Source organism: Rhizobium sp. ERR 942, assembly GCF_007828395.1.
In the GTDB taxonomy this organism is placed as follows: Bacteria; Pseudomonadota; Alphaproteobacteria; order Rhizobiales; family Rhizobiaceae; genus Rhizobium; species Rhizobium dioscoreae.
This window is the reverse complement of record NZ_VIUA01000005.1, coordinates 403161-513573: the sequence shown is the minus strand read 5'-3', so window position 1 is coordinate 513573 and position 110413 is coordinate 403161. Positions and strand designations below refer to the sequence as shown.

The window sequence follows — 110413 nt, the reverse complement described above, 5'->3', positions numbered from 1 at the left end:
GTGCGCTCAAGGATCTCGATCATCTCGCGAATGGTCGCGAATTCGAGGCCGAGCACGTTGTCGATGAAGATCTTACGGTCGAGGTCGGCCTCGGTGAAGCCGTAAGCTTCCGGCGACAGTTCCTTGTAGTCTTCGACCGGGGCCGCAATGCCGAGCGGATCGAGCTTGGCATGCAGATGACCGCGCATGCGATAGGCGCGGATCATCATGATGGCGCGGACGGAATCGCGCGTCGCCTGCAGGACGTCGGTCGCGCTCGCCGGCGCTCCGGCGGTTTCGGCCTTGGCCTTCAGCTTGGTTTCGATGACCTTTTCGACAACGCCCCAGTCGCCATCGAGCGCGGAGACGAGATCGCCCTTTGCCGGGATCGGCCAGTTCTTGCGCTGCCAGGAAGCGCCCTTGGCCGCCTTCTTCACATCGTCGGGACTATCCTCGAGCGCCTTGAAGAACGACCGCCACTCGTCGGAGACCGATGAAGGATCGTCCTCGTAGCGCGCGTAGAGCTGCTCGATATAGGCAGCATTGGCGCCATCCAGGAACGAGGTGATCTGAAATTGCTCGTTGGCTTCTTGCCTTGCCATGGTGAATCTGCGGGCGCTCTCGCCCGTCTCCCAACTTGTTTGCATTGCCGGTTTTCGGGTTCCCGGCGACCGTATTTCGTCTGAGGCCATCAAGGCCGTCGGTATGCACTTGTGAATTCTGAAACCGGACGGGACAAGGCGACTGCCGCCCCGTCCGGCCTTGCTATAGGTAGGCTCAGCCCTTCAGGACTTCCACCAGCGTCTTGCCGAGACGCGCCGGCGACGGCGACACGCGGATGCCTGCCGATTCCATCGCTGCGATCTTGTCTTCCGCGCCACCCTTGCCGCCGGAAATGACGGCGCCGGCATGGCCCATCGTGCGGCCGGGAGGTGCCGTGCGGCCGGCGATGAAGCCGACCATCGGCTTCTTGCGGCCCTTCTTGGCTTCGTCCTTGAGGAACTGTGCGGCGTCTTCTTCAGCCGAACCGCCGATTTCGCCGATCATGATGATCGACTTGGTTTCGTCGTCGGCGAGGAACATTTCAAGGACGTCGATGAATTCGGTGCCCTTGACCGGGTCGCCGCCGATGCCGACAGCCGTCGTCTGGCCGAGACCTTCATTGGTGGTCTGGAACACGGCTTCATAGGTCAGAGTGCCGGAACGCGAGAGAACGCCGACGGAGCCTTTCTTGAAGATGGAGCCCGGCATGATGCCGATCTTGCATTCGTTCGGGGTGAGCACGCCCGGGCAGTTCGGACCGATCAGGCGCGACTTCGACTTGATCAGACGATCCTTGACCTTGACCATGTCGGCAACCGGGATGCCTTCCGTGATGCAGACGATAAGCGGGATCTCGGCGTCGATCGCTTCGAGGATCGCGGCTGCGGCGCCTGCCGGCGGCACGTAGATGACCGAGGCGTTAGCGCCGGTCGCATCCTTGCCTTCGGCGACGGATTTGAAGATCGGCAGCTTTTCGCCGTCCTTGCCGGTCCAGGTTTCACCGCCCTTGGAAGGGTGGATACCGCCGACCATCTTCGTGCCGTGATAGGCGAGCGCCTGTTCAGTGTGGAAAGTGCCGGTCTTGCCGGTCAGGCCCTGAACCAGAACCTTGGTGTCTTTGTTGATGAGAATAGACATGCGAGGCCTTTGTTACGAGAGGTTGGAAGACGCGGAGGCAACGCGACGGTACAAGCCGCTGACGACCTCCTGCCATGTATCGCTGCCGGCGGGCGAGAACGTGACGCCCATGCGGTAGCAGTCTTCATTTTCGAACTGGAAGAGAGTGCGTTGCGCACCGCGCGGCGAAACTCGGGTCAGGACAAGCTTATCGTCGATCCACTCGCCGGAAGCCGGCGCGGCGGGCACAAAGCCCACCGTATCGAACTGATAGAGCTTATAGGCCTGATCCGCTCCGTCGAAGCCGAGAATATTCCGGGCTTCGAACGAGGTTTCGCCATCGCGCGTCTGCACGTAGCGCTGTTCGACGAAAAATCCGCCGAACAGACACTCGGCCGTGAGCCGCGCGGTTGCCGTGCCTTCCTTCGTCCAGGCCGAGGCCGCGATATGCTCTTCCCCTTCCCAGGTGCCGGCAAAGGCACCGAGGCGGAGATGAGCAGCCGTTGGAGCGAAGGAAGCAGCCATCCCGATCAGCCCTTGACTGCCTTCACGATCTTCTGGGCGGCATCGTCCAGGTCATCTGCGGAGATGACGTTGAGACCGGATTCGTTGATGATCTTCTTGCCGAGCTCGACATTGGTGCCTTCGAGGCGAACGACGAGCGGAACCTTCAGACCGACTTCCTTGACGGCTGCAAGCACGCCTTCGGCAATGACGTCGCACTTCATGATGCCGCCGAAGATGTTGACCAGAATGCCCTGGACAGCCGGATCGGCAGTGATGATCTTGAAGGCGGCCGTGACCTTTTCCTTGGAAGCGCCACCGCCGACATCGAGGAAGTTCGCCGGCTCAGCGCCGTAGAGCTTGATGATGTCCATGGTTGCCATGGCGAGACCGGCGCCGTTGACCATGCAGCCGATGTTGCCGTCGAGGGCGACATAGGCGAGATCGTATTCGTGGGCTTGGATTTCCTTCTCGTCTTCTTCGGTCGTATCGCGCAGCGCGCGGATGTCTTCATGACGGAAGAGCGCGTTGCCGTCGAAGGAAACCTTGGCGTCGAGAACGCGAAGGCGGCCGTTGGTCATGACGATCAGCGGGTTGACTTCGAGGAGCGCCATGTCCTTCTCGACGAAAGCCTTGTAGAGGATCGGGAAGAGCTTGGCGGCATCTTCGCGGGCAGCGCCCTCAAGCTTCAGCGCGTCGGAAAGAGCAGCCGTGTTGGCAGCCGTCACACCCGTCGACGGGTCGATAGCGACGGTGATGATCTTTTCCGGCGTGTCATGCGCAACGGTCTCGATGTCCATGCCTCCTTCGGTCGAAACGACGAAGGCAACCTGACCGACGGAACGGTCGACCAGGATCGAGAGGTAAAGTTCGCGGTCGATGTCGGCGCCGTCTTCGATGTAGAGGCGGTTGACCTGCTTGCCGGCCGGGCCGGTCTGCTTGGTGACCAGCGTGTGGCCGAGCATTTCCTTGGCGTTGGCGACGACATCGTCAACCGACTTGGCGAGACGAACGCCGCCCTTGGCGTCCGGACCGAGTTCCTTGAACTTGCCCTTGCCGCGGCCGCCAGCGTGAATCTGGCTCTTGACGACGTAAAGCGGGCCTGGAAGCTGTTTGGCAGCAGCAGCGGCTTCATCGGCGGAGAAGATGGCAACGCCGTCCGCGACGGGTGCGCCATAGCTCTTCAGCAGCGCCTTGGCCTGGTATTCATGAATGTTCATGGGTCTATCCCTGTTGGAACGCGGAAATTACTTCAGCGACGGCGCGATCGTGGCGCAGGCTTCGCAAAGACCCGCAACGGCTGCGACCGACTTGTCGAAGGCTTCCTTTTCAGCCTTGTTCAGGTCGATTTCGATGACGCGCTCGATGCCGCCGGCACCGATGACGGTGGGAACGCCGACATACATGTCCTTGACGCCGTACTGGCCATCGAGGTGCGCGGCGCAGGGCAGGACGCGCTTCTTGTCCTTGAGGTAGGACTCGGCCATGGCGATGGCGGACGCGGCCGGAGCGTAATAGGCAGAACCGGTCTTGAGCAGGCCGACAATCTCGGCGCCGCCGTCACGGGTGCGCTGGATGATTTCTTCGAGGCGCTCGGCGGTCAGCCAGCCCATGTTGACGAGATCCGTCAGCGGGATGCCGGCAACGGTGGAGTAGCGGGCGAGCGGAACCATCGAGTCGCCGTGGCCGCCGAGAACGAAAGCCGTGACGTCTTCGACCGATACGTTGAATTCCTTGGCGAGGAAGAGGCGGAAGCGCGAGCTATCGAGCACGCCAGCCATGCCCACGACCTTGTTGGTCGGCAGGCCCGAGAATTTCTGCAGCGCCCAGACCATGGCGTCGAGCGGATTGGTGATGCAGATCACGAAAGCATTCGGGGCATACTTCTTGATGCCGGCGCCGACCTGTTCCATGACCTTGAGGTTGATGCCGAGAAGATCGTCACGGCTCATGCCCGGCTTGCGGGGAACGCCTGCCGTGACGATGCAGACGTCAGCGCCTTCGATCGCGGAATAGTCGCTGGCGCCCGTGAGATTGGCGTCGAAGCCTTCGACCGGAGAAGACTGGGCAATGTCGAGACCCTTGCCCTGAGGAATGCCGTCCGCGATGTCGAACAGGACGATGTCGCCCAGTTCCTTCAGGCCGGCGAGATGCGCCAGCGTGCCACCAATCATGCCAGAACCAATAAGTGCGATCTTGTTGCGCGCCATTTCGGTGTATCCTTTGCGATCAAAATCCGTGGCGGGACACCGTGACAGGCATCCACAATAGCCGCCAATCGCATAGACCCAAAGGTCGAAATTGGCAATTGATTATTTTGAGATCAGGAATTTCAATCGGTTAGATCGAAAAATTCTTACGTAAACGTAAGATGCTCTGTCACCGAATTGTTACTCGGCGGCACGCCTGGCCGGAGGCTGAGCCAGATATTCGGCGCTCCGCATCTCGAAAAGCCGCGATGCCGTGCGGTCAAATTCGAAGCCTTCCGTCCCCCGCCGCTCCTCGAGTAGATCTTCCGGCATGGTAGCCGCGGAGATGTAGAGACGGATATTATGATCGTAGAGCGTGTCGATCAGAATGATAAAACGCTTCGTCTGGTTGCGCTTGTCCGGCCTGAGCTTCGGCACGCGATCGAGGAAGATCGTATCGAACCGTTCGGCGATGGCGAGGAAATCGGCAGGCCCGAGCGGCGCGTCGCAGAGATCGGCGAAGGAAAAGCGCGCCATGCGGTCGACGGCCAGAGGCACATGGATGGAGCGCCCCTTCATCGGGATCTCCATCGGCTGCGCCTTGCGCCCATGCAGCGCCTGCATCCAGGAGGCATCCATCGCCATGTCGGTGCGCTGGTCCAGTGGCGTCAGATAGACGGGCTGGCTGTTCAGCTTCTCCATGCGATAGTCGGTCGGCGAGTCCAGCGTCACCACATCGACATGCTTCTTGAGGAGATCGATGAAGGGCAGAAAGAGGCCGCGATTGAGCCCGTCGCGATAGAGATTATCGGGTTCGACATTCGAGGTGGCGATCAGCACGCAGCCGAGCGAGAACAGTTCGGAAAACAGCCGCGATAGGATCATCGCGTCGGCAATGTCGGTCACCGTGAATTCGTCGAAGCAAAGCAGTTCGGCTTCGGCATAGAGATCGGCGGCGACAGGTAGTATGGGATCGGCCTGCTTGGTCTCGCCATTCTTGAATTTCAGCCGCTGCGCCGCGATGCGATTGTGCACATCGGTCATGAACTCGAAGAAATGCGCCCGGCGTTTCTTCTGGCAGGGCGCCATCGAGAAGAACATGTCCATCAACATGGTCTTGCCGCGCCCGACGCTGCCGTGAATATAGAGGCCCTTGATCGTCTCGACCGACTTCTTGCGGGCAGCAAACATCCAGCCGAGCGCGCTGGATTTTGCGGCGGGCCGCTTGCGCTTGAGATCGGCAAGCACCCGGTCCAACATCTTCGCCACATCCATCTGCGCCGAATCCACCTGGAGGGATCCGGACGCCGTCAGCGCCTTCAGCTGTTCGCAGACGCTGAGCGAATAATCTGGCATGGGCTGCATGGGGAAATATCCGCCTGTGCAAATGGGGGCGCATCCAAAGGATGCAGCCCCTTTTCAAATAAGCTTATCGGCTGAGGCTGAGCGGCTGGCCGGAGGCGGTCGAACCGTCAAAACGCGAATCGGCCGTCTTGTAGACCGTACCGATCGTCGAGCCGTCACGATTCTTCAGGAGAACCTGCTTGCCGGAGACTTCCCACGAGCCCATCGAGGTCAGTTCGCCCGCGCAACCGCGCGTACCGCCGCGCGAGCCGCTGCCGAGGTTGGTCAATGTCAGGAACATATCGCAGCTCGATCCGCCATTGCTCACCTTCCAGCTGCCAACCATCGATTCCTTCGTGACATCCATGGCCGAAGCCGCCATCGCCTGCTGCTGCGCCGGATTGGCTGCATTCGGTGCGCTCGCCGGCGCCGCCGGGAATTGGGAGCCGTTACCGGCGCCGGGAGGCGGAAGCTGGCTGGACTGGACGGAAGGAACAGGCTGAGCCTGCAGTGGTGCCGGAGACGAATAACTGTCGTTATTGTATGCCGTGCGCTGGCAACCGGCAAGCGACAGGCCAATCGCCGCAGCCGTCACTGCATATCTAAACTGCATCATCACACTCCTAAATGATTGTCCACCGCTGACATCACAAAGTGATATTTAATGATGTCCGAATTATCGTATTTCACTTTGGTTAATCAAGTCGATACCGCCACAAATTGCCGAAGGCCATAGCTGGACAAGAATCGGGTGGTTTCAAGGCTAACCTGCTGAACCCCACCCAAAGACGCCCCGAACGGCAAATTTCGGCATCCTCTGTGATTCACAGCGCAATCGAATACCCATCCGGAGCCGGGTGATGTCTGATGTCACCTGGACGATCATTCCGCCGCTTCGGCAAACCTGTCGAAGCGATATTCCCCATTTTCGATCAAAACCGCAGGCATTCTGATGGGAATGAAACGGCGGATCAGACCCGCCGCTCGACCATCATCTTCTTGATTTCGGCGATCGCCTTGGCCGGATTCAGACCCTTCGGGCAGGTCTGGGCGCAGTTCATGATCGTATGGCAGCGATAGAGACGGAAGGGATCCTCGAGGTTGTCGAGGCGCTCGCCCTTGGCTTCGTCTCTGGAGTCGATCAGCCAGCGATAGGCCTGCAGCAGCACGGCCGGGCCGAGGTAGCGGTCGCCGTTCCACCAGTAGCTCGGACAGGAGGTGGAGCAGCAGGCGCAGAGAATGCATTCGTAGAGGCCGTCGAGTTTGAGGCGGTCCTCATGGCTCTGCTTCCATTCCTTGGCCGGCGGTGGCGAGACCGTCTTCAGCCAGGGCTCGATCGAGCGATGCTGGGCATAGAAGTTCGTCAGGTCAGGCACGAGGTCCTTGACGACGGGCATATGCGGCAGCGGATAGATCTTCACGGTGCCCTTGATCTCATCCAGACCCTTGGTGCAGGCGAGCGTGTTGGTGCCGTCGATGTTCATCGCGCAGGAGCCGCAAATACCTTCGCGACAGGAGCGGCGCAGCGTCAGCGTCGGGTCGATCTTGTTCTTGATGTAAAGCAGACCGTCGAGCACCATCGGGCCGCAATCGTCGACATCGATGTAATAGGTATCGATGCTCGGGTTCTGGCCGTCATCCGGGCTCCAGCGATAGACGCGGAATTCGCGCGTGTTCTTGGCGCCGACCGGCTTCGGCCAGACCTTGCCTTCGCGCATCTGAGAGTTCTTGGGGAGAGCGAGTTCAACCATGGTCAGTTCCTCTCAGATCAATACACGCGTGCCTTCGGCTCGATCTTGTGCGGATCGATGCCTTCGGCGATCAGGTCGGTGTGAACCGGACGATAGTCGAGCTTCACGTCGCCTGCCTCGTTGACCCAGGCAAGCGTATGCTTGCGCCAGTTCTCGTCGTCGCGGCCGGCAAACTTGCCCTCGGTATAGTCCTCGCGGGCATGCGAGCCGCGGCTTTCCTTGCGAGCCTCGGCGCCATAGATGGTCGTGATGGCATTGGCCATCAGATTGTGCAGCTCCAGCGTCTCGACAAGGTCGGAATTCCAGATCAGCGAGCGGTCGGTGACCTTGATATCGGGCAATTCCTTCCAGATCTCCGACAGGCGGCGGCAGCCGGATTCCAGCGATTCCTGGGTGCGGAACACGGCGGCATCTTCCTGCATGGCGCGCTGCATCTTCTCGCGCAGTGCCGCCGTCGGCGTCGAGCCGCTGGCATGGCGCAGGCGGTCGAAGCGCTCCATGATCTTGTCGCAGGCGGCGACATTCACAGGCGGAACTGGGCTGTTGCGGTCGATGACCTGGCCGGCGCGGATGGCGGCGGCACGGCCGAAGACCACGAGGTCGATCAGCGAGTTGGAGCCGAGGCGATTGGCGCCGTGCACCGATGCGCAGCCGGCTTCGCCGACGGCCATCAGGCCCGGCAGCACGCGCTCGGGATTGCTGCTGTCGGCATTCAGCACTTCGCCCCAATAGTTCGTGGGAATGCCGCCCATATTGTAGTGAACGGTCGGCAGGACCGGGATCGGATCGCGGGTCACATCGACGCCAGCGAAGATGCGCGCGCTCTCGGAGATGCCCGGCAGGCGCTCGTGCAGCACGGCCGGATCGAGATGGTCGAGATGCAGGAAGATGTGATCCTTGTTCTTGCCGACGCCGCGGCCCTCGCGGATCTCAAGCGTCATGCAGCGCGAAACGACGTCACGCGAGGCAAGGTCCTTCGCCGACGGCGCATAGCGTTCCATGAAGCGCTCGCCCTCGGAATTGACGAGATAACCGCCTTCGCCGCGTGCGCCTTCGGTGATCAGGCAGCCCGAACCGTAGATACCGGTCGGATGGAACTGAACGAATTCCATATCCTGCAGCGGCAGGCCGGCGCGGGCCACCATGCCGCCACCGTCGCCGGTGCAGGTATGGGCGGAGGTCGCCGAGAAATAGGCGCGGCCATAGCCGCCGGTCGCCAGCACCACCATCTTGGCGGCGAAGCGATGGATCGTGCCGTCATCGAGGCACCAGGCGACGACGCCGGTGCAACGGCTGCCGTCATCGGACATGATGAGGTCGAGTGCAAAATACTCGATGAAGAATTCCGCATTGTTGCGCAGCGACTGGCCGTAGAGCGTGTGCAGGATGGCGTGGCCCGTACGGTCGGCGGCGGCACAGGTGCGCTGCACCGGCGGTCCCTCGCCGAAATTCTGCATGTGGCCGCCGAACGGGCGCTGATAGATCTTGCCTTCTTCGTTGCGCGAGAAGGGCACGCCGTAATGCTCGAGTTCGTAGACGGCCTTCGGCGCTTCCATGACCATGTACTGCATGGCGTCGACGTCGCCGAGCCAGTCGGAGCCCTTGACGGTGTCGTATAGATGCCACTGCCAGCTGTCCGGCGTCATGTTCTGCAGCGAGGCGGCAATGCCGCCCTGGGCTGCGACGGTGTGCGAACGGGTGGGGAAGACCTTGGTGATGCAGGCGGTGCGGAAGCCCTGTTCGGCCATGCCGAGCGTGGCGCGCAGGCCGGCGCCGCCGGCGCCGACGACGATCACGTCATAGGAGTGGTCGATATACTTGTAGGCTTTCCCGTTCTGGGCGGGCCCATTCTGAGCGGATGAGTTCGGTGCCATGATGCAATTATCCTACGAACGCGATCTTCAGAATGGCGAAAAGACAGAGCCCCGCCACGACGATCGCGAAGAACGTGTTGAGCATGAGAAGGACGATCTTGGCGAATTCGCCATGAACATAGTCCTCGATGATGACCTGCATGCCGATCTTCATATGAATGAGGGCGGAGATCACCATCAGGGCGAAGATGACGGCGACGATCGGATTCGAGATCGCATGCACGACTTCAGCGTAGGGCGCGCCGGCATAGATCATCAGGAAGATGACGAAGAAGAGGAAAAGTGGAACATTGGCAACGGCGGTCAGGCGCTGGCGCCAGAAATGATCGGTACCTTCCTTGGCGGAACCGAGACCGCGGACTTTGCCCAGAGGAGTGCGCATATCCATGAGAAATATCCTTTAAAGCATGATCCCGAAATGTGCCCAGGCGCTTCCGGGAGCGATCATGCCAATCAACCCAGCCGGATGACGATGCCGATGATCCAGACCAGCGCGGTCAGACAGATCGAGCCGATGAGCGTGAACTTGGCCATCTTCGTCGAGACGGCGGGATCGAAACCATGCCCGAGATCCCAGATGAAATGACGAAAGCCACCCAGCATATGGTGCAGCAGCGCCCAGGTGTAGCCGAGCAGGATGATGCGGCCGATGATCGTACCCATGATCCAATTGACCAGATCGAAATAGCCCTGACCCGTCGCCGCGGCGATCAGCCACCAGGCGACCAGCACCGTGCCGAAGTAGAGCGCGCCACCGGTGATGCGGTGGACGATCGACATGACCATGGTGGGGATAGGTTTGTAGATTTGCAGATGCGGCGACAGAGGCCGGTTTTGTGTGACGTTCGCCATCAGAACCTCGCGGCGTTACGATACGCTTAGAACCCGGATATCGGGGGCAACGCGCGCGCGGGGATGCGCAGTGTGCGTTGCATCATTGCGACCATTAATCACACAGACGGCCATCGACAAGCACAATTGATGCCTGCATCGAATTTAATCGATTCGGATCGCTCTGCACTTTAGCGAGCATGCAGAGAAGAGCCTCCCATTCCGGCCCATTTACCATTTCGGCAAGCCTGACATGGACTTCGCTGCGGTCTTCGGGCAATCTGCCGTTAAGATTTCATTAACGAACCGAAGCGGATCGAATCATGGCCCCGCATCTTTTCAAGGCAGCAGCGCTCGTTTTAGCGGCAGCCGCTCTTTCCTCGACGCCGACTTCAGCCGGCGACTATCGCCACTGGCACCATCACAACCGCTCCCGCATCGTGCGCCTCAACCAGATATCCCAACCGCAGGGTTCAGGGCAGCAACCCGCCCGGATCGTGATCATGGAACGACGCGATGCGGCAAGCGCCGGCAGCTATGCCGGTTCGGCCGACGTCTATCGGGCTGATGGCGGCACCTATGTTATCGGCTATGGCGGCTACAATCCCTATGCCCGGACCGCTGCGGCGCAGCTGCGACCGAAGGCGAAGGTCATCGATGTCCGCTATGCCGACAATCCCTGCTCATACGAAGCGGGCGTCTGCGTCATCCGGCATTGATGATTCTCAATCGGCGAGAAATCGCCAGACCGTCGTTTTCTTGACTTCGCTGTCCTCAAGCGCGCGCGTCACCGGCACTTGATAGGTCGCCTGCTCTTGCAGACGATCCTTGGGAAGATAGGCCCTGCCGGGATCGCCGACCAGAACCCTCTTCCCGTCGCCCGCCAAACGTCTTAGCCAAGGAACGAGGCGCGCGGCAAAATCGCGATCATAGAAGACATCGCCGGCGAGAATGACGCCCTCATCCACGGCCTGCCCGATCATATTGTCGCCGGAAAAGTCCAGGGCTACACCGTTTTCAGCAGCATTGAGCCGGATCGCCGTGCCCGCCCACGGATCGATATCGACGGCCAGCACATGGGCCGCACCCGCTCGCTTGGCGGCAATCGCGACAAGTCCGGAGCCGCTGGCAAAATCCAGCACCTTTTTGCCGGCAACGATCTCCGGATGATCGAGTATATAGCGCGCGAGACCCTGGCCGCCTGCCCAGGCAAAGGCCCAGAAGGGCGGCGGCAGGCCGATCTCTTCCAGCTCCTCTTCCGTCTTCAGCCACAGCTCATGCGCCTCGCTTGCCAGATGCAGCCGGACTTCCGGCACATGCGGCGGCGCCATCAGGCTGGTATTTGCGCGGATGAAGCTTTCCGGATCGGTTTTCAATGAATCTCCCACCTGCCCAACAAGGCGGAATCAGGCCGGCGGGTTGTCCAGCCCGCCCATGCGGCAGACTTCCAACCATTCATCATCCGTCACCGGCTGCACCGAAAGCCGCATGGAGGTGACGAGCGCCATCTGCGCAAGCTTCGGATTGGCCTTGATGTCTTTGAGAGTCACGGGTTTCGGCATGTCGCGGACGGCGCGGATGTCGACGCATTCCCAGCGCGGATCATCCTTCGCGGTCGAATCCGGATGCGCCAGCGCGCAGACCTCGACGATACCGACGACCTCCAGCCCGTCATTGGAGTGATAGAAGAAGCCCTTGTCGCCGATCTGCATGGCCCGCATGTTGTTGCGGGCGAGATAGTTGCGCACGCCGGTCCATTCCGTTCCCTTGTCGCCGGCATCCTTCTGCTGCTGCCAGGACCAGGAGGACGGCTCGGATTTATAAAGCCAATGCGCCATCTCTCATGCCTCCGGATTGTTGAAGACCCAGTTGAACGGCTTGATCTCGACGCTCTCGAACAAGCCGGCCTTCGTATAGGGATCGGCATCGGCAAGCGCCTTGGCCGCTTCGACGCTTTCCGCCTCGACGATCACGAGGCTGCCATTCGGCTTGCCTTCCGCGTCGAGGAACGGACCCGCCATCTTCAGCGTGCCCTCGGCATTGAGCTTATTCAGATGTTCCAAATGCGCCGGGCGCGTCTCCATGCGGACATTCAGGTGACCGGGCTTGTCCTTGCAGACAAAGGCAAACAGCATTGCTTGGCTCCTTCAGATATTCAGAAAATATTCCCCAGAAACTATTCCGTGGTGATCGGCCGCGTCATCAATTGCCCGATGGCTGTGGCTATGTCGAGCTTGCCGTCGATGATGGCGGACACCGCGTCGGTGATCGGCATGTCGACGCCAAGTTCGTGGGCGAGCCGCGCGGCAATGGAGGCGGCGTAGGCGCCTTCGACCAGCGTGCCACGCGTTGGGTCAACCGTTTCTCCTTTACCAAGAGCAATGCCGAAACGCAGATTGCGGGATTGATGGCTGGTCGCCGTCAGCACGAGGTCGCCAAGACCCGATAGGCCGCGCACGGTTTCAGCCTTGCCGCCCTTGGCCGCGACGAAGCGCGACATCTCGGCAAGGCCGCGGCTGATCAGCGCCGCACGGGCGGAATCGCCGATACCCCGACCCTCGACGATACCGCAGGCAATCGCGAGGACATTCTTCAGCGCCCCCCCGAGCTGCACGCCGATGCGGTCATCCGAGGCGTAGAGGCGGAAGGTCGGGCCGGAAATCGCCTGGGCAAGCCGTTCCGCCACCGCCATGTCTGCCGCGGCGATTGCCATGGCAGTCGGCAGGCCCTTGGCGATGTCGGAGGCAAAGCCCGGCCCGGAGAGAACGGCGATGACATGCTCCGGCAGTTCGCGCTCCAGCATGTCGGTCAACAGATCGCCGGAAACCTTGTCGATACCCTTGGCGCAGGTGACGACGACGGCATCCTTGGCAAGATAAGGCCCATAATGTTTGGCAGCATCGGCCTGCGCCTGCGAAGGCATGGCAAAGAGGACGATGTCCGCATCGGAAACGGCATCCGCCTCGGCCGAGAACTTCAAAGAATCCGGAAGCGCAATCCCCGGCAGGACGGCATCATGCATGCGATCGGCTGCAAGATCCGCCATCAGGCCGGCTTTTCGCCCGACGAGGGTGACGTCGCTGCGGCCGGTCAGTGCAATGACGGCTGCGAGCGCCGTGCCGAAAGCGCCGGCGCCGATGACTGCGATCCGCTCGTTGCTGCTCATGCCTTTGCTCCCCGTTTGCCGCGCCCGAGCAGAGTTTCCGCCTTCTGATCCAGTGGCCAGCGCGAGCGCGGCTGCACATCGAGATCATCAGGCGCCGCACCCGTCGCCATCCGCTCCAATCCAGCCCAGGCGATCATGACGGCATTGTCCGTACACAACCTCAATGGCGGCGCGATGAAACGGAAGCCATTGGCATCGCAAAGCTCCTGCAGCGTGCGGCGCAGCTCGAGATTGGCGGCGACACCGCCGGCCACGACAAGCGACGGCTGTTCCGCCGTCTTCGGAAACTCCGCCTTGAAGCGCTGCAGGCCGCGGCCGATCCGGTCCTTCAGCGTGCGCGAGATCGCCTTCTGGAAGGAGGCGCAGATATCGGCGATATCCTGCTCTGTGACAGGCGCGATCGCCGTCGCCGCCTGCCGCACCGCCGTCTTCAGGCCGGAAAAGGAAAAATCGAGGCGCGTCTCGCCGACCAGCGGCCGCGGAAGATCGAAACGGTCCGGATTGCCATTCTTGGCGGCTGCCTCTACGGCCGGGCCACCGGGATAGGGCAGTCCCAGAAGCTTCGCCGTTTTGTCGAAGGCTTCGCCGAGCGCATCGTCGATGGTCGTGCCCCAGCGCTCGTATTGGCCGACACCGCGCACCAGGATCAGCTGGGTATGGCCGCCGGAAACGAGCAGCATGAGATAGGGAAAGGCAAGTCCGTCCGTCAGCCGCGCGGTCAAGGCATGGCCTTCCAGATGGTTGATGGCGTATAATGGTTTGCCTGTCGCACGTGAGATCGCCTTGCCGGTCATCAGGCCGACGAGCAGACCGCCGATGAGGCCGGGACCGGATGTGGCGGCAATGGCATCGACGTCTAAGAGCGACACATTGGCGCGTTTCAATGCTTCGTCGATCAGCGTATCGAGCGCCTCGACATGCGCACGCGCGGCAATTTCCGGCACGACGCCGCCATAGGCGCTATGCTCGTCCAATTGGCTGAGGACGACATCGGAACAGACATTGGGCGTGCCGTCATCCCGACGCTCGACAATGGCCGCGGCGGTTTCGTCGCAGCTTGTTTCGATGCCGAGAATACGAAGAACGGATGCCATGGAGAAAGTTCGTTGCCTACAGGTCGATTGCGATAAAGCGGAAATATGGTTACGGGAACTGTCGGTAACAACGGATCAAAGCGGATGCAAACAAAACCTTTCCGGATCGGCACGCGGGGCAGCCCGCTGGCGCTCGCCCAAGCGCGAGAAGCGCGCGACCGCCTGATGGCGGCCCATGGCCTTCCGGAGGAGATGTTCGAAATCGTCGTTCTCACCACCAAGGGCGACCGCATCACCGACCGGTCGCTGGCGGCAATCGGCGGCAAAGGCCTGTTCACCGAGGAACTGGAAGAAAAGCTGATGTCGGGCGAACTCGACTTCGCCGTGCACTCGGCCAAGGATATGGCGACGAAACTGCCCCAAGGCTTGGCGCTCACCGCCTATCTGCCGCGCGAAGATATCCGCGATTCTGTCATCGGCCGCACCGCGCCGAAACTAATCGAGCTACCGCACGGCGCCACCGTCGGCTCTGCGTCGCTGCGCCGCCAAGCACTGATCCGCCGTCTGCGCCCTGATATCAATGTCATCACCTTCCGCGGCTCCGTCCAGACGCGCCTGCGCAAGCTGGAAGAGGGGCAGGCCGACGCGACCTTGCTGGCGCTGGCCGGCCTGAAGCGGCTCGGCATGGTCGAGGTCATCACCGATATTCTCGACCCGGACGAATTCCCTCCAGCGCCCGCGCAAGGCGCGATCACAATCGAAAGCCGCATCGACGACGCGCGGATGAATGATCTGCTCGCCGCCGTCAATGACGCGCCGACCTTCGATGCCGTATCCTGCGAACGCGCCTTCCTGGCCGCTCTCGACGGCTCCTGCCGCACACCGATAGCCGGCTACGCAATTTGCGAAGGCGATCATCTGCGCTTCTTCGGCATGATCCTCACCCCGGATGGCAAGCAGGTACACACGACCACGATCGAGGGCCACCGCCGCGATGCCGAGGCGCTCGGAATCAATGCCGGCCAGGCGATCCGCGCCGAAGCCGGCAGCACCTTCTTCGAAGACTGGACCTGACAAAGGATGCGCGTCGTCGTCACCCGCCCTCAGCATTCGGGTGAGCGCACCATGCGGCGGCTGGCGCAGATGGGACATGAACCCCTGCTGCTGCCGCTGGCCGAACCTGTCCACGATGCCGAGGAGGCGAGACGAGCGCTTCTTGCCACGCAGGGCGCCGTCGCCGTCACCAGCGCCGAGGCGATCCGGGCGCTTTCGCTGTTGGATTCCGATCTTGCGCCTCATCTTGGTCGTCGCCTCTTTGCCGTGGGAAAGGCGACAGCCAAAGAAGCGGCTGATCTCGGATTCAGCAATATCGCCATATCCGAAGGCGGCGGCACAGAGCTTGCTGCCATGATCTCCGGCCATCCTTCAGGCCTGAACGACGGCCCCCTTCTCTATCTTGCGGGGTCTCCGCGAGCGGCTGGCTTCGAAGCCGGACTGGCTGAGCGACACCTGCCTTTCCTGACCATCGAATGCTACCGGATGCAGAATATCGTCCCAGACGACAACATTCTTCGCCGGCTTTTCGCCGACACCCGTGCGGACGCCGTACTGCTCTATTCCCAGGAGACGGCGAAACGCTTTTTCAGCCTGCCATTCGTTCGGCACAACCCCGGCATCCTTGCTGAAACACGATTTCTCTGCCTGAGCGAAACCATCGCCAGCGCAGTTCCGGAGCCGATGCGATCCCATGTCGATATTGCCGACATGCCGAATGAAGACCGGCTTATGGCGCTTCTGATCCACGCCTAAGGTCGCAATTTTGATGTAAGGCCTTTCCATAATCGCCTTGTCTGTCTAACTTCGTTGCAGCGCATGATAAAGAGGACCTCATGGTATCGCGAAAAACGCCTAACCATTCGAAGCCCAACGACGAACCGGTCACGATTGATCTGGAAGCCGAAAAAACTGCGCAGGACGCAGCTCCCGAAGATTTGACTGAGCGCAGCCATGGCGAGCTTGGCGGCTCCTCGGCTGATGAAGTGGAAATGCCGCTGGAAGCGGAGAAGGAGCCATTTCGCGAAGAAGCTCAGGAGTCGATCTTCGGCGCCGCACCGCAAGAGCCGCAAACGGCCGCTGCGCAGCAGGCCGATCCTCCACCGTCCCATGCCGACCATCCGCCTCATACCGAGCGTCCGCCGTCGCGCGAGGGTTCGACATCAGGCCTTATCGCGGCCGGCATCACCGGCGGCTTGATCGCCCTCATTTGCGCCGGCGCCTTGCAATATGCGGGCTTCCTGCCTGGCGGCCGCACAGGCAAGGACAGCGCAACCGAGATCGCCGCACTGAATGCGGAGATCGACGGTCTCAAGCAGAGCATCGCCAATCTCGCCGCCGCACCAACCGCAAAGCCGGACGAAGCACTGACGGCCCGCGTCGCAGCACTTGAGGCGAGCGCTGCCAACGGCGCTTCGGCAAATGGCTCGGCTGGCATCCCTAATCCCGCCTCCGACCAGAAGATCGCTTCGCTCACCAGCGAGGTGGAGCAGCTGAAATCGGATCTCAGCAAGGCAACGCAGAGCCAGGCAACCTCAGATGCCGAAGTCAGCAAGCGTCTTGACGACGCTGAAAAGAAGTTGAGCGGACCGAGCCAGGAAAGCGCGGTTGCCCGCGCCATCGCAGCTGCAGCGTTGAAGGCGGCAATCGACCGCGGCGGCCCCTTCCAGCCTGAGCTCGACACCTTTGCCAATGTTGCGCCGGACGATCCAGCCGTTGCAGATCTCAAGAATTTCGCCCAGACCGGCGTGCCCTCCCGTGCCGACCTGATCCGCCAGGTTTCCGATGTCGCGACCGCAATCGTCGCCACCGCGCAGACCGACGATCCGAACCAGAGCTGGAGCAGCCGGCTGATGTCGGGAGCGAAATCGCTGGTGCAGGTCCGCCCCGTCGGCAATGTGCCCGGCGACAGCATCGATGCCATCGCCGCGCGTTTCGAGGATAAGGTCAGGAACGGCGATCTGCCGGGCGCGGTGACCGAGTGGAACAGCCTGCCCGATGCCGGAAAATCCGCATCGGCCGCCTTCAAGCAATCTCTGGAAGCCCGCATCCGCGTTGAGGACCTGGTAAGCGATGCCCTGTCGAAGGCGATCGCCAATACCGGGAAACAGAACTAAGGACGGAGTGTAGCAATGATCAGACTGCTTATCTTCGCCATTCTCGTTCTGGCTCTCGGCTATGGCTTTTCGTGGCTCGCGGATCGCCCCGGCGATCTCTCGCTGGTTTGGGAAGGGCAGCTTTACCAGACGAAACTGATCGTGGCCGCCGCGATCCTGATTGCGATCGTGGCCGCCGTCATGATCGTCTGGTGGTTCGTGCGGTTGATCTGGACTTCGCCCTATTCCGTTACTCGCTATTTCCGCGCCCGCAAGCGCGATCGCGGCTATCAAGCGTTGTCGACGGGCCTGATCGCCGCCGGTGCCGGCAATTCGCTGCTCGCCCGCAAGATGGCGGCCCGCAGCCGTGGCCTCATCCGCGCCGATCAGGAGCCGCTCATCAACCTGCTTGAAGCCCAGGCTGCCCTGATCGAAGGCAAGCATGACGAGGCCCGTCAGAAGTTCGAACAGATGGCCAATGATCCGGAAACGCGCGAGCTTGGCCTGCGCGGCCTCTATCTCGAAGCCAAGCGCCTCGGCGCGCATGAAGCGGCGCGGCAATATGCCGAAAAGGCCGCCGACCAGGCGCCCTACCTGCCATGGGCGGCGCAGGCGACGTTGGAATATCGCAGCCAGGCCGGCCGCTGGGATGATGCCATCAAGCTGCTGGACCAGCAGAAGGTCGCTCATGTCGTCGACAAGGCCACGGCCAACCGTCAACGCGCCGTGCTGCTGACGGCCCGCGCCAACGACAAGCTGGAGAGCGATCCGACAGGCGCGCGCGACGATGCTTTGGCGGCGTTGAAGCTTGTGGACGATTTCGTGCCCGCAGCGCTGATCGCGGCCAAGGCCTTGTTCCGTGAAGACAAGGTACGCAAGGCTGCCTCCATCCTCGAGCAGGTCTGGAAGGCGCAGCCGCATCCCGAAGTCGGCAGGGCATATGTGCGAGCTCGCAGTGGCGATTCCGTTCTTGACCGTTTGAAGCGCGCCGAGCGGCTGGAGGCGATCCGCCCGAACAATGTCGAAGCTCTGCTGTTGACCGCAAAGGCGGCGATGGATGCCGGCGATTTTGCCAAGGCTCGGGCCAAGGCAGAAGCAGCCGCAAGGATCGATGCGCGCGAAGGCGCTTTCCTGCTTCTCGCCGACATCGAAGAGGCCGAAACCGGCGATCAGGGCCGCATCCGCCACTGGATGGCGCAGGCGCTGCGCGCGCCGCGCGATCCGGCCTGGGTTGCCGATGGCTTCGTCTCGGAAAAATGGCTGCCGCTGTCGCCGATCACGGGCCGTCTCGATGCCTTCGAATGGAAGGCGCCTTTCGGCCAGATCGATGGGCCGGTGGAAGAAGGCTCCACGGTGTCGGTCGATGCGGCGCTGAAATCGCTGCCGCCGGTGCGCGAGGCCGTCCCCGCAACCGCGGCGGCAAAGCCAAGTTCACCGAAAGTTGCATCGCCGGCCACCGATACCTATGTCATGGAATTGGAACCTGCCGTGACGAAACCCGCTTCAAGCCCCTCGGAGGCCACGCCAAAGCCGGCGCAGCAGGGTGAGGAACCCCGGCCCTTTTTCGGCGGCGCGCCGGATGATCCGGGCGTGAAGGATCATAAGCTTGAACCGGAGCCCAAGACACGGCTCAAGTTGTTTTAGAGCAATTCCGGCAAAACTGCGCGGCGGTTTTGCGTCCGGAATTGCGGGAAGACAAAAAGAATTGAGCATGGTGCCCCAAGAACCTTGCTCTGCCTGCTTTAAGAATGGAAACGGATGTTCGAACGCTTTCAGGAATTCCTTCATAACCTGACCCAGGACCACCCCAGATCCGGCTTCGCACCCGACGACCCGCGTGTCGCGGTGGCGGCCCTGTGCATCCAGGTCATGGAGGCGGACGGCAAGATCGAGAACAGCGAAAAGAAACGGCTGCGCAAGCTCCTGAAGGACCAATATGGTCTCGATGGGCGCCAGCTCGACCAGCTGATCGCTGCCGGCGAGGAAGCGGAAAGCGAGGCGGTCGATTATTATCGTTTTACCTCGGATCTGAAGCGTCATCTCGACAGCACCCAGCGGCTCGAACTGCTCGGCATCCTCTGGGACATCGTCTATGCCGACGGCGAGCGCAGCGAGATGGAAGATCATGCAATCTGGCGGATCGCCGACCTCATGGGCATTTCCGATCGCGAGCGCATCATGAAGCGCCAGGAAGCAGCCGCACGCGCACCCGGCCCGAGGGTGGAGACAGGCAATGATGATTGAAGCGCCGAAGAGCGCCGGCCGCCCTATATTGATCGTCCTGCATCAGGAGCGCTCCAGCCCCGGCCGCGTCGGCCAGATGCTGCTGGAGAAAGGCTACGATCTCGATATCCGCCATCCGGTCCTCGGCGATCCCCTGCCCTCGACGCTCGAAGCACATGCCGGCGCCGTGATCTTCGGCGGTCCGATGAGCGCCAACGACCCGGATGACTTCATCAGGGCCGAGACGGACTGGCTGAAAGTACCGCTTAAGGAAAACCGCCCCTATCTCGGCATCTGCCTTGGCGCGCAGCTGCTCGCCCGCCACCTCGGCGCCAAGGTGAAGGCGCGAGACGACGGCAAGACCGAGATCGGCTGGTATGCGCTGCAGCCGACGGAAAAGGGCCGGCTGCTGATGCGCTGGCCGCAGATGGTCTATCACTTCCACCGCGAAGGCTTCGAACTGCCGCACGGCGCCGATCTGCTCGCGACAGCGGAGACCTATCCCAACCAGGCCTATCGCTATGGCGCCAATGCCTGGGGTCTGCAGTTTCATGCCGAGCTCACGCGCGCCATGATGCAGCGCTGGGTCGTGCATGGCGAGCATCGCTTCTGCATGCCGAACGCCCAGCAGGGCCGCGAGCATCTCGAAGGCCGCATGATCTTTGACGCAGCTCTCAAGGCCTGGCTATCGGAATTCCTCGATCTCGTCTTCGAGGGCAAGCAGGCGATGGCCGCCTAAAAGCCCTCGCCTGACGAAAGCACGCGATCGAATTCATCGATCGCGCTACGGATCGCAGACGCATATCGCTCCATCTTTTGTGCGTCTTTCATGAGAATATCCCTGACGCCTCTCGGAATTTCGAGCTGGACGCCGGCCTGCCGCTTGCCGCGATTGCAGATATTGCCGGTGGAAGCGCCGGCAAGCGCCTCCCCTTTCACTCTCGCGGCCGCAGCAAAACCATTGAGCCGCAATGCTTCGATGATCCGGTCGCGAAGCGATGTGTCGAGACCGCCTATCCAGCTCGTCAGCGGATCATCTCGATCCGTTCGCCCATGAACGGCGACGACGATCGACGAACTGGCCACCAAGCCGTTTGCTATCGGTTCATCGAAATTTTCGGAGGTGATGTGCATCTCATGATGAAGCCTCGCCGCATCGAGCCCTTCGAAACGATAAAGTGAGTACCTCTCATCGGCGATCGCCAGAGCGATTTCGGATGTGGCGGGCTCAATGAAACCGCCATGGGGAGCGATGACGGCGACATGCGATGATCGATCCTCGAGATGGATACGATAGCCGAAGCCCTCGATTTCATGCTCGCGAAGCGCCGAAAACGAATTGTATCGATCCGGCTTCCTTGTCATCGCGCAATCCTCAAGCCGGCTGCGGCTCGCCGTCACGATCAGGCGCGTTCAGGCTGTCGATGCGGCGCAGCTGCGGGAAACCTGTGGCCCAAAGGATGGCGACGGTCAGCGTGCCAAGTCCTCCGATGACAACGGCGGGAATCGCACCGAAATAATGCGCCATGGTACCGGCGCGGAATTCGCCGAGCTCGTTCGACGCACCGACGAAGACCATGTTGACGGCATTGACGCGGCCGCGCACGTGATCCGGCGTCCAGAGCGTAATCAGCGTTTCGCGGACATAGACGGAGATCAGGTCGGATGCGCCCATGATGGCCAGAGCTGTTATCGACAGCCACGGCGTATGCGAGATGCCGAAGATCAGGGTTCCCAGGCCGAACATGGCAACACCGGCAAACATGCAGATACCAGCGCGATTGCGGATAGGATAGGTTGCCAGGAAAAGGCCCATGGCGATCGCGCCGAAGCTTGGCGCCGCGCGCAGCATGCCGAGACCCCAGGGCCTGAGCGTCAGGATATCGCGCGCATAGATGGGCATCAGCGCGACCGCGCCGCCGAACAGCACGGCGAAAAGATCGAGCGAGACGGCACCGAGCACCACTTTTTCCGACCAGATGAAACGGAAGCCGGCGAGCATCTCGCTCAGGCTTCGCCGCTCATGCGCAACCCGCTGCTGCGGTTTCGGGATCAGAAAGGTCAGCACCGAGCCGGCCGCAAAGAAAAGCACGGCAACAGTATAGGCGACATTGGCACCGACGCCGTAAAGCAGGCCGCCGGCAACAGGACCGAGGATGGCGGCCGCATCCCACGACATCGAGTTCCAGGTGATCGCGTTCGTCAGGTCTTCGGGCGGGATCAGATTGGGCGCAAGCGACTGCATGGCCGGCGTCATGAAGGCGCGTTCTATGCCGAAGACCGTGAGGATCAGAAATACCGGCAGCGGCGCGAAGGTGCCAGATACGGTCAGGAACAGCAGGGCAGCCGCACAAAGGGTGCCGACGAAAATGCAGATCGCGGAAATCCGCCGCCTGTTGTAGCGGTCCGCAACCGTGCCCGTCACCAGGATCAGCAACAGCGACGGCAGGAACTGCACGAGACCGATGAGACCGAGATAGATCGGTTGGCCGGTGTGCTCATACATCTGCCAGCCGACGGAGACGCTGACGACCTGCGTGGCAAAGGCCGTCAAAAACCGCGCGAAGAAAAAATAAATATAGGCAACGTGCCTGAAGGCGGCAAACCGGTCTCCGCTGACAGCGAACGACATGGAACGAGACTTTCCGACCTGGCCGCTAGCGCAAATGCCGGCCTTTTAAACATGATTCAACATGCTTCGGAGCATGGGACTTGCCCGTTTAGTCGCCAATGTCTACATGTCTGTCAACCGCGAATTGGAGACGGATATGCTCGCCTTATTTCAAACCATTGATCTGGCTTTGAATCTTTATACCTGGATCTTGATCGCCAGCGCCATCTTTTCCTGGCTCTATGCGTTCAACGTCATCAATTCGAGCAATCAATTCGTCAACTCCGTCGGCAACTTCCTTTATGCGGTTACCGAGCCGGCCCTACGCCCGATCCGCCGCATTCTGCCTGACCTCGGCGGCATCGATATCTCGCCGGTCATCCTGCTGCTCATCATCTTCTTCATCCGCTCGCTGATGTGGAATTCGATCGTCCCCATGTTCCTGCGGTGAGCAAAGCCTGGCAGACCTTTCCGGATCACGTCAGGCTTTCCGTGCGGCTCACGCCCAATGGCGGGCGTGATGCGCTCGATGGGTTGGAAACGGGCGCCGACGGCGAATGCTATTTGAAGGCGCGCGTTTCGGCAGCACCCGAAAAAGGCAAGGCCAACAAGGCGCTGATCGCCCTGCTTTCAAAGAGCCTCGGCATTCCCAAATCCACGCTTGCCCTTATCGGCCGCGACACCGCACGCAAAAAAATCCTCCGGATCGAGGGCGAACCGGAGGATTTGATAAAGAGGCTTTGCGCCGCCACTGAAGGTGGTTGATTAGATCAAGCCTTGGTGTTCTTGGCACGCTCGATGGCTTCGACGATGAGTTCGCCAGCTTCCTTCGAACCCTTCCAGCCGAAGATCTTGACCCATTTGCCGGGCTCCAGATCCTTGTAGTGCTCGAAGAAGTGCTCGATCTGCTTCAGAGTGATCTCGGGTAGGTCGGTATATTCCTTAACCTTGTCATAGCGCATGGTCAGCTTCGGCGCGGGAACGGCGATAATCTTCTCGTCCTTGCCGGAATTGTCTTCCATCATCAGCACGCCGATCGGGCGAACGTTGATGACGCAGCCCGGAACCAGCGGGCGGGTGTTGGCGATCAGCACGTCGATCGGGTCGCCGTCGTCGGAGAGCGTATGCGGAACGAAGCCGTAATTGCCCGGATAGGTCATCGGCGTGTAGAGGAAACGGTCGACGACCAGCGTGCCGGCCTCCTTGTCCATTTCATACTTGATCGGATGACCGCCGACCGGCACTTCAACAATGACGTTGACGTCTTCGGGCGGGTTCTTGCCAATGGAAATCGCGTCGATACGCATGCTTGTCCCCTAGATAAGGATGGTTGCCGCCAGCCAAATAATCGGTTTCATGCCGCAACGCAACAACGCATCGGGAAAGAGGCGGATTTACTGCATGATTCCTTAAATCGGAATCGATGCGCTACAGCGCCGCTCAAGGCCAGACGAAGCCGATCTTGCGCAGCTGCCTGTGATCGAAGGTTTCGATGCCCTCACAGAAATCCGCACCGCCCTGCCCGCGATAGAAGCGGTAGGCGTTCTCGTTTTCCTCGAGGCACCAGACGACCAGCCCCTTGCAGCCAAGCGACTTCAACAGCCTGCGCGCCTCGCCGAACAGCATGCGCCCGAGGCCGAGGCCCTGATATTGCGGGCGCAGATAGAGTTCGTAGATCTCGCCTTCCTGGGGCAGTGCGCGGGCGCGATTGAGGCCGAGCGTGGCATAGCCTGCGATCTCACCGGCGACATCCAGAACCAGCAGCGTCGCGGGGCCACTTGTCGCCTTGCGCCACCAGGCTTCGCCACGACGCTCGATCATCTGGCCAAGGGCGCGATGCGGAATGATGCCGGCATAGGTGTACTGCCACGACTGGCGGTGCACCTCTGAAATGGCTCGGGCATCATGGGGTTCTGCCCGCCGAACATCAATCGACAACGTCTTCATAACGTCTACTCTGGTCTTACCGATGCGAATTAACCATCCTCATTCATAAAGATGGCAGACTTGCCCACAGGCTTTATCCGTGGATCGTCAACAAAAATTAACGGTTTTTTAACCTTTAGGACAAGGGCTCAAAAACCGAACATACAAATAAAAACCCCGGCATGAAGGCCGGGGTCGAATGCATTGCTCGGTTAGGATGATCAGGCCAGACGCGCCTTCTCGTAACGCTTGCGCTCGTTCGGATCGAGATACATCTTGCGGAGGCGGATCGACTTCGGCGTCACTTCCACCAGCTCGTCGTCCTGGATCCAGGAAAGCGCGCGGTCGAGCGTCATGCGGATCGGCGGCGTCAGCTTCACGGCTTCGTCCTTGCCGGCGGCGCGGATGTTGGTGAGCTTCTTGCCCTTCAGCACGTTGACTTCAAGGTCGTTGTCGCGCGAGTGGATGCCGATGATCATACCGGCATAGACCTTCTCGCCGGCGTCGATGATCATCGGGCCGCGGTCTTCCAGGTTGAACAGGGCGTAGGCGACGGCTTCGCCGGCTTCATTGGCGAGCAGCACGCCGTTCACGCGGCCACCGATCTCACCCTTGTAGGGCTGGTAGTCGTGGAACAGGCGGTTCATGACGGCCGTGCCGCGCGTGTCGGTCAGGAGTTCCGACTGATAGCCGATGAGGCCGCGGGTCGGCGCCAGGAAGACGAGACGGACGCGATTGCCGCCAGAAGGCCGCAGCTCGGACATTTCAGCCTTACGCTCGGACATCTTCTGCACGACAATGCCGGAATGCTCTTCATCGACGTCGATGACGACTTCTTCGATCGGCTCGAGCAGCTGGCCGTTCTCATCCTTGTGCATGACGACGCGCGGGCGCGACACGGCAAGCTCGAAGCCTTCGCGGCGCATGGTTTCGATCAGAACTGCGAGCTGCAATTCGCCGCGGCCCGAAACGTAGAATGAATCCTTGCCTTCGGCTTCCTCGATCTTCAGCGCGACGTTGCCTTCTGCTTCCTTGAAAAGGCGATCGCGGATGACGCGCGAGGTGACCTTGTCGCCTTCGGTGCCCGCATAGGGGCTATCGTTGACGATGAAGGACATGGTGACGGTCGGCGGGTCGATCGGCTGCGCGACCAGCGGCTCGCTGACCTGCGGGTCGCAGAAGGTGTCGGCAACCGTGCCCTTGGAAAGGCCGGCGATGGCGACGATGTCGCCTGCCTGCGCTTCTTCGATTGGCTGACGCTCGATGCCGCGGAAGGCGAGGATCTTCGAGATACGGCCGGTTTCGATGAGGTTGCCGTCGGCACCCAGAACCTTGACAGCCTGGTTCGGCTTGATCGAGCCGGAGTGAATGCGGCCGGTGATGATGCGACCGAGGAAGGGGTTGGCTTCCAGGATCGTGCCGATCATGCGGAACGGACCTTCGCCAACGGTCGGCTCGGGAACGTGCTTGACCACGAGGTCGAGCAGCGGGCCGAGGCCTTCTTCCTTGGGGCCATCAGGCGAATAGTTCATCCAGCCGTTACGGCCGGAACCGTAGAGGATCGGGAAATCGAGCTGTTCGTCGGTGGCGTCGAGATTGGCGAAGAGATCGAAGACTTCGTTGATGACTTCGTCTGCGCGGGCATCCGGGCGGTCGATCTTGTTGATCGCAACGATCGGGCGCAGGCCGACCTTGAGCGCCTTGCCGACGACGAACTTGGTCTGCGGCATCGGGCCTTCGGCAGCATCGACGAGAACGATCGCGCCATCCACCATCGAGAGAATGCGCTCGACTTCACCGCCGAAATCGGCGTGGCCGGGGGTGTCGACGATGTTGATGCGCGTGTCCTTCCAGACAACTGACGTCGCCTTGGCAAGAATGGTGATGCCGCGCTCCTTTTCCAGATCGTTCGAGTCCATGACGCGTTCGGCAACGCGCTGGTTCTCGCGGAACGAGCCGGATTGCTTCAGGAGCTCGTCGACGAGGGTGGTTTTCCCATGGTCAACGTGCGCGATGATCGCGATGTTGCGAAGTGCCATATGTCTTAATCTCTGAGGCTGGGGCGCAGTGTTTCAGTAACACGCCAATTGCATTTGGCGCGCTCATACCCTTTTTTTCGCGAATGCGAAAGGGGGGAGGCAAGAAAGCGGCTGAATGCCGGCTTTTCGTGCCTCACACATCAGTCTTACACGCTCAGACAGGCGCACTCTTTTCTACCACGTCGCCAGTTCAGATGCACGCAATCGCCTCGATCGGGATTTGCGCAATCCCGTCAGGCGGCATGTTTCAGTAAGAACGCATCATGATTGAGCAGGAAAGCCTTCAGGCGCTCGGGATAGTCGTGCGTCACCGCGCCTCGCACGCTTTGCCGCGACGCCAGCTCTGTGCGCCATGCCTTGACACGCGGTAGGCCGTCAAAAACGCCGGTCGATGTGATGGTGTCGAACACATCGAAGTAACGGAAGATCGGCGCAAAAACTGCATCGACGAGGCTGAATGCCTGTCCGGCAAAAAAGGGACCGTTTCCCAATTCCGCCTCGACACGAGCAAATTTATCGATCAGCGCCTTACGCTTGGCCTCATAGGTTCCTTCGTCCCTGGCGGTCTCGAATCCCCACAAATCTGAAAGAATGGAAGAGCCGAATTCCGTCCAGCCGCGATGGCGGGCACGCGTGAGCGGATCTGCCGGGTGAAGCCGAGCGCCGGGTTGGGTTTCCTCGAGATATTCGCAGATCACCGCGCTTTCGAACAAAACCGTTTCCACTCCGTCCTCCTGCCGCACGATCAGCAGCGGAACTTTGCCGAGCGGGGAAATAGCCAGAAACCAGTCGGGCTTTGCCGACAGGTCGACATAGCGGATCTCAAATGGCACGGCCTTTTCAGCAAGTGTGATGGCTGCTCGCTGGACGTAGGGGCAAAGGTAATGGCTGATAAGGACCAGTTTTGCGTCGGACACGATCAAATCTCCTGGGTCGAGTTCAAGATAGATGTAATTGCATCTATATCCAGGCTTGCCAGCCCGGTCAACATAGATGTAATTGCATCCATGTCCGATTGTTCAGATGCTACCCCTTTAAAGCCCTCCGCCGCAGTGACGCGAGCATGGGTACGCCTCATGCGCACCCAACAGATCGTCCTTGCGGCGATCGAGCAGGATTTGAAGTTAGCCGGCCTGCCGTCCCTCGGCTGGTACGACGTTCTATGGGAGCTGACGCAGGCCACCGAAGGAAAGTTGCGCCCCTACGAGATCGAGGAGCGTACGCTCCTCGCCCAGCATAATCTCTCCCGCCTTCTCGACCGGATGGAAAAGGCCGGTCTTGTTCATCGCGAAATATTTTCCGAGGACGGCCGAGGCCGCTGGGTCGTTATCACCGAAGCGGGAAGTGCCATGCGCAGCCGCATGTGGGCAGTCTATGCCTCGGCACTTCAACGCCATGTGGGCGATAAGCTGGACGATGCGCAAGCCGATCAGCTGGCTGGGCTGCTAGCTGTGCTTGCGCGCAAGTCCTGACCGACAGGCAAAACCGATCCAGACCAAACGCGGTCACATATATCGGGGGTAAGCTGGCCTTCGGGCTACTGATATGCCAATTTCACCCCGCCCGAAAAACAACTGCCAGCTCGCCGAGGCGCCCATGTTTAAGATCCTGTATCAGGGCGATCTTTTTGCCGATTACTTCCAGATATATCTGCGTGACGAAGCCCATCCCGACCTACCGGATAATTACACGGATGAGTCGCTGGCGCGTCGCCTTACCGTCGCACCCTACGCAATCATCCTCCATACAGCGCGCAATATGACCGTGCCAGTCAGCGTCGAATGGCACAATCAACGCCCTGCTGCTGAGCTGGACGCTGAAAAGCATGTAGTCGAAGCCGAGTTCGACTGCCCCTCAGGCCAGCTCGTACTGGCCGGATTGACTGATTACGAACCAGACGCTCCCCGCCTTCCAGTAAAAGCGGGACCGCTCGGCGTGCGCGTTAGCATATTCGGCCTCGATACCCTTAGCGAAGACGGGCTCGACGGGGATGATTGCTATCTTGTGCGGCTTTGGCCCAAGGCTAATAACAGACGGCAGGGCTAGCTGAAGCATCCGGCATCCGGGAATTCGTGTCCGGCCGTTAAATCAGGCCGCCAGCCCCTTCTTCTTCAGCATCGCATCCGGGCTCGGCAGCTTGCCGCGGAAAGCCTTATAGGCATCTTCCGGATCGATCGAGCCGCCGATGGAATAGATGTTGGCCTTCAATTTTTCCGCCATGTCCGGATTGAAGGCATCGCCGGTTTCCTCGAAGGCGGCGAAGGCATCGGCGTCGAGCACTTCCGACCACATGTAGGAATAGTAGCCGGCCGAATAGCCGTCGCCGGAAAACACATGCTGGAAATGGGGCGTCGCATGGCGCATGACGATGGATTTCGGCATGCCGATCTCTGCAAGCACCTGCGCTTGCACCGCCATCGGATCCTCGACGACGCCGCGCGTATGGAATGCCATGTCGACCAATGCCGAAGAGGTGAATTCGACCGTGTTGAAGCCGGCATTGAAGGTGCGGGCCGCCAGAACCTTGTCGAGCAGTGCCTGCGGGATCGGCGCGCCGGTCTCGTAGTGGACGGCATATTCCTTGAGGATTGCGGGCACAGTCAGCCAGTGTTCGTAGAGCTGCGATGGCAGTTCGACGAAGTCGCGGGAAACACCTGTGCCCGAAACCGAGGGATAGGTGACGTTCGAAAGCATGCCGTGCAGCGCATGGCCGAACTCGTGGAACAGCGTGCGGGCATCGTCGAGCGACAGCAGCGCCGGTCGGCCTTCCGCCGGCTTGGCGAAGTTGCAGACATTATAGATGATCGGCAGTTCGCCGACATGGCCGTTCTTCAGCGGCAGCTTGTGCTGCGACTGGAAGGAGCTCATCCAGGCGCCGGAGCGCTTCGAGCTGCGGGCGAAGTAATCGCCGAGAAAGAGGGCGACGAGCTTGTCGGAGCGGTCGCGGATTTCGAAGACGCGCACATCGGGGTGGTAGGCGGGAACGCCCTTCTGCTCGACAGCCTTGATGCCGAACAGGCGCCCGGCGACATCGAAACAGGCGGCAATGATCTTTTCGAGCTGCAGATAGGGCTTCAGCTCGGTTTCGGAGAAATCGAACTTCCGGGTCCGGATCTTCTCGGCATAGTGCCGCCAATCCCAGGGCATGACCTCATGGTTGCGGCCTTCCTCGGCGATCAGCGCCGCAATATCCCTTTCTTCCTCTGCTGCGCGCGTGGCCGCCTTCGCCCACACGGTCATCAGGAGATCGTTCACCGCATCAGGCGTCTTCGCCATGGTATTATCAAGCTTGAGTTCGGCGAAATTGGCATAGCCGAGCAGCTTCGCTTTCTCTGCTCTCAGTGCCAGAGTCTCGCGAATGATCTCACGATTGTCGGTCTTGCCGCCATTGGCGCCACGCGCCACCCAGGCACTGAAGGCCTGCTCGCGCAGATCGCGGCGCTCGGAAGACGTCAGGAACGGCTCGATGATCGAGCGCGACAGGGTGACGGCATACTTGCCCTCCTCGCCGCGTTCGCGCGCAGCCGCTGCCATTGCCTCGCGCAAATAGTCGGGAAGACCGGCAAGATCGGCCTCTTCCGACAAAAGCAGCGCCCAGCTCTTTTCATCCGCCAGGACGTTCTGTCCGAATTGCGCGCCGAGGCCGGCAAGCTTCTCGTTGATGGCGGACAGGCGCTCCTGCTCAGGCTTCGGCAGCTTGGCACCGGCCTTGACGAAGCCCTTCCAGTGCCGCTCCAGAACGCGGGTTTCTTCCAGCGTCAGCCCAAGCGCGTCGCGACCCTCCCAAAGCGCATCGAGACGGGCAAAAAGCGCCGCGTTCGTGCCGATCTTCGAATAATGCCGCGCCACCTTCGGCGCGATCTCGCGCTCCAGCGCCTGGATGGTCTCGTTCGTATGCGCACCCGCCTTGTTCCAGAAGAGCGCCGAGATGCGCGACAGCTCGTCGCCAGCGATCTCCAGCGCCGTCACCGTGTTGGCGAAGGTCGGCGCCTCGCTATTGCCGGCAATCGCATCGATCTCGGCCTCATGCGATATAAGCGCCGCATCGAAGGCAGGTGCAAAATCCGTATCCTTTACCGCATCGAAACGCGGCAGCCCCTGATGTCCGGTCCATTCGGTGAGCGCGGGATTGACGGCGGTAAGGGAAGACATGCGGGGCATCCTTTCGACAGACATCTAACCGAAGCACGATATAAGGCTAGCCCCGCCGAATTGGTATGGCGAGGGGCGAACAAATTGATGAGCGGGATCAGGCCTTGCGCCAGCCGAGCAGGCCGGGTGTGGCATGCCAGAGCGCCTGTGCCGCAAAACCCATGAAAAGCACGCCGGAGCAGCGCACGATCAGCCGCTCATGCGCGCGATAGAAGCGCCGAACAGCGCCTGCGCCGATAATGCTGATGAGAATAATGTCGGCTGTTATGAACCCAGCAAAGGATACTGTCAGCAGCAGCGGCAGGGCACTGAAGGTCAATGCGCCGGCAGAGCCCGCGACAAGCGCCGTAAAGGTCGCCAGCGCAACGGGATATCCCTTCGGATTGGTGACGCCGAAGATCAGGCCGCGACGGAACGGGCGGTCGACATTGACGAGCGCCTTGCCGTCACCCTTCGGCTTGGCGGTCACGGCACTCCAGCCAATCCAAGCGAGATAGAAGCCGCACAGCAAACCGAGCAGATCGAAGACGAAGGTGCCGATGGTCTTGGCGCCGACGATGGCGACCAAAGCCAGCGTCGACCAGACGAGATCGCCGAGCAGATGGCCACTGACGAAGAATGCACCCGCCTTGCGGCCCTGGCCGGCACCTATGCCGAGGAGTGCCAGAAAGGCAGGACCGGGAATAAGCACATAGAAAAGCGCGGCGAGGAAGGCGCCGACAACGAGCGATTGCGTCATGATGAGTGATCCCGCTGGTGATCGCGCGAGAGTAGCAATCTGTGGAAGCCGGTCAAGCAGCTGGCCGTTTTAAGTTCCAGGAAGCCGTTGTGTTCGTGGGATGAAATCAATAAGAACGTAGTGGGGCCCAAAAACAAAGAGCGTAGGTAGGGAAGCGCTTATGAACAGCAGGATTAATACGGATTCGCTCGCCTTTCTTGTGAGCGATTGCGCCCGACTGATCAGGGCGGCCTTCGAGCGACGCATTCTTGTCGCTGGGCTCGGGCTGACGGCGGGTGAAGCACGGACGCTGATGCAGGTCGCCGCCATCAATGGCAGCCGCCAACTCGACATCGCCTCCCGGATGGGGCTGGAGCCGATGACGGTCAGCGCCTTTCTGGACAAGCTGCAGGCACGCGGCTTGATCGAACGCCAGCCGGACCCGCTCGATCGCCGCGCCAAGCGGATCGTGCTTTCGGAATCTGCCGACGCGAAGCTCCGGCAGATCGACCGTGAAGTCTGCGAAGTCGAGCGCAATGCGACGCAGGGCTTTGGCGAGGATCTTCAAATGCAACTACATGATGCGCTCTGCGCTTTCCGCAGCAATCTTCAGAAGGCCGAAGCACCTGCAGAAGTCGAACGGGAGTTGAGGCCGGTGGATTAATTCCAGACCGCCATCCTGGAAAAAGGAAGCCCGCCTCCGGCGATCGGAAGCGGGCCATTTCTCATTTCATACCTTACTTCGACAGGTTGCGCTTGGCGAGCGTGCGCAGGCGCAGCGCGTTCAACTTGATGAAGCCGGCCGCATCCTTTTGGTCGTAGGCGCCCTGGTCGTCTTCGAAGGTGACCAGCTTGTCGGAATAAAGCGATTTCGGGCTTTCGCGGCCGATGACCATGACATTGCCCTTGTAGAGCTTCAGCGTCACTTCGCCTTCGACATGTTCCTGGCTCTTGTCGATGAGCGCCTGCAGCATCTCACGCTCCGGCGAGAACCAGAAGCCGTAATAGATCAACTCGGCATAGCGCGGCATCAGCTCGTCCTTGAGGTGCGCGGCACCGCGATCGAGCGTGATGGATTCGATGGCGCGATGGGCCGCGAGCAGGATCGTGCCGCCGGGGGTCTCGTAGACGCCACGGGACTTCATGCCGACGAAACGGTTCTCGACGAGATCAAGACGGCCGATGCCGTTGTCGCGGCCATACTCGTTCAGCTTCGCAAGCAAGGTCGCCGGGCTCAGGCGCTCGCCATTGATCGAAACGGCATCACCCTTTTCGAAGCCGATCTTGATGATGGTGGCCTTGTCGGGAGCGGCTTCCGGCGAGATCGTGCGCATGTGCACATATTCCGGCGCTTCCTGCGCCGGGTTTTCCAGAACCTTGCCTTCGGAAGAGGAGTGCAGAAGGTTGGCGTCGACGGAGAAAGGCGCTTCACCCTTCTTGTCCTTGGCAACCGGAATCTGGTGCTTCTCGGCGAATTCGAGGAGGTCGGTACGGCTCTTGAACGACCAGTCGCGCCATGGTGCAATGATCTTGATATCCGGGTTCAGCGCATAGGCCGAAAGCTCGAAGCGAACCTGGTCATTGCCCTTGCCGGTCGCGCCGTGGGCGATGGCATCGGCGCCGGTCTTCCTGGCGATCTCGATCAGGTGCTTGGAGATCAGCGGACGGGCAATCGAGGTGCCGAGCAGGTAGACGCCTTCATAGACGGCATTGGCGCGGAACATCGGGAAGACGAAATCGCGCACGAATTCCTCGCGCACATCCTCGATATAGATTTCCTTGATGCCGAGCATTTCGGCCTTCTTGCGCGCCGGCTCCAGCTCTTCGCCCTGGCCGAGATCGGCGGTGAAGGTGACCACTTCGGCGCCGAGCTCCGTCTGCAGCCACTTCAGGATAATCGAGGTGTCGAGACCGCCGGAATAGGCGAGAACGACTTTCTTCACGTCTTTATGTGATGCCATGATGAGTTCCGTTTCGAGGCGGGCCAGGGGAAAGGCCCGCAAAGCTGTATCGCGGAACTTTTAGCGAGATTATCGTGCGGCGCAAGGGGAAGCGCGAGCGGGACGTTTCTCAGAGATGAGCGCCGATGTTCATTCGCTGATGCAGGATGCGGATGATCGTGACCATTTGAGCGACATCTTTATAGATGATAAAATGTGAGCCGGAGGCGAGAGCGAGACAATCTGGTTTGATACCGCTGATCTTGCGGCCGCGTGCGATGCCCTTCACCAAATCATGACAACGATCACGCAGAGCGAAGACATAATCCTCCGCTTGCTCGTAACTCCATTTTTCCTCGTATAGTCGTAGATTTGATCGATGTCGGACGTTGCTTTCGGCGAGAAGACCAATTTCTTCATCGCTGATTGCGCAACTTTCTCTTTCCTTCGATAAATTCATTGAAGTCAAACTCCTCCGGTTCGCCCGAGGCCTCGCCTTCGGCGATCGCCGCCGCAATCGCCTCTATTTCCGCCCGGCTGCGCAATAATTTAAGCGCGGCGTCAATGACCTCGCTCGGCGAATCGTAATTGCCGTGGCTGATCTGCTCGCCGATTAACGCATCCATCTGCTCGTCGATCTCTACGGACACATGCTTTGTCACTGGCGTGACCTCCGGCGGTTTGACTTGATTGCCGAAAGTACCATATTCGGCGGCGACCGAACAATGCCTGAGGAGGGCGCCGCTCGTGACCGATATTCAAGACATTTTCAAGAAATCCAATGTTGCCGTCATCACCGGAGGTGCATCCGGCATCGGTTTTGCCGCAGCAAAACATTTCGCCTCGCTGGGCATGAGCGTCGTTATCGCCGACCTCGGGGGCGACCGACTGGCGGAGGCGAGCGCGGAACTCAAGATGATTGCAGGCGAAGAGCATGTCATGGCCATCGAGACCGATGTCGCCAGCAAAGACGCGCTGGAAGCGCTGGAGCGCGCAGTCCTGCAGCGTTTCGGCCGCGTACATGTGCTGATGAACAATGCGGGCATTGGCCCGCAAACCTCGATCTTCAGCGCCCAGGCCGGCTGGGATGCGATCCTCGGCGTCAACCTGCTTGGCGTGATCAACGGCACGCGCGTCTTCGGGCCGGGCATGATCGCCCATGGCGAACCTGGCATCATCATCAACACCGGCTCGAAGCAGGGCATCACCACCCCTCCCGGCAACCCCGCCTACAATGTCTCGAAGGCCGGCGTGAAGGTCTTCACCGAAGCGCTTCAGCATGAGCTGCGCAATACAGAAGGCGCCAAGATTTCAGCCCATCTCCTCATCCCCGGCTTCGTCTTCACTGGTCTCACCAAGGGCGAACGCACGGAAAAGCCGGCCGGCGCCTGGACGCCCGAGCAGACGGTCGACTTCATGGTCGAAAGCCTGAAGCGCGGCGATTTCTACATTCTCTGCCCGGACAATGACGTCGCCCGCCCGGTCGATGAACGCCGCATGCTCTGGGCGGCCGGCGATATCGTCGAGAACCGCCCGCCGCTGTCGCGCTGGCATCCCGACTATGCCGATCAATTCAGGGCATTCCTTGAAAAGAAGGATTGATTTGCTTTCCCCCGAAAGCCGGATAAGAACACCCCAAGCACCATCATCCGGCTTTCGGAGCGACTTTCATGGATTTCATACCCAGCCTGCCGACCCTTCTTGCCTTTTCGGCAGCGAGCCTTTTGCTGGCGATGACGCCCGGTCCCGACATGACGCTGTCGATCAGCCGCGCTCTCGCACAGGGAAAGAAGGCAGCGCTGTTTGTCGTGCTCGGCACCACCCTCGGCGTCGTCGTCCATACCTGCCTGGTGGCTTTCGGCATTTCGGCGCTGATTACGGCTTCGCCCGTTGCCTTCACGGTGCTGAAGACTGGAGGCGCTGCCTATCTGCTGTGGCTGGCAATCCAGGCGATCCGTTTCGGTTCCAGCCTATCGGTCAAGAAGGTCGATACCATCGGCGGAACACCGCTTGCAAACATCTCCAACGGCTTTTGGGTCAACCTGCTGAACCCGAAGGTCATCATCTTCTTCATGACCTTTCTGCCGCAGTTCGTTACATCAGGCGATCCTGCCGTCACACACAAGCTGCTCTTCCTCGGCTTCTTCTTCATCGTTATCGGCATGCCGGTCAACATGCTCGTCGTTCTTGCCGCGGACGGCCTGTCGTCCTGGCTGCAACGGAATCGCGGCATAATGCGCGGCCTGGACTACACCTTCGCCAGCGTCTTCTCGATTTTCGCGGTGAAAATCTTCTTCACTCAGGCTCGTTGAAACCGGACCACTGCCCCGCAAACCTGCCGGCAATCCACCAGTAAACCGTGGCGCTAGCCATGCCCAGGAATGCGAAGCAGACCGCGACGGTGATCAGATTGAGGGTCTGCGGCCTTTCCATGCCGCCCGAAATTAGGACGGACGCGACTGCCGATAGGGTCGCGCCGAAAATTGCATAGCCATACCATTGACGCATGCCGCGCCATTCGAGAATGGGGATAACCACCAGAGACGGCAGGATGCTGACGACCATCGCGACCTTGGTGAGCGCAATGGTCAGAACGAAAAGCTCGGGCGCCGCGGTCTCCGGCACGGTCCAGACGGCGGCGCAGGCGAGCACGAAGCCCATGAGAGCGCAAGCGGCGAAATAGCCCCACAAGAGGCGCATCGGCTTGCGCAGTCCAAGGAGCATCGATCTCAGTCCTCGCCGTGATTGGCGATCATCATGGCTTCGAAGGCCAATCGCTCCGTCTTGCGCATGCGCTCGGATTCCGACTTCAGCTGACCGCAAGCGGCGAGAATATCGCGGCCCCGCGGCGTGCGGATCGGTGAGGCATAGCCGGCCGAATTGATAAAATCGGCGAACTTCTCGATCTGCTCCCAGTCCGAACACTGGTAGTTGGTGCCGGGCCAGGGATTGAACGGGATCAGGTTGATCTTGGCCGGAATGCCCTTCAGCAGCTGGATCAGACCCTTCGCGTCCTCGAGACTGTCGTTGACGCCCTTCAGCATCACATATTCGAAGGTGATGCGCCGTGCATTCGACAGGCCCGGATAGGCCCGGCAGGCGTCCATCAGTTCCTTCAGTGGATACTTCTTGTTGATCGGCACCAGCATGTCGCGCAGGTCGTCGCGTACGGCATGCAGCGAGATCGCCAGCATGACGCCGATCTCTTCGCCGGTGCGATAGATTTCCGGCACGACGCCTGATGTGGAGAGCGTGATGCGGCGCTTGGAGAGCGACAGGCCATCGCCGTCGGAGGCGATCAGCAGCGCCGTCTTGACGCTGTCGAAATTGTAGAGCGGCTCGCCCATGCCCATCATGACGATATTGCTGACCTTTCGGCCTTCGGCGGGCATGATCGTCCCTTGCGGCGCTTCGCGGTCCGGGAAATCGCCGAGCCGGTCGCGCGCCAGGAGCAGCTGCGACAGGATCTCTTCCGCCGTCAGATTGCGCACCAGGCGCTGCGTACCGGTATGACAGAAGGAACAGGTGAGCGAACAGCCGACCTGGCTGGAAATGCAGAGCGTGCCGCGGCCCTCTTCCGGAATATAGACGGTTTCCACCTCGACCGGCCGGCCAGCGCCGCGCGGCGGGAAGCGCAGCAGCCATTTCCGGGTGCCGTCATTGGAAACCTGCTCCTCGACGATCTCGGGACGCGCGATGGTGAAATGCGCCTTCAGCATTTCGCGCATGTCCTTCGACACATTGGCCATGGCGTCGAAATCGGAGACGCCACGCACATAGATCCAGTTCCAAAGCTGGCTGACACGCATCTTGATCTGCTTGTCGGCAACGCCCTTTTCCTTGAGCGCCGCACCCATCTCTTCGCGTGTCATGCCGATCAGCGACGGCTTCGGCGAAAGCTCGACGGGCTGCGATACCGGCATCGGCTTGAGCCTGGAGGGGGGCATGACATCGGTGGCGGACATAGGATCGTTCCAACGGTTCACATCGGCGATGCCGCAAAAGCTGACGAAAGCTGCGGATGCGGGCAAGGCACGGAAATCTGAAGATTCATACGGTGGCGGGGCAAGCTATCTGCCGCACACCTATCGTTGGCGCGGCCTTTAGCATTAATTTCCGCCCGCGTCATCCCTTTCCCTCAAAAGCAAGGGTTGGTCTTCAAAAACAAAAGGCCGGTCGACTTGACCGGCCTTGCTCATTGCGGTCGCGGCAGCAGGAAGATCACATTTGCGTGATCCTTCGGCCCTCGATCTTATTTGCAGTTTTCGATCTGCTTCAGCGCAGCCGTCACACCCTTCAATGAATAGGTGTAGGAAGTGGCAGTACCCTTCTTTGAGGTTGCCGAAACCTTCAACGAATGGCCGGATTTCAGCGCCGCGACCAGTGCCGGCTCCTGCGCGGCGTTCTCCACCCACGCGGCCTTGTCCTTGGTGAACATCACGAAGGTCTTGTTGTCGATGGTGACGTTGACCTTCGAGTTGTCCTTGAGGGGATAGCCCATCATCGCCTGCGGTTCATAAGAGATGTTCTGGCCCGGACGCTGCGACACGATGAAGAAATTGTCGCCATGGTCAATGCCCGTCGGCGGCGCCTTGGCCGTCGGCACAGAAAGAACGTAACATACTTTGCCGCCGGCGGACTGGTAGGAATAGGCACCCCAGGCGTCGAACTGCTGAATGCGCGTCGGAGCCGCCGGCGCTGCTGGCGCCGCTGCCTGCGTCTGCTTCTTGGTCTGCGCGGACGCTATGCCGGTTCCAGCCAGAACGAGCGAGAGGGCGATTGCGAAGCTTTTTACAAACATGGTTTCCTGCCGATTTCTTGCGGTCCAGAGCTCATGGCGATTCGTTTGACGCACGCCTGTGCTCGTGAGCTGCCTTATTTTGACTTTATTCAGGTTACCAAACCGTCAACGGAGCGCTGCCGCCACCGGCTCCGTGCCATTTCAATCCAGTTATCGCGCAAAGCTTGAAACGCATCAGAAGGAATTGGAAAACCCGGATGATGAAGTACCACCCTGCAGCTTCGATTTAAGACAGAAAGATTCGGGCAAGAATTTGACCTCGCTAAAATCAGGGAGGTCTCATAAATCTCTGGAAACCCGAGAGGATTCAGATCGGCTCCGCAAAACAAGCATCAGGCGGTCTTCATAGACTCGGGCTCGTTCTCCAGCGCGCGATCGGCGGCGTCGTAATGTTCCTGGCGGATATGGCCCCTGATCATGCTGAAGGCGAGCGTCAGCACCGCGACGTCATCGGAAAAGCCGATGACGGCAAAGAAATCGGGGATAATATCGACCGGCATGACAAAATAGCCGAGCGCCGCCAGCAATATGCCGCGAACACGCGTCGGTGTCTGCGGGTCGAGTGCGCAATAGAAGGCGGCCACGACGTCGCGGGAAAAGGGAATATGGCGAGCCGCCTTCCGCAAGGTCGGCCAGAATTTTCTGCGCACCGATTTCTCCTGCTCTTTTTGGGTCTCTTCGTCACCAGGCATCAGGATTTCCCCGTACTTGATGTCATCCATTCCATTCACCTCAATCGAGGCCCGTCGGCCGGGCCGTGTAAACATATGGTGATCGCCTGCCGTGATTCAATCGATCCGGCGCGCGGCCGCCTTCTCCATCGCCTTCGCCAGCTTGACGTCATGATCGGTCAGGCCGCCGGCATCGTGTGTCGTCAGCTTCACCTCGACGCGGGAATAGACGTTGAACCATTCCGGATGGTGGTTGAATTTTTCCGCGGCAAGGGCGGCTTCCGTCATGAAGCCGAAGGCCTCGACGAAGTTGCGGAACTTGAAGGTCTTCGAAATCGAAAGGCCGTCATCCGCAAGCGCCCAACCTCCAAGCTCCGCAAGATTTTCATCGATTGCCGCGCGGTCAAGTCTGTCGTATTTCATGGCAAGTCACTCCTCTCTAAAGCAATTCCAGGAAAACTGCGTAGCGGTTTTTCCGTCCGGAATTGCGTAAAAGCAAAAGGATAGAGCGTTTTCGCATTTGGAAGAAAAGCGGAAAGCTCTGGCGGTTGAACGATAGCATGGATCGTCACAGGATACTTTTCGTCTGCGCCGGCAATATCTGCCGGTCGCCCCTCGCCGAAGGCATATTCAGGCATCTGGCAAGCAAGGCCGGCCGTGGCGGTGAATTCGACATCGATTCGGCCGGCACCGGCGGCTGGCATCAGGGAGAGCGCCCCGATCGCCGCTCGATCGCGGTTGCAGCTGGCCACGGAATCAATATCACAGACCAGCGCGCGCGGCGCATAGCGTCAGCCGATTTCGGCAAGTTCGACCTTATCCTGGCAATGGATCAAGACAATTTGAAGAACTTGCGCAAGTCGGCGCCTGCCGATGCGCTCGGCAAGCTGCATCTCTTCAATGCCCTGGCGCTCGGAAGCAACAAGGACATCCCCGATCCCTACTATGGCGACCGCGAGGATTTCGAAGCCGTCTATACCATGCTTTTGGCAGGCTGCAGCGCGCTGTTACCTAAAGCCGGGAAAGTGCTGCGGGGCTCGTGAAGCGGGAATATCTCTTCGGTGAGATAGGGACCGCCACCGACCGATTCGCGCGAGGACAGAAGCACGAAGCGCCCGACCGTAAACGGAGCGGTGTAGAAATTGCCGCGACCGGAGAGATAATGCACCACGTCGTCGACCCGCGAGGACTTCAGCCTGGCGAGCGTCACATGCGGCGTGAACTTGCGGGGGTCCGGCTGCAGGCCGATGCGCTGGCAGATGCGCTCGATCTCGCCTTGCAGCGCGAACATATCCGGTGTCTGCGAGACCCCGGCCCAAACCGAATGCGGTTTCTTGGACCCGAAGGAACCGATGCCCTCCAGCCGAAGCTGGAATTCAGGCCGATCTATCCGGTCGAGACGGTCGACGATCTCATCCGCAGTGCGGCCATCGACATCGCCGATGAAGCGCAAGGTAATGTGATAATTTTCAACGTCGATCCACCTGGCTCCCGGGAGACCACCGCGCAACAATGACAGGCTCATGGCCGCATTGCGCGGAATTTCGAGGGCGGTAAAAAGTCTCGGCATGACGAGCACTCCCCGAATCTCTTGCAGGTATAGGTAGGGAATCACGCATTTGCAGTCGGTGCAAGCATCTATTTCGCACCTGCGTCAATCGTCCCTACAAAACTGATAACAGCCGGCAACATATGCTCGACCATCACATCGACCCCCTTGGAGTTCGGATGCATCCCGTCCGAAAGCTGCAAATCCGCATGCGTGGCGACGCCATCGAGGAAGAACGGATAGAGCGGAAGCTGATATTTGTCGGCCAGCCGCCTATAGATCGGGTTGAATTTATCGGCATAGTCCGGTCCCATGTTCGGCGGCGCCAGCATGCCGACGAGAAGCATCGGGATCTTTCTGTCCTTCAACCGTTCGATCATGGTCTCGAGGTTCTTTTCCGTCTGCTCCGGCGGAATGCCGCGCAGCGCGTCGTTGGCGCCGAGTTCCAGGATCACGCCATCCGTGCCGTCCGGCACCGACCAGTCGATACGCGAAAGGCCGCCGGAGGTCGTATCTCCCGAAACACCGGCATCGGCAACCGCCACATCCAAACCCTTGGCCTTCAGCGCCGCCTCAAGCTTGGCGGGAAAGCCGTCGCCCGGCGGCAGTTGATAGCCCGCCATCAGGCTATCGCCGAAGCCGACCAGCTGAATGGTGCGTGCATCGGCGGCATGAACTACGCCAAACAAAAGACCGAAAGTGATGACAGCGAAGTGAAGCGCAGCAACTTTAAAACCCATGATCCATTTCCTAAATTCGCTGCTCGGGCCAAGTCGCGCCCGCCATTGTCTCTGATGTTCTCTGATATATAGGGCGTTCGCATTGGCAAAAACCATCATCGAGCTGAAGAAGGCGGATTTGACACTCGGCAATGCCGCCGCCTCCGTCCACGTGCTGAAGGGCATCGATCTCACCGTCATGGAGGGTGAGGCCGTCGGCATCGTCGGCCCCTCCGGCTCCGGCAAGTCCACGCTGCTGATGGTGCTGGCCGGCCTCGAAAAGCTCGACAGCGGCGAACTTCTGATCCGCGACACGCCGCTGCATAGCCTCAGCGAAGATCGCATCGCCGATTTCCGCGGACGCAATATCGGCATCGTCTTTCAGTCTTTCCATCTCATCGCCAACATGACGGCGCTCGAAAACGTCGCCGTGCCGCTGGAGCTTGCCAACGTCCGCGATGCGTTCGATATCGCCCGTCGCGAACTGGAAGCCGTCGGCTTGGGCGAGAGGCTCAATCACTATCCCGGCCAGCTTTCCGGCGGCGAGCAGCAGCGCGTCGCTATTGCCCGCGCGCTGGCGCCTTCGCCCGCCGTCCTCATCGCCGACGAACCGACGGGCAATCTCGACACCGATACCGGCCGGCAGATCGCCGATCTGCTCTTTGCCCAGCAGGCCGAACGCGGCACGACCATGTTGCTCGTCACCCATGATCCCGCCCTTGCCGCCCGTTGCTCGCGCCAGATCCGCGTCCGTTCCGGCGAGATCGAGAACGACAGCATGCGCACGCGCGCCAACCAGGCGGCGATTGCATGAGCGCGGCGGGACTGCGCCTGCCGCTTGCCTTCCGCCTTGCCATGCGCGAATTGCGCGGCGGCCTTGGCGGTTTCTACATCTTCCTCGCCTGCATAGCGCTAGGCACCGGCGCAATTGCCGCCGTTAATTCCGTTTCCCGCTCGATTACCGACGCAATCTCGACGCAGGGCCAGTCACTGCTGGCGGGCGACGCCCGCTTCGAACTGCGCAACCGCGAGGCAACTCCAGAGGAATTCGCCTATCTCCAAAGCTTAGGGAAAGTTTCCCGTTCCACCGGCTTGCGCTCCATGTCGCGCCTGCCCGATGGTTCGGACCAGGCACTCGTCGAAGTCAAGGCGGTCGACGATGCCTATCCGCTCTACGGCAGATTCGAGGCGGAACCGGACCAGCCGCTCGCAACGCTGCTTGCAGCCAAGGATGGCACCTATGGCGCTGTTGTCGCTCCCCTGCTGCTCGAACGCCTGAACCTCAAGATCGGCGACGCTCTGCTGCTTGGAAACACCAAGCTGCGCATTACTGGCACCGTTGAAAGCGAGCCAGATGCGGTATCTGAAGGCTTTGGCTTCGCGCCGCGCCTGCTCACGAGCCGCAATGCCCTGATTGCTTCCGGCCTGATCACGACAGGCAGCTTGGTCGAACAGGCATACCGAATCCGCATGGACAATCCCGCGGCCGGCATCCGCAATCTCACCGAGCGCGCCAATGCCGCCTTTCCGCAGGCGGGCTGGTCGATCCGCAGCAGCGATCGCGCAGCACCCCAGCTTGCCGACAATGTCACCCGCTTCTCGCAGTTCCTGACGCTCGTCGGCCTCGCAGCGCTCATCGTCGGCGGCGTCGGCGTTGCCAATGCCGTGCGCGCCTTCCTCGATTCCAAGCGCACGACCATCGCCACCTTCAAGTGCCTGGGCGCTCCGGCCTTCGTCGTTGTGCTGATCTATCTCATCCAGATCGCCGTGATTGCACTCGCTGGCATAGCAATTGGCCTCGTCCTCGGCGCTATCGCGCCGATGATCGCTTCGCAATTCATGGCGGAATTCCTACCGATTTCAACCGCACCGAGGCTTTACCCCGGCGCATTGACGCTGGCTGCTCTCTTCGGCCTGCTGACGACACTGGCCTTTGCCATTCCGCCGCTCGGCCATGCCCGCGAAGTGCCGGCGACGGCGCTGTTTCGCGAGCAGGGCTTCGAAGCGCGACGCCTGCCCGGCTGGCCCTATCTCCTGGCTGCCGGTGTCCTGATGGCGGCACTTGCAGCCCTGGCGATCGTCACCGCCTATGACCGCTTCATCGCAGTCGTCTTCGTCGTCTCGATCGCTGGCGCTTTCGTCGTGCTGCGCCTGGTGGCAGCCCTGCTCTCCTGGCTTGCCCGCCGCAGCCCGCGCGTGCGCTCGCCCGCGCTGCGCCTCGCGATCGGCAACATTCATCGGCCGGGCGCGCTCACCTCCTCCGTCGTGCTGTCGCTCGGCCTTGGGCTGGCGCTGCTGGTGACCTTGACACTGATCGACGGGAATATGCGCCGCGAGCTGATGGGAAGCATGAGCGAACAGGCGCCGAACTTCTTCTTCGTCGATATTCAGGGGCCGGAACTGGAAGGCTTCCGCAAGATCGTCCTCGACATCGACCCCAAGGGCAAGCTTGTCGAGGCGCCAATGCTCCGCGGCCGGATCGTCGCCTTCAACGGCGAGGATGTCACCAAAATGAAGGTGCCGGCCGCAGGCCAATGGGTGCTGCGCGGCGACCGCGGCATCACCTATGCCGATACAGTGCCGGAAAACGCCTCGGTCACGGAAGGCAAATGGTGGGACAAGGATTATAGCGGCGAACCGCTGGTCTCCTTTTCCGAAGAGGAGGGCAAGGCGCTCGGCCTGAAGCTCGGCGACAAGGTCACCGTCAACGTGCTTGGCCGCAACGTCACCGCCAGGATCGCCAGCTTCCGCAAGGTTCAATGGCAATCGCTGTCGATCAATTTCGTGATGATCTTCTCGCCCAACACCTTCAGGGGCGCTCCGCACGCCTGGCTCGCGACCCTGACCGACACTTCCGCCACCTCGGAACAGGAAGCGGCGATCCTGAGGAAAGTCACCAATACCTATCCGACCATCACAAGCGTCCGCGTCAAGGATGCGCTCGATGTCGTCAACACGCTCGTGGGACAGCTGGCGACGGCCATTCGTTCCGCCGCATCTGTCGCACTCATCGCCTCGGTGCTGGTGCTGGCCGGTGCACTCGCGGCCGGCAACCGCGCCCGCACGCATGACGCCGTCATCCTCAAGACGCTCGGCGCGACGCGGGCAACATTGATCCGTGCCTTCAGCTACGAATATCTGATCCTGGGCGCCGCAACCGCCATCTTCGCGCTGATCGCCGGCTCCGCATCCGCCTGGTACATCGTCAGCCGTATCATGCGGCTCCCTTCTGCCTTCCTGCCCGATGTCGCTTTCTCCACGCTGGTTATCGCGCTGATTTTGACGGTCGGTATAGGCTTGATCGGTACTTGGCGGATTCTCGGGCAGAAAGCAGCGCCTGTTCTGCGCGAGCTCTGATTCGTTACGGAGACGAACCGGAAACGGGCAAAACAGCTCGATATTACATCGATTTAACATGCGCCGGATCGCTTGACCCTTGTGTATGAGGCCCGAAAGCCTCATATTCTGTGCAGGCATGCTGAGCTCCGCAGCGGCGCCTGGGCCTTGAAAGACCCGACACCGTAATCAAATCGGAGCTTGAAAGAGGAAAACATGGCTGACTTTCGCAATTACCAAAACCGGGCGCAGAGCGGTGCGCAATCCGGTGCGATGATAGACGAGGGCCTTCGAGCCTACATGCTCAAGGTCTATAACCTGATGGCGCTGGGTCTGGCGATCACGGGTGTTGCCGCCTATCTCTCCTTCTCGCTCGCTTTCGCAAACGGACAGATCACGGCCTTCGGCCAGGCGATCTATCTGAGCCCGCTGAAGTGGGTGGTCATTCTCGCCCCGCTGGCGATGGTGTTCTTCCTGATGGCTCGGGTTAACCGCATGAGCGTGGCCGCCGCGACGACGACCTTCTGGGTCTACGCCGCGCTGGTGGGCCTTTCGCTGTCGTCGATCTTCATCATCTACACCGGACAGAGCGTCGTGCAGACCTTCTTCGTGACCGCCGCCTCCTTCGGCGCGCTGTCGCTCTTCGGCTACACGACGAAGCGTGATCTGTCGGCGATGGGCTCGTTCCTGATGATGGGTCTCTTCGGCCTGATCATCGCGGCGCTCGTCAACATCTTCCTGGCTTCGTCCGCGCTGCAGTTCGCCATCTCCGTGATCGGCGTCCTGATCTTCGCAGGCCTCACCGCCTGGGATACGCAGCGGATCAAGGAAATGTACTACGAAGCCGACGACGTGACCGTGGCGGGCCGCAAGGCGATCATGGGCGCCCTGTCGCTGTACCTCGACTTCATCAACCTGTTCATGTTCCTGCTGCAATTCATGGGCAACCGCCGTTAATCGCACAGCATGATTGAGACATGAAAAGGCGGTCTCGGCCGCCTTTTTTATTTGCTTGGGCAGACGCCCTGCGATTTGATGGCCACCGTCGCAAATTCGCAGATCAGGCAATAGAAACAATGTCCGTCAGCCTCCGCAGTGCAACCCTAGACGACCTTCCCCACATCACCGCCATCTACAGAGATTCCGTTCTGAACGGCACGGCAAGCTATGAAATCACGCCGCCGAACCAGGAGGAAATGACGGCCAGGTTCGAGGCAATTCGTAACAAGGGCTATCCCTATCTGGTCGCCGAAGACGATACCGGCGCATTTCTCGGCTATGCCTATGCCTCCGCGTTCCGCACGCGGCCGGCCTATCGCTGGATGGTGGAGGATTCGATCTATCTGGCACCCGAGGCGCGTGGTCGCGGCATCGGCAGACTGCTGCTCCATGCCCTGGTGGAAAACTGCCAGACGCTCGGCTTCCGCCAGATGATCGCCGTCATCGGCGGCGCCCACCCCGCCTCCATCGCCGTACATCGCGCGGCAGGCTTTGCCGAAGTGGGGCTGCTCAAGGGTACCGGCTACAAGCATGGCCGATGGCTGGATACCATGCTGATGCAGAAGGCGCTCGGGGACGGCGCGGAGAGCGATCCGGATCCATCGGTCTATCCTGGGACATTGTTTGGGGGGTAGTGTCGAGCTGCCTTTATGCCGAACCTCTGATACCCCCCTCTGTCAGCTTCGCTGACATCTCCCCCACAAGGGGGGAGATTGTTGAGAGCTTGCCGCACATCTTTTCAAACCAATGGCCCGAAGTTCTGCAGCTTCGATCTTCACTGTGGGCAGATGCGTGCCACAAGCTAGCAATCTCCCCCCTTGTGGGGGAGATGTCCCGATAGGGACAGAGGGGGTGTGGCACTATCAGCCAGCACACAGCCAACGACGAGAAACTACTTCTCCACCAGCTTCAGCTGCTTGTCGAAAACCTTCAACACTTGGTTCAGGTCATGACCGCGTTTCAGGATCATGCCGTTGGTATTGACGACAGAAAAAGCGCCCTGCTTGGCTGAAAGCTTCGGATTCTTTTCGATGCGGAAGAGCGGCATTTCGCCGGAGCGTTTGAAGACGGAGAAAACCGCCTTGTCCTTCAAATGGTCGATGGCGTAGTCGCGCCACTCGCCCTCGCCGACCATGCGGCCATAGATCCAGAGAATCGCATCAAGCTCCCGGCGATGAAAGGTCACCGGCAGCGGGTCCTTGCTCTGTTTGTATTCTCTGAGATCAACGACGACGGATGAATTGGTATCGACGGAACGGCTTTCACCGTGTCTCAAATCCGGCTGATCAGTCATCAATCCCCCAGGGGCTATCTCATGACAGGAGAATGACAGTTTGCCTCAGCCGCATCAAATTGCAAGACGGCTGACGGCTCACAATTTCTTTCCCGGCTGTGAAAGCACCTCGTCAACGCCGCATTTCAGACAAAACGACGCCCAATTTACAGGAAGTATAGGCAGCCGTTTGGCGCCGCCGCGTCAAACGGCCCGGCCGGGGTGCATCGATTAAACCCCAGCCCCGAATGCGTCCTCGCCGGGCACCCCCCTTTTTGGCGCCAGCCAAAATAGGGACCCCTTTTAGCATCAGCTCAAAATGGAAGACCTCCGGCAAAGCTGGAAAAATCGCGTTCAGCCGTCCGAGCCTACCGTCAGAACAGTCGCCCCGAGAATGGCAGCCGGATCGCCTGAAGATGTCGACGACTGCAGCAGAATCGCAAGGCCTCGCCGGCCAGCCTTATCCAGCACGGTAGACGGCAGCACGAGGCTCATGGCCTTGCCGTCCCACATGCCGACTGTTTCGACATCGGATACCGCGTGCATATAGGCAATCTGCTGGCCGTTGTTTTCGCCGCCTTTCGGCGCCACCATCTGCTCCTTGTCGAAATAGACGGCAACGACATTCGCCTTGCCCTGCCCAGCGCCGATCTTGATCTCGAGCTCGTCACCCTTCATGGCAGCACTGACCGGAACCGTCAGCCCCTCGCCAAGGCGCTGAAAATCATCAAGTTTGACGTTAATGGCATCGAGATCGGCACCGTTCATGTGATCTCTGCCATTGACGATCGCTTGCGGCGTATAGACGCCGCTGCGCCCCATCGTACGGGCATAGGCATATTGGCGCGCCGTATTGTCCTTGGATGCCATCGTGTCGTTCCAGCCGAGATAGTTCCAATAATCGACGTGATAGGCGAGCGCCACGACATTGCCCTGGCGGATCAGCTTACGGAAGGCAGCATCGGCGGGAGGACAGGAAGCGCAACCCTGCGAGGTGAAGAGTTCGACGACGCCCTTGATCTTCGGAGCCTCCTGCGCATGCAGCGAACTTGCGAGCCCAATGCCTGCCAGAAGTGGAGCCAAAAATCGAAGGCGCATTCTATCTTACCTCTGCATCCAATCTCGAGCGCCGTCTGCCTACACGGGCTCTGCAAAACTCGCGCTTCTTGGGGCGACCAGGCCACATCAAGCCCGAAAAATCTGAAACAAGAGATAATAGTTTAACGCGATGACGCAAAGTCACGATGGGGTGAGGCCGGAGTGAGCAGAAGTCTCGCAGTACACATCACCGTGAAAAACAAGAGGCCGCCGGAAGAGTTTTCCGGCGGCCTCCCATAACAGCGTTTAATACCTATCAGGCGGCGAGATCGCGCAGAACGGTCTGCAGGATGCCGCCATTGTTGACGTAGATGACCTCGTCCAGCGTATCGATGCGGCAGAGGATCGGAACATCCTTCACCGACCCGTCGCCATAGGTGATCTTGGCGATCTTGCGCTCGCGCGGCTTGATGTTCTCCAGGCCTTCGATCGTCACGAGTTCGTCGCCCTTCAGGCCGAGGCTTGCCCAGGTGGTGCCTTCCTCGAAGACGAACGGGATGACGCCCATGCCGACGAGGTTCGAACGGTGGATGCGCTCGAAGGACTGGGCGATGACGGCGCGCACGCCGAGCAGGTTCGTGCCCTTGGCAGCCCAGTCGCGCGAAGAGCCGTTGCCGTATTCGACGCCTGCGAAGATGACGAGCGGAACGCCCTCGGCCTTGTACTGCATGGCCGCATCGTAGATCGACGTCTCTTCCTTGGACGGATAATGGATGGTGTAGCCACCTTCCTTGCCGTTCGGGCCGAGCATGTGGTTGCGGATGCGGATGTTGGCAAACGTGCCGCGCATCATGACTTCATGGTTGCCGCGGCGCGTGCCGTACTGGTTGAAGTCGGCAATGCCGACGCCATGGTCGATAAGGTAGGAGCCGGCCGGCGAGGCAGCCTTGATCGAGCCGGCCGGAGAAATATGGTCGGTGGTGATCTTGTCGCCGAAGAGGCCAAGAACGCGCGCGCCCTTGATGTCGGAAACGCCGGCGCCCTTCTTGCCCATGCCCACGAAGTAGGGCGGGTTCTGCACGTAGGTCGAATTGTCGTCCCACGCATAGGTCTGGCCCGGAGGAACCTGCACGGCCTGCCAGTTGGCGTCGCCCTTGAAGACGTCGGCATACTTGGTTTCATAAAGCTCGCGGGTGACGTACTTCTGGATAAACTCCTGAACCTCGTGCGAGGTCGGCCAGATGTCCTTCAGATAGACCGGCTTGCCGTTCTGGTCTTCGCCGATCGGCTCCTTCGTCAGGTCGAGCTGCACCGAGCCGGCGAGCGCGTAGGCGACGACGAGCGGCGGCGAAGCGAGATAGTTCGCCTGGACGTCGGGCGAGATGCGGCCTTCGAAGTTGCGGTTACCGGAGAGGACGCCGGCAACGATCAGGCCCTTGTCGTTGATCGTCTTCGAGATCGGCGCCGGCAGCGGGCCGGAATTGCCGATGCAGGTGGTGCAGCCGAAGCCGACCAGGTTGAAGCCGAGCTTGTCGAGATCGGCCTGCAGGCCGGACTTGGCAAGATATTCGCCGACGACCTGAGATCCCGGCGCCAGCGAGGTCTTGACCCACGGCTTGCTCTTCAGGCCCTTGGCAACGGCGTTGCGGGCCAGAAGGCCGGCAGCGATCAGCACCGACGGGTTGGAGGTATTGGTGCAGGAGGTGATGGCGGCGATGGCAACGTCGCCATGGCCGATATCGAAATCCGTGCCTTCGACCGCATAACGGTTGGAGAGCTGGGCGGGCTTCTTGTATTCGGTTTCCAGCGAGGTCGCGAAGCCGGAAGCGATGTTTTCCAGCGCGATGCGGCCTTCCGGACGCTTCGGACCGGCCATCGACGGCACGACGTCGCCGAGGTCGAGTTCCAGCGTGTCGGTGAAGACGAGATCGGAACCGTCATTGTCGCGCCACATGCCCTGAGCCTTCGAATAGGCTTCGACGAGCGCGATACGGTCCTTGGCGCGGCCGGACATGTTGAGGTAGTTCAGCGTTTCCTTGTCGACCGGGAAGAAGCCGCAGGTCGCACCATATTCCGGACCCATGTTGCCGATGGTGGCGCGGTCGGCGAGCGGCATGTTGTCGAGGCCGGGGCCGAAGAATTCGACGAATTTGGAAACGACGCCCTTCTTACGCAGCATCTGCACGACGGTCAGAACGAGATCGGTCGCGGTAACGCCTTCCTTGAGCTTGCCGGTGAGCTTGAAGCCGATGACTTCAGGCAGCAGCATGGAGACCGGCTGACCGAGCATGGCGGCTTCAGCCTCGATGCCGCCGACACCCCAGCCGAGAACGCCGAGGCCGTTGATCATGGTCGTGTGCGAATCGGTGCCGACGCAGGTGTCGGGATAAGCGATCGTTTCGCCGTCTTCTTCCTTCGTCCAGACGGTCTGGCCGAGATATTCGAGGTTGACCTGGTGACAGATGCCGGTGCCGGGAGGAACGACGCGGAAGTTCTTGAAGGCCTGCTGGCCCCACTTCAGGAAGCGGTAGCGCTCGCCGTTGCGCTGGTATTCCAGCTCGACGTTCTTGGCGAAAGCCTGCGGCGTGCCGAATTCGTCGACGATGACGGAATGGTCGATGACGAGATCGACGGGAACGAGCGGGTTGATCTTTTCCGGATCGCCGCCAAGCGAAACCATCGCGTCGCGCATGGCAGCAAGGTCGACGACGGCCGGAACGCCGGTGAAGTCCTGCATCAGCACGCGCGCCGGGCGATAGGCGATTTCGTTCTCGACGGTGCCCTTGTTGGTCAGCCATTCGGCGACGGCAAGGATATGCTCCTTGGTGACCGACTGCCCGTCTTCAAAACGCAGCAGGTTTTCCAAAAGCACCTTCATGGAGTAAGGCAGCTTGGAAACGCCGGGCAGACCATTGGCTTCAGCCTTGGGAAGGCTGAAATACACATAGTCTTTCCCGCCCACGGTCAGCGTGGAACGACAATTGAAACTGTCAAGAGATTTAGACACGAGATACCCCGTTTCTGATAGCCAACACAGTCGTGCGAACGCCTATGCACTTTATGCACATCAGGATGCGGGTACGGCCATTTCCGCTGTCCGCACGTAAGGTTTAAAACCTTAAGTTCGGCGCAAGGATTGAATTCACGCCGACCGCTGGCGTGGTTGCAGGTCTTATAGATAATTTCGTAAAGACTTGCCAGAGTGACAAAGCGCAATTTTGGACAATTTTTTGCGCGTTGCAGCAACGAAAACGGGGAAAGCCTGAGCGAATGCATCTAAGCGCTGAAAATCTGGCGGCAAGGCGGGGCGAAGACCTGATTTTCTTGAATGTTTCCTTCAACTTGGCGGATGGAGATGCACTCGTTTTAACTGGCCGTAATGGGTCCGGAAAATCAACGCTTCTACGGGTTGTGGCATGCCTTCTGAGGCCGGAAAAAGGCACTATCACATTTACCGGAAATGACGGCGAATCGGGCCGGCCGGCCGGTGAAGCCAGCCACTATCTCGGCCACCGCAATGCGATGAAATCCGAGCTGACGGTGGCCGAAAACCTGACCTTCTGGAAAACATTCCTCGGCGATATGCCAGGCGGCTCCAGCCTGGACGTCGAGGAAGCTGCTGACGCCGTCGGGCTTGCCGGCATCACCCATCTCCCCTTCGGCTATCTCTCCGCCGGCCAGCAGCGGCGAATCGCTTTCGCCAAACTGTTGGTCGCCCACCGCCCGATCTGGATTCTCGACGAACCGACAGCAGCACTGGACAGCTCCGCCGACCAACTCTTCGCCGATCTGATAACAGCCCATCGGAAGAGCGGCGGCATCGTTCTTGCGGCAACGCATCAGCCGCTGGGACTGGAGAATGTGCAGGAGATTCGGATGACGGGGTTTGCGGGGGCGAGTGAGGGGGTGTGGGGATGAAGCCGATGGTGCCGAACTTGCCGAACCTTCGTCACCCCCCTCTGTCACTTCGTGACATCTCCCCCACAAGGGGGGAGATTGTTGGGAGTTTGCGGCATCTGCTTAGAAAACCGTTGAACTCCGTCTCTGCGGATTCGATGTTCGATAAGGGCACGCCCGCGCCGCAAGTTACCGATCTCCCCCCTTGTGGGGGAGATGTCCCGATAGGGACAGAGGGGGGTATCGTGCTCCATACTCGGTGCCATCTATGACCGCCCTCTTCCTCCGCGACCTCAGACTTTCCGTGCGCGCCGGCGGCGGGGCGTTGATCGGCATTCTCTTCTTCCTCACCGTCGTCGCCGTCATCCCCTTCGGTGTCGGGCCTGACCTCAAACTTCTCTCGCGCATTGGCCCGGCCATCGTCTGGATCGGCGCGCTGCTCGCAAGCCTGCTCGGCCTTGATCGGCTGTTCCAGGCTGAGCGCGACGACGGTTCGCTCGATCTGCTCGTCATGCAGGAAACACCGCTGGTATTGACGGTCTTCATCAAATGCGCGGCACATTGGGTGGCGACAGGCCTGCCGCTCGTCATCGCCTCGCCGCTGCTCGGCCTCTTTATGAATATGAACGAGACGGCAATCGGGGCGACGGCGCTGACGCTGCTCGTCGGCTCGCCAGCGATCACCTTCGTCGGCGCGGTCGGTGCTGCGGTCGCCGTGGCGTTGCCGCGCGGCGGGCTGCTCGTCTCCATTCTCGTGCTGCCGCTCACCATTCCCGTGCTGATCTTCGGCGTCAGCGCCACCTATGCCGCCGTCGAAGGGCCGCAGCCGTTCCTGCCGCCCTTCCTGATCCTGATCGCGCTCACCTTGTTCTTCGCCGTCCTCGGCCCGGCCGCTGCTGCTCTTGCCCTGCGGAACACGACTGATTGATCAGAGCAATTCCAGGAAAAGTGCGAAGCGGTTTTCCGTCCGGAATTGCGTAAATACAAAAGGATGGAGCGTTTTCGCGTTTCGAAGAAAAGCGGAAAGGCTCTAACGGAGATACTGTTTCGTCCATCCGGGACAATGCGGTCGATTGCCGGAAATGCCATATCGGGTTAAACAAGCCGCATGAGCGATATCACTGCGATCAGCCGATTTTCCGACCTTGCCAATCCCACGCGGTTCCTGGCTTTCTCGGCGCGTCTCATTCCCTGGCTGGCCGCCATCTCGGCCGTGCTCTTCGCGATCGGTCTCTATCTCTCCTTTACGACCGAGGGCGATTACCAGCAGGGCGATACCGTCCGCATCATGTATATCCACGTTCCGGCCGCCTGGCTGTCGATGATGTGCTATACGATCATGAGCATGTCGGCGATCGGCACGCTCGTCTGGCGGCATCCACTGGCCGATGTCGCCGGCAAGACGGCGGCCCCGCTCGGCGCCGCCTTCACGCTGATCGCGCTGGTCACTGGTTCGCTCTGGGGCAAGCCGATGTGGGGCACCTATTGGGTCTGGGATGCGCGTCTGACCTCGGTCTTCATCCTCTTCCTGATGTATCTCGGCCTGATCGCGCTGAACCGCGCCATGGACGACCCATCAAAAGCTGCTCGCGTCGCCTCGATCCTGACACTGGTCGGCTTCATCAATATTCCGATCATCAAATTCTCCGTGGACTGGTGGAACACGCTGCATCAGTCGGAAAGCATCATGCGCATGGATGGCCCGGCCATCGCCGCGGAATTCCTCTGGCCGCTCTTCACCATGGCGCTCGCCTTCACGCTGCTGTTCTTCACGCTGCACCTGATGGCGATCCGCAACGAAATCTGGCGTCGCCGCATCGCCACGCAGCGCCGCATGGCCGCGCGCATGGCAGGCCGGGAGGGCTAGAATGACGCATCCCTTCTATGTCTTCGGCTCCTATGGCTTTGCGGCGGTCGTCGTGCTCGCTCTTATCGCTTGGATCTGGATCGACGGACGCCTGCGACGTCGCGAGCTCGCCGCATTGGAAGCCTCCGGCCTCCGCCGCCGCTCGCAGCGCGCGGCCGAAAGCGAGACGAAATGACCGCGGATGCCGATAACAAGGATCAGCCGAAATCGAGCGGCACCGCGCGCTATCTGCTGGCGCTGATCCCGCTGATCGTCTTTGCCTGCATCGCCTTCGCCGTCGGCAAGGTCATGTACGATCAGGAAGTGCACGGCACTGATATATCGGCCATTCCCTCAGCCCTGATCGGCACCAAGGCGCCGAAGCTCGCGCTCCCACCTCTCGAAGGCTCCAACCTACCGGCGCTCACCGACGACGCCATCAAGGGCAAGCTGACGCTCGTCAACGTCTTCGCCTCATGGTGCGTCCCCTGCCGCGACGAGCATCCGGTGCTGAAGGAGCTCGCCAAGGGCGGTCAGCTCAACATCGTGGCGATCAATTATAAGGATACGAGCGAGAACGCCCTTCGCTTCCTCGGCGAACTCGGCAACCCTTATAACGCCATCGGTATCGACCCGAACGGCTCCGCCGCCATCGACTGGGGCGTCTACGGCATTCCGGAATCCTACCTCGTCTCCTCAGACGGCACGATCCTCTACAAACAAGTCGGCCCGTTCACGCCGACAAGTTTGAAAGAAGGGCTTTATCCGGCCATAGCCAAGGCGCAGGGGAAGCCGGCGTCTTAAACGTCCAGGACTTCACCACCCGCCCTCGTGGTTCGAGGCTCCAGCCCCCTTCGACAAGCTCAGGGTGCTTCCGCACCTCACCATGAGGGCTAATCTCCCTGGCTATCCAGAGATCACCCATATCACAGGGCGGTTAGGCCGGCGGCCAATCGCCGCGAAAACCACTCCACCTCATGGTGAGGTGCCCTATCGCCGAAGCATAGCGCAAGCAATAGGGCCTCGAAGCACGAGGTGGCCACAGGGCCAGCTTTAAAAACTCTCTTAAATCCCACCCTGCCACGTCTTGATCGCCTCGACCGGCCAGACCAGCATCAGCACGTTGAGCGTCAGATTATCGCGGATCAAATATCCGGTGAGCAGCTCAAAGAAGATGGCGATGGCGACCGTCACCAGCACCGGTGCGCGCCAGGCAAACAGGAAGCCGACCACCATGAACACGGCATCCATCGACGAGTTGAGGATGCTGTCGCCGACATAGTCGAGCGAGATCGTCGCGGCGCGATAGCGGTTGATGATGATCGGGGAATTTTCCAGGATCTCCCAGCCGGATTCGATCAGCATGGCAACGAAGAGCCGCATCGACAGCGGCTTGCCGCGCATGATCAGATGCGTGAGACCGAAGAAGAGGAAACCGTGGATGATGTGCGACGGCGTATACCAGTCGGCGATGTGCTGCGAATTGCCGCTGGATTTCACCACCGGCTCGAAAAGCTTCACGTAGCCGCAGGTGCAGATCGGCACACGGCCCATCATGTATTCGGTGACGATCTGCACGAGCAGAACGACAACGCAGGCGATGAACCAGAAGCTCTGTTGCCGATAGCGGCTTTGGGCGTCGATGGCTTCGCTCATTTACCGTTTTCCACCGGCGGCTCGACCGTGTGCTTCATGATCAGCGGCATCTGCGACAGCGTGAAGAGGATGGTGATCGGCATCGTTCCCCAGACCTTGAAGTTCACCCAGAGATTATCCGCCGCCTTGGTGTCCGGAAGATAAAGCCAGTTCGAGCCGCGCCAGACGACTTCGTTGAGCACGGCGAGAACGAAGAAGAAGATACCCCAGCGCAACGTCAACTTGCGCCAGCCCTCGGCATCGAGCTGGAAGGCGGCATTGAAGACATAGCCGAGCAGCGACTTGCCGAAGGCAAGTCCGCCGAGCAGCACGACACCGAACAGTGCATTGACGATGGTCGGCTTCATCTTGATAAAGGTTTCGTTCTGAAGGTAGATGCCGAGCGCGCCGAAAATCAGCACCACGATGCCGGAGACGAAGGGCATCAGCGGCAGATGGCCGAGCATGACCTTCGAAACGATGAGCGAGATCACCGTCGCTGCCATGAACAGGCCGGTGGCGACGAAGAGCGGGCCGCCGAGCGCCGCCAGCTGCGGAAAATGCTGCGCCAGCCACTCGCCGCGCAGATTGCCGAAGAAGAACACCAGCAAAGGCCCGAGTTCCAGCACCAGCTTCAGCATCGGATGATGCCTGTCGGCGGCACTTGGGGTGAGATCGCTGTCGCTGGTCGTCATTGCGGCACTTTCCCTGTCATCAAACTTGTTCTTGTCATTCATTGGCTGTTTACAGCCCCCGTACCGGCAATGGCATGAGCAAAATCCTCGGCTTCGAACGGCTCGAGATCGTCTACACCTTCGCCGACGCCGATGAAATAGACCGGCAGCTTATGCTTGGCCGAGATGGCAACAAGGATGCCGCCGCGCGCCGTGCCGTCGAGCTTGGTCATGATTAGCCCGTTCACACCGGCAACATTGCGGAAGATTTCCACCTGGTTCAAGGCGTTCTGGCCGGTGGTCGCATCCAGCGTCTGCAGAACCGTATGCGGCGCATCTGGATCGAGCTTGCCGAGGACGCGCACGATCTTTTCGAGCTCCGCCATCAGCTCCGCCTTGTTCTGCAGGCGTCCGGCGGTATCGATGATCAGCACATCGCTCTTGTTGGCCTTGGCCTGCTGAAAGGCATCGAAGGCGAGGCCTGCAGCGTCTGCGCCGAGCTTGGTGCCGATGAAGTCCGATTTCGTGCGCTCAGCCCAGATCTTCAATTGCTCGATCGCAGCGGCGCGGAACGTATCGCCGGCAGCCAGCGTGACCTTCAGCCCTGCACCGGAGAGCTTTGCGGCCAGCTTGCCGATCGTCGTCGTCTTACCGGTACCGTTGACGCCGACGACGAGGATCACATGTGGCTTGTGGCTGAGATCGAGCTGCAACGGCTTGGCAACCGGCTTCAGCACCTTGGCGATTTCCTGCGCCATGATGCGACCGACATCTTCGCCCGTCACATCCTTGCCGTAGCGTTCGGAGGCCAGCGTATCCGTGACACGCATCGCCGTTTCAACGCCGAGATCGGCCTGGATCAGCAGATCCTCCAGATCCTGCAGCGTCTGATCGTCGAGCTTGCGCTTGGTAAAGAGAGCCGCGATCTGGCCGGTCAGCTGCGACGAGGTGCGCGCAAGCCCGGCGCGCAGGCGCTGGAACCAGGAAAGTTTTTGTTTTGGGGTTTCCGGGGTGGGTATAGGGGCGGAGGCGGCGGTCGAGAAGCCTTTGGGGAGGATGGGGGCTTCGACCGAGGGTTCGCTGCTTTCGGATGAGGGTTCCGGGGAGGCCTCGGTTTCTATGCTTTCCGACGAAGATTTCGAGTTCGTCGGAACCTCCTCACCCCCCTCTGTCCTGTCGGACATCTCCCCCACAAGGGGGGAGATTGGTTCGTTGGGGCGCTCTTCCGAAATTACATTCGCTTCAGGATCGGCAGGTTGCTCCGGTTCGATCGCCTGAAGATCGTCGTGCTGTTCTTCCGACTCGGATTCGAGGGAACGGGCAGCTTCAGCGGCCTCAATCTCTTTCGCGTCGGAAACATCTGCCTGGCTTTCATCCCTTTCTTCCTGCTCAGCCGGCGCGGCATCCTCCAACCGATCTTCCCCTTCGTGGGGGAGATGTCCCAAAGGGACAGAGGGGAGCGACGCAATCTCCGCAGGTTCTGAAGCCGACGAAACATCTATAGCAGGCGCTTCCTGCTCTACAACAGGCACCTCAGCCTTCTGAGAATCCTCCGCAGGCGCCTGCTCCTCAGCCGGCTTCTCACGGCCGAAGGTGAAGACTTTTTTGATGAAACCGAGCGCCATGAAGTGTCCGTTGAAGTATTAAGCCGCGTCGGCGGCCAGAAGTTGCATGTCGAGATGCTTGCCATTGTGGCCGGTGATTGCGGCCTGCACAAGGTCGCGCGGGCGAAGGCCGGGGGCGGCGACAAGCGTGAAGTTCTCCGTATGCGCCAGTCCGCCATTCTCCACAAGCAGCCATTGCCGCGTGCCGACCATCTTGTCGAGATGAGCCTTGTGCAATTTCTGCCCGGCCTCGCGCAGACGGGCGGCGCGCTCCTTGATCACGCCGCGATCGAGCTGCGGCATGCGGGCGGCCGGCGTGCCGGGGCGCGGGCTGTAAGGGAAGACGTGCAGATGCGCGATACCGGCCTCTTGCGCCAAGCCGATAGCATTGACAAACATCTCTTCCGTCTCGGTCGGAAAGCCGGCGATCATGTCGGCGCCGAAGCTCGTCTCGGGGCGCAGGCGGCGCACATCCTCGATGAAACGCACGGCGTCAGCGCGCGAGTGCCGCCGCTTCATGCGCTTGAGGATCATGTCGTCACCATGCTGCAATGAGAGATGCAGATGCGGCATGAAGCGCGGCTCGTCGGCGATGAGATCCATCAGGTGCTGGTCGGCCTCGATGCTGTCGATGGAGGAGAGACGCAGCCGGCGGATCTCCGGAATCTGCTTCAGCAGCGTCTTCGCAAGCAGGCCGAGCGTCGGCGTTCCCGGCAGGTCGGCGCCATAGCTCGTCGCATCGACGCCGGTCAGCACGATCTCGCGATAGCCGCTTTCGACCAGCTTACGGGCTTGATCGACCACAGCACCCATCGGCACCGAACGCGAATTGCCCCGGCCATAGGGAATGATGCAGAAGGTGCAGCGGTGATCGCAGCCGTTCTGCACCTGGATGAAGGCGCGCACATGGCCATCGATATGGCGGATCATCTGCGGCGCGGTCGCCCGCACGCTCATGATGTCGTTGACGCGCAGCTTCTCTTCGGCCGACACACCGAAATCCGGAAGCGCTCGGTAGGAGGCGCTCTTCAGCTTCTCCTCGTTGCCGAGCACGGCATCGACTTCGGCCATCTCGGCGAAAGTCTGCTTCTCGGTCTGCGCGGCGCAGCCGGTGACGATGATGCGGGCATGTGGATTATCGCGGCGCGCGCGGCGGATTGCCTGCCGCGCCTGGCGCACGGCCTCGCCCGTCACGGCGCAGGTATTGACCAGAATGGCATTGTTGAGCCCGGCTTTCTCCGCCTCGGCCCTCATCACTTCGGATTCATAGGTATTGAGACGACAGCCGAAGGTAATGACCTCGACCCCGCTCACCGCGCCTGAGCCCCCTGCTCCGCATCGCGTGAGAAGCTGCCAGTGACCGGATCGACGGTGCCGGACCACTCCCATTCGGCAGGCCCGGTCATGACGACATGGTCGTTACTGTCTAGCCATTCGATGGTGAGCTTGCCGGGAGCGGGCGCGGAGGCGACCTCGATCGTCACCTTGCGGCCGGTGCGGCCGGTGCGCGCGGCGCTGACAGCGGCAGCACAAGCGGCCGAACCGCAGGCAAGTGTCAGGCCGGCGCCGCGTTCCCAGGTGCGGGTACGCAGCGAAGACGGGGACAGCACCTGTGCGAGCGTGATATTGGCGCGCTCGGGAAACATCGGGTGGTTTTCGAGCAGCGGGCCGAAACGATCGAGATCGAAGGACATCGGGTCCTTGTCGACCCAGAAAATCGCATGCGGATTGCCCATCGACATCGCCGAAGGCGAATGCAGGACCGGATTATCGATCGGCCCGATCTGCAGCTCGATGCGGCTGGTATCGGAAAATTCCTCGGCAAGCGGGATCTTGTCCCAGTCAAAAACGGGCGTGCCCATATCGACCGAGATCGTGCCGTCCTCATGCTCTCTGGCATTGAGGATTCCGGCGACGGTCTGGAAGGTGAAAACCTTCTTGCCGGTTTCGGCCGCCAGGGCCTGTACGACGCAGCGCGTGCCGTTGCCGCAAGCCTGCGCTTTCGTGCCGTCGCAGTTCAGGATGTCGATCCAGGCATCGGTGCCCTGCAACTTCGGATCATGGATCGCCATGATCTGGTCGAACTGGGTCGCCGGATCGGCATTGAGCGCGATCGCCGCTGCAGGCGTCACCACATCCTTGCGGCCGCGCATGTCGACGACCAGGATCTTGTTGCCAAGCCCGTTCATCCTCGCGAATTCGACCGTATTGCTCATAAGATCATTCCTGTTGTCGAGCTGTATATGGCGGAAATGCGGGGGAATTACCAGTGCTGCGTGAAGGACGGCACTTTCAAGATTTACCAGAGTGATCCGGGCCGTCTCTATCCTTCGAGGCTTCGCTCTTCGAGCTCCGCACCTCAGGATGAGGCGGGGTTAACATCGTCGCTGCGCCATGATTTGTGCTGCAGTGCCTAGTTTCCGGAAATGTATGGTCGACACAAGAGATTAGCCCTCATGGTGAGGAGGCCTGCAGGGCCGTCTCGAACCACGAGGGCGGGTGGCTCGTCCTTTGACCACAGCGAAGACCTCACCCAGAAATCTTGACGGAATTCATTTTGAGAAAAAATCATCCATCGATGTCGGATTATCAAAAGCTGCCACGTCCTAGGCTCGTCCACTCCGTCAAACCATAGGGATTATGACCATGCCGAATACCATACGCCTGCATCGCGTCCTGGCCACCAGCCCGGAAAAGGTCTATCGCGCTTTCATCGAAGCCGACGCACTTGCCAAGTGGTTGCCGCCGAATGGCTTTACCTGCAGCGTGCATCACTTCGAAGGGAAAGTCGGCGGCACATTCAAGATGTCGTTCCGCAACTTCACGACGGGCGAGAGTCACTCCTTCGGCGGCGATTTCCGCGAACTGATCCCAGGCGAGCTGGTGCGCTACACCGACAAGTTCGACGACCCAAACCTACCCGGCGAAATGGAAGTGACCGTAACCTTGAAGAAAGTCCTCGTCGGAACCGAGGTCAACATCACCCAGGCCGGCATCCCCGATGCCATTCCGCCCGAGGCCTGCTATCTCGGCTGGCAGGAATCGCTGATCAATCTGGCGAAACTGGTCGAGCCTGAGATCAAGCAGTAAGGTTCGCCGACGCACGACGCAATCCTTCTCCCCTCGGGGAGCAGGGGAATCGCATATGGAGCGGATGAGCACCGGAAGCCCTTCTCCCCTCGGGGAGAAGGTGGCCCGAAGGGTCGGATGAGGGGGGCTATCGATTTGAATTCATGGATTTTCGTGCGTTTGGCAGGCCCCCCTCATCCGCCTGTCGGCACCTTCTCCCCAAGGGGAGAAGGGATATTTGGCGCCCCTCACACGACAGGCACGTCAAAAACTTCGCCAGCCCGGAGCGGGCGAAAGCGATCCGGCTCCACGCCCTCGGCCTTCAGCGCGACATCCAGCGCCTGCACCGGCGCATCGATCCCTTCGTCCGTCAGCTGAAAGGTCGCCAAATGATGACCGGCGACATAGGCTGCATTGCAGAGCTTCATGCCCTTGACTGCTTCTTCTGGATTCTGATGTTGGCCCTTCATGAACCAGCGCGGCTCATAGGCGCCGAACGGCAGGATTGCGAGGCGGAAGCCTCCATGCTTTTGCCGGGCGGCCTCATAATTGATGCCGTCGTGAAAGCCGGTATCACCGACATGGTAGATCTTGCCGGCTGGCGTGTTGAGCACGAATGCCGCCCAGAGCGCCATGCGCCGGTCGCCCATGCCCCGCGCCGACCAGTGATGGCAAGGCTCGGCATCGATGGTTACACCGGCCTTGAGGGCGATACGATCGCCCCAGTCGACAACAGTAATGTCGGCATCGGGAACGGCGCGGCGGATGATCGTGTCGTTGCCGAGCGGTGTCACGATGTCAGGCCGATGCGCCTCATGCAGGCGGGCAAGCGTTGCGACATCGAGGTGATCGTAGTGATTATGCGTCACCAGCACGAGGTCGATATGCGGCAGGTCCTCGAAGCGGATGCCAGGCGGCACCACACGCTTCGGCCCGACGGAGCGGAAGGGGCTCACCCGCTCCGACCAGACCGGGTCAGTCAGAACGTTCAGTCCTGCAATCTGCACCAGCATCGAGGCGTGCCCGACCATAGTCACCCGCATCTGATTGCCGAAGACATGCCGGTCGGGCTTGGCCAGCGGAAAGGCGCTGATGACGGGATTGGGCCAGCGCACCCTCCCGCCGCCGAGCTGCCAGCGCAAAAGATCGAACGCATTGCCGGGCGCGACACCACCAGGATTGAAGAAGCGTTGGCCATCGAAGTGGTCGGATACCGGACCCTGATAGTAGGGGTTTTTCCTAGCCGAGCGGGATGAGCTTGTCATGCCTTGTCCGCTCCTTGCGCGCCCGTCGCTTCGCCGGCCGGCACACCAATCCTGGCGAGCCATTCCTCCACCTCCTGCGTCGTCAGCGCCTCATCGAGCACGACGTTCGCCGGCATTGCGAATAGCTGCGGCGTGAAGAAACTCGTGTCCCACAATGCCGCGCCTGCCACCGGCGGGGAAAGCAGGATGACCTGCCGGCCATCGATGCGCGAAATCGTCTCGACAGAGGCCTCGCCGGAAATGTCGACAAGAGCTGGCTCATCCGGCCGCATCGTCAGATAGCACCACCAAGGCTCGTCATTGCCCTCTTCTGCCACGGTCACGCAGCGCGCCATATCGACAATGAACCTGTTGGGCGTACGGCCGCCCGGCAATCTCTCGCCGAAGGCTGCCTGGATAAGCGTGAACAGATGAAAGCAATTGACGATATTCTCATACCGCAGACGAAAGCCCTGGCGGCTCGGTAGATGCAGCACCAGCAGATCGTCGCTGCGGCTCAACAGCACCTGACGGACCCAGGCGGCACCCGGCGTATAATCCTGCAGTTCGGCAAGCTGCGCCATCAGCGCCTTGTCGCCAGCCGCAAGCTTACGCTGCTCCGGCATGCCGGAAAGATGCGAAACCGCCGATTGGCCAAGCAGCTGAAATGCATCCAGCAGCTGCCTTTGCCGCGGGCTCAGCTCCTTGCGGCCGGCAAAGCCGCGATGGATCTGCGGCAGCCAGGCCAGATAAAGCTCCCATACGGCCGGACCACTGCGCTCGACCGCCCCGCCCTTCTCGACGATGGTGCCGAGCATATTGGCAAGGATCGCAGCACCCGGTGGCGGCAGGCGGCCAAGCTCGCGCGCCGCCCGCGCCGCGATCTTCGGCTGGGCCGCGGCACTCGCGTAGAAGGCCTGCGCAACGGCGTTGAAACGGGCGTCGACCCGGCCACCGGTATAGTTTCGGCAGGCAGCGAGGAGATCGGTGAGAGCTGCATCATTCATTCGGAACGGTCTCGGGGAATCACTTGACGGCTGGGATCGATACAACAATTTGAAAATGGTAATACGGTCAAATCGACATCGATATAGTGATGTCATCCGTGCATTTCAGGCATTTCGGCCGCATTGGGTTGACTTTGCCGGCCTTTTCCTGTTTATCGCCTGCAATCTGCGACGAGCACAAGCCTCCGAGCCACCGACCGGGACCCATTAAGGTATAAAGAGATCCCGGAGGTCAACACCCGACAGCGCGATGCGCCCTCGGGTGCTTTTTGGCTTTGCGTCTTGTTTTCGTCATGGAAAAGCACGACGTTTTCGGGCGAGGAACCGCGCAAACTTGCGCCAAGTCCAAATCCCAAGCGATCGATAAGGAAGAAACGATGTTTGAAAACCTCCAGGACCGTCTTGGTTCCATTCTGAATGGACTGACAGGCCGCGGCGCGCTTTCGGAAGCCGATGTTTCCGCAGCACTGCGCGAGGTTCGCCGCGCGCTGCTCGAAGCCGACGTGGCGCTGGATGTCGTACGCTCCTTTACCGATCGCGTTCGCGAAAAGGCCGTCGGCGCCGAAATCCTGAAGTCGATCAAGCCCGGTCAGATGGTCGTCAAGATCGTCCATGACGAGCTGATCGAGATGCTCGGCGGCGAAGGCGTTGGCATCGACCTGAATGCCCCGGCGCCGGTCGTCGTCATGATGGTCGGCCTGCAGGGCTCCGGTAAGACCACCACGACCGCCAAGATCGCCAACCGCCTGACGAGCCGCGACCGCAAGAAGGTCTTGATGGCCTCGCTGGACACGCGCCGTCCGGCCGCGCAGGAGCAGCTGCGCCAGCTCGGTGTGCAGACGGGCATCGACACGCTACCGATCATCGCGGGCCAGTCGCCGACCGATATTGCCGCGCGCGCCGTGCAGGCCGCCAAGCTCGGCGGCCATGACGTCGTCATCCTCGACACCGCCGGCCGTACGCATATCGACGAGCCGCTCATGGTCGAGATGGCGGATATCAAGAAGAAATCCAATCCGCACGAAATCCTGCTGGTCGCCGATAGCTTGACCGGTCAAGACGCCGTCAATCTCGCCCGCAATTTCGACGAGCGCGTCGGGATTACCGGCCTCGTGCTGACCCGCATGGACGGCGACGGCCGCGGTGGTGCCGCCCTTTCGATGCGCGCCGTGACCGGCAAGCCGATCAAGCTGATCGGCGTCGGCGAAAAGATGGGCGAGCTGGAGGAATTCCATCCTCGCCGTATCGCCGACCGCATCCTCGGCATGGGCGACATCGTCTCCCTCGTCGAGAAGGCTGCCGAGAATATCGACGCCGAGAAGGCAGCCGCAATGGCTGCCAAGATGGCCAAGGGCAAGTTCGACCTCAACGATCTCGCCGATCAGCTCCAGCAGATGCAGAAGATGGGCGGCATGGGCGGTATCATGGGCCTGATGCCCGGCATGTCCGGCATGAAGGACAAGATGGCTGCCGCCGGCCTCGACGACCGCCTGTTCAAACGCCAGCTCGCCATCATCTCCTCGATGACCAAGGCCGAGCGCGCCAATCCGGATCTCCTCAAGCATTCCCGCAAGAAGCGCATCGCCGCCGGTTCCGGCACCGACGCCTCCGACATCAACAAGCTTCTGAAGATGCACCGCCAGATGGCCGACATGATGAAGATGATGGGCGGCAAGGGCAAAGGCGGCATGATGAAGCAGCTGATGGGCGGCCTTGCCGGCAAGATGGGCCTCGGCGGCGGTATGGGTGGGATGCCCGACCTGTCGAACATGGACCCTAAGCAGCTCGAAGCCCTGCAGAAGCAGGCCGAAGCGGCAGGCCTCGGCCGTCCCGGCGGCCTGCCGGGTGGTTTACCTGGCCTGGGCGGCGGGGGCGGTTTGCCGGGCCTCGGTGGCGCCAAGCTGCCTGGCCTTGGCGGTGGTTTCCCGGGCCTTCCCGGTTTGCCGAAAAAGAAGTGAGAGGGATCGCTGACCCATGATTGATCCAGACGTCAAAGCCCAACTGGGCAAATACCGCCAGTCGATCGACAATATCGATGCCGCACTGGTGCACATGCTGGCCGAGCGCTTCCGCTGCACCAAAGAGGTCGGCGTGCTGAAGGCCAAGTACGACCTGCCGCCGGCCGACCCGGCGCGCGAAGAATTTCAGATCGAGCGTCTGCGCCGCCTGGCAAAGGACGCCAATCTGGACCCGGATTTCGCCGAGAAGTTCCTGAACTTCGTCATCAAGGAAGTCATCCGGCATCATGAACAGATCGCTGCGGATTTCAAAGGGTAACCCCTGGCCGCATGATCCCGAAGACGCAGGACGTTTCCAGGGGATCACGCAGCAAGAAAAAAGCAGCGCGACGTAACCATACCGCACAACGAAGCGGTCAAGAAAAGCCTAAGGAGAATGAACATGGCATTGAAAATTCGTCTCGCCCGCGGTGGCTCCAAGAAGCGCCCGTACTACCACGTTGTCGTAGCCGACGCTCGCTCGCCGCGCGACGGCCGTTTCCTGGAGACTCTGGGCTCCTGGAACCCGATGCTTGCCAAGGACGACGCCAAGCGCGTTGAACTGAAGGTCGAACGCATCAAGCACTGGCTCGACCACGGCGCACAGCCGACCGACCGCGTTCTGCGCTTCCTCAACGAAGCCGGCATCGCAAAGCGCGAAGCCAAGAATAACCCGGAAAAGGCAAAGCCGGGCAAGAAGGCTCAGGAGCGCGCTGCCGAAAAGGCACAGAAGGCTGCTGACGCCGCTGCTGCTTCCGAGTAATCGGACCCCGCATTGATTGAAAACGGGTGGCATGGCGACATGCCGCCCGTTTTTTGTTTCCCATCGGCAAATGTTCAGCCTATGAGAGAACCGAAGACAGCGCCGCGTGTCACAAATGAGTGCCAAGGTCGGTCGCTGTAGCATTTTGGATCTGCTGCATAATCCCGGCAATCGGCGAAGAGACCATGACGAAACTGCAAAATCCGGTATTGATGGCCACCATCGGCGCCGCACAGGGCTTGAGGGGCGAGGTGCGTGCCCGCGCCTATACGTCCGATCCGACCGCGCTTGGCGATTACGGCCACCTGCACAGCATGGACGGCCGCAGCTTCGAAGTTCTGGAAATCCGCGAGGCCAAGAATGTCGTCATCGTGCGCTTTCGCGGCATCAACGACCGCAATGCCGCCGAGGCACTGAACGGCCTGGAACTCTATATCGAGCGCGACAACCTGCCGGATGATGAGCTCGACGACGACGAATTCTTCTACACCGATCTCGAAGGGCTGGAAGCCGTCGACGACCAGGGCGTCGGCTACGGCACCGTCAGCGGCATCTATGATTTCGGTGCGGGCGACCTGCTGGAGCTGAAGGGGCCGGGCAAACGGCCCGTGCTGATCCCCTTTTCCGAAGCCGCCGTGCTCGAAATCGATCTCGAAGGCGGCAAGATTTTAATCGACCCGCTGGCCGCCGGCCTGATCGACAACCCCGACGATCTTATTGGCAAGCCGGCAAAGCCGGAAAAGCCCCAAGGCAAGCCGAAGAAGTGATCCTTATTGGGAAGTGACCGCGCCATGAGTTTTCGGGCGACTATCCTGACGCTCTATCCCGAGATGTTCCCCGGCCATCTCGGCACGTCGCTTGCCGGCAAGGCGATGGAACGCGGGCAATGGTCGCTGGACACCGTGCAGATCCGTGATTTCGCCACCGACAAGCACCGCACCGTCGACGACACGCCGGCCGGCGGTGGCGCCGGCATGGTGCTGAAACCGGACGTGCTTGCCCGCGCGATCGACCATGCCAGCGAAAACGACAGCCGCCCCCGCCTGCTGATGAGCCCGCGCGGCAAGCCGCTGACGCAAAAGCGCGTGCGCGAGCTTGCAGGCGGCGATGGCGTCATCATCATCTGCGGCCGCTTCGAAGGCGTCGACCAGCGCGTCATCGACGGCCGTGGCCTCGAGGAAGTCTCGATTGGCGACTATATCCTCTCGGGCGGCGAGCCGGCCGCCCTCATCCTGCTCGACGCCATCGTTCGCATCCTGCCCGGCGTCATGGGCAATGATCTTTCCGGCCTGCACGAAAGCTTCGAAGGCGGCATGCTGGAACACCCGCACTATACCCGCCCGCAGATCTGGGAAGGCCGAGAGATTCCAGCAATCCTCACCTCGGGCAACCACGCGGCGATCGCCAAATGGCAGAGGGAGCAGGCGGAGAAGCTGACGAAAGAGCGGCGGCCGGATTTGCTGGACGAGTTGCGAAAGAAGTAGCGACAACACGTCTGGATGAGCGACATTGGTTCAAGCGCGCCGCAAAACTGGCGCCAATTGCCACTTAATTCAGCCGCAAGGGGTGACAAAGGCGTGACAATAGGGTATGTGCGCGCCCGGCATGGGAAATTTCCCATCAACCAGCAAAGAAGAGCAGACGTATTCGCTCCTGCCTGAACGGGCATATATCCGAGGCGTGATCTCCGGGTCCGACCAAAGATAGAATGATGAGCGCTCTGGCTGTTGAACCAACAACGAGGTTGATACTATGAACATCATTCAGCAGTTGGAAGCCGAACAGGCTGCCAAGATCGAAGCCAAGCGCACGCTTCCCGAATTTTCCGCTGGCGACACCGTTCGCGTCAACGTGAAGGTCACGGAAGGCAACCGTACCCGCGTTCAGGCCTATGAAGGCGTTTGCATCGCTCGCTCCGGCGGCGGCCTGCAGGAAAACTTCACGGTTCGCAAGATCTCCTACGGCGAAGGCGTCGAGCGCGTATTCCCGGTTTACTCGCCGATGATCGAAAGCGTCGAAGTCGTTCGCCGCGGTAAGGTCCGTCGCGCCAAGCTCTACTACCTGCGCGACCTGCGCGGTAAGGCTGCCCGTATCGTCGAAAACACCGGCACCCGCGCCCGCAAGCTCAACGATGCCGAGCGCCAGGCTCTGGCCGATGAGAAGGCACGCATCGAAGCCGAGAAGGTTGCAGCCGCTCAGGCGCTCGCAGCCGAGAAGGCCGCAGCCGAAGCCGCAGAAGCAAAGGCAGCTGCCGAAGCTGCTGCTGCAGCCGAGCCGGCAGCAGAATAAGTTTCGATCCACTTGGGATCGCAAAGCTTGAAGGCGGCCCTCGGGTCGCCTTTTTGCTGTCCGGCTCACGCCCACACGAAAGAAATTTTCTCCGCCGGCTCCCCGCTTAGAGTTGCTTTTCCATTTTTATGATCGCAGCCATGGCAATGGCCTTGCCATTCACTTTCCAAATATGACAGTTTTCCGCCAGCCTGGCGTCGGATGATTTCAGGTCGAATCGACCTGAAATCTGAATCCGCGCCAGAATCAAATAGGGAGAGCATGATGTCGTCCGAAAACCGCTGACACTTTTCGGCATCATGCTCTAATCGGGGAGATTTTCATGGCATTCCGTCGTTCGTTCCTTCTGGGCCTTGGCGCCCTCGTGCTTGCACCTTTCGCCGCCTTCGCCGCCGATCTGCCGAACCTGAACGGCAGGACCGTCGTCGTCGTCACAGAGAATGCCTATCCGCCGTTGCAGTTCATCGACCCAAAGACGAACAAGGCGATCGGCTGGGAATATGACGCGATGAACGAGATCGCCAAGCGTCTGAACTTCAAGGTCGAGTACCAGAACACCAGCTGGGACGCGATGATCCAGGCCGTTTCCGAAGGCCAATACAACATCGGCATGACCGGCATCACCATCAAGGAAGACCGCAAGCAGAAGGTCGATTTCTCTGATCCCTATATGCGCTCGCAGCAGTTCATGCTCGTGCGTGGCGACGAGAAGCGCTTCACGGATGCCAAGAGCTTCGCCGCGGTCAAGGAGGCCCTGATCGGCGCGCAGCCGGGCACGACGCCCTTCTACACCGCCGTCTATGAAGTCCTCGACGGCAACGAGCAGAACCCGCGCATCAAGACCTTCGAAACCTTCGGTGCGACAGTGCAGGCACTGAAGACGGGAGACGTCGACATGGTGCTGACCGATGGCACCGCCGGCAAGGGCTATGTCGATGCCTCCAACGGCGGTCTGAAGCTGGTCGGCGGCCCGCTCGGCACCGAGGATTTCGGCTTTATCTTCCAGAAGGGTTCCGATCTCGTCGCCCCGATCAATGCCGCCATCGCCAGCCTCAAGGCCGACGGCACGCTCGACGCGCTGAACAAGAAGTGGTTCCTCGACTACAAGATGGGCCAATGAGCTCTGAAGACCGATATATTGGAAGCCCGCTCTGATGGCACCTTTGGCAGGTCCGGGCGGGCACCGCGGCAAGGAAGACTTTCCCTGGTGGCTGGTCGCCCTCGCTATCCTCGGCATCGCCGCCTCATTCGCAATTGCAGCGAACGGCCTCTATGCCCAGATTTTCTCTCTTCTGCTGAATGGCATCGGCGTCACGGTCTTCGTGACGCTGGTCGCCTTTACGCTGGCCATGCTGCTCGGCCTGGCACTGGCGCTGCTCGGCCTTTCCGATTTCCTCGTGCTCAGGCAGATGGCGCGCTTCTATATCGAGATCGTGCGCGGCATCCCGATGCTGGTGCTGCTCTCCTATGTCGCCTTCGTCGGCACGCCGGCCTTCGTCGCCATCTATAACTTCGTCACGTCGCCGCTGGCCTCCGCCGGCTGGACGACACCGCTCGTCACCCGCGATGTGCCTTTCGTCTGGCGCACGATCATCGCGCTGACGATTGGCTATTCGTCCTTCATCGCTGAAATCTTTCGCGCCGGCATCCAGGCCGTCGACCAGGGCCAAATCGAAGCCGCAAAGGCCTTGGGCCTCAGCCGCTTCCAGCGCTTCCGGCTTGTCGTCTTCCCCCAGGCGATCCGCGTCATCTTGCCGCCGCTGTCGAACGATTTCATCGCCATGGTGAAGGACAGTTCGCTCGTGTCCGTGCTCGGCGTCGCCGATATCAGTCAGCTCGCCAAGCTCTATTACTCGGCCAATTTCCGCTACTTCGAAACGCTGTCGATCCTCGCCTTCATCTATCTGCTGCTGACGATCGGTCTCTCGCTTTTACTCCGGCAGCTCGAAGCCTGGATGCGCCGCCGCTCCGGCAGCGACCGCTCCGCCTTCCCCCGTCTGGCCGCGGGCCAGCCGCCCGGCGCGCAAGTATGATGGCCAAAGGCGACCGTACCGATACTGCCTATCGTCGCCATTGCCGAAGGTTTTGAAAATTGATATGAGCATGGCCATGAGTAAGATCATGAGCAAAGACGGACGTTACGTCACGGCTTTCGTGCTGCAGGACCATAAGCGCCTGCCGGCACGTTTCTTTGCGATGATTTCGGGCGCGCTCAACAGCCGACTTCGCTGATCACACCCGAGGCCGGCGGTCCTGATCCGTCACCCCCATCTTCGATAATGCCAATATGGATCTGTAGCCATGAGCGCTCCACGCACACTGTACGACAAAATTTGGGACGACCATCTGGTCGACGCCCAAGACGACGGCACCTGTCTTCTCTATATCGACCGTCATCTCGTTCACGAGGTGACGTCGCCGCAGGCTTTCGAAGGTCTGCGCATGTCCGGCCGCAGGGTTCACGCGCCGCAGAAGACGCTGGCCGTCGTCGACCATAACGTGCCGACCTCGCCGGATCGCCACCTCGGCATCAAGAACGAGGAAAGCCGTATCCAGGTCGAACAGCTCGCCAAGAATGCCGCTGAATTCGGCGTGGAATACTACTCCGAAAACGACAAGCGTCAGGGCATCGTCCACATCATTGGCCCCGAGCAAGGCTTCACCTTGCCCGGCATGACCATCGTCTGCGGCGACAGCCACACCTCGACCCACGGCGCCTTCGGCTCGCTCGCCCATGGTATCGGCACCTCCGAGGTCGAGCATGTGCTCGCCACGCAGACGCTGATCCAGAAGAAGGCCAAGAACATGCTGGTGCAGGTCGACGGCCAGCTGCCGCCGGGCGTCACCGCCAAGGACATCATCCTCGCCATCATCGGTGAAATCGGCACCGCAGGCGGCACCGGCTACGTCATCGAATATGCCGGCGAAGCCATCCGTTCGCTGTCGATGGAAGGCCGCATGACCATCTGCAACATGTCGATCGAAGGCGGCGCCCGCGCCGGCCTGATCGCTCCGGATGAGGTCACCTTCGAATATATCAAGGGCAAGCCGCGCGCGCCGAAGGGCGAGGCGTTGGAGCAGGCAATCGCCTACTGGAAGACGCTGAAGTCGGATGAGGGCGCACATTACGACCGCATCGTCAAGCTTGATGCCGCCAACCTGCCGCCGATCGTGTCCTGGGGCTCCTCGCCGGAGGACGTCATCTCTATTCAGGGTATCGTTCCGAACCCGGATGAGATCCAGGATGAAACCAAACGTGCTTCCAAGTGGCGTGCGCTCGACTATATGGGCCTGAAGCCGGGCACGCCGATGACCGAGATCAACATCGATCGCGTCTTCATCGGCTCCTGCACCAACGGCCGCATCGAAGACCTGCGCGCCGTCGCCAAGGTCGTCGAAGGCAAGACGGTGGCTTCCACGGTCAATGCCATGATCGTTCCGGGCTCCGGCCTCGTGAAGGAACAGGCGGAAGCCGAAGGTCTCGACAAGATCTTCAAGGCTGCCGGCTTCGATTGGCGCGAGCCTGGCTGTTCCATGTGCCTCGCCATGAACGACGACCGCCTGAAGCCGGGCGAGCGCTGTGCTTCGACCTCGAACCGCAACTTCGAAGGCCGCCAGGGCTTCAAGGGCCGCACGCATCTGGTTTCGCCGGCTATGGCCGCCGCCGCCGCGATCGCCGGTCACTTCGTCGATATCCGCGAGTGGAACTGATCTGCTTCGATTGATTGACTGCAAAAGGCGGCCTCCGAGCCGCCTTTTTTGTCTGCTGTGAAAATTCTCCCACCTGAGCCGTCTATCTCAGAATTCAGCGACAGCTCTTAGCCGTATCATCTCAGGCCCGGTTTTCGCAACACCCGCTCGTCTTATATTTCTGAAATTTCTATTTGAGATTGCAGCCGGAAGATGATTTTATGCGGCCCGTCTGACTCATTCCCCGCGCTCCTCCCGATTTTTGATCCGAGAGGCCCATGTCGATTTCAGATAAGATCTACCGCCCTTTCGAAAGGTTGATCCGGCCGCTCGACATCCCCTACCGGCCACTGCCTCCCTCGGGGCCACTGGCCGTTCTTCTTCACTTCATCCTCATGTTTCGCGGCATCCTGATCACGCTCGCCCTCTGCACCATGGCGATTGAAGTCATGAGCCTGACCATCGTTTGGGGCCTGTCCGTCATTGTTGATGGTGTCACGCAGCAGGGTGCTGCCGCTTTCCTGCATAACGACCGGATGCTGCTGATCTTCCTTGGGCTGATGCTTTTCCCCTGCATCCCGATTGGCTCTTTCCTCGTCAATACGTTGAACTCGCATACGCTTGGGATCGGCATGCCGGCCGCCATTCAATGGCAGGGCCACAGGGCGGTGGAGCGGCAGGATCTCGCCTTCTTCCACGATCTCTATGCCGGCCAGGTCGCCTCGCGCCTGCAGCAGGTAGCCTCAGCCGTCCAGCAGCAGGTCGTTTCGGCCTTCCAGTCCATTCCGCGCTTTATCATGCAGATGGTCGGCTCCGTCATCCTTCTGGGCGCGCTCTCCTGGCAGCTTGCCCTTCCGTCCATCATTTGGATCACGCTCAACGTGCTTCTCGCCGTCAGGCTGGCACCTGTCTTCACTGAGCGCTCACGCCGCTCGGCCAAGCGTCGCAGCCTGATTTCCGGCGCGATTACCGATCTCTACGCCAATATGCAAATGGTCAAGCAATTCGCCGCGGAAGACAGCGAGGCCGGCGCCATCAGAGGCATAATCGGCAAGGCTATCGAAGCTCAGCAGAGCGAACAACGCATCTACCGTACCGCTGAGGTCATCGTCGTCGTTCTCAACATGATGCACTGGCTGGCTATCCTGTCGATCGGCTTTACCGGACTCGTGGATGGCTTCGTCACGATCGGCGAATTCACCGCCGCCGTTTATGTTCTCAACCGCCTCTCCGGTCACACATTTACTTTCCTGCAGATGGGCCAGCAGATCTTCCAGGCGATCGGCACGATCAAGGACGCCATGCCAGTCATGACGACGCCGCCTACCATTACCGACGGGCCGGACGCGCGGGATCTTGTCGTCCCGAACGGTGAAATCCGCTTCGAGAATGTTCGTTTCGCCTACAAATCTGGCAAGCCCGTCATCAATGACCTTTCGCTGACGGTGCGGCCGGGCGAAAAGATCGGCCTCGTTGGCCTCTCAGGCGCGGGTAAGACGACGCTCGCCAACCTGCTCCTGCGCTTCTACGATATTAAGGACGGCGCGATCCTGATCGACGGGCAGGATATCCGCGCCATCACGCAGGCAAGTCTTCGCCGCGCGATCGGCGTCATCGCGCAAGATGTGGCGCTGCTGCATCGTTCGGTCGGTGACAATATCCGCTACGGACGGCCGGAGGCGACCAAGGACGAAATTGAGGAGGTCGCGAAAATGGCTAGCGCCGATGCCTTCATTGCCGATCTCGCAGACAGCGAAGGCCGCAAGGGCTATGACGCCTTCGTCGGCGACCGCGGCATCAAGCTTTCCGGCGGCCAGCGCCAGCGCGTGGCCATCGCCCGCGCCCTGTTGAAAGACGCACCGATCCTGGTGCTGGATGAGGCAACCTCGGCGCTGGACAGCGAATCCGAAGCCGCCATCCAGGATAGGCTCAATTTGGTGATGGAGGGCAAGACAGTGATTGCCATCGCTCATCGCCTCTCCACCATTGCCAAGATGGACCGCATAGTCGTGCTCGATCACGGGCGCATCGTGGAAGAAGGCAGGCCCGAGGAACTGGCCGAACAGAATGGCCTGTTTGCCCGCCTGTGGAAACGCCAGACCGGCGGCTTCATTCCTGAAGACATCAACGAACTCCTGCCGACATCGTCTACGATCTGATATCAGAAGTCTGCAGGCAACTGCTGCCTCAAGCATGTCGCGCAAAATACGAAGCGGTTTTGCGATAACGACATGCGCAAAATCACGAGCCCAAGCGCGGCCGGCGAATCTGAAAGATCGCCACGCACCTTAGCAGCCTTCTATCCTCTCGGCGCGGTTGCCGGGTGCCTGGCGGGTGCTGATTGTTCGGTGGATGGAGCCTGCTGCGCCCGCTGGCTGAGCCAGACGCTACCGAGCACGACGACGATACCGAACATCTGCATCGGGCTCAGCTGCTGGCCGAGCACGGCCCAACCCAGGATCACCGCCATCGTCGGGCTGAGGAAGCCAAGCGGCGAGACCATCGAAGGCTCGAGCCGGGACAGACCCCGGAACCAAAGAATATAGGTGAGTGCTGCGCCGATCAGCCCGAGATAGGCGAAGCCGAGAATGTTGGCGCCGGTCAGATGCGGCAGCGGCGGCTCCAGCAGCAGCGCCACCGGCAGCAACAGCACGCCGCCCGCCGTCAGCTGCCATGCCGTAAAGGTCAGCGGCGAGACATCGGGCCGCCAGCGGCGGCTGAGCACGGTTCCCGCCGCCATGGAGAAGGCACCGCCGATGCCAGCAGCGATGCCGATCGGATCGAGCGCCGCATTGGGCGTCAGAATCAGCAGCGCAACACCGCCGATGCCGGCAATGGCAGCAACAATCGATAGGCTACGGATCGGCGATCCCAACAACAAGCGAGCCAGCACGATGACAATCAGCGGCTGAACGGCACCGACCGTCGCTGCCACACCACCGGGCAGGCGATAGGCCGAAATGAACAGCAGCCACCAGAAGACGGAGAAGTTCAGTGCGCCGAGGGCCAGCGTTTTCAACCACCAGATCCCGCGCGGCAGCCGCCGCACGATCACAAGCAGCAGCAGCCCGGCCGGCAGGGCGCGCAGCATAGCGACCGTGAGGGGATAGCCCGCCGGCAGCAGTTGCGTCGTTACCAGATAGGTGCTCCCCCAGATCGCCGGTGCGATGGCGGTCAGCAACAGGTCGAGATTGCGGTTCATGATCTTGGCCTCGAATTTATCTTGGCCTCAAGATAATTCGAAATACCTTGACGTCAAGATAAATTCATGGCGAAGTTCCGGCATGGATCGCATCGACAAAATTCTCGCCCAGTGGCGCCGCGAACGGCCGGATCTCGACACCACGGCCATGGGCCTGCTCGGGCGCCTGCGCAATCTCGCGCTCCATCTCTCGCGCGAGATGGAGAAGACCTTCGGCCGCTTCGGACTGAACGCGGCAAATTTCGACATGCTGGCGACCCTGCGTCGCTCGGGCGAGCCCTATACGCTCTCCCCCAGTGATCTGATGGAGACGATGATGGTCTCGTCGGGCACGATGACCAATCGCATCGATCAGTTGGAGAGGGCCGGCCTCGTCGCTCGCAGCCAGAACCCGGATGATGGCCGCAGCTTCCTGATATCCCTGACGCCGAAAGGTTTCGAGCTCATCGATGCGGCGGTGACGGCGCATGTCGAAACGCAGAAACGCCTGATCTCCACCCTTTCTGAAGGCGAACGCATGGCTCTTGACCGCCTGCTGCGCAATTATTTAGCCGACTTCGAATCCGGTTGATTGCTCCCAACGCGATCCGGCGCAGACATCGCGAATACAGCTCCTCAGCCAGCGGTGCGCCGGGTCCGCATCCATGCGCGGATGCCAGAGCAGCGAGATCGTCACATCGGATGTCGGCACCGGCAGCGCGAAACTATGCATGCCGACACGCAGATTGCCCGTATACCGTTCGGGAACACTGACGATCATGTCGGAAGCGCGCGCCAGCGCCAGCGCCGCGGAAAAACTGCCGACAATCGTTGCGATCTGCCGCGCCAGCCCCAGTTTCTCCAGCGCCTCGTCGATCTGTCCCTTCTGCAGGCCACGCCGCGAAACGAGAATATGCCGGCCGGCGGCATAACGCTCCGGGGTGATCTCCGCTTCGCTCAACGGATGCCCGCTTCGGACCACGCCGATGAAGCGATCATGAAACAGCGCCTGCGTCCGCAGCTCTGGGCCTGTATCTTCGCCCACGACGCCGGTCTCGAAATCGATCGTGCCGTCGCGCAGAGGCATGCTGTCCTTGTCCAGCTTCTGAGTGAAGTAGAGCCGTACGCCAGGCGCCTGCTCGGCAATGCGTGCGATCAGTTCGGCGCCGAAATTCTCCACGAAGCCTTCGCGGGTGCGCAGCGTGAAGATTCGAGCAAGCTGCTTCAGATCGAGGCTTTCGGCGGGCCGCAAGGCCGCTTCCGCCTCCTGAACAAGATGACCGACGCGCTCGCGTAGCTCCAGCGCCCGCGGTGTCGGCACCAGCCCTCGCCCGGCCCTGACCAACAATGGATCGCCCGTCGTCTCGCGCAGCCGCGCCAGCTGCCTACTCATGGCCGACGGGCTCAATCGCAATCGCCGGGCGGCGCGCGCAACGCTGCCCTCGGCAAGCAGGACATTGAGAGTGACGAGCAGGTTGAGATCAGGCGTGGACATGATGCGACCATAACATGGTTTTCTTGATGCATAGCGTCAAATGCACTGATCAAGTGCAAATGCTGCGTATTCCGCCATATCATGCCGAGAGCTACCTTTCTGCCGGAAGTTTTATACGTCACTAGAAATGGAGCTCATGTTGCAGCCAATCATTGAAGATCCGGACAAAGCCGGCCACACAAAGTCCACATCCTCCATCCGCTGGGCCCTTACCAGCCTATCGCTGTCCATGCTGATGCCTTCGCTCGATACCAGCATTGCCAATGTCGGATTGCCAACGCTCGCCCAGGCATTCGGCGCCTCCTTTCAGCAGGTGCAGTGGATCGTGCTTGCCTATCTCCTCGCCATCTCCACGCTGATCGTCAGCGTCGGACGGCTGGGTGACATTTTCGGCAGGCGGCGCCTGCTGCTGATCGGTATCAGCCTTTTCACCCTCGCCTCGCTCTTCTGCGGCATTGCGCCGACACTCTGGCTATTGCTCGCCGCCAGAGGTCTGCAAGGTCTCGGCGCCGCCATGATGATGGCGCTCACTGTCGCGATGGTCGGTGAAACCGTGCCGAAAGAGCGCACAGGCAGCGCCATGGGCCTGCTCGGCACAATGTCTGCGATCGGCACTACGCTCGGCCCGTCGCTCGGTGGCATCTTGATCGCCAGCTTTGGCTGGGAAACCATCTTCCTCGTCAACGTGCCGCTCGGGATCGTGAATTTCCTGCTCGCTGCGCGTTTCCTGCCAACTGAGCGGCAAAACAGCAAAAGAGCTCAGGGACGCCCGGACGGGATCGGCACTTTTCTGCTGGCCCTGACGCTGGCTGCCTATGCGCTGGCAATGACGATCGGGCATGGAAGCTTTGGCGCTTTGAATATCGGCCTGCTGTTGGCCGCAGCTTTAGGCATCGCCCTGTTTGCCTTCACCGAAACGAAGGTAAAGTCGCCGCTGCTGCGCCTTTCCATGTTCCGCGATCCTAAGCTCAGCACGGGTCTTGTCATGAGCACCCTCGTTTCCACCGTCATCATGACGACGCTGGTGGTCGGGCCTTTCTATCTCTCCCGCGCTCTCGGCTTCGATGCGGTCCAGGTCGGCGCCATCATGTCCGTCGGCCCGCTGGTGTCAGCGCTGACGGGCGTGCCGGCCGGTCGCATCGTCGATCGCTTCGGCGCCCACCGCATGACCATGACAGGTCTTGTGGGCATGATCATCGGCCTGGTCCTGATGGCAGCACTGCAAGGCAGATTCGGAGCCGCCGGCTATATCGGGCCACTGGTCATCATCACCTCCAGCTACGCGATGTTTCAGGCATCCAACAACACCGCGATCATGAAGGGCATAGGCTCCGAGCAACGCGGCGTCGTTTCAGGCATGCTGAGCCTGTCGCGAAACCTCGGGCTGATAACGGGCGCGTCTGTCATGGGCGCCATCTTCACACTAGGATCGGGAACGAGCGATATTATCACAGCACGCCCGGAGGCCATTGCAACAGGCATGCAGATCACCTTTGTGGTCGGCGCCCTGCTGATCGGCGCGACGCTGGCCATCGCCGTCACAGGCATGGCACGTTCAAGGCGTGGCGCCCTTGCGCAAGAGGTCTCGTGAGAATGAGCCGAGAGGATGGCGGAGGATAATCCCGCCATCCGGTCACACCGATCCGTGGCCGCCGAATTGCGCCGAAACGAAATCGAGAAAGCTGCGGAGCTTCGGCGTGATGCGGCGATCCGGCGCATAGAGAACATGCAGCTGGCGCGTCGGCACGCTGTACCCGGGCAAAAGCGGCACCAGTGCTCCGGTTTCCAGGCTCGACTGAATGAGTTCGGACGACTGCAGAACGATACCGAGCCCTGCCAGCGCGGCTTTCAGCAGCGCCTCACCATTGTCGATCATCAGCCGGCCAGAAATCGGAACGCTCACATTCCCCTCTGGTCCTTCAAAATCCCAATGAGTCCTCAACATTGTATGCGAGAAGATCAGGCACTCATGATTTCGGAGATCGTCCGGCGTGGAGGGGGTGCCGTGGGCGCGCAGATAGCTCGGCGCAGCACAGATCATCAGGCGATAAGGCCCTAGACGGCGGGCGATCAATCCGCTGTCAGCAAGCTCACCGATGCGAAAGACCGCGTCATAGCCCTCATCGATCAGATCCACCATGCGGTTCGTCAGCGACAAATCGATCGAAACTTCCGGATGCGCATTCAGATATTTCGGAAGCACCGGAGCGAGCGCATGGATACCGAAGGTGACCGGGGCATTGACCCTCAGCTTGCCGCGCGGCACGGCCCGGGTTTCCGCCGCCAACGCTTCTGCTGCCTCGACTTCTGCCAGAATATTGCGCGAGCGCTCGTAAAACTGGCTGCCGACCTCCGTCAGGTGCTGACGGCGCGTGGTGCGGTGGAGAAGCCGAACACCAAGATGTTGTTCGAGAAATTGTACATGTTTGCCGACGAGCTGCGGCGACATGTTCAAGGCCTCTGCCGCGGCGCTGAACGAGCCGAGCTCGACTGCCTTGACGAAGATGCTCATGCCGGACAATCGATCCATTAGAAACAATCCGTTTAAAGTATCGATATATCTAGATCATTTATCCGGATATGGATATAATCTTATGTGTTTGTCAGTCACAACAAGGAGCTGACGAACATGAAAATCGCTGTCATTGGTACCGGAAATATGGGGGCGGGACTGGCTCGTCTGCTGACCCAAGCAGGGTCCGACCTGGTCATTGGCCATCGCGATCCCGCAAAGGCAGCAGCCTTTGCCGCCGAACTGGGCGCTGGCATCGAAGCGGGCGGAGTTGCCGCCGCTATCAAGCTTGCCGATATCGTCATACTGGCGCTGCCCTATAGCGTTATCGCGGAAACGCTGAAGGAAGCCGGAAATCTCAAGGGCAAGGTGCTGATCGATATCAGCAATCCCGTCACCGCAGATTTCAGCGACCTCGTCGTCGGGCACTCGAGTTCGGCCGCCGAAGAAATCCAGGCGCTTGCGCCCGAGGCGACGGTGGTGAAGGCTTTTAATACGATTTTCGCACCGCTGCTGCCCGTCGAGGGACGTAACAGCAAGGTGCTGCAGGTCTTCATTGCCGGAGACGACGAGAAGGCCAAGCGCGCCGTATCCAGCCTCGTCAAATCCATCGGCTTCGAGCCGGTCGACGCGGGTCCGCTCCGCAATGCCCGTTTCATCGAACCGATCGGCGAGATGAACATCCACTTCGGCTTCTTCCTCGGCAAAGGTCCGACGGTGGCACCGGCCTGGGTCCAGCTCTGACGGCACTCAGGACTCTAAAGCGCGTCGCGCGATCTTTCAGAGTCGTTTCCCGCGCTTTAGGTTTTTGATTTTGTGCATGTCGTTGTCGCAAAACCGCTGCGCACTTTTGCGCGACATGCTTTAGGATGAAAAAAGGGCTCGGAGCCTTCACTCCGAGCCCCTTTGCATAAGCGGATCGCAACCTGCGATCAGAAACTCGCCGTCAGCGGGTCCGGGCCGATGCGGCCACTGGCCGAATCGAGCTTGGCCATCTCGGCCAGGTCTTCGCTGTCGAGCTTGAAGTCGAAAATCTTGAGGTTTTCCTCGATGCGGCTCGGCGTCACCGATTTCGGGATGACGATCAGGCCGTTGTCGATATGCCAGCGGATAATGACCTGCGCTGGCGTGCGGCCATGTTTGGCGGCGACCTTGCCGATGGCGGCGTTGGTGAGAAGCTTGCCCTGGCCGAGCGGGCTCCAGGATTCTGTCTTGATGCCGAGCTTGTCGTGAACCGCACGCAGTTCCTTCTGCTGGAAGGTGGGATGCAGCTCGATCTGGTTCAGCACGGGCGTCACGCCGGTCTCGCCGATGATACGTTCGAGATGCGCGGCGGCAAAATTGGAAACGCCGATCGAACGGGCGCGGCCTTCTTCCTTCAGGCGCACGAAAGCCTTCCAGGTATCGAGGTAGCGGTTGCGGTGCGGCGACGGCCAATGGATCAGGTAGAGATCGACATAATCGGTGCCGAGCCGCTTCAGGCTTTCGTCGAAGGCCTTCAGCGTGGAATCGAAGCCCTGCGCCTCGTTCCAGAGCTTGGTTGTGAGATAGATATCCTCACGGGCGACGCCGGACTGGCGCATGCCTTCGCCGACGCCATCCTCGTTGGCATAGATGGCTGCGGTGTCGACATGGCGATAGCCGGCCTTCAAAGCCGTGCTGACCGCCATCGGCGCGACATTCTCCGGCGTCTGCCAGACGCCGAGGCCGACCTGCGGAATGGAATGGCCATCATTGAACGTGATTGTTGGTTGCGTGGTCACGATAAGTCTCCAAAGGATGATAAGTGGGTGGAGTGAAGGCGTGATTTAAATTCTGAAAGGAAAGGGCCGGCCTGGTCCGCACAAGCGACCGGTCGAAATCCCATATAGTGGAGAATATCCGGATGTTAACCCCGGGCGACCTTTCAGACAACCCGGACCGTCATACCTCTTCGCAATGATGGCAGGATGCGCTTCATGTCGCGCAGGTTGACCGCGATGCACCCGGCCGTCGGCTCGTATCCCGGCCTGATCAGGTGAAAGAAGATCGCCGAGCCGCGGTTGCGCCTGCGAGAGCTCACATTCCAGTCGAGCACCAGGCAGACGTCGTAGAGGCCGTCGCCTCGCCGCAATTCCTCGTGGCTCGGCCCGAAAGGAGCCTTCACCAGCCTGTTGTAGTTGGGATCGCCGGGCTGGTCGCACCAGAGCATATCCTCCCGGATATGCCGCATCGGCAAGGCCGTTCGCAGAAAGCGGATCCGATCGCCGCGCGTGAAGCCGTGAAGCAACTTCATATCCGCGATGGGTGTCGCGCCGTCTCCTTCACGCTTCAATATGCTGCGTCCGGATCGGCCGATTGCTGCCGGTACCGTCATGCTCCCCACCTGTACCAGCGCCCGCGTTTTCTTACCTGGCGCAGGACGCACGACGATTGTCGAAGCGGTCCGCCTGGCCCCCGCCCTTGTCTTTTGCATTTTCCTCACATGTTTTTGCTTTGCGTGTGATTTCGTTTGAAATCATAGCAGTTTCAACCAAACGACCAAGCCTGAGCCGCGTCGCGACTTGCTAAAAATGCAATTTGGCGTAGGACTTAAGTGGGATTAGAACGAGGACCCGAACGGCATGACCGCACGCACCATTCTCCTGGTGGACGATGATAACGACCTGCGTGAAATGTTGGTCGAGCAATTATCGCTTTACGAGGAATTCAACGTCCTGCAGGAGGCGACCGCCGGAAAAGGCGTGCAGACCGCGCGCACCGTGCCTGTCGATCTCCTCATCATGGATGTCGGCCTGCCCGATATGGATGGCCGCGAAGCCGTGAAGCTGCTGCGCAAGAACGGCTTCAAGCCGCCGATCATCATGCTGACGGGGCATGACACGGATTCCGACACCATCCTTGGGCTTGAAGCCGGCGCCAACGACTATGTGACGAAGCCCTTCCGCTTCGCCGTACTGCTTGCCCGCATCCGCGCACAATTGCGCCAGCACGAGCAGAGCGAGGACGCGACCTTCACGGTGGGACGCTACCTCTTCAAGCCAAGCCAGAAGCTGCTCACCACGGAAGACGGCCAGAAGATCCGCCTGACGGAAAAGGAAGCCGCCATCATCCGCTATCTCTATCGCGCCGACCAGAAGGTCGTCACCCGCGACATCCTTCTCGAAGAGGTCTGGGGCTATAATTCCGGCGTGACCACCCATACGCTCGAAACCCACGTCTATCGCCTTCGCCAGAAGATCGAGCGCGATCCCTCCAACGCCGAAATCCTTGTCACGGAAAACGGCGGCTACAAGATCATTCCATAGGCGATCGATGGCGCTGAACGACGATATCCGACTGCTGTCGCAACTGCCGCTGTTTCACGGCATGGGCGATGAGCCGCTGCGGCTGATCGCCTTCGGCGCCGACCGCCGCCATGTGAATGAGGGCCAGACGCTGTTCCGGGAAAAATCGCCGGCCGAATGCGCCTATGTCATCACGCGCGGCAGTTTCGAGCTCAGCACCATCGATGCCGACGGCCAGAAACAGGTGGAAGCGATCGTCCAGGCAGGCACCATGCTTTCGGAACTGGCGATGGTGACCTTGGTGGAGCGGAAATACACGGCCGTTGCCGCCGAAGAATCCGACGTGATCCGCATCACCCGCGCCCTCTTTCACCGCTTGATCGAGGAATATCCAGACGCCGGCCTGCTGATCCAGAACCGTATCCGCGAAAACTTCGCCGCCCTTGCCAGGCAGGCAGCCGCAATGCTCGGCCGCTTCTCCTGACAGCAATTCCAGGAAGAGTGCGAAGCGGCTTTCTGTCCGGAATTGCGTAAATACAAAAGGATAGAGCGTTTTCGTGATTCAAAGAAAAGCGCAAACGCTCTAGCAAGTTCAATCCCGCTTCAGAGATTGAAATGCGCCACGACCGGCACATGGTCGGACGGACGGTCCCAGCCGCGCGCCGCTTTCAGGATCTCGATCCGCTGCAGATGCGGACCCAGATCGGAGGAGGACCAGATATGGTCGAGGCGGCGACCGCGATCGGCGGCCTCCCAATCCTTGGCGCGATAGCTCCACCACGTATAGAGCTTCTCGCTTTCCGGCACCTGCTGGCGCATCAGGTCGAGCCAGGCGCCGCGTTTCATCACCTCGAGCAACCCTTCGGTCTCTACAGGCGTATGGCTTACGATCTTCAGGAGCTGTTTATGCGACCAGACGTCGTGCTCCAGCGGAGCGATATTGAGATCGCCGACGAGGATCGCAGAGGTGTTCTGCTCGGCATTGGCATGCAGCTTCTTCATCTCCTCGATGAAATCGAGCTTGTGACCGAATTTCGGATTGATGGCGCGATCCGGCTCGTCGCCGCCGGCCGGAACATAGAAATTGTGCAGGCGGATGCGCCGGCCGCCGCGCTCGAAGATGGCCGAGATGTGCCTGCTGTCGCCGACATTGCAATAATCCTGGCGATGGTCCTCGGTCAGCGGGAAGCGCGAGGCGATGGCCACGCCGTGATAGCCCTTTTGGCCATGGATGATGATGTGCTCATAGCCAAGCGCCCGGAGCGGTGCATGGGGGAAAAGCTCGTTCGGAACCTTGGTTTCCTGCAGGCAGAGAATATCGGGCCGGGCCTGCATGACGAATTGCTCGACGATCGGCATACGCAGCCGCACCGAATTGATATTCCAGGTCGCAATCGAAAATCCCATGCCCGAGCCTTTTCCTTGGAGCAATTCGAGGAAAAGTGCGCAGCGGTTTTCCGTCCGGAATTGCGTCAAAACAGACAGCCGGAGCGACTCGGCGATTCGATGAATCACCGGTCTCTCCGGTCAGCGTAAGGCTTTAGACCGGCTGTAGCGGAAAGAAAAGCGCCATTCGCGGCTTGCCTGCGGCGCAGGATGGAAGCGACGCTTAGCGCGTATAGTCGATGCGGAAAACGCTGTCGTCGAAGGCGACGTTGGTCTTCACGTTGTTGATGATGACGTCGGTCGTCTTGCCCTGCGGATCGATAACGGTCCATTGGCGCAGGTCGTAGCTCTTCGAATCGAAGATCATCGTGATCGTCGAATCGCCAAAAACGGTGCGGTTGCCGAGCGTGATTTTGGTGAGATCCGGCTGCGAATCGACATTGCGCACCATGTCGGCAGAAAGGTCGATCTTGTTGGCCAGCAGCAGGCTCAGCGGCGTCTTCGACAGCTGATACATATTTCTTGTCTGTGTCTGGTCGTTGATAACCTGCACGTTGTTCCCGTCGCAGATCACGCGCATGCGCGACGGCGGATCGTAGTTGAAACGCATCTTGCCGGGCCGCTGGATGAAGAATGCGCCGCTCATCTGATCGCCGCGCGGTCCGATCTGCAGGAAACCGCCCTTCATCGACTTGATGGATGAGAAATGATCGGCAATGGCCTGGGCGATACCGGGATTGAGGGTCGCTGCAGCTGCCTGCGTCTGTGCTTGAGCCTGCGCGAAAGCCGAAACCGGCAGAGCGCCTGCCGCGCCGACCGCAAGCACGGCGCCGAGTAGGTGCCGGCGGGTCAGGGACAGTCGGCTGGACGGCTGCGCATCAAATTTCGTCATCGAATTCTCCTTCATGCTTCGTCCATGGCGCGCAAAATCGGCGTCTTCATGGCGCAACGGCCCAGGGCCGGTAAGGGGCGGCGATCAAATTTCCCTGAACATAGACGGGATATGCGACACGGAAAGGCTGATTGCCTCAGCGATCGAGAATATCGGCTTCGGTGGGAACGAGGATCTCACGTTTGCCGGCGTGGTTGGCCGGGCCGATCACACCTTCCTGCTCCATGCGCTCGATCAGCGACGCCGCACGATTGTAGCCGATGCCCAGTCTCCGCTGGATATAGGAGGTCGAAGCCTTGCCATCGCGCAGCACGATCGCAACAGCCTGATCGTAGGGATCTTCCGAATCGGAGAGATTGGACGTGCCAACCGGACCGTGGCCGTCATCATCCTCGTCATCATCGGCGGTGATGGCATCGAGATATTGCGGTGCACCCTGCGTCTTCAGATAGGCGACGATATCCTCCACCTCGCCATCGGAAACGAACGGGCCGTGCACGCGCTGAATACGCCCGCCGCCGGCCATATAAAGCATGTCGCCCATGCCGAGCAGCTGTTCGGCTCCCTGCTCGCCGAGGATCGTGCGGCTGTCGATCTTCGACGTCACCTGGAAGGAAATGCGGGTCGGGAAGTTTGCCTTGATCGTGCCGGTGATGACATCTACCGAGGGACGCTGCGTTGCCATGATGACATGGATGCCGGCGGCACGCGCCATCTGCGCCAGCCGCTGCACCGCGCCTTCGATATCCTTGCCGGCGACCATCATCAGATCGGCCATTTCATCGATAATGACGACGATATAGGGCATCGGCTTCAGGTCGAATTCTTCCGTCTCATAGATCGCTTCGCCGGTCTGGCGATCGAAGCCGGTCTGCACGGTCCGGCTGATCGCCTCACCCTTTGCGACGGCCTGCTCGACGCGCGTATTGAAGCCGTCAATGTTGCGCACGCCGATCTTCGACATCTTTTTGTAGCGCTCTTCCATCTCACGGACAGTCCATTTGAGCGCAACGACGGCTTTCCTCGGATCCGTGACGACGGGCGAGAGCAGATGCGGAATACCGTCATAGACGGAAAGTTCGAGCATCTTCGGATCGATCATGATCAGGCGGCACTGCTCCGGCGTCATGCGATAGAGCAGCGACAGGATCATGGTGTTGATCGCAACGGATTTACCCGAGCCGGTGGTGCCGGCCACGAGCAGATGCGGCATCTTGGCGAGATCGGCAATCACGGGTTCGCCGCCGATCGTCTTGCCGAGCGACATGGCAAGCTTCGCCTTGGACGTCTCGAAATCGCGGCTTGCGATGAGCTCGCGCAGATAGACCGTTTCGCGCGTCGAGTTCGGCAGCTCGATGCCGATGGCGTTGCGGCCGGGCACGACGGCGACGCGCGCGGCGATCGCGCTCATCGAACGGGCGATATCATCGGCAAGGCCGATGACGCGCGACGATTTGATGCCTGGCGCCGGCTCCAGCTCATAGAGCGTGACGACCGGGCCGGGGCGGACATGGATGATCTCGCCCTTGACGCCGAAATCCTCGAGCACGCCTTCGAGCATGCGGGCATTCTGCTCCAGCGCATCGGCAGAGAGCGTCGCATCGCGGGCGACGGCCTTGGGCTCGGCGAGCAGATGGACGGCGGGGAGCTGGAAGCCGTAGGGACGGATGAAGGAGGTCTGCGCTTCGCGTTCCGCCCGCGCACCGGGTTTCGGACGCGGCGCGGCCGGAGTGACGCGATGGCCGGCAGCGGCTCCCTTTGGAGCAGCCGGGGCCAACGGCCACTCGTCATCCTCATCGTCAGGCAGGATATCGGCCGGACGCCGCGGATCGCGATCATAGATCGAATCCTCGTCTTCATCCTCATCGTCACCGAGACTGATCGACGGCGAGGAAACGACGCGGCGCGCCGGACCATCCATGGACGGCTCCAGACGGTCGCCCCGAGCCATGGGTGCCTTGGCGCGCACCGGCTCGTTCAGCGTACCGAATTCGTCGTCGTTGAAATCATAAGGCGCATCGAAGGCATGGTCGCGGCGCTTGCGCGGCCCCATGCCAAACAGCCGGCGCAGGCGAGCCTGCGTGTTGTACCAGGCATGCATGACCGCACCATAGGCCATGAAATTGGCGAGGAAACCGCCACGGTCGTCATCCTCGTCCTCATCGCCGACCCGGCGGGCACGGCTGCGGGTTTCCTCGTAATCGTCCTCATCACTTTCGTCTTCCACGAGGTTTTCGCCGATGACGCCCGAGGCGAAGAGCATGAGCCAAATGGCCGGAACGGCGAGGACCGAACCAATGATGATGGCGACGACACCGCTCGGATAGGTGCCGATGAAGAGGGCTGGAAGACGCAGAAGAAGATCGCCGACGACACCGCCGATACCGTTCGGAATCGGCCAGGTGGGCGGCGCCGGGAAGCAGGCGATGGAGCCGGCCGCGACGATGCATCCGCCGAACCAGGCGCCGAGGCGCGAGGGCACACGATGAAGCTTGCGGTTGGCAATCAGCGCGAAGGCCCAGGCGACAACGGGTAGCATTGCCAGGATCGAGGCAAGGCCGAACGACTGCATCATGATGTCGGCAAAGGCGGCGCCGGGAAAGCCGAGCAGATTGGTCGGCGCATTGGCAGTTGCGTAGGAATAGCTAGGGTCCATGACGTTCCAGGTCGCCAGCGCGGCAACCGCAAGCGCCAGCAGGAACAGTATCGCGAAACCCGTCAGGCCCTTGACCTGACGCCAAACCACGCTCGATAGCGATAAACGGTCGGGGCGACCGCTCAACGCCGCCGAATTGCTTCTGCCCATGATATCCAGCCCCGTTCCTGTCCAAAGCGCAAACGAATCGGTCTATGCCCACTCGCCGGCAGGTTAGCCATACCTAATCAGAGGAGGGTTAATGGCATGTTAACCATGCATGCCAACCTCATGAATCGCCTGTCGTCTGAAGAAAAATGGCTGTGCACGAACGAAAAGGGCCCGAACCAAGGTCCGGGCCAAGGGCGCCTATTTGCAATGAAATAGGACGCGACGGGATGTTGAGCGAAACCGGAGAGTTTGCTCCGGTTTCGCAAGCTCCAATCAGGAATTGTGGTAGGCGGCTTCACCGTGCGAGGCGAGGTCGAGGCCTTCGCGTTCGGCTTCCGGAGCGACGCGCAGGCCGATGATGACGTCGACAACCTTGTAGAGGATAGCCGAGCCGATGCCGCACCACAGGATTGTCGTGACGACGGCGGTCAGCTGGACAACGACCTGGCTGCTCATCGTGACGCCATCGGCATAGCCGACGCCGCCGAGCGAGGCACTGGCGAAGATGCCGGTTGCGATGGCGCCGAAGATACCACCGATGCAGTGTACGCCGAAGACGTCAGCCGTATCGTCGTAGCCGAACTTGTTCTTCACGACCGAGACGAAGAAGTAGCAGAGCGGCGAGACGATCAGGCCCATGACGATCGCGCCCATCGGACCGGCGATGCCGGCTGCAGGCGTGATGGCGACGAGGCCGGCAACCATGCCCGAAGCGCCACCGAGCATGGAGGCCTTGCCGCGGGTGAAGGTTTCGACCAGCGACCAGGAGATGATGGCGGCTGCCGTTGCGACGAAGGTGTTGACGGTTGCGAGCATCGCGCCGCCGGAAGCTTCGAGGTTGGAGCCGGCATTGAAGCCGAACCAGCCGACCCAGAGCATCGATGCGCCGACCATGGTGAGCGTCATGGAGTGCGGAGCCATCATGTCCTTGCCGAAGCCGACGCGCTTGCCGACGAGAATGGCGCCGACGATGCCTGCAATACCGGCATTGATGTGAACGACGGTGCCGCCGGCGAAGTCGAGTGCGCCCATCTTGAAGAGCATGCCGTTGGAATCCCAGACCATGTGAGCGATCGGGAAGTAGACGAAGGTCGCCCACAGCGCGCAGAAGAGCACGGCTGCGCCGAACTTGATGCGCTCGGCGAAGGCGCCGATGATGAGTGCCGGCGTAATGGCGGCAAAGGTCATCTGGAACAGCATGAAGATGAATTCAGGGATGACCACGCCCTTGGTGAAGGTCGATGCCGTCGTCGAGGTCGAGACGCCCGACAGGAACATCTTGGCCGTGCCGCCCCAATAAGGGCTCGAACCGCCGCCGAAGGCGAAGGAATAGCCGTAGAGAACCCAGAGGATCATCACGACCGCGCCGATCATCGTGCACTGCATCAGAACCGAGAGCATGTTCTTGGCGCGGACGAGACCGCCGTAAAACAGCGCCAGACCCGGCACGAGCATGAAGAGCACGAGAATGGTGGAGATGAACATGAAGGCGGTGTCGCCCTTGTCCGGAACCGGTGCGGCGGCGGTCGCAGCGGCTGCAGCCGGAGCGGTCTCCTGCGCAAAGGCGATCGCCGGCGCAAGCAAGGCCGCAGAAAGCGCACCCACCCGTGTCAAGGCGGAGGAAAGCTTAGAAAATGACATGCAAATAACTCCCTGATCCGCCGTGTCTTACAGCGCTTCTGAATCGGTTTCGCCCGTACGGATGCGTACGGCATGGTCAATGGAATAGACAAAGATCTTGCCGTCGCCGATCTGGCCGGTCTTGGCTGCCGACGCGATGGCCTCGACGGCCTTGTCAACGGTTTCGGATGCGACTGCGACCTCGATCTTCAGCTTCGGCAGGAAGCTGACGGCATATTCGGTGCCGCGATAAATCTCGGTATGCCCCTTCTGGCGCCCGTAACCCTTCACTTCGGTCACAGTCAGGCCCTGGATGCCGACAGCCGTGAGGGCCTCACGGACCTCATCGAGCTTGAACGGCTTGATAATGGCCATCACAATTTTCATCTGGTTTCCCATCCTTTGTTAGCCTCGGCACGGAGCCGACTCTCCTTGCCGCCGACGAGTGTTTCTGCAGCGACTGGCCATATACATTCAAAGGACGTGCCAGATTCGTGACACATTTATAACGTGTTGAAATAAAACAGTTTTATTGCACAGACCCAATAAAGCGGCATTTCTCATTGTGAGAGCCGCACAAATAAAGTGCAAATTTATAAATTTGCCACAAATTTAAGCATTTGCCTTTTTACGAATCAGCCCTTCCTGCGCCACCGACGCAATCAGGATACCGGATCGCGTAAACAGGCTGCCGCGGGTAAATCCGCGGGCGCCGGAGGCACTCGGGCTTTCCTGGCTGTAGAGCAACCAGTCGTCGAGCTTGAAGGGACGATGAAACCACATGGCATGGTCGAGGCTCGCCACCTGGACGGTCGGATCCAGTACCGATGTGCCATGCGCATTCAGGGAAACATCGAGCAGCGTCATGTCGGAGAGATAGGCGAGCACGGCATTCTGGTAAAGCCGGTCATCCGGCACCGGCCCCGTGAGGCGAACCCAGATATTCTGCCGCTGGCTCGGCTGCGCGCGCGAGAAATAGCTCTCGATCGAAACGGGCCGGATCTCGATTGCCCGCTTGCGCTCCCAATAGCGGCGGACATTCTCCGGCGCGTGAGCAAGATAACGCTGCTTCACCTGCTCCTCGTCCATCAGTTCTTCCGGCATCGGCACGTCGGGCATGTCACCCTGATGATCGAAGCCTGGCTCGTCGACCTGGAAGGACGCCGTCAGCGCAAAGATCGCCTTGCCGTGCTGGATGGCCAGTACACGCCGCGTATTGAAGCTCGAACCGTCACGCAGGCGATCGACCTGATAGAGGATCGGAACCGAGGGATCGCCGGGCAGCATGAAATAGGCGTGCAGCGAATGCGCGAAGCGATCGCCATCCACCGTTCGCTGCGCCGCCATCAGCGCCTGGCCGATGACCTGCCCGCCGAAGACGCGCTGCCAGCCGACCTGCGGGCTATTGCCGCGAAACAGGTTCATCTCGATCGTTTCGAGATCCAATGTCGCCAGTACGGTTTCCATCGGGGTGAGCTTCTCGGTCTCTCGCGACATTTTGCTTGAACTCCCATGGTAGGAACCGTCAACAGGATGCTCTATATAGAGCAGGACGTGACAGTAAGACACAGGGAAGCGCTATGTTGGACATGCTGGTAGTGGGTGGCGGATATGTGGGTCTTGCCGCAGCGGTCGCAGTCAAGCAGGCCGCACCCCACCTCGATGTCATGATCGTGGAAGCCGCACCGGAATCCGCCTGGAAGAAGGATATGCGCGCATCGGCGATCATCGCCGCCGCCTCCAAGATGCTTGAAGTCCTGGGTGTCTGGAACGAGATCGCGCCGGAGGCCGAGCCGATCACCCGCATGGTCGTCACCGATTCGCGCACCGGCGATCCGGTCCGCCCGGTTTTCCTCACCTTCGACGGCGAAGTGACCGAGGGCCAGCCTTTCGCCCATATGGTACCGAACCTCGCCATGGTCGGCGCCCTGCGCGGCGCCTGCAAGCGTTTGGGCATCAAGATCAAGCATGGGCTCAGCGCCACGGATTTCGTCACCGACGACAACAAGACCACGCTCACCCTTTCGGACGGCAGCACGCTCGAAACGCGGCTTCTGGTCGCCTGCGATGGCGTGCGCTCGAAGCTGCGCGACATGGCCGGCATCAAGACGGTCAATTGGGATTACGGCCAGTCCGGCATCGTCGTTACCGTCGAACATGAGCGACCGCATGGCGGCTGTGCCGAGGAGCATTTTCTGCCCTCCGGCCCCTTCGCCATCCTGCCCTTGAAGAACAATCGCTCCTCGCTCGTCTGGACGGAGCGCACCCCCGACGCCGAACGACTTGTGGCTTCCGACGATCTCTTGTTCGAAGAGGAACTGGAGCGCCGCTTCGGCCATAAGCTCGGCACACTGCGGACGATCGGCGACCGCCGCGCCTTCCCGCTCGGCCTGACGCTTGCCCGCGCTTTCGTCGCGCCGCGCTTTGCGCTGGCCGGCGATGCCGCCCACGGCATTCACCCGATCTCCGGCCAGGGCCTCAATCTCGGCTTCAAGGATGTCGCGGCCCTTGCCGAAACCATCGTCGAGGCCGACCGCCTCGGCCTCGATATCGGCTCGATCAACACCCTCGAACGCTACCAGACCTGGCGCCGCTTCGACACCTTCCGCATGGGGGTGACGACCGACGTGCTGAACCGGCTGTTTTCCAACGACAACACGCCGCTGCGCATCGCCCGCGACTTCGGGCTGGGGATCGTCGACCGCCTGCCCAGCCTCAAATCCTTTTTCATCGGCCAGGCAGCGGGGACGACTGCAAGGGATAATCCGCGGCTGTTGGCTGGTGAGGCGATCTGAAGAGTCGGGGTCGAATCGACAATCTCTGAAGCGGAACCTCTATTCGAGGTTCCGCATCTCGGCATCCATCCAGCTGCAGAATTGCCGGACCGCTCTCGATTCCGAACGGCGCCGGTAGCGATACGTGCCGGTTTCAACCGGTTCGTAGCCAGGCAAGTTTACCAGTGCACCCGATTTCATTTCCCGGCCCGTCAGGATGGTCGGTGCGAGCAGCACGCCAAGACCGGCGACGCAGGCATGAAGCGCAGCGTCGTCCGTGTCGAAGGCATGGCCGAAGGAAAGATCTGCCGGTGAAAGATGGAACGCCTCGCACCAGAGCCGCCAGTCCCAGTTACCCACACAGCATTGCAAAGCCGGCAGGCGCGGAACGGCAATCTCCCGACGATTAGCATCTTTCGCCAGCAAGCCAGGGGAAACGACCGGGCGGCGCAAGTCGCGCGCAAGGAACTCCCATCCTTCGGCGACTTCCCCTATCCGGAAATGTCGAATGCTGACATCCGAGTCGGGAATGACCGGAAAACCGCGTGCGGAACTCGTTTCCACTCGGACGCGTACCTGTGGGCAGAGAGCGCGAAAGCGATCCAGTGACGGAATGAGCCAGCGCAGCGCAAGCGACGTGGTGGCGTGGACGCCGATTTCGTTTTCGTCGCGATAAAGCGCCTCGGCCGAGCGCTCGATGAGCCCGATCGCCGGCGCGACCTCCTGATAGAACCGCCGCCCTATTTCGGTAAGAGAGATGGTGTTGTTACCTCGGCGGAAGAAGCTCACTTCCAACTCGTCCTCAAGCTTTTTGAGCTGGTGGCTCACCGCGCCGGACGTCACACCAAGCTCAGCGCCGGCGGCCGTCAGGCTTCCGGTACGCGCAACGATCGCAAACACCCGGATGGCGTTGAGAGAAACACGATGCCTTCCCTGCATGAATTTTCCTCAGGTTCCCCTCAAATTCCTCGTTTGCGCATCACGCGAAAATCCAGCACAAGCATACGCATAAAATGCCGATAGATCTGCGGCGTGGCCAAACCAAGCCGTCCAAATCCATAGCATGGCTGCCGGTTAAGGCAGCATTACTTTCTTTTCATTTTACCGACTAACCAACCTGCCCATCTTTCTCATTCCGCCAGAAACAAAAAGCTGCTCCACCAAAGGTCCTTGATGCCTCCTCTTCAACATCGCTACCGCGACCCGATCACGCTTTTCGCACCGATTACGTGGATGCCATTCCACTCGCCCATAGTCCGTGCCGTTACCGCGCTGTCACTCACACAGCTCATCGGCTGGGGCTCAACCTTCTATCTGCCGGCGGTGATTGGGCCTGCCATAGCTCGCGAGCTGGACATTGGTCTGCCCATGGTCATGGCGGGACCGACGATCATGCTCATTGTCATGGCGATGGTGTCCTGGCCGCTGAGCTCAATCATCGAACGCCACGGCGCGCGGCCGATCATGGCTTTCGGCTCTGCTATGGGCGCAATCGGCCTGCTGCTGATAAGCCTAGCCCACGGTCCGGTGTCTTATGTCCTACCGTGGATCATTCTCGGCCTTGCCGGCGCCTGCATGCTGACGACGCCGGCGCAGATCGCGGTGAGCGAGGTCGCCGGCGAGAAAACACACCAGGCACTTGGGGTATTGATACTGGCCGGCGGGCTGACATCGACCATCGTCTGGCCGACGACGGGGCTTCTCCAGGCGCAATGGGGCTGGCGCATGACAAGCTTGACCTATGCCGCTTTGATGCTGCTTGTCTGTCTTCCACTGCATTGGATTGCGCTTGGCCGCCACCCTAGGGAACGATCGCCCGTGACAGCGACAGCCGAACCCAACCCTATCGACAGGCCGAGTTTCACTTTACTGGCTTTAAGCTTCGCCGCCAACGGCTTCGTGACCTGGGGATTTGCCCTCACCATCATCGTCCTGTTCGAGGCTGCAGGTCTCGATCACGCCAGCGCGCTAGCAGCGGCGGCCTTCATTGGTATCGCCCAATGGGCGGGGCGCATGGTCGATTTCCTCGGCGGCCGGCACTGGTCGGGCTTCGTCACCGGCCTCGCGGCCTCTGCCTTGTTTCCGCTGAGCTTCATCGTTCTTCTGCTGACCAGCAATTTCGCCGGCGCCATGCTTTTCGCCACACTCTACGGCATGGCGAGCGGCATCACCGCCGTCACCCGCGCAACGCTGCCATTGCAGATTTTCCCGGCTGACACCTATGCACGTGCATCTGCTCGGCTGGCCGTGCCGCTCAATCTTTCCTTTGCGGCCGCGCCACCGGCATTCACCGCCATCATGACATTAGCGGGTGCCCACGCCGCCCTGTGGCTGGCCCTTGCAATCTCGATTTTTGCATATTGCGCGCTTCTCGGTCTTTTGCTGGTACACCGCCGAATGAAGCGCGCATCACATCAGCACTGAAACTGCCCTTCAATCCTCGATACGTCTTGCCTCCGAAATCAGCATGATCGGAATGCCGTCGCGGATCGGATAGGCGAGACGCGCCTTTTCCGAGATCAGCTCGTTCTTTTCCCGGTCGTAGCTCAGCCGCCCCTTGGTCAGCGGGCAGACGAGAAGATCGAGCAGTTTCGGGTCGACCTTGCTGACGGTGACATCCATCTGAAACTCCTACTGCAGCAGGGAATCGGTGTCGCCGGAGCCGGCGAGCACGATTTTGACGATGGCGATGAAGGTTTCTGCCCGGGTCTTCAGGTCGGGCGCCTCGAGAAGGGCCTGTTTCTCGGCCGGATCGAAGGGCGCCATCATCGATAGCGAATTGACCAGCATCATGTTGTCGGCTCGCTCGACGCTTTCCCAATCCGCCTCCAGCCTGTTGGCCTCCAGATAGGCACGGAAAGCCGAAAGCAGTGCCGGGCGATCGACCGTGCCTTCCTCATGATGGGATTTCAGATCGGAGATGAAGGGGGTGATGCGGAATGTGCGATAGGGCTGGTGGGCAGTGATTTCATCCATCAGCCGGAAACGGCATATGCCCGTCAGTGCGGCGATATAACGCCCATCGCCGGTCTCCGAGAGGGAGGTGATGCGTCCGAGGCAGCCGACATGCGCCAGATTGGACGAATCCGGCGGCTCTCCCAGCGCCGGCTGGATCATGCCGATCAAACGATTTCCGGCGATCGCCGCATCGAACATGGCGAGATAGCGCGGCTCGAAGACATTGAGCGGCAGTTGCGCCCCGGGCAGCAGCAGCGCGCCGGATAAGGGAAAGACGACCACCGATTCGGGCAGATCGCCCGGCTTCAGATATCTCGCATTGCCGACTTGCATCTTTTCCATCCCGCTAGATCGTCCCGACGCGCTGCGCGCCGCAGTGAGCCGCGCAGGAACGACACACATTCGCGGTCATCGCCCCTTTTCGCGCCGCGTCACCGACAATGTGAGCCCGTCTGCCGAAAACACAAGAGTATTTTCGATGAAAACGCCGATGGGAGCCGTTTGCCGGATACATAGGACGGCCGTCTAACATGCCGGATACATAGGACGGCCGTCTAACAAGCGATCGCCCGGAAGGTTCCGCGTGATCGCCATGCTCGTAGGACAACTGACCCGTTACGAAAACAGAATAGAGGAAAGCTTGCGCCGCGCCGCGATCGTGGCGGGATCCTTGGCACCCCATACCTCGAAGAACTCCAGCAGCTGGCGGCGCGCGCCGTCATCGTCGTAGCTGCGATCCTTGCGCATGACGGTCAGAAGATGATCGGCCGCCTCCTCGCGCTTGCCTTCGACATTGCGGATCTTGGCGAGCTTGATGCGCTGCTCGTGATTGTCGGGATTGGATGCCAGTTCCCGTTCGATCGCCACAGGATCGCCGAGCTTGCGGGCTTCGTCGATCTGGTCGAGCTTCTTGACCACGGCCTGGATACCGGCATCGTTGGCGAGCGTCTCCGGCAGATCGGCCAGCGCCTCGCGGGCGCGCTGGCTCTGGCCGGCGGCGATCATGCATTCGGCCATGCCGGCGAGCGCCTTGGCATTTTCCGGGTCCGCCTGCAGCACCGCGCCAAAAAGCTCGGCCGCGCCATTGACGTCGCCGGCGGCAAGCAGGCCGCTTGCCTCTTCCAGAACGGCAGCAATCTCGGCTGCCGGATCGTCGCCGCCTGCCGGACCGCCGAGGCGATCGATGAACTGGCGAACCTGGCTTTCCGGCACCGCACCCATGAAGCCATCGGCCGGGCGGCCGTTGACGAAGGCGATCACGGCCGGGATCGACTGGATGCCGAGCTGGCCGGCGATCGAGGGATGATCGTCGATATTCATCTTGACCAGCTTGACGCGGCCCTTCGCCTCGGTGACGACCTTTTCGAGCACCGGCGTCAGCTGCTTGCACGGGCCGCACCAGGGCGCCCAGAAATCGACCAGCACCGGCTGGTTGCGCGATTCCTCGATAACGTCCTTGGCGAAGGTCGCTGTCGTCGTATCCTTGATCGGCGAAGCGCCGCCAGCGGCTGGCGTGGCGCCGAAGGATGCCGAGGCCGACATCTGCCCGCCGAAGGAAGCGTTATAGGGATTGTTCGAACCGCTCATGAGTGTCTCCCGCCTGCCGGCATCCTTGATTTTGTGAGAAGCATGATCTCCAGACGAGACGACGAGGTTCGCCTGCCAGCACGCTCCATGAAGTGGCCAAAGCGACCGGACAATCCGAAGAGAAGCCGACCGCTATAATCTTAGCGCTAAAATCGTACGTTAGCTCGTCACTTTCAAGACTAGCGGCGTATGACCCGTCGCCTCCATGAAGCGCAGGAGATCGGCGCTGGCAATCGAGGTGGTCGCATCGTTCGACAAGGGATGGCAATTGACGATGTCATGCGCCATCAGCTCGGCATCGAGGACGAAGGTTACATTGTTGGCGATGTCGTTGATCGCGCCGAAGGCCGTGACGGAGCCCGGGATGACGCCAAGATATTCCATCAGCTTTTCCGGCTTGCCGAAGGACACCTTGCTGGCCGCACCGATCAGCGTGTGCACGGTCTTCAGGTCGACCGTCGCGTTTTCCTCGACGGTCAGCAGGAAGAAATTATCCTTCTTGTCCTTCACGAAGAGGTTTTTCGTATGGCCGCCCGGAATTTCGTCACGCAGCGATACCGATTCGGCGACGGTGAAGACCGGAGCATGATCCTTGGTCGTATGGCTGATACCGAGCCCATCCAGGAATCGGAAAAGATCGTCGCGGGTTTTGGGGCTGGTCTCTGTCATGGCGTCTCGCAATCAAAAATGGTTCGCCCCTGATACGTCGCCCACAATTTCATTGCAATCTTCGAGACGACAAAGCCCGGCGTTTCCGGGCTTTCCGATGGCTCGCGAAAAGAAGATGCAATTTTTCTTCGCGAACTCGTCATTTCCCTGTTGCATTTGAAAAATGGTTAGGCCATATAGCGCCCGTCGCCGCAAGACGACGCCCAGCGGTCCAACACACTACCCCGGATCGCGACGGGAATGAGCGGGTGTAGCTCAGGGGTAGAGCACAACCTTGCCAAGGTTGGGGTCGAGGGTTCGAATCCCTTCGCCCGCTCCAGTTTTCCAAGATCTTTCTCGAAGAGAAGAAGTCACGGCTCGGGCCGAGGCTGGCATTTTGCCGAAAAGGCAAGTTTGCGTATTCCTGTTTCCTTCCCTTGCATCTATGCCTTGCCCGCGCGCCCAGGGTCTCAAATCAGTCTCATTTGACGTTCAGGTCTGAGCATCGGATGGGCTTATGGAACTTGGTATTGCACGCATGAAAAGAAAAACTTCCCTGCTGGTTGCGATGCTTTCGCTTCTGCCCGTTCCCGCGCTTGCCCATCCGCATATCTTCATCGACGCCAAGTTCGAGGTCGTCTCGGCGCCTGACGGCTCCATCAGCGAGCTGCGCAACGTCTGGAGCTTCGATGAGGTGTTCACCTCTTCCGTCCTCATGGATTACGGTAAGAGCGGCGACCAAGCGTTGAGCGCAACCGAGCTCAAGGCGGTGGGAAAGACAGTCAGGGATTCGCTGGCACAGTATGATTACTATACGAACGTCACCAGCAACGGCAAAGCAGTGCCGATGGCCAAGCCGGATGCGATCCAGGCGGACTACAAGGATGGTTCGCTGACGCTGACCTTTTCGCTGAAGCCGGAGCAGAAGACCTTTCTCAAGGGAACCACCATCTTCGGGATCTACGACAAGACGCTCTATACGGCGGTCGATTTCGCCACCGACAACGATTTGAGCACATCGGGACCGGCCTTCGGCCGCTGCAAGCGCAAGGTCATCAGACCCAACCCCAAGGAAGTCATGGCGGAAAACCAGGCCGCGTTGACAAGCATGTTCTTCAGCGATCCCAAGGGCACGGACTACTCGCTGCTGGTGGCGACGCGGCTCGAAGTCCAGTGCTGATCCTGCCAAGGACACCTTCCCTCACTCGAAAGGCGGACCGTCGTCTTCGGCAGGCCTCTTGCCGCTTGCAGCAGGCGATATATAGCGGCGGGCGATGATCCAGCAGGCGAGCGCCCAGCTCGCGCCGGCACACCAGCCGCCGAGGACGTCGGTGGGGTAATGGACGCCGAGATAGATCCGGCTCACACCAATCATCAACGTCAGCAGAATACCGGCCGCGACGATGAAAACACGGGTCGAGCGATAGGTTCGCGTGCCGGAGATCAGCGCGGCAAGGGTCAGATAGGTCACGGCCGACACCATCGCATGGCCGCTCGGAAAGCTCAGATCGTGAACCTCGACCAAATGCGGTACGATATCCGGCCGCGGCCGCGCGACACCAACCTTCAAGGCTGTGCTCAGCGCCCATCCGCCCAGTACCGAAGCGAGGATAAAGATGGCGATGGCGCGCTGCCGGTCGAGCAACAGATAGATCGTCACCAGCGCCGTCATCAGCGCAAGCACAGTCGTTCCGCCGAGGCTTGTTATGTCCTTGACCGCATGGGTCAGCCAACCCGGACCGATCGGCACAGAGAGATCGCCGGGCTGACGAAGCGCCAGCAGGATCGCCTCGTCGAATCCCTTCGTGCTGCCTTCGAGCACCTCTCCTGTGAGATAGATGAAAAGAAGAATTCCGCCCGAAAGCGCGGCGAACATTACAAGCAGCAAGGGCTCATAGCGGTTCAACCATCCAGGAATACCCGATATGCCTAACGGCCGATCCTTCATGCGCTAAAACCCGCCTTGCCTGCTCTCATATCGTTTCGTCCACGAACAAAGCCCGGACAAACCCTATCTAGGAATAAAATGCGCGGGTTCCAATCAATCAAAGCCGCGATGCTATGTTCGGTGCCGCAGGCGCTTCAGGTTCGTGAAATAAACTGTCTCTATCTTGACGCGAATTTGCTGCAGCCGGCGCAGGGAGGATGTGGTCGGCGTCGTTTCCTGCTCAAGGATCACGATAAAGGATACCGTCAATGAACCAGACCAGCATCGCCTCCACGAGCCGTGCAAAAGGCAATTCGGCAAGAGGGTAGACGCCGTGTTTGCTTTCGAACTTTCCGCTATTTTCCAGGCCGCGAGCTGTGCTAGTAGTGCTGCAGGGGCGATCAGGCATCAGGTGTTTTCAGAGTGTTAAATGTTGGGACATCTTTCTCCGCCCGGCTGTCTGCGCTGGCCGGAACGGGGCTGCTGGCAGCGTCTATTGTCGGCATGTTTCCCGCCTCATCCAGGGCGGACGATGCAGCCAAATCCTCATCCGATACCTGGGTCGTGACGCTTGGCGCAACCGTGGAATATGGCCCGAGCTATGAGGGATCGAAGCATTATACCTTCGGTGCCCTGCCGTCCTTCGATATTCACCGTTTGGGTGAGGCGCAGGAATACAGTGCCCCGGACGACAATTTCGATTACCAGCTCTTCGATCTCGGAGGCCTCGAAATCGGCCCTGTGGTCGGCTTGAGAGACGATCGCTTCGATCTCAATGATTTGCATCTGCAAAGCCAGCGCAAGGTGCGCTGGAATTTCGATGCGGGCGGCTTCGCCCAATATTGGCTCATGGATAATCGGCTCCGCTTCCGCACGGAGATCCGCCAGTCGCTTTGGGGCGGCGATGGACTGGTCGGCGATTTCGCCCTCGACTGGTTCCAGCCGCTCGGAGACAAATGGCTATTGTCCGCCGGCCCTCGCCTGTCGATGGCAAATTCGGTCTATATGCGCACCAACTTCGGCATCTCGGAAAGTGAAGCCGCGAGGCATGGCCATATCAATGCCTTCGATGCCGGTGCCGGCGTGAAATCGGTCGGCTTCACCGTGGCCGCGACCTACACGATCTCGCCGGAATGGAGCGTGCAGGTTTACGGAAAATATAACCGTCTGGTGGGCGATGCGGCCGACAGCCCGATCACTTCGCGCTTCGGCTCACCCGACCAGAACATCATCGGCTTTACGCTCAACAGAACCTTCAACGTCAAGTTTTGAAGCGCTCTTCGCTTCATTCTCGGCGATATAATTGCGCGTCAGCGGAATGATGTCGTTGCGCTTGGCGATCTGGATCTGGAAGACGACGAGATCCTCGTAGCGGAAGGCGGCCTCCGCCGTCGAAAGATAATATTCCCACATGCGGCAGAAGCGCTCGTCGTAGAGCTTGGCGGCTTCATCCCAGCGCGCCATGAAACGCTCCCGCCATGCCTCCAGCGTCTTGGCATAGTGCAGCCGCAGCACCTCGACATCGGTGATGGCAAGCCCCGCCGCCTCGATCTCCGGCACGATCTCCGACAGAGCCGGAATATAACCGCCTGGAAAGATGTATTTGTCGAGCCACGGCGTCGTGAAGCCCGGGGTTGCCGAACAGCCGATAGTGTGCAGCACCATGATGCCGTCATCCTCCAGCAGCTCAGCACACTTACGGAAGAAGGTGCGATAGGACGCAAGCCCGACATGCTCGAACATGCCGACGGAAACGATCCTGTCGAAGCGGCCGGTCAGGCTGCGATAGTCCCTCAGCGCAAATTGCACCTCAGCCGGCGTTCCCCTGGCCCTGTCGGCAACCCGCTTGGAGGCATAGTCGTGCTGCTCCTCTGAGAGGGTCACGCCGAGCACGTAACCGCCCGGCGCATGTTCGGCCATATGCAGCGCGAGGCCGCCCCAGCCGCAGCCGATATCGAGGATGCTGTTGTTCGGCTCGATCAAAAGCTTGGCGGCGAGATGCCGCTTCTTGGCAATCTGCGCGTCGTCAAGCGATTGGTCGGCATGCTCGAAGTAGGCGCAGGAATATTGCCGGTCCGGATCGAGGAAGAGCTCGTAGAGCCGGCCGTCGAGATCGTAATGATGGGCGACATTGGCTTTCGAGCGCCCGGGCAGGTTACGATGGCGGAAGATCCTGAGCTTGGTCCGGACATGATCGATGATGCGGGCAATAAGGGGGTGGGTGCTGTTCTGCCCCTCACGCAGCATCATCGCCACGAAATCGTAAAGCGTGCCGCATTCGACGATAAAGCGACCATCCATATAGAGTTCGCCAAGCCGCTTATCGGCGTCGATGAGGAGCGCCCATTCAGCACGGTCATCGGTGAAACGGACATGGACCGGCGCACCCGTGCCGTCGCCGAAGATCAGCACACGGCCGCTGGCCGTCCTCACGGTCAGCGCGCCCCGCGTGACGATGGAGGAAAGTCCACGCTTCAGGCACCAGTCGACAAGGCTGGAGAAAATGGCAGGAGTTTTGCCCTTGGGGCGGTTGTCAGCTTGCATATTGGACATCACCTATCCTTGCCGGTCCCCGTACGCAGTTCCTCCTGCTTCGGCTCCAATTCCTCATGATGCTCCTCCGTCTCGACACCGGCGCCTGCAATCAGCCAGACGCCCGTCAGGATCAAGCCGCTGCCGACCATCTGCAGGGCGACCACCCGCTCGCCGAAGACGAACCAGCCGGTCGCGACGATCAGCACATAGCTGATGCCCGTCAGCGGAAAGGCACGGCTTAGATCGAGCTCAGCCAGCACATTCATCCAGATGAAGAAGCCGACGATCTCGATGGCGATAGCCACCAATATCCATGGAGAGGAGAGAGCCTGCCACAGCCATGCCTGCATGCCTTCATCGTGCAATTGCCCGGCACCGAGCTTGATGAGGACTTGGTACAGGGTGCTCAACACCGGCACGGCAAGCCAGAAAAACCGCATATTGGGCATTACGCATCCGCCTCGTCTGTCGAGAACAGCGGCGATACCAGTCGCAGCACACTCTGAAGCAAGGGATTGCGATGGTGAAAATACATCGCATTGGCGGTCAGCCTGCTGCCGAGGCGCACCTTGTTTGCATAGTGAGCCTGCCCGCTCTGATAACGACCCAGGCCGTTCTCCAGGCAGTAACGCAGATTGGTAAACCAGCTGATGAAATAGAGATTATAGGGCCGACCCTTTTCCCCATCCATGCAGAAGAACTTGTCGATAGCCACGCGCTCGTTATGCACGATCAGATTGGCGGCAAGCAGCTTGTCCTCGACGAAATAGAAGGCGCAGAAAGAGCGGCCGGGCATATGGGCGAGAATGCCCTGGAAATAGGCAGGAGTCAGCTCCTCGAACTGCCATTCGCTGCGATTGCGCGTATCATGATAGAGCGCCATCACCTGAGGCAGGAACTCGCCGAAATCCGTCCGCATCTCCACCCTGACCTGGTCGAAGGATTTCATCTTGCGGCGCATATCCTTGCGGGTGCCAGCCGAAAGCCTGCCGAGATATTCGTCGATCGTCTTGAAATCGATGTCGAGCCACGCCGTCGGAAGAGCGCCGATCGAGGCATAGCCGCGCGCGGCAAACAGATCGCCGAACTCGGCCGAAGCCTGCTCCGGGATATCCTTGAGACCAATCAGCGCACACCGCTCCGTCACGGCAACCTGCTCGAAGAAGGACAACATCTCCGTCAGCAGGACGCGACGACGCTCCTGCGGGATGTCGGGATGAAAGCCGATCGCACCGGTCTCGGTGCAGGGCGATCCCAAACATGCAAGGCGCAGCTTCAGAAAACCTGGAAAATATCGCTGCACCCTGCGCACGGATCGACGCAGGAATCCCTCATCCAGCGTCGTATCGAGAGCGTAGAGGCAGACAAAGGCCGGCATGGCGACGCTCACGCGCCCACCCTCCGTAACGGTGATATAGCGCCATTCGAATCCTTCGAGGCCGGCTTCCTCGATCGCCAGCAGGCAATCATAATCCTCGACGTCATTCGGGAAGCATGCATTCCATGCGTCGCGGCCGATAGCGCGGATGCTGAAGTGAACTTCGGCCACCGGGTCACCCATCGACTGCGGTACGATTTTAGGCAGCGGCTGCGACATGACGCGCCTCGAAGAAGTCGGCCGTGAAATCGGCCACCTGCCGATGCTGCCGGTCGACATGGATCATATGATAGCTGTCCGTGATCCATTTCAGCTCATGCGGAGCACCGATATGCTCGGAAATATAGCGGGCATGCTTCGGGCTGGCGAGATCGTCGTCCTCGGCATGCAGGATCAGCGTCGGCGTCTGCATCTGCGGCAGCAGGCTGCGAAGCGTCTTACCCAGCCGATGCATCTCGACCAGGCCCTTGCCGGGGAATTTTTCCAGAACCCCTTCGCTCGCCATGCCTTCGATCAGCCGGCGCATGCGCTCGTCCTTGATCCCGAGCGAGGTGGTCTCGCTGAAGCTCAGCCGGTCGAGGAACGGAACGCGTGACAGCCAGCCGATCTGCGAGGCCAGCAGCGGATAGTAGAAGGGAACGTCCCAGCCGTCATAACTGAAGCAAGGCGAATAGATCGCCACCGCACTGATGGTCTTCTTCTGCTGTTCGGCGGCCAGCATTGCCAGCTTGCCGCCGACGCAGATGCCGGCAGCAAAGACCTCCTGCGTTCTGGAGGCCAGCAGCTCCGATGCTTCGACGACAGAGGCGAGCCAGTCTTCCCAGCGGGTCTGGCGCAACGTCTTTGCATCGACGCCGTGGCCCGCCAGCAGCGGCGCATAGATGCTGTAGCCCCTGCGGTTGAGATGCCGAGCCACCAGTTTCATTTCGGCAGGCGCACCCGTCAGTCCGTGGACCAGAAGGACGCCCTTGCCATTTGAGCCCTCCATGAAGAAGCTCAATTCATCAGCTTTCATGAGATAGCTCCGACTGCCGGTTTTCCTTGGCCATGAAGCCAAGCGCATGGCAGGTGCTGATCACATGCGTGCCGTTCTTTTCCTGCTCTTCCTTGATCTGCTCGTGCAGCGCCTGCAGCTTCGTCCAGTGGGTGCGGGGACGATAATGGTGCTCGGCATGATAGCCATTGCCGAACCAGAGCCAGTTGTAGAAAGGCTTGTGACTCGAAACGCCCCAGGCGATCGGCTCGTCCGGATCGCCGTTCAGATGCTCGTAATAGCCGTTCAGCGACGACAGGCAATTGCCGATATAGTAGAACGGCACGAAGAACAGCACCGCCTTCCAATCGTAGATCAGCGCGACCGCGGCAAGCCCCAAGAAGAAATAGAGCTCGAAACGCCCCCAAGCCGCATCGAAGGGGCGGTTGCGGGCAATCGCCTTGTGAATGTCGCCAAGGCTGTCCCGGAAGAAGCTCAGGAACGTATAGGACCAGACGTTTTCCGGTTGGCCGTCGCGGCCATAGCGATAGATCGAGAGCATGTCGATCGTCTCGCCCTTTTCATTCGGACGGTCGCTATTGCCCGAATGATGGCGCATATGCACCCAATGATAATAGGTCTGCGAAAAGCCAATCGCGACCGACTCCAGGAGACTGAAGCCGTAGTTCATCCAGCGCGGCTTGAAATAGGGCGTGTGGATGAAATTGTGCGATATGCTGTTGATGTTCCAGGAGATCGAAATGGCATAAAGGCAGCCGAGAATGGCCGAGAGCCAAAGTGGCCGGCTTTCGAAGCCGACGATCAGATAGACGTCGAAGGCGAGATGGGCGACGGCGGCAAGCACCGGTGCCAGATCCCATCGGGTGTGCGCAAAGATTTTCATAGTCCTGTAACTCCCACGCAAACCACACCGGCGGTGACGAGAAACACGCCCGTCGCGTGGCGCAGGTTGATGTTTTCCTTGAAGATGACGGCGCCGGCGAGCACGATGACGACATAGCTCATCGCCATCAGCGGAAAGGCGATGGTCAGTGGCACGTGCTCCAGAACGGCCGTCCAGGCGAAAAGCTCCACGGCCCAGAGCAGAATGCCGAGCCAGGTGACCGGTTTTGCCAGTGCCTTAAAGGGGGCGTTCTCACTGGCGGATTGTTTGAAGCAGACTTCGCGGGCGGTTTCCGCGACCACGCAGAACAAGATGAGCCCAAGCATGGGAAGTGTCAGGCTGCCAGTCATTGCATATACTCCGCCAGCACCTCCAGCAGGGCATGATTGGCCGCGCTGTTGATGTTTCTCATTGTTTCGGCACCCTGCCGCATACGCGGCTGATCGATGAAGATCTCCGCGCGCTTCATGAACTGTGTCCGAAGGCTGCCAGCATAACTCGGGGTCGAATAATCCCCGATGACATCGGCGCCGATAATGCGGTGACGGCTGCCGATTTCGCTGATGAGGGAGAGGAGATAGGGCAACCGCATGCGGCCCTGATCCCAATTGGTAACGGCATCGTCGGCGGCCAGCACGTCCTTATCGATCGTCACGTAGACCGCCTCGGTGCGAATGCGGCTGAGCATATGATCGATGAAATTTTCCTCGCCGATTTCGGCGATCGATTTCCAGTGCAGCGCACCTCTTTCCTGCCGGTAGCTGGCACCGGTGCCGTAATCGGCCAGTACACGGCTCGGCGGATGTTCGTAAGGATAGAGTTCCAGCTTGCCGTCGGCGAGCCAATGCAGGTTGGCCCCCTTGCGCTCGGGGCTGCGAAGATCATGACTGCAGACGCCGATCGTAATGACCTTCTGGATGCAGGGATTGGCAAGGGCGCGATTGACCCAGGAGCCGCAATGCATGCCGCCGTCGAACTTGACCCAATCCGGATGATTGTCGAAATGGATCAGTGTGGCCGCACCGGATTGTCGCTCGAGTGCGCCATCGAGCAGCAAGGCCGTGACATGGTGGAAATCGCCGGAGCCCATGAAGCACAATTGCGGGTCCTTGCCGGTCGTCGGTCTGTTCTTGACGATCTCGCGACTGAGATCATCAAGGGCGCTCTGTTTGCTCCACAGCCGAACCTGCTGCCCCGCATTCTTGCCGAAATACTGGTGCGCGCCGGCAAATTTGCAGGCGCGCACAAAGTCAGGCTGCAACTCCAAAGCATCATCGAGATGAAGAAGCAGCAGTTGCACCGTCTTATCTCCGGGCAGCACGCGTCAGAAGCTGATCGAGCAGGGCAAGCGCCAGATCGATCTCTTCGCGGGTGATCAGCAGGTTCGGAGCGAAGGTGATGACGTTCTTGTGGTAGCCGCCGACATCGAGCACGAGGCCGTAGGTCCTGCCGCCGACCTGAAGGTCGCCCTTCATGCCTTCATCGCACATCCAGTCCATCGTCGCCTTGTCCGGCGTATAGCTGTCGTCCTTGCAGATTTCCATACGCAGGGCGAGGCCGAGACCGTCGACTTCGCCGACAATGGCATGGCGCTTCTGCAGCTGCTTCAGCCCGTCGAGGAAATGCGCGCCCTTTTCCATGATCGCAGCGCCAAAATCCTGCTCTTCCAGCATCTTCATCGTTTCAAGCGCGACGGCAGTCCCCATCGGGTTGCTGGCGAAGGTCGAATGCGTGGAGCCGGGCGGGAAGATCGTCGGGTTGATCAGCTCTTCGCGAGCCCAGACGCCGGAAAGCGGATTGAGGCCGTTGGTGATCGCCTTGCCGAAGATCAGCGCATCCGGCGAAACGCCGAAATGCTCGATCGACCAGAGCTTGCCGGTGCGGTAGACGCCCATCTGGATTTCGTCGACGACGAGCAGGATGCCGTGATCGTCGAGCACCTTCTTCAGTTCGACGAAGAAGTTCATCGGCGGAATGACGTAGCCGCCCGTGCCTTGGATCGGCTCGATATAGAAGGCCGCATATTCGGACTTGCCGGCCTTCGGGTCCCAGACGCCGTTATATTCGCTTTCGAACAGGCGGGCGAATTTCTGAACGCAGTAATGGCCATATTCTTCCTTCGACATGCCCTTCGGGCCGCGGAAGTAATAAGGGAACTCGATAAACTGCGCGCGATCGCCGAAATGGCCGTAGCGGCGGCGATAGCGGTAGCTCGAGGTGATCGCCGAGGCGCCGAGCGTGCGGCCGTGATAGCCGCCCTCGAAGGCGAACATCAGGCTCTTGCCGCCCGTATAGTTGCGCACGAGCTTCAGGGAATCCTCGACGGCCTGGGAGCCGCCGACGTTGAAGTGCACGCGACCCTTGTGACCGAACTTACGCTCGGCATCCTGGGCGATCATCGCCGCAAGCTCTACCTTCTCGCGATGCAGATATTGCGACGCGACCTGCGGGAGACGGTCGAGCTGGCGATGGGCGGCTTCGTTCAGGCGCTCGTTGCGATAGCCGAAATTGACGGCGGAGTACCACATCTGCAGATCGAGGAACGGTGTGCCGGTCCGATCGTAGACATAGGAGCCTTCGCATTCCTCGAAGAATTTGGGCTTATCCGTGTAGTGAACCGTATCGCCATGGGAGCAATAGAGCTCCTCAAGAGCGCGCAATTCCTCTTCGGAGCGGACGGACTCGGTCTCGCCGCTGAAGGCTTCGGCTACATTCGTTTTCATTCAATGCCTCTTGGTCTGGTTCACGCCGTCTTGACTTGCGGCAGTGCACGGGAGCGTCGCTCGACGCTCGGGAGAACGGCTTCCATCTTTGGAAGCAGATCGGAGAAGTCTTCGAAGCCGACATAGGGAATGCCGTTTTCCTCGCAGTAATCGACAAGCTTGGCCTTGGCGAAAACGAGGTCGACCTTGTCGGAAACACAAAAGTCGCTACGCCCGTCGCCGATATAGACGTGCAGGTCGCTGCTATCGACGACGCGGCATTTGCAGACACCGGCACCGGATACGCAGCCCGTCGCCGTAAACGGCGGAAACAGCGAATAGGATTCGCGGCCCTGCGAAACGCTGCAGGTCAGCACATTGGCGACGATCGGCAGACCCTCGATGCCGTGACGCGCCAGGATACGCCGGATGAAATAGTCCACACCATCGCTGACGATCGTGACAGGCAATTCGTCGCGGCGGCAAAAGGACAGGAAACTCTCGAAGCCCGAATCGATCGACAGCGTGTCGAGAAACCGGTCGAGCTCGCCCCTGTTTGCCTGGATGAGAGCGATCTGCCGGCGCATGCATTCACCGGAGCCGATCAGCCCCTGCTTCCACAGCTGCTCGATATCTTCCCACTCGGGGCCGGCGAAACGGGACAACACCATATCCGTCGCGTCTTCGATGGATATGGTTCCATCAAAATCGCAAAACACCTGCATGAAATACCCCTTCGCCTAATCCTAAGTTGCGTCTAACAACCTCAGATGAGCCGGGCATGAGCGGAAAATGATGCGAAAATGAAAAACGACGAGGCGTTGTACTTTTAACTCAAGGGCAATCTTAGATCGACCTGAAGACCGTTACCCAAACGTGAGGTAGAAAGATCGACCGTTGCCGAGAGACGGTCCGCCGTATCCGCAACGATAGCGAGACCAAGGCCTGCCCCTTCCGTGTGAAGTGTGTTGAGGCGATAGAAGCGCTGGAATACCGCCTCCCTCTCATGCGGCGGGATGCCGGGACCGCTGTCGCTGATGGAAATGCAGCCAAAACCGTCCTCCGAAGCGATCGAAACTTTGATCTCCCCTCCAACGGGCGTGTATTTGATGGCATTGTCGAGCAGATTGGTGACCAGCATGCGTAGCAACGACTCGTCCGTCCTGACCTGGATCGGCTCGTCCCCTTCGAGCACGACCTCGAGCTCGCGGCTGGTGATGATGTTGCCGAATTCGGCAATGAGCGACGCCATCCAGTGATAGAGCGGCACCGATGTCAGATTGAGGGGATGGTGGCTGACTCTGGCCAGCCGCAGCAGCTGCTCGATCAGATGGATGGTACGGTTGTTGCTGGCCACGAGATCGGAAATGATCGCCTGCCGCTCCTGATCGCTGTCGCTGTGTTCGAGCATCCGCAAAAGCAGCTTCACGCTTGCCTGCGGCGTGCGCAACTGATGCGCGGCAAGGTCGGAGAAGCGCCGCTCTAGCGTCAACGACTGGCCGAGCTTCTCCAGCAGCTGATTGATCGACCGGCCAAGCGGCAGCAGATCGCGCGGCAGCTCTTCAACGGGGATAGCCGAGAGATCATCGGGCGATCGCGTGCGGATCTGCCGCACCAGCCCGTGGATGGTGCGCAGACCGCTATTGATGCCGAGCCAGATGAGAAAGCCGATGACCGGCACCAGCATCAGCAGCGGAAAGAACAGATTGAGGAGAATGTTGGAAACGAGCGTTTCGCGAAGCGCGATCTTTTCGCCAAGCTCGATCACGATGGTCGTGTTCGGGATCGGCAGGGAATAGACGCGCCACTCGTCTCCACCATAGGTCAGCGTGGTAAAGCCGACCTTCTGCTGCGGTACATCGGAGAGAAAGGCCGTGCTGCTGTAGAAGCGGATATTGCCATCGACCCAGGCGCGAAACATGTGCGCATCGGCATAATCATCGGCGTCTTCATTGAAGGCCAGCTGATTGTCCATGTTGAAGTCGATATCGTCGATCTGCTTGGCCGTATGGTCCGGATTCTTCTCCAGCGGGCGGCGCAGCAGGCTCCAGATCACATTCGCATCGTCGATGAGCTGGGCATCGTAGATATTGTTGATCTCCCGCGTCGCGCTGTTGAAGGCGAAAGCTGCGATCACGACGATCGTCACCACGACGACAGGCGCGATGCGCAGAAACAGCTTGCGGGTAAGCGTGGAATTGTTCATCGCTCGATCATGTAACCGACGCCGCGGATCGACTTGATGAAATCCGTGCCGAGCTTCTTGCGCAAATTGTAGATTGTCACTTCGATCGTGTTGCTCTCGACGGTGTTTTCCGCGTCATAGAGCGCATATTCGATATCGTTCTTCGTCACATATCGGCCGCTGCGCTCCATCAGCAGCTTCAAGAGATGGAATTCCTTCGCCGTGGTATGGACCTGCACATTGCCTTTGCGCGCCACCATGGCAGAGGGGTCGACTTCCACGTCGCCGCAGCGGATGACGCTTTCGGTCCGCCCGTCGCGCCGGCGGATGAGCGCGCGCAGCCGCGCCAGCAGCTCGTCGAGATCGAAGGGCTTGACCAGGTAGTCGTCGGCACCCTCATCGAGGCCTTCCACCTTCTGGCGCACGGAATCCATCGCCGTCAGCAGCAGCACGGGCACGGAATTTCCCCGCTGGCGGATGCGCCGCAACACCTCCATACCGCTCAGCTGCGGCAGATTGATGTCGAGCACGATCGCCGCGAAATGGGAATGCGCCGCCGCCTCGAGGCCGGATTCGCCATCGCGCATCCAGTCGACGCCATAGGCGTGCTTTTCCAGTGCCTTCTTCAGCGATGATCCGAGGATATTGTCGTCTTCAACAAGCAGAACGCGCACGACCAACCTCACTTAGCCGAATATTTCATAGCCGATATCGGCCGCAATTGGAGCGGCGATGTGGCAAAGCTATGACGGATCATTTCTGCCTGGCAAGAGCGGGGGCGTCCTGCATCTTCCGAACAGGCCGAAAACGCTCCGCAATCCACTGGCGGAAAATACTATCTCAGTTTCCGCATGGAGGCCTCCAGCGCCTGGAAAATCCGAGGATCAGTCGACTGCGCGACATTGAAGCGCATGAAGCGTCCGGCGGTATCCGAGAGGCTGAAAACATTGCCGGGCGCAAGGACGATGCCTTCGGCAAGGCAGGCACGCGCGACATCGGCGGCATCGAGCCCTTCCGGCAGCCGGCACCATAGAAACATCCCGGCCCGGGGCTTCAGCCAAGGCACGATGCCGATCGCCTCCAGCCGCGTCGACACCTCCGCCATGGTCTTGGCAAGCCGTACCCGCAGGGCCTCGACATGCCGGCGATAGCTGCCATCCTTCAGCGCGAGATGGACAAGCTCGGCCGACAATTGCCCGCAGCTGAAGCTGCTGGCAACCTTGAGATCGACAAGACCGTCGATCCAATCCCGCCGCGCCGCGATGAAGCCGCAGCGCACCGAGGCCGAAAGCGTCTTTGAAAAGCTGCCGATATGGATCACCCGGTCGAGCCCGTCATAGGCAGCGAGACGTGGCGCCGGAACATCCTCGAAATCGGCGAAGATATCGTCCTCGATGATCGTCAGCCCGGCAGCATCCGCCAGCTTCAGCAGCCGGTGTGCCGTCACGGGCGAGAGCGTCGCACCCGTCGGATTGTGGATGGCTGAATTGGTGA

General features: G+C 60.4%; 117 protein-coding genes and 1 tRNA gene (2 of these 118 only partly in view). 45 read left to right on the top strand and 73 right to left on the bottom strand.

What is annotated here, in order from left to right:
* The 11 genes from FBZ97_RS22545 to sdhC all read right to left on the bottom strand — a co-directional run.
* Positions 1–581, bottom strand: partial view of a 2-oxoglutarate dehydrogenase E1 component gene (locus FBZ97_RS22545; RefSeq protein WP_069613388.1) — the 5' portion only. 2404 nt of this gene lie to the left of the window's left edge; only the first 581 of its 2985 coding nucleotides appear in the window; it begins with the start codon at positions 579–581; its stop codon lies off the left edge, out of view.
* 175 nt (positions 582–756) lie between these two features.
* On the bottom strand, positions 757–1659 hold the full coding sequence (gene sucD / locus FBZ97_RS22540; protein ID WP_095432963.1) for a succinate--CoA ligase subunit alpha: 903 nt from the start codon (positions 1657–1659) through the stop codon (positions 757–759).
* Positions 1660–1671: 12 nt separating this feature from the next.
* Positions 1672–2163, bottom strand: a complete 492-nt coding sequence (locus FBZ97_RS22535) for a DUF1579 family protein (RefSeq protein ID WP_113354317.1) — start codon at positions 2161–2163, stop codon at positions 1672–1674.
* A 5-nt stretch (positions 2164–2168) separates the two neighbouring features.
* Positions 2169–3362: an ADP-forming succinate--CoA ligase subunit beta gene (gene sucC, locus FBZ97_RS22530; protein ID WP_069613385.1), complete on the bottom strand. Its 1194-nt coding sequence runs from the start codon at positions 3360–3362 to the stop codon at positions 2169–2171.
* 27 nt (positions 3363–3389) lie between these two features.
* The gene (mdh, locus tag FBZ97_RS22525; protein WP_069613384.1) at positions 3390–4352 is read right to left on the bottom strand and encodes a malate dehydrogenase; all 963 of its coding nucleotides are present in this window, start codon (positions 4350–4352) and stop codon (positions 3390–3392) included.
* Between the two features lie 180 nt (positions 4353–4532).
* The gene (gene zapE / locus FBZ97_RS22520) at positions 4533–5696 is read right to left on the bottom strand and encodes a cell division protein ZapE (protein WP_145322032.1); all 1164 of its coding nucleotides are present in this window, start codon (positions 5694–5696) and stop codon (positions 4533–4535) included.
* Positions 5697–5760: 64 nt separating this feature from the next.
* On the bottom strand, positions 5761–6288 hold the full coding sequence (locus FBZ97_RS22515; RefSeq protein WP_069613433.1) for a protease inhibitor Inh/omp19 family protein: 528 nt from the start codon (positions 6286–6288) through the stop codon (positions 5761–5763).
* A 358-nt stretch (positions 6289–6646) separates the two neighbouring features.
* Positions 6647–7426 carry a succinate dehydrogenase iron-sulfur subunit gene (locus FBZ97_RS22510; protein ID WP_075853671.1) on the bottom strand — a complete coding sequence of 260 codons (780 nt, stop codon included), beginning with the start codon at positions 7424–7426 and terminating at the stop codon, positions 6647–6649.
* A gap of 17 nt (positions 7427–7443) precedes the next feature.
* Positions 7444–9300, bottom strand: a complete 1857-nt coding sequence (gene sdhA / locus FBZ97_RS22505) for a succinate dehydrogenase flavoprotein subunit (protein ID WP_112341366.1) — start codon at positions 9298–9300, stop codon at positions 7444–7446.
* 7 nt (positions 9301–9307) lie between these two features.
* Positions 9308–9688, bottom strand: a complete 381-nt coding sequence (sdhD, locus tag FBZ97_RS22500) for a succinate dehydrogenase, hydrophobic membrane anchor protein (protein ID WP_113330705.1) — start codon at positions 9686–9688, stop codon at positions 9308–9310.
* A gap of 65 nt (positions 9689–9753) precedes the next feature.
* Positions 9754–10152 (bottom strand): succinate dehydrogenase, cytochrome b556 subunit, encoded by a 399-nt coding sequence (sdhC, locus tag FBZ97_RS22495; protein WP_113354319.1) that lies wholly within the window; start codon positions 10150–10152, stop codon positions 9754–9756.
* Between the two features lie 302 nt (positions 10153–10454).
* Between sdhC and FBZ97_RS22490 the strand changes: the two genes are divergently transcribed.
* On the top strand, positions 10455–10850 hold the full coding sequence (locus FBZ97_RS22490; protein WP_113354320.1) for a hypothetical protein: 396 nt from the start codon (positions 10455–10457) through the stop codon (positions 10848–10850).
* 6 nt (positions 10851–10856) lie between these two features.
* Here the strand turns inward: FBZ97_RS22490 and FBZ97_RS22485 are convergent, their stop codons facing one another.
* Genes FBZ97_RS22485 through tsaD form a run of 5 tightly spaced genes read right to left on the bottom strand, consistent with a single transcriptional unit; the run spans position 10857 to position 14391 of the window.
* Entirely contained in the window at positions 10857–11507 is a 651-nt protein-coding gene (locus FBZ97_RS22485) for a methyltransferase (RefSeq protein WP_113354321.1), read from the bottom strand.
* Positions 11508–11537: 30 nt separating this feature from the next.
* A complete protein-coding gene (locus FBZ97_RS22480; RefSeq protein WP_113354322.1) occupies positions 11538–11969 on the bottom strand; it encodes an EVE domain-containing protein in 432 nt (143 codons plus the stop codon).
* Positions 11970–11972: 3 nt separating this feature from the next.
* Positions 11973–12266 carry a YciI-like protein gene (locus FBZ97_RS22475; RefSeq protein WP_113354323.1) on the bottom strand — a complete coding sequence of 98 codons (294 nt, stop codon included), beginning with the start codon at positions 12264–12266 and terminating at the stop codon, positions 11973–11975.
* 41 nt (positions 12267–12307) lie between these two features.
* Positions 12308–13297: an NAD(P)H-dependent glycerol-3-phosphate dehydrogenase gene (locus FBZ97_RS22470; protein ID WP_113354324.1), complete on the bottom strand. Its 990-nt coding sequence runs from the start codon at positions 13295–13297 to the stop codon at positions 12308–12310.
* Complete coding sequence (gene tsaD / locus FBZ97_RS22465; protein ID WP_113354325.1) at positions 13294–14391, bottom strand: tRNA (adenosine(37)-N6)-threonylcarbamoyltransferase complex transferase subunit TsaD; 1098 nt, start codon at positions 14389–14391, stop codon at positions 13294–13296. Before tsaD ends, FBZ97_RS22470 begins: the two co-directional genes overlap by 4 nt.
* A gap of 84 nt (positions 14392–14475) precedes the next feature.
* Between tsaD and hemC the strand changes: the two genes are divergently transcribed.
* From hemC to FBZ97_RS22435, 6 genes are all read left to right on the top strand, one after another.
* Positions 14476–15405: a hydroxymethylbilane synthase gene (gene hemC, locus FBZ97_RS22460; RefSeq protein ID WP_113354326.1), complete on the top strand. Its 930-nt coding sequence runs from the start codon at positions 14476–14478 to the stop codon at positions 15403–15405.
* Between the two features lie 6 nt (positions 15406–15411).
* Positions 15412–16140, top strand: a complete 729-nt coding sequence (locus tag FBZ97_RS22455) for a uroporphyrinogen-III synthase (protein ID WP_113330713.1) — start codon at positions 15412–15414, stop codon at positions 16138–16140.
* Positions 16141–16220: 80 nt separating this feature from the next.
* A complete protein-coding gene (locus FBZ97_RS22450) occupies positions 16221–17501 on the top strand; it encodes a COG4223 family protein (RefSeq protein WP_113354327.1) in 1281 nt (426 codons plus the stop codon).
* A 15-nt stretch (positions 17502–17516) separates the two neighbouring features.
* Positions 17517–19124 (top strand): heme biosynthesis protein HemY, encoded by a 1608-nt coding sequence (locus FBZ97_RS22445; RefSeq protein WP_113354328.1) that lies wholly within the window; start codon positions 17517–17519, stop codon positions 19122–19124.
* Between the two features lie 114 nt (positions 19125–19238).
* Positions 19239–19724 carry a TerB family tellurite resistance protein gene (locus FBZ97_RS22440; RefSeq protein ID WP_069613367.1) on the top strand — a complete coding sequence of 162 codons (486 nt, stop codon included), beginning with the start codon at positions 19239–19241 and terminating at the stop codon, positions 19722–19724.
* Positions 19717–20442, top strand: coding sequence for a glutamine amidotransferase (locus FBZ97_RS22435; RefSeq protein ID WP_113354444.1), 726 nt, complete (start codon positions 19717–19719; stop codon positions 20440–20442). The genes FBZ97_RS22440 and FBZ97_RS22435 overlap by 8 nt, the downstream gene beginning before the upstream one ends.
* On the opposite strand, the gene FBZ97_RS22430 is transcribed toward FBZ97_RS22435, so the two are convergent.
* Positions 20439–21068 carry a poly-gamma-glutamate hydrolase family protein gene (locus tag FBZ97_RS22430; protein WP_113354329.1) on the bottom strand — a complete coding sequence of 210 codons (630 nt, stop codon included), beginning with the start codon at positions 21066–21068 and terminating at the stop codon, positions 20439–20441. The genes FBZ97_RS22435 and FBZ97_RS22430 overlap by 4 nt on opposite strands.
* Positions 21069–21078: 10 nt before the next feature.
* The gene (locus FBZ97_RS22425) at positions 21079–22335 is read right to left on the bottom strand and encodes an MFS transporter (RefSeq protein ID WP_145322030.1); all 1257 of its coding nucleotides are present in this window, start codon (positions 22333–22335) and stop codon (positions 21079–21081) included.
* A 106-nt stretch (positions 22336–22441) separates the two neighbouring features.
* Between FBZ97_RS22425 and FBZ97_RS22420 the strand changes: the two genes are divergently transcribed.
* Positions 22442–22765 carry a YggT family protein gene (locus FBZ97_RS22420; protein WP_113330717.1) on the top strand — a complete coding sequence of 108 codons (324 nt, stop codon included), beginning with the start codon at positions 22442–22444 and terminating at the stop codon, positions 22763–22765.
* Entirely contained in the window at positions 22762–23079 is a 318-nt protein-coding gene (locus FBZ97_RS22415) for a DUF167 domain-containing protein (protein ID WP_113421045.1), read from the top strand. The genes FBZ97_RS22420 and FBZ97_RS22415 overlap by 4 nt, the downstream gene beginning before the upstream one ends.
* 5 nt (positions 23080–23084) lie before the next feature.
* On the opposite strand, the gene ppa is transcribed toward FBZ97_RS22415, so the two are convergent.
* From ppa to FBZ97_RS22395, 4 genes are all read right to left on the bottom strand, one after another.
* Positions 23085–23621 (bottom strand): inorganic diphosphatase, encoded by a 537-nt coding sequence (gene ppa, locus FBZ97_RS22410; protein WP_069613363.1) that lies wholly within the window; start codon positions 23619–23621, stop codon positions 23085–23087.
* Between the two features lie 133 nt (positions 23622–23754).
* Positions 23755–24261, bottom strand: coding sequence for an N-acetyltransferase (locus FBZ97_RS22405; RefSeq protein WP_069613362.1), 507 nt, complete (start codon positions 24259–24261; stop codon positions 23755–23757).
* Positions 24262–24461: 200 nt separating this feature from the next.
* Positions 24462–26279, bottom strand: coding sequence for a translational GTPase TypA (gene typA, locus FBZ97_RS22400; RefSeq protein WP_069613361.1), 1818 nt, complete (start codon positions 26277–26279; stop codon positions 24462–24464).
* A 233-nt stretch (positions 26280–26512) separates the two neighbouring features.
* Positions 26513–27196 carry a glutathione S-transferase family protein gene (locus FBZ97_RS22395; protein WP_113390818.1) on the bottom strand — a complete coding sequence of 228 codons (684 nt, stop codon included), beginning with the start codon at positions 27194–27196 and terminating at the stop codon, positions 26513–26515.
* A gap of 90 nt (positions 27197–27286) precedes the next feature.
* Here FBZ97_RS22395 and FBZ97_RS22390 point away from each other — a divergent pair, with 90 nt between their 5' ends.
* On the top strand, positions 27287–27751 hold the full coding sequence (locus tag FBZ97_RS22390) for a MarR family winged helix-turn-helix transcriptional regulator (RefSeq protein WP_113354445.1): 465 nt from the start codon (positions 27287–27289) through the stop codon (positions 27749–27751).
* 124 nt (positions 27752–27875) lie between these two features.
* Positions 27876–28325, top strand: a complete 450-nt coding sequence (locus FBZ97_RS22385) for a hypothetical protein (RefSeq protein ID WP_113354333.1) — start codon at positions 27876–27878, stop codon at positions 28323–28325.
* Positions 28326–28367: 42 nt separating this feature from the next.
* Here FBZ97_RS22385 and FBZ97_RS22380 read toward each other — a convergent pair whose 3' ends face one another.
* Both FBZ97_RS22380 and FBZ97_RS22375 read right to left on the bottom strand, forming a co-directional pair.
* Positions 28368–30431, bottom strand: coding sequence for a M3 family metallopeptidase (locus FBZ97_RS22380; protein ID WP_145322028.1), 2064 nt, complete (start codon positions 30429–30431; stop codon positions 28368–28370).
* A 97-nt stretch (positions 30432–30528) separates the two neighbouring features.
* The gene (locus FBZ97_RS22375; RefSeq protein ID WP_113330723.1) at positions 30529–31170 is read right to left on the bottom strand and encodes a LysE family translocator; all 642 of its coding nucleotides are present in this window, start codon (positions 31168–31170) and stop codon (positions 30529–30531) included.
* A 160-nt stretch (positions 31171–31330) separates the two neighbouring features.
* Here FBZ97_RS22375 and FBZ97_RS22370 point away from each other — a divergent pair, with 160 nt between their 5' ends.
* The gene (locus tag FBZ97_RS22370; RefSeq protein ID WP_113354335.1) at positions 31331–31813 is read left to right on the top strand and encodes a MarR family winged helix-turn-helix transcriptional regulator; all 483 of its coding nucleotides are present in this window, start codon (positions 31331–31333) and stop codon (positions 31811–31813) included.
* Between the two features lie 73 nt (positions 31814–31886).
* On the opposite strand, the gene FBZ97_RS22365 is transcribed toward FBZ97_RS22370, so the two are convergent.
* The 3 genes from FBZ97_RS22365 to FBZ97_RS22355 all read right to left on the bottom strand — a co-directional run bounded on the left by FBZ97_RS22365 (position 31887) and on the right by FBZ97_RS22355 (position 33751).
* On the bottom strand, positions 31887–33110 hold the full coding sequence (locus tag FBZ97_RS22365; protein WP_069613430.1) for an argininosuccinate synthase: 1224 nt from the start codon (positions 33108–33110) through the stop codon (positions 31887–31889).
* A 109-nt stretch (positions 33111–33219) separates the two neighbouring features.
* Positions 33220–33549, bottom strand: coding sequence for a type II toxin-antitoxin system RelE/ParE family toxin (locus FBZ97_RS22360; protein ID WP_246661826.1), 330 nt, complete (start codon positions 33547–33549; stop codon positions 33220–33222).
* Positions 33506–33751, bottom strand: a complete 246-nt coding sequence (locus FBZ97_RS22355) for a type II toxin-antitoxin system ParD family antitoxin (protein WP_145322026.1) — start codon at positions 33749–33751, stop codon at positions 33506–33508. Before FBZ97_RS22355 ends, FBZ97_RS22360 begins: the two co-directional genes overlap by 44 nt.
* Before the next feature lie 85 nt (positions 33752–33836).
* Between FBZ97_RS22355 and FBZ97_RS22350 the strand changes: the two genes are divergently transcribed.
* Together FBZ97_RS22350 and FBZ97_RS22345 are read left to right on the top strand one after the other, a co-directional pair.
* Positions 33837–34691: an SDR family NAD(P)-dependent oxidoreductase gene (locus tag FBZ97_RS22350; protein WP_113354336.1), complete on the top strand. Its 855-nt coding sequence runs from the start codon at positions 33837–33839 to the stop codon at positions 34689–34691.
* 68 nt (positions 34692–34759) lie between these two features.
* Positions 34760–35401, top strand: a complete 642-nt coding sequence (locus FBZ97_RS22345; RefSeq protein ID WP_145322024.1) for a LysE family translocator — start codon at positions 34760–34762, stop codon at positions 35399–35401.
* Here FBZ97_RS22345 and FBZ97_RS22340 read toward each other — a convergent pair.
* The 5 genes from FBZ97_RS22340 to FBZ97_RS22320 form a co-directional block, all read right to left on the bottom strand.
* Positions 35385–35813 (bottom strand): hypothetical protein, encoded by a 429-nt coding sequence (locus FBZ97_RS22340; protein WP_113354337.1) that lies wholly within the window; start codon positions 35811–35813, stop codon positions 35385–35387. The genes FBZ97_RS22345 and FBZ97_RS22340 overlap by 17 nt on opposite strands.
* Positions 35814–35818: 5 nt before the next feature.
* Positions 35819–37054 carry a 23S rRNA (adenine(2503)-C(2))-methyltransferase RlmN gene (gene rlmN / locus FBZ97_RS22335; protein ID WP_113354338.1) on the bottom strand — a complete coding sequence of 412 codons (1236 nt, stop codon included), beginning with the start codon at positions 37052–37054 and terminating at the stop codon, positions 35819–35821.
* A gap of 287 nt (positions 37055–37341) precedes the next feature.
* Positions 37342–37890, bottom strand: coding sequence for an invasion associated locus B family protein (locus FBZ97_RS22330; protein WP_095432995.1), 549 nt, complete (start codon positions 37888–37890; stop codon positions 37342–37344).
* Positions 37891–38222: 332 nt separating this feature from the next.
* The gene (locus FBZ97_RS22325; RefSeq protein ID WP_113330730.1) at positions 38223–38612 is read right to left on the bottom strand and encodes a YkvA family protein; all 390 of its coding nucleotides are present in this window, start codon (positions 38610–38612) and stop codon (positions 38223–38225) included.
* 66 nt (positions 38613–38678) lie between these two features.
* Positions 38679–38984, bottom strand: coding sequence for a 4a-hydroxytetrahydrobiopterin dehydratase (locus FBZ97_RS22320; RefSeq protein ID WP_113354340.1), 306 nt, complete (start codon positions 38982–38984; stop codon positions 38679–38681).
* A gap of 137 nt (positions 38985–39121) precedes the next feature.
* Between FBZ97_RS22320 and FBZ97_RS22315 the strand changes: the two genes are divergently transcribed.
* Entirely contained in the window at positions 39122–39604 is a 483-nt protein-coding gene (locus FBZ97_RS22315) for a low molecular weight protein-tyrosine-phosphatase (RefSeq protein WP_113354341.1), read from the top strand.
* On the opposite strand, the gene thpR is transcribed toward FBZ97_RS22315, so the two are convergent.
* Both thpR and FBZ97_RS22305 read right to left on the bottom strand, forming a co-directional pair.
* Positions 39535–40131 (bottom strand): RNA 2',3'-cyclic phosphodiesterase, encoded by a 597-nt coding sequence (gene thpR, locus FBZ97_RS22310; protein WP_069613347.1) that lies wholly within the window; start codon positions 40129–40131, stop codon positions 39535–39537. The two genes, FBZ97_RS22315 and thpR, sit on opposite strands and share 70 nt — an antisense overlap.
* A 68-nt stretch (positions 40132–40199) precedes the next feature.
* On the bottom strand, positions 40200–40850 hold the full coding sequence (locus tag FBZ97_RS22305; protein ID WP_113354342.1) for an arylesterase: 651 nt from the start codon (positions 40848–40850) through the stop codon (positions 40200–40202).
* 82 nt (positions 40851–40932) lie between these two features.
* Between FBZ97_RS22305 and FBZ97_RS22300 the strand changes: the two genes are divergently transcribed.
* The 4 genes from FBZ97_RS22300 (at position 40933) to FBZ97_RS22285 (ending at position 45799) form a co-directional block, all read left to right on the top strand.
* A complete protein-coding gene (locus tag FBZ97_RS22300) occupies positions 40933–41643 on the top strand; it encodes an ABC transporter ATP-binding protein (RefSeq protein WP_113354343.1) in 711 nt (236 codons plus the stop codon).
* Complete coding sequence (locus FBZ97_RS22295; RefSeq protein WP_145322022.1) at positions 41640–44186, top strand: ABC transporter permease; 2547 nt, start codon at positions 41640–41642, stop codon at positions 44184–44186. The genes FBZ97_RS22300 and FBZ97_RS22295 overlap by 4 nt, the downstream gene beginning before the upstream one ends.
* A gap of 195 nt (positions 44187–44381) precedes the next feature.
* Positions 44382–45122, top strand: a complete 741-nt coding sequence (locus tag FBZ97_RS22290) for a Bax inhibitor-1/YccA family protein (RefSeq protein ID WP_145322020.1) — start codon at positions 44382–44384, stop codon at positions 45120–45122.
* 119 nt (positions 45123–45241) lie between these two features.
* Positions 45242–45799, top strand: a complete 558-nt coding sequence (locus FBZ97_RS22285; protein WP_145322018.1) for a GNAT family N-acetyltransferase — start codon at positions 45242–45244, stop codon at positions 45797–45799.
* A gap of 257 nt (positions 45800–46056) precedes the next feature.
* On the opposite strand, the gene FBZ97_RS22280 is transcribed toward FBZ97_RS22285, so the two are convergent.
* The 3 genes from FBZ97_RS22280 to acnA all read right to left on the bottom strand — a co-directional run bounded on the left by FBZ97_RS22280 (position 46057) and on the right by acnA (position 50482).
* The gene (locus FBZ97_RS22280; RefSeq protein WP_113354346.1) at positions 46057–46458 is read right to left on the bottom strand and encodes a DUF2794 domain-containing protein; all 402 of its coding nucleotides are present in this window, start codon (positions 46456–46458) and stop codon (positions 46057–46059) included.
* Positions 46459–46791: 333 nt separating this feature from the next.
* Positions 46792–47535, bottom strand: a complete 744-nt coding sequence (locus tag FBZ97_RS22275) for a thioredoxin family protein (protein ID WP_113330739.1) — start codon at positions 47533–47535, stop codon at positions 46792–46794.
* Positions 47536–47791: 256 nt separating this feature from the next.
* A complete protein-coding gene (gene acnA, locus FBZ97_RS22270; protein WP_145322016.1) occupies positions 47792–50482 on the bottom strand; it encodes an aconitate hydratase AcnA in 2691 nt (896 codons plus the stop codon).
* 263 nt (positions 50483–50745) lie between these two features.
* Here acnA and ccmA point away from each other — a divergent pair, with 263 nt between their 5' ends.
* The 5 genes from ccmA to FBZ97_RS22245 all read left to right on the top strand — a co-directional run bounded on the left by ccmA (position 50746) and on the right by FBZ97_RS22245 (position 54022).
* Positions 50746–51393: a heme ABC exporter ATP-binding protein CcmA gene (gene ccmA / locus FBZ97_RS22265; protein WP_145322113.1), complete on the top strand. Its 648-nt coding sequence runs from the start codon at positions 50746–50748 to the stop codon at positions 51391–51393.
* Positions 51394–51640: 247 nt separating this feature from the next.
* Entirely contained in the window at positions 51641–52300 is a 660-nt protein-coding gene (gene ccmB, locus FBZ97_RS22260; protein ID WP_145322014.1) for a heme exporter protein CcmB, read from the top strand.
* Between the two features lie 180 nt (positions 52301–52480).
* Positions 52481–53239 (top strand): heme ABC transporter permease, encoded by a 759-nt coding sequence (locus FBZ97_RS22255; protein WP_145322012.1) that lies wholly within the window; start codon positions 52481–52483, stop codon positions 53237–53239.
* A gap of 1 nt (position 53240) precedes the next feature.
* Positions 53241–53414, top strand: a complete 174-nt coding sequence (ccmD, locus tag FBZ97_RS22250; protein WP_145322009.1) for a heme exporter protein CcmD — start codon at positions 53241–53243, stop codon at positions 53412–53414.
* Entirely contained in the window at positions 53411–54022 is a 612-nt protein-coding gene (locus FBZ97_RS22245) for a DsbE family thiol:disulfide interchange protein (RefSeq protein ID WP_145322006.1), read from the top strand. The genes ccmD and FBZ97_RS22245 overlap by 4 nt, the downstream gene beginning before the upstream one ends.
* A gap of 261 nt (positions 54023–54283) precedes the next feature.
* Here FBZ97_RS22245 and FBZ97_RS22240 read toward each other — a convergent pair whose 3' ends face one another.
* Genes FBZ97_RS22240 through dapF form a run of 5 tightly spaced genes read right to left on the bottom strand, consistent with a single transcriptional unit; the run spans position 54284 to position 59347 of the window.
* Positions 54284–54874, bottom strand: a complete 591-nt coding sequence (locus FBZ97_RS22240) for a DUF2585 domain-containing protein (protein ID WP_145322004.1) — start codon at positions 54872–54874, stop codon at positions 54284–54286.
* Positions 54871–55590, bottom strand: a complete 720-nt coding sequence (locus tag FBZ97_RS22235; protein ID WP_113354354.1) for a septation protein A — start codon at positions 55588–55590, stop codon at positions 54871–54873. Before FBZ97_RS22235 ends, FBZ97_RS22240 begins: the two co-directional genes overlap by 4 nt.
* Positions 55587–57152, bottom strand: coding sequence for a signal recognition particle-docking protein FtsY (gene ftsY, locus FBZ97_RS22230; RefSeq protein ID WP_145322002.1), 1566 nt, complete (start codon positions 57150–57152; stop codon positions 55587–55589). The genes FBZ97_RS22235 and ftsY overlap by 4 nt, the downstream gene beginning before the upstream one ends.
* An 18-nt stretch (positions 57153–57170) precedes the next feature.
* A complete protein-coding gene (gene mtaB / locus FBZ97_RS22225; protein ID WP_145322000.1) occupies positions 57171–58445 on the bottom strand; it encodes a tRNA (N(6)-L-threonylcarbamoyladenosine(37)-C(2))-methylthiotransferase MtaB in 1275 nt (424 codons plus the stop codon).
* Positions 58442–59347, bottom strand: a complete 906-nt coding sequence (dapF, locus tag FBZ97_RS22220) for a diaminopimelate epimerase (RefSeq protein ID WP_145321998.1) — start codon at positions 59345–59347, stop codon at positions 58442–58444. The genes mtaB and dapF overlap by 4 nt, the downstream gene beginning before the upstream one ends.
* Before the next feature lie 430 nt (positions 59348–59777).
* On the opposite strand from dapF, the gene FBZ97_RS22215 reads away from it, so the two are divergent.
* Positions 59778–60221 carry an SRPBCC family protein gene (locus tag FBZ97_RS22215; protein ID WP_186449531.1) on the top strand — a complete coding sequence of 148 codons (444 nt, stop codon included), beginning with the start codon at positions 59778–59780 and terminating at the stop codon, positions 60219–60221.
* 227 nt (positions 60222–60448) lie between these two features.
* Here the strand turns inward: FBZ97_RS22215 and FBZ97_RS22210 are convergent, their stop codons facing one another.
* Together FBZ97_RS22210 and FBZ97_RS22205 are read right to left on the bottom strand one after the other, a co-directional pair.
* On the bottom strand, positions 60449–61465 hold the full coding sequence (locus tag FBZ97_RS22210) for an MBL fold metallo-hydrolase (protein ID WP_145321994.1): 1017 nt from the start codon (positions 61463–61465) through the stop codon (positions 60449–60451).
* Entirely contained in the window at positions 61462–62451 is a 990-nt protein-coding gene (locus FBZ97_RS22205) for a hypothetical protein (protein WP_145321992.1), read from the bottom strand. The genes FBZ97_RS22210 and FBZ97_RS22205 overlap by 4 nt, the downstream gene beginning before the upstream one ends.
* Before the next feature lie 377 nt (positions 62452–62828).
* On the opposite strand from FBZ97_RS22205, the gene ffh reads away from it, so the two are divergent.
* From ffh to FBZ97_RS22150, 10 genes are all read left to right on the top strand, one after another.
* The gene (gene ffh / locus FBZ97_RS22195; protein ID WP_069614774.1) at positions 62829–64409 is read left to right on the top strand and encodes a signal recognition particle protein; all 1581 of its coding nucleotides are present in this window, start codon (positions 62829–62831) and stop codon (positions 64407–64409) included.
* A gap of 16 nt (positions 64410–64425) precedes the next feature.
* Complete coding sequence (locus FBZ97_RS22190; protein WP_069614775.1) at positions 64426–64728, top strand: chorismate mutase; 303 nt, start codon at positions 64426–64428, stop codon at positions 64726–64728.
* Between the two features lie 123 nt (positions 64729–64851).
* The gene (gene rpsP / locus FBZ97_RS22185; RefSeq protein ID WP_069614776.1) at positions 64852–65211 is read left to right on the top strand and encodes a 30S ribosomal protein S16; all 360 of its coding nucleotides are present in this window, start codon (positions 64852–64854) and stop codon (positions 65209–65211) included.
* 185 nt (positions 65212–65396) lie between these two features.
* Positions 65397–65978, top strand: coding sequence for a ribosome maturation factor RimM (gene rimM / locus FBZ97_RS22180; RefSeq protein ID WP_113330858.1), 582 nt, complete (start codon positions 65397–65399; stop codon positions 65976–65978).
* Positions 65979–66002: 24 nt separating this feature from the next.
* Positions 66003–66695: a tRNA (guanosine(37)-N1)-methyltransferase TrmD gene (trmD, locus tag FBZ97_RS22175; RefSeq protein ID WP_145321990.1), complete on the top strand. Its 693-nt coding sequence runs from the start codon at positions 66003–66005 to the stop codon at positions 66693–66695.
* 268 nt (positions 66696–66963) lie between these two features.
* The gene (gene rplS / locus FBZ97_RS22170) at positions 66964–67500 is read left to right on the top strand and encodes a 50S ribosomal protein L19 (RefSeq protein ID WP_069614778.1); all 537 of its coding nucleotides are present in this window, start codon (positions 66964–66966) and stop codon (positions 67498–67500) included.
* A gap of 322 nt (positions 67501–67822) precedes the next feature.
* Positions 67823–68620, top strand: coding sequence for a transporter substrate-binding domain-containing protein (locus tag FBZ97_RS22165; RefSeq protein WP_145321986.1), 798 nt, complete (start codon positions 67823–67825; stop codon positions 68618–68620).
* A 34-nt stretch (positions 68621–68654) separates the two neighbouring features.
* Positions 68655–69533 (top strand): amino acid ABC transporter permease, encoded by an 879-nt coding sequence (locus tag FBZ97_RS22160; protein ID WP_145321983.1) that lies wholly within the window; start codon positions 68655–68657, stop codon positions 69531–69533.
* A 268-nt stretch (positions 69534–69801) separates the two neighbouring features.
* On the top strand, positions 69802–71211 hold the full coding sequence (gene leuC, locus FBZ97_RS22155; protein ID WP_145321981.1) for a 3-isopropylmalate dehydratase large subunit: 1410 nt from the start codon (positions 69802–69804) through the stop codon (positions 71209–71211).
* A 257-nt stretch (positions 71212–71468) separates the two neighbouring features.
* Positions 71469–73349 (top strand): ABC transporter ATP-binding protein, encoded by a 1881-nt coding sequence (locus tag FBZ97_RS22150; RefSeq protein WP_113389986.1) that lies wholly within the window; start codon positions 71469–71471, stop codon positions 73347–73349.
* Between the two features lie 140 nt (positions 73350–73489).
* Here the strand turns inward: FBZ97_RS22150 and FBZ97_RS22145 are convergent, their stop codons facing one another.
* Positions 73490–74392, bottom strand: coding sequence for an EamA family transporter (locus FBZ97_RS22145; RefSeq protein WP_145321979.1), 903 nt, complete (start codon positions 74390–74392; stop codon positions 73490–73492).
* A gap of 82 nt (positions 74393–74474) precedes the next feature.
* Between FBZ97_RS22145 and FBZ97_RS22140 the strand changes: the two genes are divergently transcribed.
* A complete protein-coding gene (locus tag FBZ97_RS22140; protein WP_145321977.1) occupies positions 74475–74963 on the top strand; it encodes a MarR family transcriptional regulator in 489 nt (162 codons plus the stop codon).
* On the opposite strand, the gene FBZ97_RS22135 is transcribed toward FBZ97_RS22140, so the two are convergent.
* The gene (locus FBZ97_RS22135) at positions 74940–75866 is read right to left on the bottom strand and encodes a LysR family transcriptional regulator (RefSeq protein ID WP_113352926.1); all 927 of its coding nucleotides are present in this window, start codon (positions 75864–75866) and stop codon (positions 74940–74942) included. The two genes, FBZ97_RS22140 and FBZ97_RS22135, sit on opposite strands and share 24 nt — an antisense overlap.
* Before the next feature lie 136 nt (positions 75867–76002).
* Here FBZ97_RS22135 and FBZ97_RS22130 point away from each other — a divergent pair, with 136 nt between their 5' ends.
* Entirely contained in the window at positions 76003–77457 is a 1455-nt protein-coding gene (locus FBZ97_RS22130; RefSeq protein ID WP_145321975.1) for an MFS transporter, read from the top strand.
* A 42-nt stretch (positions 77458–77499) separates the two neighbouring features.
* Here FBZ97_RS22130 and FBZ97_RS22125 read toward each other — a convergent pair whose 3' ends face one another.
* Positions 77500–78396, bottom strand: coding sequence for a LysR family transcriptional regulator (locus FBZ97_RS22125; protein WP_113352927.1), 897 nt, complete (start codon positions 78394–78396; stop codon positions 77500–77502).
* Between the two features lie 66 nt (positions 78397–78462).
* Here FBZ97_RS22125 and FBZ97_RS22120 point away from each other — a divergent pair, with 66 nt between their 5' ends.
* Positions 78463–79122 carry an NADPH-dependent F420 reductase gene (locus FBZ97_RS22120; protein ID WP_269244576.1) on the top strand — a complete coding sequence of 220 codons (660 nt, stop codon included), beginning with the start codon at positions 78463–78465 and terminating at the stop codon, positions 79120–79122.
* Positions 79123–79310: 188 nt separating this feature from the next.
* Here FBZ97_RS22120 and FBZ97_RS22115 read toward each other — a convergent pair whose 3' ends face one another.
* Positions 79311–80141, bottom strand: a complete 831-nt coding sequence (locus FBZ97_RS22115; protein ID WP_145321973.1) for an aldo/keto reductase — start codon at positions 80139–80141, stop codon at positions 79311–79313.
* A 143-nt stretch (positions 80142–80284) separates the two neighbouring features.
* A complete protein-coding gene (locus tag FBZ97_RS22110; protein ID WP_113352929.1) occupies positions 80285–80833 on the bottom strand; it encodes a L,D-transpeptidase family protein in 549 nt (182 codons plus the stop codon).
* Between the two features lie 148 nt (positions 80834–80981).
* Here FBZ97_RS22110 and FBZ97_RS22105 point away from each other — a divergent pair, with 148 nt between their 5' ends.
* Together FBZ97_RS22105 and FBZ97_RS22100 are read left to right on the top strand one after the other, a co-directional pair.
* Positions 80982–81665: a response regulator transcription factor gene (locus FBZ97_RS22105; RefSeq protein WP_069614787.1), complete on the top strand. Its 684-nt coding sequence runs from the start codon at positions 80982–80984 to the stop codon at positions 81663–81665.
* A gap of 7 nt (positions 81666–81672) precedes the next feature.
* Entirely contained in the window at positions 81673–82128 is a 456-nt protein-coding gene (locus FBZ97_RS22100; RefSeq protein WP_113352930.1) for a cyclic nucleotide-binding domain-containing protein, read from the top strand.
* Between the two features lie 119 nt (positions 82129–82247).
* Here the strand turns inward: FBZ97_RS22100 and FBZ97_RS22095 are convergent, their stop codons facing one another.
* From FBZ97_RS22095 to tesB, 6 genes are all read right to left on the bottom strand, one after another.
* The gene (locus FBZ97_RS22095) at positions 82248–83051 is read right to left on the bottom strand and encodes an exodeoxyribonuclease III (protein WP_113420382.1); all 804 of its coding nucleotides are present in this window, start codon (positions 83049–83051) and stop codon (positions 82248–82250) included.
* Between the two features lie 202 nt (positions 83052–83253).
* Complete coding sequence (locus FBZ97_RS22090) at positions 83254–83922, bottom strand: outer membrane lipoprotein carrier protein LolA (RefSeq protein WP_113352970.1); 669 nt, start codon at positions 83920–83922, stop codon at positions 83254–83256.
* A 136-nt stretch (positions 83923–84058) separates the two neighbouring features.
* A complete protein-coding gene (locus FBZ97_RS22085) occupies positions 84059–86728 on the bottom strand; it encodes a DNA translocase FtsK (protein ID WP_145321971.1) in 2670 nt (889 codons plus the stop codon).
* A gap of 273 nt (positions 86729–87001) precedes the next feature.
* On the bottom strand, positions 87002–88369 hold the full coding sequence (locus FBZ97_RS22080) for an ammonium transporter (RefSeq protein WP_113330874.1): 1368 nt from the start codon (positions 88367–88369) through the stop codon (positions 87002–87004).
* Positions 88370–88396: 27 nt separating this feature from the next.
* On the bottom strand, positions 88397–88747 hold the full coding sequence (locus tag FBZ97_RS22075) for a P-II family nitrogen regulator (RefSeq protein WP_015341499.1): 351 nt from the start codon (positions 88745–88747) through the stop codon (positions 88397–88399).
* A 213-nt stretch (positions 88748–88960) separates the two neighbouring features.
* On the bottom strand, positions 88961–89845 hold the full coding sequence (tesB, locus tag FBZ97_RS22070) for an acyl-CoA thioesterase II (protein ID WP_113352933.1): 885 nt from the start codon (positions 89843–89845) through the stop codon (positions 88961–88963).
* A 5-nt stretch (positions 89846–89850) separates the two neighbouring features.
* Between tesB and FBZ97_RS22065 the strand changes: the two genes are divergently transcribed.
* Positions 89851–91143: a ubiquinone biosynthesis hydroxylase gene (locus FBZ97_RS22065; protein WP_113352934.1), complete on the top strand. Its 1293-nt coding sequence runs from the start codon at positions 89851–89853 to the stop codon at positions 91141–91143.
* A 39-nt stretch (positions 91144–91182) separates the two neighbouring features.
* On the opposite strand, the gene FBZ97_RS22060 is transcribed toward FBZ97_RS22065, so the two are convergent.
* Positions 91183–92061, bottom strand: coding sequence for a LysR substrate-binding domain-containing protein (locus FBZ97_RS22060; RefSeq protein WP_113352935.1), 879 nt, complete (start codon positions 92059–92061; stop codon positions 91183–91185).
* A 234-nt stretch (positions 92062–92295) separates the two neighbouring features.
* Here FBZ97_RS22060 and FBZ97_RS22055 point away from each other — a divergent pair, with 234 nt between their 5' ends.
* A complete protein-coding gene (locus FBZ97_RS22055; RefSeq protein WP_246661824.1) occupies positions 92296–93546 on the top strand; it encodes an MFS transporter in 1251 nt (416 codons plus the stop codon).
* 9 nt (positions 93547–93555) lie between these two features.
* Here the strand turns inward: FBZ97_RS22055 and FBZ97_RS22050 are convergent, their stop codons facing one another.
* From FBZ97_RS22050 to FBZ97_RS22035, 4 genes are all read right to left on the bottom strand, one after another.
* The gene (locus tag FBZ97_RS22050; RefSeq protein ID WP_037154712.1) at positions 93556–93744 is read right to left on the bottom strand and encodes a Trm112 family protein; all 189 of its coding nucleotides are present in this window, start codon (positions 93742–93744) and stop codon (positions 93556–93558) included.
* A 9-nt stretch (positions 93745–93753) separates the two neighbouring features.
* Positions 93754–94413, bottom strand: a complete 660-nt coding sequence (locus FBZ97_RS22045) for an LON peptidase substrate-binding domain-containing protein (RefSeq protein ID WP_113330883.1) — start codon at positions 94411–94413, stop codon at positions 93754–93756.
* Between the two features lie 282 nt (positions 94414–94695).
* On the bottom strand, positions 94696–95667 hold the full coding sequence (gene trxA / locus FBZ97_RS22040; protein WP_113420384.1) for a thioredoxin: 972 nt from the start codon (positions 95665–95667) through the stop codon (positions 94696–94698).
* Positions 95668–95826: 159 nt separating this feature from the next.
* Entirely contained in the window at positions 95827–96336 is a 510-nt protein-coding gene (locus tag FBZ97_RS22035) for a prolyl-tRNA synthetase associated domain-containing protein (protein ID WP_113352937.1), read from the bottom strand.
* 244 nt (positions 96337–96580) lie between these two features.
* On the opposite strand from FBZ97_RS22035, the gene FBZ97_RS22030 reads away from it, so the two are divergent.
* Both FBZ97_RS22030 and FBZ97_RS22025 read left to right on the top strand, forming a co-directional pair.
* A tRNA-Gly gene (locus FBZ97_RS22030) sits at positions 96581–96655 on the top strand.
* Positions 96656–96853: 198 nt separating this feature from the next.
* Positions 96854–97495 carry a DUF1007 family protein gene (locus FBZ97_RS22025; RefSeq protein ID WP_113352972.1) on the top strand — a complete coding sequence of 214 codons (642 nt, stop codon included), beginning with the start codon at positions 96854–96856 and terminating at the stop codon, positions 97493–97495.
* A 21-nt stretch (positions 97496–97516) separates the two neighbouring features.
* Here FBZ97_RS22025 and FBZ97_RS22020 read toward each other — a convergent pair whose 3' ends face one another.
* Positions 97517–98263 carry a phosphatase PAP2 family protein gene (locus FBZ97_RS22020; protein ID WP_113420385.1) on the bottom strand — a complete coding sequence of 249 codons (747 nt, stop codon included), beginning with the start codon at positions 98261–98263 and terminating at the stop codon, positions 97517–97519.
* A 402-nt stretch (positions 98264–98665) separates the two neighbouring features.
* Between FBZ97_RS22020 and FBZ97_RS22015 the strand changes: the two genes are divergently transcribed.
* Positions 98666–99514 carry a MipA/OmpV family protein gene (locus FBZ97_RS22015; protein ID WP_113352939.1) on the top strand — a complete coding sequence of 283 codons (849 nt, stop codon included), beginning with the start codon at positions 98666–98668 and terminating at the stop codon, positions 99512–99514.
* Here FBZ97_RS22015 and FBZ97_RS22010 read toward each other — a convergent pair.
* From FBZ97_RS22010 to FBZ97_RS21955, 12 genes are all read right to left on the bottom strand, one after another.
* On the bottom strand, positions 99455–100795 hold the full coding sequence (locus FBZ97_RS22010; RefSeq protein ID WP_113352940.1) for a cyclopropane-fatty-acyl-phospholipid synthase family protein: 1341 nt from the start codon (positions 100793–100795) through the stop codon (positions 99455–99457). The two genes, FBZ97_RS22015 and FBZ97_RS22010, sit on opposite strands and share 60 nt — an antisense overlap.
* A complete protein-coding gene (locus FBZ97_RS22005) occupies positions 100795–101226 on the bottom strand; it encodes an EamA family transporter (protein WP_113389985.1) in 432 nt (143 codons plus the stop codon). The genes FBZ97_RS22010 and FBZ97_RS22005 overlap by 1 nt, the downstream gene beginning before the upstream one ends.
* Positions 101226–102374, bottom strand: coding sequence for a peptidogalycan biosysnthesis protein (locus FBZ97_RS22000; RefSeq protein WP_113420388.1), 1149 nt, complete (start codon positions 102372–102374; stop codon positions 101226–101228). The genes FBZ97_RS22005 and FBZ97_RS22000 overlap by 1 nt, the downstream gene beginning before the upstream one ends.
* Positions 102355–103170 carry an alpha/beta fold hydrolase gene (locus FBZ97_RS21995; RefSeq protein ID WP_113352943.1) on the bottom strand — a complete coding sequence of 272 codons (816 nt, stop codon included), beginning with the start codon at positions 103168–103170 and terminating at the stop codon, positions 102355–102357. Before FBZ97_RS21995 ends, FBZ97_RS22000 begins: the two co-directional genes overlap by 20 nt.
* On the bottom strand, positions 103160–104032 hold the full coding sequence (locus tag FBZ97_RS21990) for a fatty acid desaturase (RefSeq protein ID WP_113420389.1): 873 nt from the start codon (positions 104030–104032) through the stop codon (positions 103160–103162). The genes FBZ97_RS21995 and FBZ97_RS21990 overlap by 11 nt, the downstream gene beginning before the upstream one ends.
* Complete coding sequence (locus FBZ97_RS21985; protein ID WP_069614805.1) at positions 104029–104382, bottom strand: EamA family transporter; 354 nt, start codon at positions 104380–104382, stop codon at positions 104029–104031. Before FBZ97_RS21985 ends, FBZ97_RS21990 begins: the two co-directional genes overlap by 4 nt.
* The gene (locus tag FBZ97_RS21980; RefSeq protein WP_113352945.1) at positions 104379–105332 is read right to left on the bottom strand and encodes an arginase family protein; all 954 of its coding nucleotides are present in this window, start codon (positions 105330–105332) and stop codon (positions 104379–104381) included. The genes FBZ97_RS21985 and FBZ97_RS21980 overlap by 4 nt, the downstream gene beginning before the upstream one ends.
* A gap of 4 nt (positions 105333–105336) precedes the next feature.
* Positions 105337–106755: an aminotransferase class III-fold pyridoxal phosphate-dependent enzyme gene (locus FBZ97_RS21975; RefSeq protein WP_113352946.1), complete on the bottom strand. Its 1419-nt coding sequence runs from the start codon at positions 106753–106755 to the stop codon at positions 105337–105339.
* Positions 106756–106775: 20 nt separating this feature from the next.
* A complete protein-coding gene (locus tag FBZ97_RS21970; protein WP_113420390.1) occupies positions 106776–107459 on the bottom strand; it encodes an MtnX-like HAD-IB family phosphatase in 684 nt (227 codons plus the stop codon).
* 104 nt (positions 107460–107563) lie between these two features.
* Positions 107564–108940, bottom strand: coding sequence for a HAMP domain-containing sensor histidine kinase (locus FBZ97_RS21965; protein ID WP_113352948.1), 1377 nt, complete (start codon positions 108938–108940; stop codon positions 107564–107566).
* Positions 108937–109593 (bottom strand): response regulator transcription factor, encoded by a 657-nt coding sequence (locus tag FBZ97_RS21960; protein ID WP_069614823.1) that lies wholly within the window; start codon positions 109591–109593, stop codon positions 108937–108939. Before FBZ97_RS21960 ends, FBZ97_RS21965 begins: the two co-directional genes overlap by 4 nt.
* A 161-nt stretch (positions 109594–109754) precedes the next feature.
* Positions 109755–110413: the 3' portion of a PLP-dependent aminotransferase family protein gene (locus FBZ97_RS21955; protein WP_113420391.1), read on the bottom strand. 751 nt of this gene lie beyond the right edge of the window; the window shows 659 of its 1410 coding nt (coding positions 752–1410); its start codon lies off the right edge, out of view; its stop codon occupies positions 109755–109757.

Excerpts from the sequence above, each read along its gene's own strand:
- sucD (WP_095432963.1), bottom strand. The coding sequence starts at position 1,659 with ATGTCTATTCTCATCAACAAAGACACCAAGGTTCTGGTTCAGGGCCTG.
- FBZ97_RS22535 (WP_113354317.1), bottom strand. The coding sequence starts at position 2,163 with ATGGCTGCTTCCTTCGCTCCAACGGCTGCTCATCTCCGCCTCGGTGCC.
- sucC (WP_069613385.1), bottom strand. The coding sequence starts at position 3,362 with ATGAACATTCATGAATACCAGGCCAAGGCGCTGCTGAAGAGCTATGGC.
- mdh (WP_069613384.1), bottom strand. The coding sequence starts at position 4,352 with ATGGCGCGCAACAAGATCGCACTTATTGGTTCTGGCATGATTGGTGGC.
- zapE (WP_145322032.1), bottom strand. The coding sequence starts at position 5,696 with ATGCAGCCCATGCCAGATTATTCGCTCAGCGTCTGCGAACAGCTGAAG.
- FBZ97_RS22515 (WP_069613433.1), bottom strand. The coding sequence starts at position 6,288 with ATGCAGTTTAGATATGCAGTGACGGCTGCGGCGATTGGCCTGTCGCTT.
- FBZ97_RS22510 (WP_075853671.1), bottom strand. The coding sequence starts at position 7,426 with ATGGTTGAACTCGCTCTCCCCAAGAACTCTCAGATGCGCGAAGGCAAG.
- sdhA (WP_112341366.1), bottom strand. The coding sequence starts at position 9,300 with ATGGCACCGAACTCATCCGCTCAGAATGGGCCCGCCCAGAACGGGAAA.
- sdhD (WP_113330705.1), bottom strand. The coding sequence starts at position 9,688 with ATGGATATGCGCACTCCTCTGGGCAAAGTCCGCGGTCTCGGTTCCGCC.
- sdhC (WP_113354319.1), bottom strand. The coding sequence starts at position 10,152 with ATGGCGAACGTCACACAAAACCGGCCTCTGTCGCCGCATCTGCAAATC.
- FBZ97_RS22490 (WP_113354320.1), top strand. The coding sequence starts at position 10,455 with ATGGCCCCGCATCTTTTCAAGGCAGCAGCGCTCGTTTTAGCGGCAGCC.
- FBZ97_RS22480 (WP_113354322.1), bottom strand. The coding sequence starts at position 11,969 with ATGGCGCATTGGCTTTATAAATCCGAGCCGTCCTCCTGGTCCTGGCAG.
- FBZ97_RS22475 (WP_113354323.1), bottom strand. The coding sequence starts at position 12,266 with ATGCTGTTTGCCTTTGTCTGCAAGGACAAGCCCGGTCACCTGAATGTC.
- FBZ97_RS22470 (WP_113354324.1), bottom strand. The coding sequence starts at position 13,297 with ATGAGCAGCAACGAGCGGATCGCAGTCATCGGCGCCGGCGCTTTCGGC.
- tsaD (WP_113354325.1), bottom strand. The coding sequence starts at position 14,391 with ATGGCATCCGTTCTTCGTATTCTCGGCATCGAAACAAGCTGCGACGAA.
- hemC (WP_113354326.1), top strand. The coding sequence starts at position 14,476 with ATGCAAACAAAACCTTTCCGGATCGGCACGCGGGGCAGCCCGCTGGCG.
- FBZ97_RS22455 (WP_113330713.1), top strand. The coding sequence starts at position 15,412 with ATGCGCGTCGTCGTCACCCGCCCTCAGCATTCGGGTGAGCGCACCATG.
- FBZ97_RS22450 (WP_113354327.1), top strand. The coding sequence starts at position 16,221 with ATGGTATCGCGAAAAACGCCTAACCATTCGAAGCCCAACGACGAACCG.
- FBZ97_RS22445 (WP_113354328.1), top strand. The coding sequence starts at position 17,517 with ATGATCAGACTGCTTATCTTCGCCATTCTCGTTCTGGCTCTCGGCTAT.
- FBZ97_RS22440 (WP_069613367.1), top strand. The coding sequence starts at position 19,239 with ATGTTCGAACGCTTTCAGGAATTCCTTCATAACCTGACCCAGGACCAC.
- FBZ97_RS22435 (WP_113354444.1), top strand. The coding sequence starts at position 19,717 with ATGATTGAAGCGCCGAAGAGCGCCGGCCGCCCTATATTGATCGTCCTG.
- FBZ97_RS22430 (WP_113354329.1), bottom strand. The coding sequence starts at position 21,068 with ATGACAAGGAAGCCGGATCGATACAATTCGTTTTCGGCGCTTCGCGAG.
- FBZ97_RS22425 (WP_145322030.1), bottom strand. The coding sequence starts at position 22,335 with ATGTCGTTCGCTGTCAGCGGAGACCGGTTTGCCGCCTTCAGGCACGTT.
- FBZ97_RS22420 (WP_113330717.1), top strand. The coding sequence starts at position 22,442 with ATGTCTGTCAACCGCGAATTGGAGACGGATATGCTCGCCTTATTTCAA.
- ppa (WP_069613363.1), bottom strand. The coding sequence starts at position 23,621 with ATGCGTATCGACGCGATTTCCATTGGCAAGAACCCGCCCGAAGACGTC.
- FBZ97_RS22405 (WP_069613362.1), bottom strand. The coding sequence starts at position 24,261 with ATGAAGACGTTGTCGATTGATGTTCGGCGGGCAGAACCCCATGATGCC.
- typA (WP_069613361.1), bottom strand. The coding sequence starts at position 26,279 with ATGGCACTTCGCAACATCGCGATCATCGCGCACGTTGACCATGGGAAA.
- FBZ97_RS22390 (WP_113354445.1), top strand. The coding sequence starts at position 27,287 with ATGTCCGATTGTTCAGATGCTACCCCTTTAAAGCCCTCCGCCGCAGTG.
- FBZ97_RS22385 (WP_113354333.1), top strand. The coding sequence starts at position 27,876 with ATGTTTAAGATCCTGTATCAGGGCGATCTTTTTGCCGATTACTTCCAG.
- FBZ97_RS22380 (WP_145322028.1), bottom strand. The coding sequence starts at position 30,431 with ATGTCTTCCCTTACCGCCGTCAATCCCGCGCTCACCGAATGGACCGGA.
- FBZ97_RS22375 (WP_113330723.1), bottom strand. The coding sequence starts at position 31,170 with ATGACGCAATCGCTCGTTGTCGGCGCCTTCCTCGCCGCGCTTTTCTAT.
- FBZ97_RS22370 (WP_113354335.1), top strand. The coding sequence starts at position 31,331 with ATGAACAGCAGGATTAATACGGATTCGCTCGCCTTTCTTGTGAGCGAT.
- FBZ97_RS22365 (WP_069613430.1), bottom strand. The coding sequence starts at position 33,110 with ATGGCATCACATAAAGACGTGAAGAAAGTCGTTCTCGCCTATTCCGGC.
- FBZ97_RS22360 (WP_246661826.1), bottom strand. The coding sequence starts at position 33,549 with ATGAATTTATCGAAGGAAAGAGAAAGTTGCGCAATCAGCGATGAAGAA.
- FBZ97_RS22345 (WP_145322024.1), top strand. The coding sequence starts at position 34,760 with ATGGATTTCATACCCAGCCTGCCGACCCTTCTTGCCTTTTCGGCAGCG.
- FBZ97_RS22340 (WP_113354337.1), bottom strand. The coding sequence starts at position 35,813 with ATGCTCCTTGGACTGCGCAAGCCGATGCGCCTCTTGTGGGGCTATTTC.
- rlmN (WP_113354338.1), bottom strand. The coding sequence starts at position 37,054 with ATGTCCGCCACCGATGTCATGCCCCCCTCCAGGCTCAAGCCGATGCCG.
- FBZ97_RS22330 (WP_095432995.1), bottom strand. The coding sequence starts at position 37,890 with ATGTTTGTAAAAAGCTTCGCAATCGCCCTCTCGCTCGTTCTGGCTGGA.
- FBZ97_RS22325 (WP_113330730.1), bottom strand. The coding sequence starts at position 38,612 with ATGGATGACATCAAGTACGGGGAAATCCTGATGCCTGGTGACGAAGAG.
- FBZ97_RS22320 (WP_113354340.1), bottom strand. The coding sequence starts at position 38,984 with ATGAAATACGACAGACTTGACCGCGCGGCAATCGATGAAAATCTTGCG.
- FBZ97_RS22315 (WP_113354341.1), top strand. The coding sequence starts at position 39,122 with ATGGATCGTCACAGGATACTTTTCGTCTGCGCCGGCAATATCTGCCGG.
- thpR (WP_069613347.1), bottom strand. The coding sequence starts at position 40,131 with ATGCCGAGACTTTTTACCGCCCTCGAAATTCCGCGCAATGCGGCCATG.
- FBZ97_RS22305 (WP_113354342.1), bottom strand. The coding sequence starts at position 40,850 with ATGGGTTTTAAAGTTGCTGCGCTTCACTTCGCTGTCATCACTTTCGGT.
- FBZ97_RS22295 (WP_145322022.1), top strand. The coding sequence starts at position 41,640 with ATGAGCGCGGCGGGACTGCGCCTGCCGCTTGCCTTCCGCCTTGCCATG.
- FBZ97_RS22290 (WP_145322020.1), top strand. The coding sequence starts at position 44,382 with ATGGCTGACTTTCGCAATTACCAAAACCGGGCGCAGAGCGGTGCGCAA.
- FBZ97_RS22285 (WP_145322018.1), top strand. The coding sequence starts at position 45,242 with ATGTCCGTCAGCCTCCGCAGTGCAACCCTAGACGACCTTCCCCACATC.
- FBZ97_RS22280 (WP_113354346.1), bottom strand. The coding sequence starts at position 46,458 with ATGACTGATCAGCCGGATTTGAGACACGGTGAAAGCCGTTCCGTCGAT.
- FBZ97_RS22275 (WP_113330739.1), bottom strand. The coding sequence starts at position 47,535 with ATGCGCCTTCGATTTTTGGCTCCACTTCTGGCAGGCATTGGGCTCGCA.
- ccmA (WP_145322113.1), top strand. The coding sequence starts at position 50,746 with ATGCATCTAAGCGCTGAAAATCTGGCGGCAAGGCGGGGCGAAGACCTG.
- ccmB (WP_145322014.1), top strand. The coding sequence starts at position 51,641 with ATGACCGCCCTCTTCCTCCGCGACCTCAGACTTTCCGTGCGCGCCGGC.
- FBZ97_RS22255 (WP_145322012.1), top strand. The coding sequence starts at position 52,481 with ATGAGCGATATCACTGCGATCAGCCGATTTTCCGACCTTGCCAATCCC.
- ccmD (WP_145322009.1), top strand. The coding sequence starts at position 53,241 with ATGACGCATCCCTTCTATGTCTTCGGCTCCTATGGCTTTGCGGCGGTC.
- FBZ97_RS22245 (WP_145322006.1), top strand. The coding sequence starts at position 53,411 with ATGACCGCGGATGCCGATAACAAGGATCAGCCGAAATCGAGCGGCACC.
- FBZ97_RS22240 (WP_145322004.1), bottom strand. The coding sequence starts at position 54,874 with ATGAGCGAAGCCATCGACGCCCAAAGCCGCTATCGGCAACAGAGCTTC.
- FBZ97_RS22235 (WP_113354354.1), bottom strand. The coding sequence starts at position 55,590 with ATGAATGACAAGAACAAGTTTGATGACAGGGAAAGTGCCGCAATGACG.
- ftsY (WP_145322002.1), bottom strand. The coding sequence starts at position 57,152 with ATGGCGCTCGGTTTCATCAAAAAAGTCTTCACCTTCGGCCGTGAGAAG.
- dapF (WP_145321998.1), bottom strand. The coding sequence starts at position 59,347 with ATGAGCAATACGGTCGAATTCGCGAGGATGAACGGGCTTGGCAACAAG.
- FBZ97_RS22215 (WP_186449531.1), top strand. The coding sequence starts at position 59,778 with ATGCCGAATACCATACGCCTGCATCGCGTCCTGGCCACCAGCCCGGAA.
- FBZ97_RS22210 (WP_145321994.1), bottom strand. The coding sequence starts at position 61,465 with ATGACAAGCTCATCCCGCTCGGCTAGGAAAAACCCCTACTATCAGGGT.
- FBZ97_RS22205 (WP_145321992.1), bottom strand. The coding sequence starts at position 62,451 with ATGAATGATGCAGCTCTCACCGATCTCCTCGCTGCCTGCCGAAACTAT.
- ffh (WP_069614774.1), top strand. The coding sequence starts at position 62,829 with ATGTTTGAAAACCTCCAGGACCGTCTTGGTTCCATTCTGAATGGACTG.
- FBZ97_RS22190 (WP_069614775.1), top strand. The coding sequence starts at position 64,426 with ATGATTGATCCAGACGTCAAAGCCCAACTGGGCAAATACCGCCAGTCG.
- rpsP (WP_069614776.1), top strand. The coding sequence starts at position 64,852 with ATGGCATTGAAAATTCGTCTCGCCCGCGGTGGCTCCAAGAAGCGCCCG.
- rimM (WP_113330858.1), top strand. The coding sequence starts at position 65,397 with ATGACGAAACTGCAAAATCCGGTATTGATGGCCACCATCGGCGCCGCA.
- trmD (WP_145321990.1), top strand. The coding sequence starts at position 66,003 with ATGAGTTTTCGGGCGACTATCCTGACGCTCTATCCCGAGATGTTCCCC.
- rplS (WP_069614778.1), top strand. The coding sequence starts at position 66,964 with ATGAACATCATTCAGCAGTTGGAAGCCGAACAGGCTGCCAAGATCGAA.
- FBZ97_RS22165 (WP_145321986.1), top strand. The coding sequence starts at position 67,823 with ATGGCATTCCGTCGTTCGTTCCTTCTGGGCCTTGGCGCCCTCGTGCTT.
- FBZ97_RS22160 (WP_145321983.1), top strand. The coding sequence starts at position 68,655 with ATGGCACCTTTGGCAGGTCCGGGCGGGCACCGCGGCAAGGAAGACTTT.
- leuC (WP_145321981.1), top strand. The coding sequence starts at position 69,802 with ATGAGCGCTCCACGCACACTGTACGACAAAATTTGGGACGACCATCTG.
- FBZ97_RS22150 (WP_113389986.1), top strand. The coding sequence starts at position 71,469 with ATGTCGATTTCAGATAAGATCTACCGCCCTTTCGAAAGGTTGATCCGG.
- FBZ97_RS22145 (WP_145321979.1), bottom strand. The coding sequence starts at position 74,392 with ATGAACCGCAATCTCGACCTGTTGCTGACCGCCATCGCACCGGCGATC.
- FBZ97_RS22140 (WP_145321977.1), top strand. The coding sequence starts at position 74,475 with ATGGATCGCATCGACAAAATTCTCGCCCAGTGGCGCCGCGAACGGCCG.
- FBZ97_RS22135 (WP_113352926.1), bottom strand. The coding sequence starts at position 75,866 with ATGTCCACGCCTGATCTCAACCTGCTCGTCACTCTCAATGTCCTGCTT.
- FBZ97_RS22130 (WP_145321975.1), top strand. The coding sequence starts at position 76,003 with ATGTTGCAGCCAATCATTGAAGATCCGGACAAAGCCGGCCACACAAAG.
- FBZ97_RS22125 (WP_113352927.1), bottom strand. The coding sequence starts at position 78,396 with ATGGATCGATTGTCCGGCATGAGCATCTTCGTCAAGGCAGTCGAGCTC.
- FBZ97_RS22110 (WP_113352929.1), bottom strand. The coding sequence starts at position 80,833 with ATGCAAAAGACAAGGGCGGGGGCCAGGCGGACCGCTTCGACAATCGTC.
- FBZ97_RS22105 (WP_069614787.1), top strand. The coding sequence starts at position 80,982 with ATGACCGCACGCACCATTCTCCTGGTGGACGATGATAACGACCTGCGT.
- FBZ97_RS22100 (WP_113352930.1), top strand. The coding sequence starts at position 81,673 with ATGGCGCTGAACGACGATATCCGACTGCTGTCGCAACTGCCGCTGTTT.
- FBZ97_RS22095 (WP_113420382.1), bottom strand. The coding sequence starts at position 83,051 with ATGGGATTTTCGATTGCGACCTGGAATATCAATTCGGTGCGGCTGCGT.
- FBZ97_RS22090 (WP_113352970.1), bottom strand. The coding sequence starts at position 83,922 with ATGACGAAATTTGATGCGCAGCCGTCCAGCCGACTGTCCCTGACCCGC.
- FBZ97_RS22085 (WP_145321971.1), bottom strand. The coding sequence starts at position 86,728 with ATGGGCAGAAGCAATTCGGCGGCGTTGAGCGGTCGCCCCGACCGTTTA.
- FBZ97_RS22080 (WP_113330874.1), bottom strand. The coding sequence starts at position 88,369 with ATGTCATTTTCTAAGCTTTCCTCCGCCTTGACACGGGTGGGTGCGCTT.
- FBZ97_RS22075 (WP_015341499.1), bottom strand. The coding sequence starts at position 88,747 with ATGGGAAACCAGATGAAAATTGTGATGGCCATTATCAAGCCGTTCAAG.
- tesB (WP_113352933.1), bottom strand. The coding sequence starts at position 89,845 with ATGTCGCGAGAGACCGAGAAGCTCACCCCGATGGAAACCGTACTGGCG.
- FBZ97_RS22060 (WP_113352935.1), bottom strand. The coding sequence starts at position 92,061 with ATGCAGGGAAGGCATCGTGTTTCTCTCAACGCCATCCGGGTGTTTGCG.
- FBZ97_RS22055 (WP_246661824.1), top strand. The coding sequence starts at position 92,296 with ATGCCTCCTCTTCAACATCGCTACCGCGACCCGATCACGCTTTTCGCA.
- FBZ97_RS22050 (WP_037154712.1), bottom strand. The coding sequence starts at position 93,744 with ATGGATGTCACCGTCAGCAAGGTCGACCCGAAACTGCTCGATCTTCTC.
- FBZ97_RS22045 (WP_113330883.1), bottom strand. The coding sequence starts at position 94,413 with ATGCAAGTCGGCAATGCGAGATATCTGAAGCCGGGCGATCTGCCCGAA.
- trxA (WP_113420384.1), bottom strand. The coding sequence starts at position 95,667 with ATGAGCGGTTCGAACAATCCCTATAACGCTTCCTTCGGCGGGCAGATG.
- FBZ97_RS22035 (WP_113352937.1), bottom strand. The coding sequence starts at position 96,336 with ATGACAGAGACCAGCCCCAAAACCCGCGACGATCTTTTCCGATTCCTG.
- FBZ97_RS22025 (WP_113352972.1), top strand. The coding sequence starts at position 96,854 with ATGAAAAGAAAAACTTCCCTGCTGGTTGCGATGCTTTCGCTTCTGCCC.
- FBZ97_RS22020 (WP_113420385.1), bottom strand. The coding sequence starts at position 98,263 with ATGAAGGATCGGCCGTTAGGCATATCGGGTATTCCTGGATGGTTGAAC.
- FBZ97_RS22010 (WP_113352940.1), bottom strand. The coding sequence starts at position 100,795 with ATGTCCAATATGCAAGCTGACAACCGCCCCAAGGGCAAAACTCCTGCC.
- FBZ97_RS22005 (WP_113389985.1), bottom strand. The coding sequence starts at position 101,226 with ATGCCCAATATGCGGTTTTTCTGGCTTGCCGTGCCGGTGTTGAGCACC.
- FBZ97_RS22000 (WP_113420388.1), bottom strand. The coding sequence starts at position 102,374 with ATGTCGCAGCCGCTGCCTAAAATCGTACCGCAGTCGATGGGTGACCCG.
- FBZ97_RS21995 (WP_113352943.1), bottom strand. The coding sequence starts at position 103,170 with ATGAAAGCTGATGAATTGAGCTTCTTCATGGAGGGCTCAAATGGCAAG.
- FBZ97_RS21990 (WP_113420389.1), bottom strand. The coding sequence starts at position 104,032 with ATGAAAATCTTTGCGCACACCCGATGGGATCTGGCACCGGTGCTTGCC.
- FBZ97_RS21985 (WP_069614805.1), bottom strand. The coding sequence starts at position 104,382 with ATGACTGGCAGCCTGACACTTCCCATGCTTGGGCTCATCTTGTTCTGC.
- FBZ97_RS21975 (WP_113352946.1), bottom strand. The coding sequence starts at position 106,755 with ATGAAAACGAATGTAGCCGAAGCCTTCAGCGGCGAGACCGAGTCCGTC.
- FBZ97_RS21970 (WP_113420390.1), bottom strand. The coding sequence starts at position 107,459 with ATGCAGGTGTTTTGCGATTTTGATGGAACCATATCCATCGAAGACGCG.
- FBZ97_RS21965 (WP_113352948.1), bottom strand. The coding sequence starts at position 108,940 with ATGAACAATTCCACGCTTACCCGCAAGCTGTTTCTGCGCATCGCGCCT.